This window comes from Pseudoalteromonas sp. Angola-4 (assembly GCF_028599265.1).
GTDB lineage: Bacteria > Pseudomonadota > Gammaproteobacteria > Enterobacterales > Alteromonadaceae > Pseudoalteromonas > Pseudoalteromonas atlantica.
In genome coordinates, this window is sequence record NZ_JAQREK010000003.1 from 402,795 (window position 1) to 489,214 (window position 86,420).

Here is an 86,420-nt window from a genome sequence, read left to right on the forward strand (position 1 = left end):
ACAATTTTACACGTACCGTCTGGCTCAGTTAAAACAACAGAAGCAAATGATGCAGGTTACTTTACTGCTAAAGGCCTTCGTGTTGGTGGTCCTTACAAGGTAATCGTTGATTCTGATGTTTATGCTGATCAAGAATTTAATAATATTATCCTAAACATTGGTAACGATTACCCAGTAAATGCTGCACTTGAGCCACAATCAAGCATGGAGCAAATTGTAGTAACGGGTGCACCTATCAGCTCTATGTCTGGTGGTACTGGCCCAGCGTCTACATTTACTTTAACTGATCTTGAAAACACGCCTGCTATTAACCGTGATTTAAAAGATATCATTCGTATTGACCCGCGTATCACAATTGATGATAGCCGCGGTTCAATTAACTGTGGTGGTGGTAACCCTCGTTACAACAGCTTAACGCTAGATGGCGTTCGTATGAACGATAACTTTGGTTTAAGCTCTAACGGTTACCCAACTATTCGTGCCCCTTTCTCTTTTGATTCAATTGAACAGGTTTCAGCTGAGCTAGCACCATTTGACGTACAGTACGGTGGCTTTACCTCATGTAACATTAATGCGGTAACAAAATCTGGTGGAAATGAAGTTCACGGTGGCATCTTCTATGATTACACAAGCGATTCATTAAAAGGCGATAAAATCGAAGGCGAAGACGTTGATAACGGTAACTACACCGAAAAACGTTACGGCTTTAACGTTGGCTTACCGTTAATCGAAGATAAACTGTTTTTATTCACTTCATACGAAAAGCTTGAAGGTGTGCAACAGTTTAACTACGACGGTTTAAGCAGCGGCAGTGTAACTGCAGATGATATTGCTCGTATTACAAACATTGCTCAAACTGTATATGGCTATGACGTAGGCGGTATGCCTTCAAGTATGCCTGTTGAAGATGAAAAAATCTTAGTTAAATTAGATTGGAACATCAACGAAGATCACCGTGCAAACTTAATCTACAACTACAACGACGGTAATACGGTTTCACAGTCAGACACTGGTTCTAGCCGTGTTTCACTATCAAACCACTTTTACGACCAAAGTGCAGAATTTACTTCAATTATCGCGTCTGTGTATTCAGATTGGTCAGATGATTTTTCAACTGAAGTTCGTATTGGTAAATCAGAATTAGACGCAACGGTACAATCGCTTGATGCTGCAAGCAGCTTTGGTGAAATGCAAATAAGCACAGGTAACGGTGGTACAGTTTACATTGGTCCAGATGATTCTCGTCAATCAAATGATTTAGATTACGATACCACTACATTTAAAGTAGCGGGTACTTACTACCTTGACCAACATACCATTACAGCTGGCTATGAGTTTGAAGAGTTAGACGTATTTAACTTATTCGTACAACAAACTGAAGGCGAGTACCGTTTTTATAACGAAAGAGATTCAGACGTAACGGGTATTGATTTATTTGAGCAAGGTATCGCAAACGCTGTTTACTACAACAATGCTGCCGGTACTAATGATCCTAACGATGCGGCTGCAAGTTTCTCATACGCTCAGCATACGTTTTATGTTCAAGACGAATATGCATTTACAGACTTAGATGCAAACATCACATTTGGTTTACGCTACGATAAATACACAAGTGATGACGTACCAAACTTTAACCAAAACTATACTGACCGCTATGGTTTTAGTAACCAAAGCACGTTTGATGGTATTGATTTACTTCAACCACGTGTTGGCTTCCAGTGGTATGCAACAGACGAGTTAGAAGTTCGTGCTGGTGTTGGCTTATTCTCTGGTGGTAACCCAAATGTTTGGTTATCTAACTCTTACTCTAACGATGGTATTACAAACATCGGTACATTCCGCAGCTCGGTTGATTTATTCAACACGCCAAACGTAAATGGCGGCGCGCCTGGTTTTGAAGTACCGCAAGAGATGTTTGATGAAGTTGCTAACACTGTAATTGGCTCAGGTGATGCTACAGTAAATGCAGTTGACCCAGACTTTGAAATTCCTTCAGAGTGGAAATACTCAATCGGTGCAACATACACAACTGAAAACGAGTATGTAATTTCACTTGATTACTTATACTCTAAGAAGAAAGATGCTGCCTTAATGCGCGACATCGCACTTCAGGATTCGGGCGAAACTACATTTGATGGTCGTCCTATTTACGAGTCAATCGAAGGCCGTGATGGTGAATACCTTCTTACAAATGTAAGTGGTGATAGCGGTGATTCATCGGTTATTTCATTAGCTGTAAGCAAAATGTTTGACAATGGCGTAAGCGTTAACTTTGGTTACGCATACACAGATTCAGACGATGTTAACCCAATGACAAGCTCTGTTGCCGGCTCAAACTACGGTAATATTGCGCTAACGGATCCTGGTAACCCTGGTGTTGCATCATCAGATTACGAAATCCCACATCGTTTTACTATGACGCTTGGCTACACGCATGAGTTTGTTGATGGTTTTGCTACTCGCTTTAACCTATACGGTGAAGCATACAAAGGCTTACCATACAGCTACACATTTGATGGTAGCGACGAAAATGTATGGGGCGATGCTAACTGGAATGGTGACCGTCAGTTACTTTACGTACCACTTGAAAACGATCCTAACGTTGTTTACGACATGAGCGCTGATGAAATTAACGCGTTTAACGATTTCATCGCGTCTAACGGTTTAGAGCGTGGTGAAATCACTGGCCGTAATGCTGAAAACTCAGATTGGTTTGTTAAATTTAACTTTAAAGTTACTCAAGAATTACCAGGCTTTATGGATGGCCATAAAGGTGAAGCGTTCTTCGTAATTGATAACTTAACTAACCTATTAAACGATGATTGGGGCGTACTTAAAAAAGGTCCTTTCGTTGGCGCTAGCATGATTTCAACATCAATTGATGAGCAAGGCCGTTACGTTTACTCTGGCTTTAATGAAAACAACGCAAATACATCAGTACAATCTGATGCGTCATTATGGCAAATGCGTGTAGGTGTTCGTTACACTTTTTAATCGCATTAGCGTAAAAAACGACTAATTAAAGCCCATCTTTTGATGGGCTTTTTTTTACCAACCAGCTTAATTAAATGATCTATTTTAATGATGGATATATGTGTTGAGAGCTAGGCAAAAAATTGCTATTTAGCTTTCTAAATGAAAATTTAATAACGCAGATAGCGACACATTTAGCCCCTCAAAATGATTAAGTATTATTGCGGATTGATTTTATAAGGCACCTTTAAGCTCTTTTAGTAAATTTAGCAATTGGACTTGTTGCTGCTTACTAAATTTTTCAGCTAATTGCCCTTCCCAGTTTTGTGCATCACGTGCTATGAGCTTGTAAAGTGCATTGCCCTGCTCATTTAACATAACCTGCGTTACTCGCTTATCTTGCTGATTTAGTTGTGCTTCTACATACCCTCTTTGCAGTAATGATTTTATAACTCGTGAAACCGTTGACTTGTCCATATTGGCCTGTGTACATAAATCTTTTGCATTGCTTTTGCCATATTGCGCTAAGTTTGCCAACACCCGCCATTGAGGGATGGTTAAGTTGTATTTTTGCTGATAAACACGCGCAAAATCATCGCTTATGAGATTTGCCATTTGGTTCAACTGATAAGGCAAAAACTGCTCTAGATCTATTTCCATTATTACTTTCTCATCGCATTTACACACAGTGAAAACTGTGCATTTTTATTTACAGGCTAAAACATGCGCCCATTTGAAATTACTCTCACTTGAGAGTACTTTAAACTAATTAGGGCCTGTTGACCTTTCAGGATTGAAATTTGTTCAATCTAGGGGCCATTTAATCGCGGCGCGAGGTTTGTAACCTAGTGGGCTAAGTAAAAACCGAGCAACAAAGAGTAAATGGCCCCTAGGCAGAACCCTTCGGGCAGCGCCTGTTTGGCATTTATGCTACGTTATTGCCTATTTATGGGGAACAACCACACTGCATAGGCTCTGCCTTGCCTAATTCCCAAACAGACTGCTGCAAATTCAACCTCGAAAGATAAACAGGCCCTAGAAAGATAAAACAATGTCACTCTCACAGGATCTAAATATGGCCAGCGAAATAAACTACATGAGCGGTTTTGGCAATGAGTTTGAAACCGAAGCGCTACCCGGTGCATTGCCGGTTGGGCAATTTACCCCACAAAAGGTGAAGTACAATTTATACACCGAGCAATTTAGCAGCACGGCCTTTACGGCACCGCGAGCCGCTAATCGTCGTACGTGGCTGTACCGCCTTCGTCCATCAGTAGTACAAGGTGAATACACCGCTATAGATAACGCACTAATAAGAACAGCGCCTATAACTGAAGCAATTACGCCCCCTACAATGATGCGCTGGAGCCCTATTGATATTCCCACACAGCCCACTGATTTTATTGATGGCTTAATTACAATGGCTGCAAATGGCAGTGCCAATGGACAAACCGGTATGGGTATTCATGTTTATGTTGCTAACAGTTCTATGCAAGAGCGTTATTTTTGTAATGCCGATGGTGAGCTGTTGTTTGTGCCTCAGCATGGCGAACTGTTATTACACACTGAATGCGGAACGCTCACAGTAAAGCCGGGGGAAATTGCCGTCATTCCTCGCGGGATTAAATTCTCGGTTGATTTAATTGATGAAACCGCACGTGGCTACATTTGTGAAAACTATGGTCACGCATTTGAACTTGCCGAGCGCGGCCCCGTCGGGGCAAATGGCTATGCCAACGACAGAGACTTTAAATACCCTGTCGCTGCATTTGAAGATAAAGAAGGTAGCTTTGAATTAGTCACTAAATTTAACGGTCATTTATTTAGTTGCCCTATTACACACTCGCCTTTTGATGTAGTTGCTTGGACCGGTAACAGCGCACCGTACAAATACGACTTAGCACGTTTTAATGTTATTAATACCGTGAGTTTTGACCACCCAGATCCTTCTATATTTACTGTACTTACCTCCCCTTCAGCCACTGAAGGCATGGCAAATGTAGATTTTGTAATTTTTCCACCGCGTTGGATGGTGGCAGAGAATACATTTAGACCTCCTTACTATCATCGCAATATTATGAGTGAGTTTATGGGCTTAATAGAAGGGGTTTACGATGCAAAAGAGCACGGGTTTGTACCAGGAGGCGCTAGTTTGCATAATTGCATGTCGCCACATGGGCCTGAAGCCGAGGTATTCGAAAAAGCATCTAACGCTGAGCTGGCACCGCAAAAATACGAGAACACGTTGGCCTTTATGTTCGAGTCTCGTTACATAATATCGCCCACTAAATATGCCCTTGAAGGAAAAGAGCGTCAAACTAATTACACTCAGTGCTGGCGAAGTATCACAAAACATTTTACAGGCGAGGAATAATAACAATGAAACTATACAGCTACTTTCGCTCATCTGCCGCATACCGTGTACGCATAGCACTTAATTTAAAAGGTATTGAGCATGATATGCAATTCGTTAATTTACTTAAATCTGAACAGCTAGCGCAGCCTTACTTAGATAAAAATGTGCAAGGTTTACTTCCTGCTCTTGAAACGAACGAAGGCGTATTAGCGCAATCACTCGCTATTTTAGAGTGGTTAGATGAAAGCTATCCGCAAACGCCGTTAATTTATGGCACTGCATGGCAAAAAGCGCAAATTCGTAATATTAGCTATGCAGTGGCATGTGATATTCACCCAGTAAATAATTTACGAGTGCTCAAGTATTTAAGCAACGAATTGGGTGTAGACGAGCAAGCTAAAGCCGCATGGTATAGGCATTGGGTAGAGCTTGGGTTTGAAAAAATTGAAATGATGCTAAGTGAAAACAATGAGTTTTGCGTAGGCAATACACCCACTCTCGCTGATATATGTTTAGTGCCACAGGTATTTAATGCATTGCGTTTTAATGTAGATATGGCTGCGTATCCAAAAATTGCAGCCATTTATGCACGTTGTAATGCATTGCCCGCTTTTAGTGACGCCGCGCCGCAAAATCAGCGCGATGCAGTTTAACTTTTTAACGCGCAGTGAATAACACTCACGTGCTCTATTAAATCAAGGCCCAGTTCGGTTAAATAGCCGCCATCTGGGCTGTCTATCACGCCTTTATCAAACAACCTTTGTGCCGCGCTTAATAAATTTGGTTCAGCATCCGAATGTAACTTAATCCCTTGCATTTTGCTCTCACGTGGAAATTTAGCTAATAACGTAAATTCATCTATCATTGTTTGATTAAATTGCATGTGTTCACCTTTTTATAATTGTGTGTTTAAGTCAGTGTTGTTTAACGCTATTACTTACCCTAGCATGTTTTTTAATCGTGTGTACTATTTTTAAACTATCAAAATTCGAGGTCGCTCATGCGCCATATTATGGTTTTATTTATTTTTTTAATTGCGTTCACTTTGGCCCCTAGCAGTTATGCAAAAACAGTCAAAACGCATTCTCTTATTGACGCTAATGAGATTATTAATAAGGGTGATATTTGTTGGTACGACAACAAACGTTATAGTGAAGGCGCGCTGGTGCAAGTACATTCTTTTACCTTAGTGTGCGCTGCTAATAACCCGCAGCATAATAACAGTGAGCTAATTTGGCTAAAATTAGATAAAAAAGGCAATATTGTTTATCCCACAAAGCCTAAAACCATTACGGTCAATTAGCGCTAAAAGAGGATTTACGCTACAATGCGCACAGTTTAAATAAGTAGTATGGCTATGGATAATCAACCAAAAAATCCTCTTCATGGGGTAACGTTAGAACAAATTTTAGTAGAGCTTGAGCAGCGCTTAGGGTTTAAAGCCATGGGCGAGCAAGTAAACATTAAATGTTTTACCGACTCACCGAGTATTAAATCAAGCTTAAAATTTTTGCGTAAAACCCCTTGGGCTCGCGATAAAGTTGAAGCTCTCTACTTACATACGTTAAGTAACAAACCGCTGCGTAAACCCAAAAGCGCTCAGCGCCCTAAGCCTGCCAGCCAAAGCGATAGCAGTGGTTTTGTTTGGCCAAGCATTAAAAAGTAACACACAAAAATGCACGTCAAATACGTGCATTTTGTATTTTATAGCTCCTTACTAATTACTTTTAACGAGGCGGGGTCAACTGTAATAGTAAGCGTATCCGCTGTTTTAATTTCACCATCCAGTACATACTTAATTTCTTCGTCTGCGGTTATCGTTACTTTTTTAGCGTTGGTATGATGCGAGCTAATTGCTAAATGCGTTTGTGTAATACTACTAAACATAAGTTCAGCAATGCTTAACACGCGAGTGGTGTTTTCATCACTAGGTAGCAGCCAATTAATGTCTAATAGGCCATCTTCGTGATCGGGCTGACCACCTCCTTGAGCTAGTAACGTAGTAAATGGCGCAGCATTAGCCACAATAAAGCTATTTGTATTTACCTCCTGCGTTTGATTATCATCAAGGGTGACATAAAGGGTTTGCGCTTTTTGCTCACTAAATGCCTGAAAAAAACCACTTAAATAGGCAAGCTGACCCGATTCGTTTTTTGAGTCTCTATCTGCTTTTTCTACCATTGATTGCTCATAACCAATCCCAGCTAACAACAGCATAAGCTCGTCATTACAATAGGCCGTATCAATTGTTTGGGTTTGCCCATCAATAATAAGATCGCAGGCCTGCTCAACAGGAATGATTTTAGAGCTAATACCCATGAGCACATGCGCTAAGGCATTCGCTGTGCCCATTGGGATAATTCCCAGCTTGCATTGAGTGTTTACCAACACACTTGCTACTTCTGTCACGGTTCCATCGCCGCCACAGGCAATTATTATATCTGGCTTATCGTTAATGGCTTGTTTAGCAAGCTCAATACCGTCTATTTCTTTGGTGGTGGTTAATACTTCTAAATCATAATACGCCGACAACCTAGCCACTATTAAATGCTCTTTGTCTTGCCACATTTTGGTACCCGACACAGGGTTTGCAATAATAACGGCTTTGTTTTTAATAACTAGCTCGCCCTTTTTATGTCGCTTTGCTAAATGACGAAGCTGATGCTTATTAAGATTTGCGGTTTCGCGGGTTTCTTTTATTTGCGCGAGCACTTGGTGAACATCGGCGTTTTTATCTTGACTCAGTAAATACGCTGCCATAACAAATACCGAACGCCCTCTGCCCAGTGCACAGTGAACTACCACGCGGCGGTCTTCTTTAATATGATGATGTATCCAGTTAATGGCTTGGTTTAATTGCGAATGGGTAGGCACACTATGATCAAGCACCGGAATATTTAAATAGCTAATATTTTCTTGTGTAGAGCTCCATTCTAAGCCATCAAACTCACACGTTACATCTAATATTGCCGTTATGCCGTTTTCTTTTAACGTATCAATGTCAGAGGGGAACAATCGGCATGCTAAAAATAAATGGTCGTTAATTTTTTGAATGGGAGGGACTTTATCGTGCTTGCGAGAATACGCATTGTAAATTTGAGCACCCAGTAAAAAAGGCACAAATGCCCAGCGGATATAAAATGGGATGACACCATTTTCACGCTTTCTAAAAATTTTCGCCAAATTAAAAATGTAAGCACCACTGACAAGAATTAACGACAATGCACTCCAGTAAAATACCACTGCAAAATATACCGAGTTAACCTCCCACCCTATAAATATAAAAATTAACGCTAAAATTAAATAACTCGTTGCAGCCCACATATTTTCTCCTTTATTTTTACTGTTTTGGCACATTTTTTTACAGCTGTGTATAAGTGTAGTAGCAATTTGCACGCCAACAAAAGTTGTTTTTTAGGAACAAAAACAACACTAAGTAACTGATATAAAATAAATAAAAGTAGCTAGCTTTAGCTGTATTCGCATATTAGGCGCTTTTTACACAGTAATCGGTCATTTTTTCTCACTACTCAAAGGTAACTGTTTATATTTAAAACTTGTTTCAATGTGTACAGCAGCTAATATAAATGTCAGCTTAAAAGTTTTTGCATCCAATCACTCTTTTCACACGTTTATTGAGAGTGTGTTTATCTTTATTTGTTAAATTTATAACAGCCTGTTTAATCTCTATTTCAAAGCGATTAGGTTGTGCTTAAATAAAACAATTGTTAATTCACTAAGCTCAACACACCTCGGTAATAATAAAAACAACAGGAACCTTATGGAAAACGACAATTTACTTCCCCTTTTGTGTAAAACAGCACAGGGTAACAAAGCCGCGTTTGCTGATTTGTATCAGCAAACAAGCGCAAAGCTTTTTGCGATTAGTTTAAATATGCTTTCAAACCGCGCGCACGCAGAAGAAGTACTGCAAGAGGCATTTATAAAAATTTGGCATAACGCGTCAGAGTACAACTCATCTAAAGGCACAGTTATTAGCTGGATGATAAGCATTGTGAGATACCGCAGCTTAGATGCATTGCGTTATCACAAGGTAAGAAAAGAGCAGGCAATGGGTGACGATGAATACGACGAACAAGCAGTCGATGTTAGCTACGACGAACAAACCAAACTTGTTAATTGTATTGAGCAACTTGATCCCCAACAAAAACAAGCCATTCATTTAGCCTATTACAAAGGGCTAAGCCATGGTGAGTTAGTCAATCACATAGAAACGCCCTTAGGCACAGTTAAAAGCTGGATCAGGCGTGGTTTGCAGCAGTTGCAGAGGTGTTTAACATTATGAATTATAATAAACCAGAATTACTTGATGCTTTAGCAGGGCAGTATGTATTAGGTACTTTAAAAGGCCTGGCACGAAAACGTTTTCAACGCTTAATGCTCAGCTTACCGCAAGCCCGAGAAGCCACTATAATGTGGGAGCAAAATTTAAATGATTTAGCCAGTGCAATTACACCTCAAACACCCAGCGCGCAAGTGTGGCAGAATATTTTAAATACATTAGAACACACCAACCAACCCGTTAAAACGGTGATCAAACCAGCTACATCGCTATGGCGCAATTGGTCATTTATAGCCACAGCTGCCTGTATTATCTTAGCATTTTTGGTTATTCAGCCCACAACTCAGCCCCAATACAGCCAACAAATTGCTTTAGTACAAAATCAAGATAAGCAATCACTGTGGTTTATTAACGTAGATGAGCAAACATTATCGGTTAAAGCCAGTGATAAACTCGTTGCGCAAACCGATAAAGACTACGAGCTGTGGATGATTTTAAAAGGGCAAGACACGCCAATTTCGTTGGGTCTACTGCCTAAAAACGGTGAAAAACAGTTACTCAAAGGCACGCGCTTTAAGGCACAAGACATTGCCCTACTCGCTGTTAGCTTAGAGCCTTTAGGTGGCTCGCCAAACGGCCTACCAACACAAGTACTGTACACGACAGATTTAGTTATTTTATAACTAAATAAACGCGACTGGTTGGTCAAACTTTGTTTGGCCAACCTTTTTATTTACCTTGGGTAACCATTAATATTTGATTAAACTAAAGTAGACTTAATCGCAGTGCGATGCTTATCATATTGTGTGCTCAATACCTGCTGCGTTATTTTAATTGCATACACCCCCTGTAATAAGTATAAAACCAAACCGCTTCAGCCCCTTAACACTCTCTTATCACTTCCTTATCTAAATGCAAAACAGCCTGCTGAAAATTTAATCTTGAACGTTAAACACCCCTTTATTAACAATAATAAAAAATATTTAACTTTTTTGCATCCATTGTGCTTTTTGCTTCGTTATTAGTTATGACTCCAATCAAAACTAAAGGAAAAAGTCATGAAAGCTTTAACTCCATCTATACTCGCAGTAGTAGTATGCAGTACCTTAGTAAGCACCTCTAGCGAGGCATCAAGTCATCGTGAAGCGCCGAACATTAGCCGCTTTCCAACCTTAGACTCTACCGACTTTTACGTATTTAATAGTTATGAAGCAGGCAGAGACGACTACGTTACATTTATTGCCAACTATATTCCTCTACAAGATGCCTACGGCGGCCCTAACTACTTTGCTATGGACCCAGATGCAACCTACAGTATTCATATTGATAACGACGGTGATGCAGTTGAGGATATTACCTTTGCTTTTAATTTTACCAGTATGCTGCCAAACGATAATCAAGGCGTGCAATTAACCGTTGGCCCAGAAGATAATCAGCGTACTGTATCTGTACCTCTTAAAAACGTTGGTGGTGTAGCAGCAGGTGATGATAGCGCCGCTAATTTTAGCGAGTCATACACACTCAGCATGATAAGCGGTCCACAACGCACGGGTACCAGTACAGCATTAAGTAATACCACCACCAGTTCAACCACGTTTAATAAACCGCTTGATTATATTGGTGACAAAACATTTGGTTCAATGGCTGATTACCAAACCTATGCAGATCAGTTTGTTTATCAAGTTTCGGTACCAGGCTGTGACAGTATGGCCAAAGTATTTGTTGGTCAGCGCAAAGACCCATTTGTCGTTAACTTAGGTAAAACATTCGATTTAGTAAATTACGTTCCCGTTGAAGGTGATAGTGCGCCAGGTGCTGGGGATGGCGGTGGTTTCCCTGGAGGGATCACACAAAGCAGTGAGAATGACGACCTCGTAGATAAAAACGTTACCTCAATTGCAGTTGAAATGCCTAAAAGCTGTATTGTAGGTGAAGGCAACGGCGTAATTGGTTCATGGACAACAGCGAGCCTACCTCAAGCACGCATTTTAAACCCTAACGCTAAATTTGCAGATAACGCGGTAAATGGCGGTGCATTAACGCAGGTTTCACGCTTAGGTAATCCATTAGTTAATGAGCTAGTTATTGGTATTAAAGACAAAGATACCTTCTCAACGGCTCACCCTAAAGACGATGCACAGTTTTTAGATTACGTTTCGCACCCGTCTTTACCAGAGCTGTTAAATATTTTATTTAAAGATGCAGTAAATACCACACTTGGCGCTAATTTAGAAACTCTTGCTCCAACTAACTTTCCACGTACTGATTTAATCACCGCATTTTTAACTGGTTTTGCAGGGGTAAACCAACAAGCCACCGTAACGCCATCAGAAATGCTACGTTTAAATACTGCAATTGCAGCCACAGCACAAACTGATCAGTCTGCATTTGGTGTAGCCGGTGATGATTTAGCAGGTTTTCCAAACGGGCGCCGTCCAGGTGACGATGTCGTTGATATTGCACTTCGCGTGGTAATGGGGCGTTTATGTCACCCTATTCCTGTAAATGGTGAAGACACCGACTTAGGTCTATGTACACCAGAGGATGCTGATGTAGGTACAGTGCCATTCACTGATGGTGCTCCAGTTGATGCGAGCATGATGGATGCCACTTTCCCATACTTAGCCACCCCACTTGCAGGCTCTAAATAAGGAGTAACGTATGCGTAATTTAAACCTTACCCATAGCAGTATATTGTTATGCGCTTTGGCACTAGGCGCGTGTAGCAGTGATGATGATAACAAACAACCCACACCGGTTGTAAATTCTGCGCCCAATGCTAGTGATGCAATGTTAACCACACAAACAGAAGTTGAAATTAACGACATGTTAGTGGCCACCGATGCTGATGGCGATACATTAACATACACATTAACTTCGCAGCCGACATTAGGTAACGCTGTAGTAAATAGCGATGGCAGCTTTACCTATACCCCAAACAAAGAAGCAACCGGTAGCGACAGCTTTATGTTTGGTGTATCAGACGGTGTTAACCAGCAAGTGACTGCAGCGGTAAATATAACCATAGAAGCACTGCAAGTGGACTTTGCACAATTTGCAAGCGATGCATTTAATCAAAGCCCCACTGCGCAACCGCTATCTACCAACGGACGTGTCTTTATCAATACAGACACAGACGTAAGCGGTATTTCATCGGGCGCTTCTGGTAACTAACTCAGTAAGTAAATTAAGCTGATGGCCATGGATGGCTTTTTTAAGAGGATAAAACAATGCGCAGTCATTATAAAAAAATGCTCTTTGTTTTTTGCGCTGCACTGTGTGTAAATAACGTGCTTGCAAAACCAATTACCCCAAAAGATAACGCAATTATTGCCTCAAGCAATGCAACATTAAGTGCTAATTTAACCCTTGAGCAACTCACTGCGCTGGTGCTAAATAGCCAATACATAGGCCAAACAGAGCGCTATCAAGGTGTATTAAAAAAACGCTTAAAAAACCTATATACCGCTTCTGCAACTGCACAAAGCGGTTATTTATATGCACGGGTACTTCAAAAGGAGCATGCGTTTTCGCGTGCCATAGACGTTGCTAATAACGTATTAAAAACCCAGCCAGATCATGTAAACACCCATTTATTACTCGCTAATATGTTGATGACACAAGGCAAATTTGAACAAGCTAAGCGCCATTGTGTGGCATTAATTGGTAACACCAGCCTATTAACGGCCAGCACGTGTGTGCTAGATGTACAAAGCCAACAGGGCAAACTTAGTGAAAGTTATCACGCGTTAGTTAAGCTTACGCAAAACAAAAACAGCAGCTTAGCAACAAAACATGTGCTCAGCGAAATGGCGTTTAGACTCAATAAATTCACCCGTGCGCAGCAGCATATAAATAATATTGATTTAAGCACAGCCCCAGTGAGCCTTATTGTGCTGTGGGCCGATATTCAACTGCAGCAAAACAACCCTGAAAAAGTGCTTAATACACTCGGTAAACTTGCCAATAGCCACTCATCGCTTGAAGACGCTATTTTGCTCAAGTTAGCCATAGCTGAAAAACGCAGTAATAAGCACACTAATACGGTGTGGCAACCGCTCATGCAACAGCGCGTAAAATTACGTGAACAACGCCAAGATACCTTCCATGCCAACGACTTAGCTAACTACTATATTCATGTACAAGCAAACCAAGCCAAGGCACAATACTGGGCAAATATAAATTGGCAGCAAGCAAAAATGAGTACAGATAAACACTTACTAAGCCAAGCAAATACGATGGTTAGGGATTCTTTATGAGTAAAATAAACGCGTTATTTGTTTTATTTATAGTTGCGCTATTTGCCAACTTTAGTGTACAAGCACATCAGTTGAGCACAAGCTATATTTCACTGGATAATACCAACAACGAAAAGCAATACACAGGCACCTGGCAAATAAATATTAGCGATTTAGAACAACAAGTTGCGCTTGATGTTAACCAAGACACACAAATAAGCTGGGGCGAATTAAAATCACAAAAGTCGGCTATTAATCGCTATGCCAAAAATACTCTATCGGTTTTACAAAATGAGCAAACTTGCCCATTAAAAATTACCGATAACTACCAATTAGATAATCATTTTAATGAAGCATATTTAGTGTTACCGCTAGTTTTTAGCTGTAACACTAATGCAGATGTAACGTTAACGTACCGCGCTTTTTTTAACCAAGACGCAAACCACAAAGTTATTGTAAATGTAAATCAGGTTTCGCGGGTTTTCACTATAGATGAGCAACAACACACTTTTACCACTGGGCAATCAAGTTATTTAACGACTTTTAACCAATATGTTTATCAAGGCGTGTTACATATTTGGATTGGTATTGACCATATTTTATTTTTAATTGCACTACTTTTAACCTGCGTTTTAACCCGCACTGAAAGTCACTGGCAGGCAATAGCAAGTAAAAAGCACATTATTAAACACACTGCGTGGATTGTGACTGCGTTTACCCTTGCGCATTCACTTACCCTTACAGCTACGGCTCTTAATCTTGTTTCTCCAAGTAGCCGCTGGGTAGAGCTAGGTATTGCAATCTCGGTATTATTTGCGGCTTTAAACAATGTATGGCCGGTTATATTACGCCTTGGCTGGCTTACTTTTGCGTTTGGTTTGTTACATGGAATGGGCTTTGCCAGTGTACTGGGTGAGCTTGGGCTCTCGAGCGATTATCAATTGCTCAGCATTTTAGCGTTTAACTTAGGTGTAGAGCTTGGGCAGCTGAGTATACTGTGTATTGCACTGCCGGTGTTACTAACCATGCGCAATAAACCTATTTACATAAAATGGGTGATGCCAATTGGCTCTCTTGCAATCGCTGCAATGGCGCTATTGTGGTGCGTAGAGCGCATTTAGCATTAAAAAAGCGAGTCGTTTGACTCGCTTTTTAGTTTTCTATTACTTGGTTTTATCAAACGGCATTAGCAAGGTTTTCATCGCAGGCCTAAGCGCGATTAACACCGTTTCTTCGGTGAGCTCAGGGTAGAGCATCTTACGAAGCAGTAACCCCGCCATCATCGAAAAAATAACGTTAATGCGGCTTTCAAGTTCGTGTTCATCAGTGTCTTTAAGTGCACTACGTTCACTGGTGAGCAATTGACGCATACGTCCCCGTGCTTGAATATCCATATCTCGTAAAAGCGAGGCCACTTTACTATTGCGACCCGCTTCCGCCATCATGTCTAAATCAACCACACAGGCACCGGTATCCATATGCCTTTGTACACCAATGTTTAAGCCATCTATAAGCGCTTGCAGAACATCACCTGGGTGATCTTCAAACTCCTGAAAGATAGAAAACATTTCTTCCATGTCTTTAGCAATAATACTTTCAATTATTGCCTCTTTGCTTTCAAAGTAGTTATATATATGCCCAGCGCTCATGCCTGCCGTACGGGATATTTCGGCCATGCCTGCGCCATGATATCCCTTGCGTTTAAAACACTCTGAGGCAGCACTAAGCACCTGCTCTCGCCTAGCTTGTGCTAATGCTGGGTCTATATGCCTTTTAGCTTTCGTGCTCATAACCCTACTCCGGTATTAAGCGCATACTTAATACAGCGTAAGCTCATTGCATAGCTTAACTTAACAACACCTTTCATTTTACTGCTCTTGCACAGGTGTTTTAGCTATATTCCAGCCGCCACCTAAAGCTTTATACAAATTAATTTGGCTGGCAAGGTAAGCCTGCTGACCTGTTATTAACTGCTGTTGAGCCGAGTACCACGTACGCTGTGCATCAAGTACCTGTAGGTAGCTATCAGCGCCTTTTTCGTAACGCATTTTTGATAAATCGTACGTTAGCTGACGCGAACTAATTAACATATCGAGGGCATCAAGTTGCTCTTTGTAGCCTTCTCTATCTGCTAATGCATCGGCGGTTTCACGAAACGCATTTTGAATTTTTTGCTGGTACGTCGCCACCGCAATTTCTTGATCGGCCTTAGCCACATCAAGGTTTGCCTGATTACGTCCCATAGTAAAAATTGGTAAGTTGATTGACGGTACAAAGCTCCATGTTCCTGAGCCTGAATCAAACAAGCCACTTAAATCGCTAGACGTACTGCCCGCAGTCGCGGTTAAGCTAATGCTTGGGTAAAACGCCGCACGCGCTATACCTATATTCGCGTTAGCGGCTAATAAAGCGTGCTCAGCGGCTTTAATATCAGGGCGCTGCGTTAATAAATCAGAGGGTAAACCAACAGGTACTTCTGGTAAATCCAGTAAATTAGTTAACGAGTTAGTCGGTAATAAATCACTCGATACAGGACGCCCTACCAGTAAATCTAACGCGCTTTTATCACGCTTTAACAAGCGTTTATATGTTGCTATATCTACTTTTGCAGTAGCAACCGTACTTTTAAGCTGCTCAAGCGTAATTGCCGATGTAGCGCCTAAATCAAAGCTTTTTTGCGTAAGCGAGAGCGACTCCTGCTGCGAGCTTAATGTTTCTTTAGCAAGCTCTAATAGCTGTAAGTCAGTTGCGTAGTTTAACCAAGCATTGGCAAGCTCAGCAATGAGTGAAATTTGCGTGCTGTATTGCGTAAGCTCAGTGTTATAGAGGTTTTGCAGGGCTTGCTCAGACTGGTTACGTACCTTACCCCAAATATCTAATTCATAAGAGGTAATACCGACCGTTGCGCTGTACTGTGAGCTAATACCTGCTTCACCCGTACTGGTTAAGTCAGCCGGTAAACGTTGGCGCGTAGCCCCACCATTAAAATCTAATGAAGGGTATAAACCCGAATCTTCAATTTGGTATAAACCGCGTACACGCTGCACATTTAATACCGCTATTTGCATATCTTTATTATGCTCAAGGCTCAAGCTAATCAAGGTTTGCAATTTTTCATCATTAAAAAATTGCTGCCAGTGTAACTGTTGCGCTGCTGCTTGCTCAGTGTCAGATACATAAGTATCTGGCACTGGTAAACCAAGCTCTTTTTGCTCAGGGGCTAGTTGGCAGCCACTTAAAACAACTAATGTAATTGCGCTTAAAGTGAAGCGTTTAATGCTCATTGTGCGCTCTCCTTTTTATCGTCGGTGTTTTTCATTGGAAATACACGACGAACTAAAACAAAGAATAACGGCACAAATACCACCACTAAAATAGAAGAGGCAAGCGTACCACCTATAATCGAAATACCCAGTGCATTTTGCGCACCTGAACCGGCACTTGAGGCAATAGCAAGCGGTATAACACCACAAATAAAGGCCATTGAGGTCATTAATATTGGACGTAAGCGTAAGCGTACTGCTGCAATAGCCGCATCGACTAACCCTAGACCTTCTTGCATTTTATGAATCGCAAATTCTACGATTAATATTGCATTTTTAGAGGCTAATCCTATGGTGGTTAATAAACCTACCTGAAGGTAAATATCATTAGATAAACCTGCCATTACCGCGGCAACCGTCGCACCAAATATACCTAATGGCACAATAAGCATAACCGCAAACGGTACAGACCAGCTTTCATAAAGCGCTGCTAAACATAAAAATACAAACAATAGCGATAAACCGTAAAGTAACGGGGCTTGGCCACTGCTAGAGCGCTCTTGAAACGAAATACCCGTCCACTCAGAGGCAATTCCATTAGGAAGTTGTTTAACTAAGCGCTCCATTTCATCCATTGCTTGGCCAGTACTGTAACCTGGTGCAGCAGTACCTTGAATTTCCATTGCTGAAAAGCCGTTATAACGCTCAAGACGTGGTGAACCATAGGTCCAATACGAACTTGCAAAGGCTGAAAATGGCACCATATCGCCGCTGTCATTACGTACATACCACTTGTTTAAATCCTCTGGCACCATACGTCCTTGCGCTTCACCTTGAAGGTAGACCTTTTTAACGCGGCCACGGTCAATAAAGTCATTAACGTAACTACTACCCCACGCAGTTGATAGCGTGCTGTTAATATCTGCCTGAGACACACCCAGTGCTTGTGCTTTAGCAAGGTCAACATCAAGTTGCAGCTCGGGCATATCTTCTTGTCCGTTAGGGCGTACACCCGCCAAAATTGGGCTTTGACTCGCTAAACCAAGTAATTGATTACGCGCTGCTAATAAAGCATCGTGGCCAAGTCCAACCCTGTCTTGTAAGAAAATATTAAAACCATTTGCAGTACCTAGCTCAACAATGGCTGGCGGCGGGAAAGCAAACACAAACGCTTCTTTAATCGTTGAGAAATAGCCCATTGCTTTACCTGCCACACCTTGCACAGATAAATCATCACGTTCGCGCTCATCCCAATGCTTAAAGTTTACAAACCCTATTGCTGAGTTTTGACCAGAACCTGCAAAGCTAAATCCGGTTACCGTAAAAATACCGTTAACAGCTTCAGATTGATCGTTTAAATAGTGGTTTTCTACTTTTTTAACCACTTCTAATGTTTCTTCGGTAGTTGAGCCTGCAGGCAGTGAAACCTGGTTAAACAAAATACCTTGGTCTTCATCAGGTAAAAACGCTGTAGGTAGGCTTGAAAAGATATACACCATGCCCGCAACAATAAGGCCATAACATAAAAGGTAGCGCTTAGATAAGCGGATCATACGGCTTACAAAACTTTGCGCGCCGGCATTTGTTTTATCAAACCCGCGGTTAAAACCACTGAAAAAACGGCCAAACATCGAGCTATTATCATGCACGTGGCTAGGCTTTAAAAGCGTGGCACACAATGCAGGTGTTAAAATAAGTGCTACTAATACCGAGAGCCCCATTGCTGATACCAGCGTAATAGAAAACTGACGATAAATAACACCGGTAGAGCCACTAAAGAACGCCATCGGAATAAATACAGCCGACAGCACCATGGCAATACCCACTAGCGCGCCTTTAATTTCATCCATCGATTTACGTGTTGCTTCAAGCGCAGAGAGTTTTTCTTCACTCATTACACGCTCAACGTTTTCTACTACAACAATCGCATCATCAACCAGTAGACCTATGGCAAGTACCATTGCAAACATGGTTAATGTATTTATTGAATAGCCAAACGCGTACAAAATACCAAAAGTACCTAACAACACCACAGGTACAGCTATAGTTGGAATAAGCGTAGCGCGGAAGTTTTGTAAAAACAGATACATAACAACAAATACCAGCACAACCGCTTCTATCAATGTATGCACTACTTTTTCAATCGATAACGAAACAAACGGAGTAGTATCATAAGGAACAACAACATCTAAGCCTTCAGGAAAAAACGCTTTTAACTCTTCAATAGCAGCTTTTACACCTTCTGCGGTATCGAGTGCATTTGCCCCACTGGCAAGCTTAATACCTAAGCCCGATGCTGGTTGTCCATCGTAACGCGCTACAACACGATAGCTTTCACCACCAAGCTCTACACGGGCTACATCTTCAAGGCGTACAAACGAGCCATCGGCGTTTGCCTTAACTATAATGTCTTCAAACTCTTTTGCTGTTTGTAAACGGCTTTGTGCAGTAACGGTAGCATTAAGTTGCTGACCTTCAACCGCAGGCATGCCGCCTAATTGCCCAGCAGACACTTGGGCGTTTTGAGCACTGATTGATGCACTAATATCAGCAGGGGTTAACTTGTAGTTTTGCAGCTTAGCTGGGTCTAACCAAATACGCATAGCATACTGAGAACCAAACAGCTGAACCTCACCTACCCCTTCAACACGCGAAACAATATCTTGAACATTAGATGACACATAATCACCAATATCGATATTCGTCATGCTGCCATCTTTTGATACAAAACCCAGTACCATTAAAAAGTTACGTGCAGACTTAGCCACCGATACACCTTGCCTTTGCACTTCTTCAGGTAGCAAAGGGGTGGCTGTGGCTAACTTGTTTTGCACTTGTACCTGTGCAATATCCGGGTCAGTTTCGGCGCTAAATGAAAGCGTAAGGGTTGCTGAACCACTCGACTCAGAAGTCGATGACATATATAGCAAACCATCAAGGCCTTTCATTTTTTGCTCAATAACTTGGGTAACTGTATCCTCTAGGGTACGTGCTGATGCGCCCGGGTATGTTGCAGTAATACTAATTGCCGGCGGGGCAATTGACGGGTACTGAGCTATTGGTAAACTTTGAATAGCTAAAACACCTGCAAGCATAACCACGATAGCAAGTACCCATGCAAAGATGGGTCTGTCGATAAAAAATCGTGACATTAAAACTCTCCGTTATTGCGCTTTGTCAGCTGTTGCTGAAACTTCAGTCGGTGTTACCGGCGCTCCAGGGCGAATTTTTTGTAATCCTTCAATAATCACTTTATCGCCATCGCTTAGCCCGTCGGTTACTAACCAGTTTGAACCAATCGTTCTGCCTACTTTTAAAACGCGGCTTTCAACGGTGTTTTCTTTGCTAACAACCATGGATGTTGGCTCGCCTTTTGTATTACGGCTAACCCCACGTTGCGGCACTAAAATAGCGTTTTGTTTTACGCCCTCAACCACTGAGGCACGTGCATACATACCCGGTAATAATAACTTATCAGGATTTGGGAATTTAGCGCGTAAGGTAACCGACCCTGTGCTTGGGTCTACTGTCACTTCAGAGAACTGTAACGTGCCTTTAAGTGGATAAGTTGAGCCATCTTCCATTTGCAGTTCAACATCTGTTTGCGATTGTGAATCAACGCTCAATGAACCTGAAGAAATAGCTTTTTTAAGTTGAGTTAGCTCGTTGCTTGATTGGGTTAAATCAACATAAATAGGGTCAAGCTGGGTCACTGTTGCCAGTGCTGTTGTTTGATTAGCGCTAACAAGCGCACCAACAGTAACGCTCGATTTACTAATTTGGCCACTGATTGGAGAAGATACATGGCTGTAGTCTAGGTTAATTTGCGCCGATTTAAGCTGTGCTTTTGCCGTTAATAGCTCTGCTTGTGCTTGCTTTTGCGCTGCATCTGCTTCGTCAAAGTCTTGCTGACTTACGGCTTTAATTTTTAAAAGCTCGCTATAACGCGACGCTTTTGATTTAGTGCTGGCAATACTTGCCTCAGCGCGGGCCACAGCTGCTTCGCTTGCTGCTAGGTCAGCTTCAAACGTAGCGGGGTCAATTTGATAAAGCGCTTGGCCTTGCTTAACTTGAGCACCTTCTTTAAATAAACGCGATTGCACAATGCCACTTACTTGCGGGCGGATTTCCGCAATTTGAAAAGCACTAATGCGACCGGGAAGCTCCTTTTTTAGTGTAAGCGCTTGGCTTTTTAATGTAATTACACCAACAGGTACTGCTTGTGGAGCTGAAGCTTGTTGCGAGTCAGCTGCTTGGTCGCAACCTGTTAAAGCAACAGATCCAACGAGGGCTGTTAATACAAATAAAGCGATGCGAGAACGCTGCATGTTAAATACCTTTTAGTCTATTTATGTCTAGAGTGAACGATCATTCTAAAGTAAATCTAAACGAGAATAAATTAAAACGGGTGCAAATTTACACTAACTTACAGTTGCAAAATTAAACTACGCCATAGGTTGTAGAAGGTGTTAATTTGATGAAAAATAAAACGGATAAGTATGAAAAATAAATTTTATTGCGGTGCGTTATTTATTAACGTGCAACAAAAAAGCCAAGCTAAGCTTGGCTTTAATGCAAATTTATAACTATTTACCTATACGAGACACCAATAATTGCTCAACCCTTATGCCCTCAACATCAACCACCTCAAATTTAAAGCCATTAAAGGTAAAGTGCTCAGCACGTTTAGGTATACGCTTCATTGTGTATATTAAAAAGCCAGCCACGGTTTCAAAGTGCATTTGATCGGGAAACTCCTCAATGTCTAATACTTTTGCTAAATCAGAAATCGGGGTTAAACCATCCACTAACCACGAGTGCTCATCGCGGGCAATAATAAGTTCATCGCCTTGGTGGGTAATTAAATCTCCCATAAACCCTTTCATTAAATCTTTTACGGTAACAATACCGACTAACAAGGCATATTCATTTACTACCACAGCAAACGGTTTTGCAGCACTTTTAAATGCATTTAGCGCCTCAGACAGGCTTAGGGTTTCTGGTAAATAAAACACGTCTGTTTCAATCAGCTCTTGCTTAATATTAGCTGGCTCACCTTTTAGTACTTGTCGTAGTATATCTTTTGACTCAACAGAGCCGCGTAATTTATCTAAATTACCCGAGACCACTAAAAAATGATTATGGGGGTTTTCAATAATTTTGGTGGCTATATCGTGGCTGCTTTCATTTAAGTCAAAATAAACTATTTGGTCGCGTGGGGTCATTACACTTGATAAAAAGCGTGCTTCTAGTTCAAACACATTGCCAATTAGCTCATACTCTTGTTGTTGTAAGCTGCCGTATTCTGCGCCCGCATCCATCATCGCCACAATGTCTTCGGTGGTAACAATATCTTCTCGCTCTGCGGGTACTTTAAATAAACGCAGTACAAAATTAGTTAAACCATTAAAAAACATTACTAATGGCGTAAGTGCAAAAGTGACCCATCGCATTATCGTTACCACACGCACAGCCACCGCTTCGGGCATGATCATCGCTAAACGCTTTGGCATTAAATCAGCAAATAATATAAACAGCGAGGTAATGGTAAAAAACGAAAATAAAAAGCTAATTTTTTCAAGGTGTACACCTTGATAAAAAAGCACCAAGATACTTTGTACATAAGGCGATAGCGCTTGTTCGCCCACTATTCCGCCTAAAATAGCAATCGCGTTTAGGGCAATTTGGATCATCGCAAAAAACGCCCCAGGGTTTTCTTGCAGTTTTAATACCGCGGCCGCGTTATCACTGCCTTCATCGGCCATTACCCGCAGTTTAATTTTACGCGACGCTGCAATAGCAATTTCCGACATGGCAAACAACGCACTGATCAAGATCAATAAGCTAATCCCGATTAAATCACCCATTTAACGCTCCAAAAAGTTAGCGCTTTTTCAATAAAAAGCAGCTGATTATAGACGCTTTTTTAAACGCGGCAATTTATATTTATGCTTTTACAGGCTAAATTAATAAGCCATTGAATTAGCGTTGTTTATTTTGCTTTTTTGCTTCATCGAATGCCAGCGCAAGTCTATCTTGTAGGCTTTGCGACATGTTTTTATTACAGGCAAAGTAAAGGGGAGAGTGTTGTGTATTGAGCGTTAATATAGGCTCTAATAACTTAAGCTTTGGCTCAAACTGTGCGCGGTAGTTAAATTGTTTTTTACTTAAAATAACAAAGTCGAGAATATCGTGCCGTGTGCTTATTAATTTATCTATTTTGTCAAAGCTATCAATTATCAGTAAATTTTTAGCTTCAGTAAAACCGCGTTCTAATAAAAAATGATGACTAAAATTATCACGAATAACTGCGGTTTTATATTTTTTAGCATCGCTAAGCGTTTTTAAGCGAATGTTACGTGATTTAAGGGCATAAATAGCAGAGTCAAAACTTTCAAGCTCCGCTATCCAACTAAACTTACCTTCTCGCTTGGGCAATCTTGCAATTGAAAATATGCAGGTGTTTTTATCTCGCAATGTAGCGTTATAAGATAGCGCCCAACTATGCGCTAGCATAATATAATTAATATCTGTATTGGCGAGCGCGTTTCTCACTTTATCTACAGAGCGCCCTGCAAGTTGGTTGTTTTCGTCAATGTATTGAAAATCGGGGAATACTTCGGTCACTATTGTAATTTCAGCTGCATTGAGCCTTATGCATGCAAAACACAACAAAAATAAGTACAGCTTCATTCAGCTTCGCCTCAAAACTAAAACAGATATACACCAACTATAGCCGAGGGTAACCGAACCGCTAGTTTTTAACCTAGCCCTATACACTGATAGGACTAGGTTTTTTAAAGACTAACCTGCTATCTATTCATTGCACTAATTAAGAACGCTGAAATTTTAGCGCCTTCACGTAATGTTGTTTCTGAACTTGCTTGGCCTACTAATGAGCTGTCGGTAAATGGCGCTATTTCCATCATGTCGGCGCCAGTAATTGGAAACTCATCGGCAATAGCTTGTAAAATATCCAGTGCATGTTGCGGGGTTAAGCCGTTATCTTCTGGTGTGCCCGTGGCTGAGGCAAATTCGGCATCGAGTGCATCTATGTCAAAGCTTACATACACTTCATCTACGTTATCGGCTTTAAGCTGCGCAATGGTTTCATCCGCAACCGCTTTTGTACCACGCTCTATTATTTCATTAGCCCAATGTTGTTTTACACCAAAGGTGCTTTCCCAGTGCGATTTAGGTTTACCGCTTGAGCGAATACCAAACTGGATTAAATGATGCGGTGCAGGTAAAAACTCTAATATATGCGTACACCACGAGCCAAAACATAAATCTATCCCTAAGCGCTCTACTAATAAATCGGTATGCGCATCAAAATGAATAATAGCGGTACGTTTGCCTTGCTCACGCTTAGCTTTTAAATACGCTTTAGTTAGCGGGTAGCTAATTGAGTGATCGCCCCCAATCCCAAATATGCCTTTATCTTTAAATGTGGCGTAAAAGCTGTCACACACATCTTCGGTAATAGAAAGTGGGCTTACGTAGTAATCATCGTTTTTATCGCCGTATAGGGCTTTTTGGCAGTTTGAAATTGTGGCGTCGTTTAAGTATTTATCATGCAATAAATGCGGGATAACGCGTACATCACCTAAATCAAAAGAGCGGCACTGGGTTTGCTGATCAATCAAGGCTGAGCGTAAAAATAATGGCCCCCAGTTTGCTCCACGTAAAATACCGCCGCCACAATCTGAGCTAATACCTAACATAACCGCTTTGTGAGGAGATTCGGGTAATTGTGTTAAAGAATCGCGCCACAAAACATCAACATTTTCGCTTTGCCCATACAATTTATTACGTAATGCCGCTTTACGCTCTTTCGCGGTATTAACTGTAAATACACCATCGCCAGGTGCACATAAACAGTGCTCTACTTTACGTTTAAACGCGTCAAATTGTGTGCTCATAATAAATCCTATACTTGTGTGTTTTATTCATGTGGTTTTGATTAGTTATGCAAAAACTAAAATTATCGACCTATTTGCAAATATCGCGTAATGCGCTCACTTATTGCTCAAGCATTATTTACGCGCTTATATAAAAGCCGTTAAAATAAAGTCAAAATAAAACCGTAACTATTTGTTATTAAATAACTAAAAATGCTTTAAACCACGTATTGATAAATTTAAATTATCACCATAATCAATACATATAGACTCTCAATAAACAAGTCAACCACCCACCTTTTAACGAACTTTAAACCTTTGATTTAATATTCAATGTGAATGAATAAAGCCATCATTTATAAGTATTTTTCAACATCGGACATACGTCCTGTACTTAGTTTACATTTGCCGTAATGATGCTAGATTGACAACAAATTTTTATAAAAAGGCTTAGTTATGGAAAAGGTATTTCACTTAGGATTATGTATTGACGATTTAAAAGGGGCTGAGCTTGCTATTGTCCCTGGTGACCCAGATCGTGCTGCACGCATTTCTCAATTCCTAGACAACCCAACCTGCCTTGCTCAAACACGTGAGTTTCATGTTTATTTAGGCCAGTTAAATGGTCACTCTGTGGTGATTTGTTCAACCGGTATTGGCGGCCCTTCAACCTCTATTGCTGTAGAGGAGCTGGCACAGCTTGGCGTACGTACTTTCTTACGTATTGGTACTACTGGGGCAATTCAGCCACATATTAATGAAGGTGATATTTTAGTAAGCCAAGCGTCTGTGCGTTTAGATGGCGCAAGCCAACACTTTGCACCACTTAGCTACCCTGCGGTATCTGACTTTTTTGCGACTCAAGCTATGGTGCAAGCGTGTAAAAACCTAGATATCGACTTCCACATTGGTATTACTGCCTCAAGCGACACATTCTACCCAGGGCAAGAGCGTTACGATACGCATTCGGGTTATGTACCTAAGTCATTACAAGGTAGCTGTGAAGAGTGGCAAAACCTAGGCGTGATGAACTACGAAATGGAGTCTGCTACCTTATTTACCATGTGTGCAGCGCTAGGCCTTAAAGCGGCGTGTGTTGCCGGTGTATTGGTTAACCGTACTCGCCAAGAAATTCCAAACGTTGATCACGGTGAAATTGAGAAAAAATCAGTGGCTGTGGTATTAGAAGCTGCAAAAGTACTATTAGGCTAATGCCTTTTTAGCGCTTTAATAAAACGCATAAAGCACAGCAATTGCTGTGCTTTATTGTTTTTAGCTTACCCTAAATTCTGGTTACCTTAGCTTTGCGCTAATCACTTCTATTTCTGGCAAATTGCTAAAGCTTGCAAGTACCGCACGTGCTACTCCCCCTTGGTTTTCATGACCTTGGGTTTCTAAGAGTGTAATTGCTTTAATCGTTTTATCGTTAAAGCTTAGACCCGCTAAAAACAATTGACTAAGCGCACTTTGTAGTGGCGAAAGGCTTGGGCTGTAAGCCGCGTTTTCTGCGTAACTGCCGTAAAAGTCACCATTGTTAAAGGTACTTATTTTAACTGCGCTAAAGTTGTTACTGTAAGGTACGTAGGCCATTAGCGCCATGGCTGCTAGCTTTTCATCAAGGGCTGTATCTGCAAATGTGTGTTGCTGCTGTTTTGGGTTAAACAGGCTAAAATCGTTGCCTAAATCAGTGGGGCCAAATGAATGCGGTAATAAATCAGCTAATTTAAAATGTTGCTCTGGCAGTAAAATATCAAACTCTTTTGCATCAGCCAGTTCGTTCATAAACTGCCTGCAATAACCACATGGGGCATCGCTAATTGCTATTTTTAGTATTTTTTTTGCGCCATTTAACCACGCATTGTTAATCGCCGACTGCTCTGCATGCACGACTAAACTAAGCGCTTGGTGATCAAACTCTACATTAGCACCAAAATAAAAATTTATATCACCTTGCTCATCAAGTGCTTTAACAATCGCTCCCACATGAAAATGAGAAACAGGAGCCACCGAAAATTCAGACGCTAAAGGCACCAAACCTTGTAATAACGAATCATCAGATACATTAAGTTGCGCGCATAATTGGCTAATATCGTTAGGATGTAAAATACCGCGCTGGGCTTTTAATTGGCTGCGTAATGCTTGAGTTTGCGAAACGCTTAGTGAGATATGTGAATTTGTGAGTGCTGTGTCTTGTTGCACAGTAAAAGTTGCTGATGCCATAACATATTATAATTATTTAATGGCTAAGTAGTTTAAAAGGTTAGGCGCCTAAATGCTAGCAAAAAAAGGGAGCACACTGTGCTCCCCTGTTTTTTAGTTAAAGTAGACTAACCAGTATTGCGCATACCTGCAGCAATACCTGTCATAGTGATCATTAATGCATTATCAATATCACCTTCACTTACTTTATCGCTTGAGCGCGAACGGCGCAGCAGCTCAACTTGCAGTACATTAAGCGGATCGGTGTACGGATTACGCAGCGCAATCGACTCTTTTATCCATGGTTGATCTGCCAATAAGCTATTTTGTGGGCTAAGCGATTGCACTAAGCTAACTGCTTCTTCTAGCTCTTTACGTAACGAGATACCTAGTGGTTTGTACATATCTTCCACCAGCGCGTTATCGTAATGCTCACTTAACCAGCTATCGGCTTTACTAAATACCATTTCTAGCATTTCAAGGCGTGCTCTGAAAAATGGCCATTGCAGGCTCATTTCGTGCAGTGTTTCTATGCCGTATTTATCGAGTGCCGCTTTTAAGCCTGTTAATGCACCAAGCCATGCAGGTAACATTAAACGGTTTTGGCTCCATGCAAAAATCCATGGAATAGCACGTAAGCTCTCAACCCCACCATTTGGGTTACGTTTCGCAGGACGCGAGCCCAATGGTAATTTAGACAGCTCTAGCTCAGGCGTTGCCATTCTAAAGTAAGGAACAAAGTTTTCATCATGGCGAACCACATTACGGTAGTGATCGCACGACTGCTCGCTTATCAACTTCATCACTTCACGCCATTCTTGCTTAGGTTCTGGCGGTGGTAATAAGTTACTTTGCAGTACGGCACCCGCGTAAATGTTTAAACTTTGCAGTGCTACATCGGGCAAACCAAACTTAAAGCGGATCATTTCGCCTTGCTCAGTTACACGCAAGCCACCTTTTAATGAACCAGGCGGTTGTGAATGCAGTGCTTGTGCAGCAGGCGCCCCACCGCGCCCTACCGTACCACCACGACCATGGAATAAAACAAGTTCAATGCCGCGCTCATCGGCAAGCTGCACTAGTTTATCCATTGCTTCGTACTGTGCCCAACCTGCGGCCATCATGCCGGCATCTTTAGCTGAATCAGAATAACCAATCATGACATTTTGGGTATTTTTAATATGCCCGCGGTACCATACGTTATCAAGCAACGTGGTAATTACATCGCTACCGGCGTTTAAATCGTCAAGCGTTTCAAACAAAGGCGCTACTGGTAAATCAAACTGACAGCCACTTTCTTTTAAAAGCAGTTGTACAGCTAAAATGTCAGAGGCGGTACGCGCCATTGAAATAATATACAAGCCAAATGTTTTTTCATCTTGCTTAGCTATTACATCAAAGGTGTCGAGTACTTCTTGCACCTCTGGACTTGGTTGCCAGTTTTTAGGAATAAGCGGACGGCGAGAATTAAGCTCGGTAAGCAAAAATGCTTGTTTGTCTTGCTCTTGCCATTGGTTGTAATCGCCTAAGCCTAGGTGGCGTGTAAGCTCAGAAAACACATCGCTGTGGCGGTCTGAATCTTGGCGTACATCAAGTTTTGCCAAACGCAGGCCAAAGCTATTTATACGGTGCAGTAAATCAAGTAATAAACCATCGGCGACAACTTTCATGTTGCACTTTAATAAAGAGCGATAGCACACCTCTACTGGGTGCTTGATTTGATTTATATCAGTGATTAAGTCTTCTGAATCGCTGCGCTTATTCTTAATTTTTGCACCTAAATGTACAACTGTTTCAGAGACTTGGTTTTTAAGCTTTTTAAGTACAGCGCGATAAGGTTCAAAGTCTTGTCCTGCCAGCTCAATTAGCTCATCGCTTGCATCTGACATGCTCAGCTCTGCGCTTAGCGTGTCAATATCACGGCTGTATAAATCAAGCGCCATCCAACGACCATGATCAAGTACTTGCTGTGTTACCTGTGCGGTTACAAATGGGTTACCGTCACGGTCTCCGCCCATCCAAGAGGTAAACTCAATGGGGCTGTAATCAATTGGGAGCTCTAAATTTAAATGCTCTTTAACTTGATCTGAAAACTCACGTAAAAAGCGTGGCACAGCATGCCATAAGCTGTTTTCAATAACAGCGTATCCCCATTTAGCTTCATCAACTGGGCTTGGGCGAGAACGACGAATATCATCGGTGTGCCATGCTTGGCTGATAAGCTGAGCGATACGGTTTAAAATAGCTTCACGCTCTTGTGGTAAATTGTCTTTGCGCTCAAGCGAGGCTAAACAATCACTTAATTCTACGTGCTTATTAATAATGGTACGGCGCGTCACCTCGGTTGGGTGAGCAGTTAATACTAAGTTTATGTGGAGTTTTGAGAGTGTTTCGGCCAGATGATTACTATCTAATTGGCCTTCTTTTGCTTTTGCAGTTAACGTTTTTAATGTTTGAGTGAGAGGGTTTAGTTGGCAAAAACCAACATCATTAAAACGCGAAACAGTGTGGAACTGCTCTGCTACATTAGCTAAATTTAAAAAATGATTAAATGAACGGGCAACCGGTAAAAGCTCTTCATCACTAAGCGCATGTAGTACCTCAATTAGCGCTTGTCTGTCGTCTTCATTACCACTGCGAGATGACTTTGATAAAGCACGAATTTCCTCTACTTTATCTAAAATCGCTTGGCCTTGGGCATCTTTAATAGTTTGTCCTAGTAGCTGCCCAAGTAAATTAACATTACCTCGCAAGGCGGCATATTGTTCACTCATTTCTCAGTCTCCTTTGTTTCATGGAATGCTATTAATATCATCATGAGCGCAGATTTAATAGATCCATTTGCAATGGTGAATCGTAATTAGCTATATGTAAATTATTAGAAAACGGCTTTTATGATCATTTTTTACGACGCCAGCTGCCCGCTTTGCAATACCGAAATGCAGCACCTTAAAGATGCTGATACTAAACATAAAATTGTTTTAGAAGACCTTAATAGCCACGATTTTAGCGCACGTTATCCAAGTGTTAATAAAAACAAGGCCATGGCTATATTGCATGCACAGTTACCAACTGGCGAGATGATTTACGGCTTAGATGTTACCTATCAAGCGTGGAAAACAGTAGGAAAATACCGTTGGTTGAAAATTTTTCGCTTGCCAATAATTCGCTACTTCGCTGATGGCGCCTATGTGTTTTTTGCAAAACACAGACAAAAAATAAGCCGTTTGCTCATGCCAAACGCCTCCTGTTTAAACGGCCAATGCACTGTTAATACAAAGGACAAACAATGAAAACAATTGTTTTATTTGGTGCCAGCAGCGCAATAGCACAAGCTTATATTGAGCACCTACAAATAAATGCCCCCACAGTGCAAGTTATATGTGTTAGCTCAAAAAAGGCAGATACAAATAGTAATGTTGTTTACCTAAAGAGCGATTACACAGCGCAAAGCTTAGCCAAGGTTACAACTTACTTAAAAGAGCAAAATGCCGATATTCAACAAGTCGTTATGTTTAATGGCACTTTACACAACAAAACCCACATGCCAGAAAAAAAGCTAGAAGAGCTAAACGCAGACTATTTTAACGAATTATTTAATTCCAACACACTCACTCCCTTACTATGCTTACAAAGCATTTTGCCGCTGTTAACACATAAAACGCAGTGCACTATAACGGCGCTCAGTGCGCGTGTGGGCAGTATAAACGATAATAAATTAGGCGGTTGGTATACATACCGCGCATCTAAAGCGGCCTTAAACATGCTATTTAAAACCGCAGCGATAGAACTGGCGCGCCGAGCTAAAAATACTAAACTGGTGTTATTTCATCCGGGCACTACCGATACTGCGCTTTCAAAACCATTTCAAAAAAACGTACCTGCGGATAAGCTTTTTAGCGCTGAATTTGTAGCTAAACAGCTTTTTACACTTACGTTTAATAACCCTCATTTAGAACTTAACGGTGAGCCCGCCTATTTAGATTGGCAAGGCAAAGCCATACCCTGGTAAGGACCTTTAATGCATTTTACTAAAGAGCATATAAACGCACTTGAAAAACACACTCGTACTCATTTAATTAATTCACTTTCGGGTTTTAAAAGCGCCAACTTAATTGGCACGCAAGATAAGCAAGGCAATACAAATGTAGCTATTGTTAGCTCGGTTATTCATTTAGGGGCTCACCCGCCATTGGTTGGCATGATAATGCGCCCTAATAGCGTGCCTCGACATACGTTCGAAAACATCATAGAAACCGGCTGTTACACTATTAACCAAGTTAATAAGGCCATATATAAGCAAGCTCATCAAACATCAGCCCGCTACGATAAAGGCGAGTCAGAGTTTGACGCAACAGGTTTAACGCCAGAATACCTAAATGAATTTACAGCCCCTTTTGTGCAAGAGTCGCGATTAAAATACTCTGTAAAATACGTTGAGCACCAACACTTAGCCGTTAATGGCACCGAGCTGGTTATAGGTGAAATTACCGATGTGTATTTAGATGAAGCTGCGCTACAAAGTGATGGCTTTTTAGATTTGCAAGCCATTGAAACAGTGGCTGTGACAGGGCTTGATAGCTACCACACTAGCAATAAATTATCGCGTTTACCTTACGCTAAAAAACCTTAGCATGCATGTTGTCGCATAATATTGAATTATGCTTTTACATTAAACACAATGCCTAACACCAATCTGCTTATTCGGGCTTTTTAACATTTTAGTGAAATTTAATATGTTCAATTGCTCAAGTATTTATGCAGCTTGGTATTGAAACCAAGGAGACTTTTATGGCCACACTAGGCGTTGGTACACACACAAGCGAGCAAGCATTAGCGGGATTAAGCAACATGACCGCCAATGTAACCCCTATTCAAGCAGATGAATATTTACAGCGCATTGCAAAAGCACAAGCGTACATGCAAGCAAATAATATAGATGCAATTTATTTAAATGCAGGTACAAACCTTACTTATTTTACAGGCATGAAGTGGTATGCAAGTGAGCGCATGGTTGGCGCCATTTTACCCGCTATAGGCGATGTACAATACATAGCCCCTTATTTTGAAATTGGCACCCTAAACGGCTTTAAAGTGATTGAAGGCCCCATTCATGGCTGGCAAGAGCACGAAAACCCTTATGCGCTATTTGTTAACGTATTAAAGCAGCTCAACATTAATGACAATGCCACAATAGGCATTGATGAAAGTGCGCAGTTTTTTATATTCGACGGTATTAACAAAGCGCAAAAAGGCTTAAATATAGTTAATGCACAAAGCGTTACTGCATATTGCCGCATGCATAAGTCGGTAAACGAATTAGCGCTTATGCAATGCGCAATGGACATGACTTTAGCTGTACATCAAGCAACTGCAAGTATGCTATATGAAGGTATTACCACCACAGAGGTAGAAGCCTTCATTAAAAAAGCGCATCAAAAGGTAGGTGCCCCAGGTAACTATTTTTGTATTGTTTTATTTGGTGTGGCGACCTCATTTCCACATGGCGTTAAAGATGCGCAAGTGCTTAAAAAAGGCGATATGGTATTAATAGATACCGGTTGCAAAGTGCATGATTACCTATCAGATATAACCCGCACCTATGTATTTGGTGAGCCAACAGTGCGCCAGCGCATGTTTTGGGATCATGAAAAAGCAGCGCAACTCGCCGCTTTTAGTGCTGCAAAAATTGGCGCTACGTGTGAAGCAGTTGATGCAGGCGCTCGTCACTATTTAGCGGCTCACGGATTGGGGCCACAGTATCAAACACCGGGCTGCCCGCATCGTACGGGCCATGGTATTGGCTTAGATATTCACGAATGGCCTTATTTAGTCGGTGGAGACAAAACCCCACTTGCACCTGGCATGTGTTTTAGTAACGAGCCAATGCTAGTTATACCCGATGAATTTGGTGTGCGTTTGGAGGATCACTTTTATATGACCGACAACGGCCCACATTGGTTTACACAGCCAAGTTATAGTATTGACGACCCGTTTGGGCTTAACGCTTAAACCCTTTATAAAGAGCAGCCATTAGCTGCTCTTTTTAGTTTGAGGATTGATAATGCATACTTCATCCCAATATCCTCTGTTATACCAAAGCAATCCGCAAAAGGATGAATATGAAAAACTTTAAAATTGATATCGTGTCAGACGTAATGTGCCCATGGTGCGTAATAGGTTATAAAAACCTAGAAACAGCGCTTGGCCAACTTAAAGACGAGATGAGTGCAGATATTACATGGCATCCTTTTGAGCTAAACCCTGACATGCCGCTTGAAGGTCAAAATTTAAACGAGCACCTAATGCAAAAGTACAACCTGACTGAAGAGCAAGGCGATGAAAATCGCAAAAACATGTTCGAAGCAGGTCAGCGTGCCGGGTTTACCTTTAATTTTGATGGTGAGCGCATCATGATCAACAGCTTTGATTTACACCGCCTACTTACTTGGGCGCGTGAAGAAGATAAGCAAACCGAATTAAAGCTTGCCATGTTTGAAGCACACTTCACCGATTTAAAATACTTAAATCAGGAAGACGCTCTTCTTGATGTAGTAGAAAGTGTTGGCCTTGATAAAGAACAGGCGCGTAGTATTTTACACTCAGATAAATACGTTCAAACAGTACGCCAAGAGCAAGACCGCTTTAAGCAACTCGGTATTACTTCAGTCCCTACATTTATTATCAACGATAAATACGCAATCAGTGGCGGACAACCAAGCGACTCATTTATTCAAGCACTAAAACAAATTAGTGAAGAAGAAGCCAAACAAGACGCTTAGTTAGCTAGCAAAATTAAAGGCTGCAATATGCAGCCTCGTAGCCAAACAATGCTAATTTAAGCATTTTCAAACTCTTTATAAATTAGCCACTTTGGCAGGTAAGGGGTGTCGGGCACTTGCCAACCATGTTTATCATAGGCAAGGCTAGCCACTGCGCTTATTAGCAGAGCTACATCGCCTGTCCACGTAACTGCGCCCTCAGGTGGGTCATTGTAGAATGTATAATGTAATTCATTAGCCTTGTAGATTGCCCGTTTATAATGAGCTTCATCGTTTGATAAAAGCGCTACCCACACATCCAAATAAGGCAAGAAAAGCATGTTCACATAAGGCGCTCTAAATTCATCAACATGCTCAGGGCCTGATTTTTCCATTACCTCGCGTAATAACACTGTTTGGTCCGCGTCTTGTACAAATATATTTCGCACAAAATTTAGGAGTGCGAAGTCAAGGGCGTCAGGGTACTCAAGCCAACTTTCTTCGCATCGACAGATTAGCTCAGTCGCATCAGCATCTCTTAAACACAGGGCTAAACTTAATTGCAGTAACCAATCATCAACCATGATTAAGCGATGTTCAGAATGACCTTCTAAGCAAAATACGTGATCTTTTAAAGTAAAAATATGGCGCTGCCCGGGGTTTGACACTAAATTATAGTGCGCATGTAATAAATCTAGGCCAAAGCGCATAATAGACGCGCCCTCAAGCCCTTTTTCTGCATTTTGTGCATGAAAGCTTAGACTTATACAATCCATTGCGTCAGAGTTTAACCGTGCCTGCGGCTCCTCATAAATCGCGGGCTCTAGCTCGAGATAACGCTGCCACCTATTGTTATAAGTATCTAAATGAATATGAAAGGCATTTTGCAAGTTCACTAATTTATAGTGGTCATTGTGGTACTTTAAATCGCTCATAACTGAATCTTTCCAATGGTGTAATTTGTCACGTCAAACGTTGGTTTTAAACTACTGCCAGTTTGAAACTTCTGTTGCACTTTACGAAATTCAATGTTATCAGAATAACTATCAAATGCTTGCAAAGTGTTGCCCAAGGCTTGTGTAAATAGGGTGGTCAGGTCTTTCTTTTTGACACTATTTTACTTACACGAGAATAGTGCAATTGAAAATAGTCACCAATCTCTTTCAAAGTGTCTTGTCCTGAAATCTGTTTACACATTTCAGGACAAGACAAGTTTAAAACTAAATAAGGCTGCACATTGTAGCCCTATTGGTTCTCAACTGTAATATGCAAATATTCGCCGCTGTAGTTGATTAAGTAATCCTTACTAGCGCAGTAATAGAGCGCCCCTGACTTGAGTATTTCCTCCTCAGTATTTTTAATTATTAACGCGCAGCGATGCGTATTTTCGAAAGTCTTAATCGATATTTCTAAAAAGCCTATGAGGGATTTATTATTTATTGTTACCTGCTCTGTTATTAAGTTTATTTTAATAACCCTAGCCAATCGAAAATATTTATAAACTATATACAAACTGGCTAAGCAGCTAATTGTCAGTATCATCTCCCCTGCTACTTTGTTAAAGCCACCTTCGTATGTTGGTAAATGAGTGAATAGACTAGTAAGCTCCCCTAACGCTAAAACGAGCCCTGCTAATATAGCGATAGCTCCTATCCCTACACCTTTAGATTTTATTAGCGTGACTGTATTTTTCATAATAATAGGTAGTTGATATTGCTTATGGTTAATTTCTAATATAGGAACATATCTACTATTTGTTCCTTTGCCACAATTAACATTACACGAATAGATTTTTACACTGGCATTATAAGTGCATTATTAGCAAAGAAAATTATTACATGCTCTGTGAGATAATTTTGTGCGAATGATAGGTAAAAATTACATTTATTTAGACCCTTTTTTCAAAGCGACCAACAATGTTGAAACCTACATTTGTACTGTCTGCACAAATAAATTAACTATTTAAAGTAAGGAGTACACATGGCTAAGTCAGCAACATTATACAGAATGGTAACTAATGAGCATATTTGCCCATTTGGACTCAAATCAAAAGATTTACTTAAGCGAAAAGGCTATAAGGTAGATGATAAGCCGCTGACTTCGCGCGAAGAAACCGATGCATTTCAACAAAAGTACAATGTTGATACCACACCACAAACATTTATCGATAACGAACGCATTGGCGGGTATGACGACCTGCGCGCTTACTTTAATAAATCGGAGCCTGGCCAACAAGGTACTACTTATACTCCCGTAACGGCCATTTTTGCTGTTACACTATTGCTTGCCTTTGCATTTAGCTACTCGACTGGCTTTGCACTTTTTTCAATGCATACAGTTATGCTGTTTGTCGCGTTAACAATGGGCGTACTGGCTATTCAAAAATTACGCGACTTATACAGCTTTAGTAATTCTTTTATAACCTATGATTTATTTGCGATGAAAGTAGTGAGATATGCTTATGTGTATCCATTTTTAGAAGCATTTGTAAGTATTGGCATGATTGCAGGGCTTTCAGCATATATTGTTGCACCAATTTCTTTATTTATTGGGGGTGTTGGCGCCGTGTCGGTGATTAAGGCTGTTTACATAGACAAACGAGAGCTTAAATGTGCCTGTGTTGGCGGAGATAGTAATGTACCGCTGGGGTTTGTCTCTCTGACCGAAAACCTGTTTATGATTGCGGCGGGTATCTGGATGTTTATTAAATAACCTTAATTCAGGTTAAATAATGGGCTTGATAACTAAGCGGATTATTTTACATGACTGGTATTTTAGTGTAAAAAAGGGGACTAACTAAATAATAAAAGGAATTAAAATGAAATACTTACTGTCTATAATTGCCGCTCTAATCATTACTGGCTGTACTACAACTCCACTTCAAGACAGTCCTACCGCAACAGTAAAATCAACAGTTCCCCCTAAATACCCTGTTGCAGAGGTACGTAACAAAACAGAAGGTTTTGTTACCATGTCTTATGATGTAGATAGTTATGGGCGCCCAAATAATATTAAAGTTATTAACGCTAAACCTGAACAAGTGTTTAATAGCGAAGCCAAACGTGCCCTATCTAAATGGCAATACTCACCTAAAGTTGTTAATGGTGTTGCTGTACCTGATAAAAACTTAGAAATGACAATTGAGTTTAATTTGGATAATTAATAATCGGGTAAGGTTATATCTTAAAGGCTGCAGTGTGCAGCCTTTTTAGTATTTGACAGCGAGCTTATTAAGTACGATAAAGCACTTTAATTACATGCCAGCCAAATTTAGTTTTAACTAAATGTGGCTCTAAAATAGCGCCATTAAAGGCTATTTTGTCAAACTGTGGAACCATTTGCCCACGTCTAAACTCACCTAAGTCACCGCCTTTTTTACCTGATGGGCACGACGAGTATTTTTTAGCTAAGGTTTGAAACTTGGCACCTTTACCTAATTGCTTAATAATGTCTTCTGCTATTTCTTTGTGTTTAACCAATATGTGGAGTGCGTGCGCTGTGCTTGCCATTTCAAAACCCTGATAATTTAAAACGCGGCGATTTTAGCACAGCCACCTAAACCTAGCATCTACTTATAGCTGACCAATCAAATAATTGGCGTCACCCAATAGCACGCTTTAATTCACAAAACCTGATATTTGGTCTAAGCAGCTATAGCTAGGGTCCGAGAGTGGGCTCAAGCTAGTTACTTTTCTAATTCGTGGTGCTTTACTTTTTTCATGACTGGCAATAAATCCCTCCACTAAAAGCATTCGATCACTACAATGCTTAACAAACCCCTCAGTTACATCACCGTAAAATGGGAATACTAAGTATTGCTTTGACATTTTTTCTAGAGCTGCACGATCTTCATAAAAATCAAGGTGTCCGTAATGTCCAACTAAGCACACTTTAGTTCCAACCAAATCATTTTGATTCTTAAACAGTTGACCCCATGATACTTTTTTACATTCTATACTTTCCTGTAAGGGAAATGCTTTTACAGAAAAGACCACAACCATTAAAGCTAACAATCTAGACATAGATATAAATTTTTTCATATTTGGATTCTATTAACTTTCCGGGAGGATTGCTCTATAACGCATCCGCACACTTTAAACTATGAGGCCAAAAACATTATAACCCCTTGATTTATATAAATTAACATCTCAATATTAGCAGCGATCAACCAAAGGCAAGAAGAAAAACCTAACCCAATTAGTTTTCTGCTTCTGCTAAGAGCCTTTTTAAAATCAGTTTTTTAATAACGTTCTTAAATTCACAGCTGAGAAAAATACCATAGCTATACACACAAACAACAAAAGATAAATACCGTAGCCTACACCAACCATTAGGTAGGATTTACTAGGCTCCTGAGGATTATAATAAACATTAACTTTATCCCTCGTTTGATATTTTTTAAGTTGTAAATCTCGCTCCGCTCTATCAAGCATAGAGTTGACGTTTGATACTCGATTTCCAACAAATAGCTTTTCATCAAGCATATAAGAGTATTCAACCTCTATAATATAGCGCTCTTGGTTATGTTGTATACGTAGTCCATTACTATAAATAACAGTACCCTCAACCATAGGCCAACTTTTCGTAGTCAGACCTTCTGAAACAACGGTTACTAAATATGCACTCCAAGCTAGTGAACTTAAAAGCATTACAACAAAAAAGACTCTACTTTTATTAAACATATCAGCACCTAATTTTTTGGGACTACACAATATATTTGTTTATGGAGACAATGATTCAACACGATAGTAAATTTCTTTACCTGCGATCAATTATAAATAATGTTTTGCATCATCTGGATTGGGTATTCTGCAATAGTTGTACTTGCCAAATAAGGTATAGCGGTTTAAAGCAATTTTGTCGTACAGCCAATTATTAAAGGTGTTGGGTAAAACACTAAATACAGTGGCTAATTTATAGGGGTAACCTAGCTGCTTTACCACTTCAAAAAAAGCATGACTTTGCGTGTACGCTTTGCCGTTTTGTAGGTAAACCATTGAGGCGTATTGTGTGGTTGAAAACCCAAAGTGAGTTAATAGCAGTGCACCTTTTGGGGACTGCACGCTGCACAGTTTAAAAATGGCAGTGGCATCGTTACTAGGGCCTGTTGACCTTTCAGGATTAAAATTTGTTCAATCTAGGGGCCATTTAATCGCGGCGCGAGGTTTGTAACCTAGTGGGCTAAGTAAAAACCGAGCAACAAAGAGTAAATGACCCCTAGGCAGAAACCCTTCGGGCAGCGCCTGTTTGGCATTTATGCTACGTTATCGCCTATTTATGGGGAACAACCACACTACATAGGCTCTGTCTTGCCTAATTACCAAACAGGCTGCTGCAAATTTAACCTCGAAAGATAAACAGGCCCTAATAATAAAATTACACCACGCACTACATAATTTGCACTGTGCATCGAATAATATAATTTTTTGATTACGCATTAATGTAGCCGCATCATCACTCATTTTATACCCCTTAAGCGGTTACTTCTGAACCGGCTTTTTTTGTAACTTACGCTGCAATGTGCGCCTATGCATATTGAGTTGCCGCGCAGTGGCCGACACATTACCGTTATTACTACGTAGCACTTGCTGAATATGCTCCCACTCTAAACGCTCTGGTGACATAACTGGTGTGGCAACATCACTAACATTTTGTGTATTTACATCTGCGTTTAGGGCCTTTAATAACGTGGCCATATCAACGGGTTTAGTAAGGTAGTCGTTAGCGCCTAAACGCATGGCCTCTACAGCGGTGGCTATGCTTGCAAACCCTGTTAATAATACAATATACGCTTGCGGTAATAAGCTGCGAAGTGGCTTAATTAAGGCAAGGCCGTTGTCGTTACCTAGTTTCATATCGAGCAAAATAAAATCTGGTAAGTGTTTACGTGCACTGAGTAATGCATCACTTTGGTTATGCGCAACTTCACAACTAAAGCCTTGTTTTGTTAAACGCCGAGCAAGTGTACTGGCTAGGTTTATATCGTCTTCAATTATAAGTAATTTCATGAAAGTGATTGCTCATTATTTGCTATGGCTAATTTTACTTTAGCCACTGCCCCGCCACCAGCGTGATTATACAAAGTTAACGAGCCGTTTAGTCGCTCAAACGTTACATTAGAAAGTAAAACCGCAAGCCCCATACCTTGGCTGCTAGGCATAAGTTGCCCGCCAAGCTCTGCTAATTGTGATTGGCTAAAACCGCTACCAAAATCACGAATTAGCAAATATATACTTTCACTGTGTTGATTATCTTGCTGCAAGTTTAGCTCTAACTGGGTTTGGTTATTTTTTTGATTAGCAATGCATGCATTTTGTAGCAAATTGAGAATAGCAGGCAATAGCATTGCATCACTTTTTAAGGTGACTGCTATTGGCTCACTTAACCAATTAATGTGCTGATCAGGGTATTGCAGTAATAATGTATCGGTGATCTGCGTTTGTAGCTGGTTTACTGTAATGTGCTCGGTGGTATTTTTATTACGAAGCTGAGCAGAGAGCTTTCTAAAGTCATTTAATTGCCTAGCACATTGCTTGAGCGGTGTTTGCATTTGCACCACGACAGGGTTATTTGGCTGCTCTTCTAAAAGCTCTTCAAATAGTAATTGTAAGTTAGCGATAGGACTGGCTAGTTGATGGGTTATTTGCGCAGCTGCGCCATCTAGGGTTACCAGTTGCTCGTTGCGCAATTGCTGCTCGCGAGCTTTAGCTATTGTGCGCTCTCGCTCCTTTAATGCTCTACTCATAGCGCCAATAACCAAAGCGATAACGCTTGCACTTAAAACAAAGTTAACCCACATGCCTATAAAATGCCCGCTCATATTCATTTGATGCATACTGTGATCGGGCATTCTAATGAGTAAAAAACTATAAGCGGCAATTGCCAGTACGGCGATATAAGCGAGTCCTTTTTCACGAAGGGTGACCGCTGCAATCATGATAGGTAGCAATAATAACGATACAAACGCATTGGTTGCGCCGCCACTTAATGAGAGCAAAATAGTTAAAAACAGCACATCCGCAGTGAGCTGCATTAACATCCCTATAGGGCGCGCTTGGCTAACATTTCGATAGGCGAATACGCTTACTAATTGAAATATCGCCTCTATAGCTATTACCAATAATAAAGGGAGTAACGCTATTTGGTGTTCTAATAAAAAATACACGCTTAGTACAGCAATTAACTGCACAGCAATAGCACCACTTCGCAGCATTAAAAGGCGACTAATGGTCGGGTCGGTTTGCATAAACAAGGTGTGATGTACCTATAAAATTTAATACGTTAAAAAAGTTAATCTTCATCCATTGATATAGTAAACAGCGCGCACGGGGTCCCTTGATGAAACACCATTTTCCATTGTTCATTACTTTTACGCCAAAGCGACATACGTAAGGAGTAATTAAACTCACTTCGGGCTGAGCGCCTATAAGCCGCTTGGTAACTAATTTGTGCGACATCATCGCTAAGCATTCGCCCTTTAAAGTGCTGATTATAAAACTGCGGAACAACCTCGGTAGGTAAACGTGTTAGTACGTGCTGCTTATCAAATACGGTGCCATTAGCTGCAATTTCAATAAACTCATCATCAAGTAAGGCATTTAATGCATGGCTTGATTGACGAACATCAGGGTCGAGCAACTGTCGTTCGGCCTCAATCAAGTGATTAAACAACGACACTTTTATTTTATTGCTCATGGGCTTCCTTATTATGTATGCAATTGCCACGTGTTTGTGTGTTTATACGTTAAACGGGCAGTAATTAATAATATCGGCTTACTTTAATTCACTCAAGCTAACAGCTTGAACGCAGTGCCATAAACGCAAGCCACTTACGTTTAAGTAAAGCTGCAAAATCATGCACTATTCAATTATATGCTGTTTAACACATCGCTACGTATAGTTTTAATACTTGCTTACTCTTTAAACAAGCTTTACGTTAAATTGCCCACAATTACTATTATTTACGAGACAAAACAGGTTAATAACTTCTCTTAAAGGGCAATTTTTGATATAACTCACCCATTAGCAATACACGTCAGACCACCTTTTTAAGAGAACACACTATGGCCTACGCACATATTACTGGTTGGGGTAAATGTATTCCACCAGCAAGCATTAGCAACGATGAAATTAGCGAAATAGTTGATACCAACGATGAGTGGATCACCACACGTACTGGTATTAAATCTCGTAGGGTTAGCCATGTAAGCACTGCAGAACTTGCAACCGTTGCCGCAAAGCACGCCATCGATTGTGCAGGGATTGACGCAAAAGATATCGATTTAGTTATTTTAGCAACGTGTACCCCTTCTACTGTGGTGGCCAATACCGCCTCTTTAGTACAAAAAAACATTGGTGCGACCGGCGCTGCAGCTATGGATACCAATGCTGCGTGTTCTGGTTTTTTATATGCCCTTCAGGCAGCTACCGCTCAAATTCAGGCGGGTATGATTAAAAAAGCCGTGGTTATTGCTGCAGAGCGCATGACCTGGTATGTAAACTGGGCACGCCGTGACAGCGCTGTATTATTTGGTGATGGCGCAGGCGCAGTAGTACTAGAAGCCGCAGATACACCCGCAGGCCTACTTGGTACTAAAACCGGTTGCGACAGTGAAGACAGAGACATTTTGCATATCACCAACTTTGGTAGTGATTTAAATAAATATGAGCCAATTGGCCCATCGGACTTACTGTTTGAAGGCCGTGAAATTTTCAAACGTGCCGTTAAAGGTATGAGCGAAGCGTGTGATGATGTATTAACGCAAGCCAACCTAAGCCTTGATGACATTAACGTATTAGTGCCACACCAAGCTAACTTACGTATTATTCAAGCAATTCAGCATCGTTTAAAAGTGCCGGATGAAAAAGTAATGGTAAACATTGCTGACTACGGTAATACCTCAGCCGCTACGATTGCTATTGCGTTATGTGGAGCCGTAGAGCAAGGCTTAATTAAGCCGCATTCAAATATTATGTCGGCAGCGTTTGGCGCAGGTTTAACGTGGGCAGCAAGCTATATAAAATGGGGCGAGCGTGTAACGCCGATTAAAGTAAGTGATGCAACTTTGCCACCGTGTGAGCTAACAGGCCTTGAGCTTGTAGCCCCCGCAGTTAAAGCCTGCAAAGACGCTGAGCCTAGCTAAAAGTTTTAAAAGCACATAAAAATTAAACGCACTTTTTAGTGCGTTTTTGTTTTTTTAGAAGAACAAACTCATGGAGCTAACTACATGGAACTAACTATATGGAACTATTAGGCATTCATCATGCTGCTGTTATTTGCAGTGACTACGCCCGCTCTAAGCACTTTTATAGTAACGTACTTAAACTTAAAGTTATTAACGAGCACTTTAGGGCCGCGCGTAATTCGTATAAATTAGATTTAGCGATGCCTGATGGCAGCCAAATAGAGTTATTTTCGTTTGATGGAGCACCTGCAAGACCAAGCTACCCAGAAGCGCAAGGCTTAAGGCATTTAGCATTTAAAGTTAAAAACGTTGCCCAAGCAAAGCAGTATTTAGAGTCACAAAATATAACTGTGGAAGAGATAAGAGTGGATGAAATAACCGGCAAAAAATTCACCTTTTTTGCCGATCCAGATAACTTACCGCTTGAGTTATACGAGGTATAACCCTCGTATAACAAGGTTTATTTAAAGCGGCTTTGCAAGTAATTAAATACTGCACGAATACCTAACGCTTCGCCGCCAGTTGGGCGACCAGGTAATGCACGTAAATTCCACGCCATTACATCAAAATGTACCCAGGGTGTGGTTGGCTCTACAAACTCTTTTAAATAAAGCGCCGCGGTAATTGCACCACCAAATGGTGTGCTGGCACAGTTTGCCATATCGGCTACATCGCTCTTTAAAAAGCTTTTGTACTGATCAAATAAAGGCAATTGCCATACTGGGTCGCTTACATCCATACCGGCATCAATAATACCATTTGCTACATCGCGCTCTGTTGAGAAAAAGCCCGGCAGCTCAGTACCTAAAGCAACACGACAAGCACCGGTAAGGGTCGCAAAGTCAATAATTAGCTCAGGGTTATCGTTTTGTGCCTCGTTAAGCGCATCACACAATACTAAACGCCCTTCTGCGTCGGTATTGTCTATTTCTACCATAATGCCTTTACGCGTTTTAATTACATCACCTGGGCGAAATGCATTTCGCGATACCGCATTTTCAACCGCAGGCACTAAAACACGCAGTCTAATTGGTAAATTAGCCGCCATAATTAGCTGCGCTAAAGCAATAACGTGCGCTGCCCCGCCCATGTCTTTTTTCATGTTACGCATGCCCGAGCTTGGTTTTAAATCAAGCCCGCCAGAGTCAAAACATACCCCTTTACCGACTAAGGTAATAAGTGGTGCGTTTTCATCGCCCCATTTTAAATCAAGTAAACGCGGTTTATTTTCGCTCGCGCGCCCGACCATGTGTATTGTTGGGTAATTTTGCTCAAGTAGCTCATCGCCAATCCACTGGGTAAATTCACCGTTGTAATTATTGGCTAAATCTTCCATTACTTGCGATAAATGCTGCGGCATCATATCTACCGCAGGTGTGTTTACTAAATCACGCGCTAAATAAATGGCATCGGCTTGTTGCTTAATACGCTGATACAGCGCTTCATCGGCAATGGCTAATTGTGCTTTGGCCGTTGGTTTTTCTTTATATTCACTAAATTCATAGCCGCCTAACACAAAACCAAGCGCGACTTGCTCTATAAAGGCATCATCGCCTTGAATTTGATACGTGCCCAGCGGTAATTTATTGGCAAGCTCGCCTGCGGCCCAAAAATCATTTTGGCTTTGTAATATACAATAAACGTGGCTTAGCTCACCGGTTTGCGCGTCAGGCACAAGCGCTAAACCTTGCTTCTCAAAGCCGCTATTTGTTAACCATGTTTGGATAAAAGCCGGTTGTTGTGATTGCCAGTCAGTTAACTCGTTTTTAAGAATAAAAGATAAAGGAATACCAGAAGAAGTATGACGAAGTAATGCACTCATTGAAAAGCTCACATAATAAAAAATGGTAGCTCAAAGCATACCAATAAGACCGGCTAAAAGGTATAGCTAATTTTAGCCAGATTTATTCTTTATTTGGCGCTTTAGTGTGTTGTTTTAAATCCTCTTTAACTATTTCAGCGTCTAGCTCTTTAACTGGTTTATTAATGTTAAACGAGCTGGGCAATACATCTACACCTACCATTCTGCCTAGCTTTACAACCAATGGAATAGTAATAGGGGCAAACGGCAGTACGGCAAATACACCTAAGCCAAGCCCTTTTAAAATATCTACAAACTGCTCATTAGCACGCTTTAACTCTTCTTTGCTGGTTTGCCCTTGCGTGTAACGCCTATAAATGGTGAGCATTTCTATGGTTTCTTGCCTTTCTTGCGCAAGAGCAATTTTTAGCGCCACCATTGCACGACGAAAGCGAAGCTGTTGGCGCTTTTTACTAATTTTAACTACCCGCCAAGGCGCACGGTGAATAACTTTATATAATCGCATACCCTTTATTTTCACACATAAAGGGTTTTACACAAGAATAATTTACTTAATACGCCCTATACTTTACTCTTTTGCACCATAACAGTGCTCACAAGCTCATTTTTATGCAAAACAAACAAATAATAGTACTCCTCAAACCCCAAAAACCACAGCCTGATGAATGCTGCGGCGGAGGTAGCTGTAGCCCTTGCGTGTGGGACGAATACAGACAAAAATATCGTGACTGGCAAGCGCAAAACACACCACCTGCCTCACAAAAAGAAACAAGTTGATAACATCCACCCACCCACTTCGCGCATTAAATCTTCGCAAAAGCGATAAAACCGCACTTTATTAGTTCAAATTAGTTACATACTGCACCATTGTTGCAAATATATTTTATTTTGAACTTTTTGTTATTAAAGAGTTAATTATTAATTGCCCTGAAAGTTTTTTATGTATAGTCTGTACATAGGACTTCACATGAGGTGGGCTTTTAGCTTTAAGAAGTCGAGTAGGTTGACTCTTTATCCCCATGTGAATACGTCCAAAATTATAAATAAGTAATGTTAATTACTGCATTACGTACAAAATATATTCTAACTGGGGAAAATTAGAATGAAACTTAAAAGCAACGCGCTAAATCAAGCAATTAAATTTGCATTAGCAACAACAACCACCGCAGGTTTGTTTATTTCAGGTTCTGCTGTTGCAGCAGAAGAAAGTGAAACTAAAGTTAATAAAAACGTTGAAAAAATTGCCGTAGTGGGTACTCGCTCAGCGCCACGCTCTATTGGTGATTCACCGGTTCCTATTGATATTATTGGCGGTGAAGAGCTAGAAAAGTCTGGTAACACAGACATGCTAGAGCTACTTAAAGGCTCTGTTCCTTCTTTTAATGTTCACCAAAACCCAATCAGTGATGCTGCATCACTAGTTCGCCCAGCTAACTTACGTGGCTTACCTTCAGACAGCACATTAATCCTTTTAAACGGTAAACGCCGTCACCGTGCTTCTGTTATTGCATTTTTAGGTGGTGGTATTAACGATGGCGCACAAGGCGCTGATATTTCAGTTATTCCTAGCATTGCACTTAAGCAAGTAGAAGTACTACGTGATGGTGCAGCAGCACAATACGGCTCAGATGCAATCGCAGGTGTAATGAACTTCCAACTTAAAGATGCCTCTGAAGGCGGTAAATTTGAAGTACGCCATGGTCAATACTACGAAGGCGACGGTGATACAACACAGATATCGGGTAACGTAGGCTTACCATTCACAGACAACGGTTTTGCTAACTTAAGTTTTCAATATAAAACAGCAGATGCAACAAGTCGCTCAGAGCAACGCCCTGATGCAGCCGCACTTTCTGCTGCAGGCGTACCAGAAGTGTCTTCGCTTGCGCAAGTTTGGGGTGCCCCAGAGGTTGATGACGACATTTCAATTTTTGGTAACTTTGGTTTAGAACTAACAAACGATTCAGAATTTTATATGTTTGGTAACTACTCTGAGCGTGATGTACGTGGTGGTTTTTACTACCGTAACCCGCATACTCGCCCAGGTGTATACTCAAACGATGGCGGTGAAACACTGCTTGTTGCCGATTTAACAGAAGACATGAGCGGTAACTGTCCAACTATCGCAATTGATGACAACGTACTAGATAACCCAGACTACATTAGCGGTGTTGCTAATAACCCTGATTGTTTTGCATTTAACGAAATCATTCCTGGTGGTTTTACACCTAACTTTGGTGGCAACATTACCGATACCTCTTTAACTATTGGTACAAAGGGTATGTTTACGGGTGGTTTCCTTAAAGATGCATTTTACGATTTAAGTGGTACGGTGGGTTTAAACGAATCTCGCTACTTTATTTACGACACGGTTAATGCGTCATTAGGTGCAGACAGCCCACGTGATTTTAGCCCAGGTAAATATGAGCAACTAGAGAAAAACTTTAACTTTGACCTTTCTAAAGGCTTTGATTTTGACCTAGCGTACGATGTAAATATTGCCGGTGGTTTAGAATGGCACGAAGAAACATTTACTGTAATTTCAGGTGATGAAGCATCATTCACTGCAGGTCCTTTAACTGAGCAAGGTTTTGGTATTGGCTCTAATGGTTTCCCTGGTTTCAAACCTTCTGATGCAGGCGAATATACACGCCGTAACTACGCAGCTTATGTAGATATCGAAGCACCATTTACAGAAGAATTCTTAATGGGCCTTGCGGTACGTTTTGAAGATTACGACAGCTTTGGTACAACAACAAACTACAAAGTAATGGCGCAGTACCACGTAACTGAAGATCTAAATATTCGTGGCTCAGTAAGCACAGGTTTCCGTGCCCCTACTGTTGGCCAAGCGAACGTTAGTAACGTACAAACAAACTTAAGTGATGGTGTATTACAAGATTCAGCACTTTTACCACCAACAAACCCAATTGCAGTGCAATTAGGTGGTACAGAGCTTGAGCCAGAAGAATCGCAAAGTTACACACTAGGTGCGGTTTACACTATTGGGGATTTATTTGTAACACTTGATTACTACAATATTGAAGTTGATGACCGTATCAGCCAATCTGAAAAAATTGTACTTAGCCAAGATGATAAAGACACGTTAGAAGCAGCAGGCGTACCAAATGCGCAAAGCTATGCACAAGTAAGCTTTTTCACTAATGACTTTGATACAACAACGCAAGGTATTGACTTAGTAGCAAACTACACAGCTGACATGTTAGGCGGAAGCTCTACATTTAGCCTTGCTTACAACTGGAATGAAACTGAGGTAACTAAGTTCAGCGACATTACCGGTGAGTTTAAAGTTAAGCGTTTAGAAGAAGATTTACCTAACCACCGTGCAACGCTTACTTGGGCACAGCAGTGGGAATCTTTTTCAATGTTTACCCGTGCTAATTACTACGGCGAATACCAAGGTGTTCACGTAGATTACGATGCAACAGCAAAAACAGCTGATGCAGCAGTAACTATTGACGCTGAAATAACGTACTTCCTGAATGAGTCTATTAGTTTCTCGGTAGGTGCACAAAACATCTTTGACCAAGACGCTGAAAAACTTGATTTTGAAGACCGTACGGGTATCCCTAACAATAACTGGGGTGGCCAATACTACGAAACGTCTCCATACGGTATTAACGGTGGCTTCTACTACGCGAAAGCAACCTATACTTTCTAATATTTTTTCATGATAAACCAAGGCGAAATGTTAAGACATTTCGCCTTTTTTATTTTATATTAATTAAAAAACAATAATGCCTCATCATGCTAATTAAAAAAGCCAATCAATTATTACAAGAAAATAAACTCAAAGAAGCCGAGTTTCATTTTAAAGCAATTTTAAATAGTAACCCGCAAAGCGGCGAAGCATTATTTGGTTTAGGCAGGATAGCACTTAGGTTAGAGCGCTTTGATGCAGCGGTATACTTATTACAAAAAGCATGCGAACGTTTACCCCATATGCTTGAGCCACTGCACGCCCTTGCCGATGCATTTAACGGCGTTAATTCCCCTAATGATGCGCTTAAAGTACTCGAATATGCTAAAAGCCTTGCAAGCCATAACCCAGAGCCTCATTATTATTTAGCTCAGCATTATTTAAGCTACGGCGAATTAGACAAAGCACACACCACATTTGCGCATGCGCTAAGCATGGGGCTTTACCCCGTAACTGCCTATATTTTATTTGAACTAGTACAATTAGGCCGTTTCAATAAAGAACATAATTATGTGAGCAACCTGCACCACTTTTTAACGCAAACGAATAACGTGCGTTTAAAAATGGTGTGTTACTACGCGTTAGGAAAAAGCTACGACAAACTAGAAGATACAGAGCAAGCATTTAACTATTATGTGCTTGCCAACAAACTTCAAAAAAAGCTTACTCACTTTAAAACCAGTGACTTAGTGCCTTTTTATGAAGCAATTATAACGCATAATACACAACAGCTAATTGCATCTGCCGATCACACTTTTACCGGCACTATTACGCCCGTGTTTATTATTGGTATGCCCCGCAGCGGCTCAACCTTACTTGAGCAAATGATGGCCTGCCACTCACAGTTTGCCACATTAGGTGAAAACACCAGTATTGCTAACCAAGTGGTGGCATTTATAGAGCAGCAAACGCAAACCCCTTACCCGCAATGCTTAAGCGCACTTAGTAACGATTTAATCGCAAAAGCTCGCAATATTTATATTGAAGAATTAAAAAAAGCACAGCCTATACGCCCTTTCATTATTAATAAGCTACCGAGTAACTATCAGTCTATTGGCTTAATTTACTTGCTGTTCCCTAATTCTAAATTTATTAATTTAAGTAGGGATTTTAACGCCACTGCTTTTTCGGTGTTCAGTAACTATTTTGCCGAAAATGAGCCGTACTTTTGTGATTTAAAAGAATTCAAACTTTACCATGCGTTGTATGCAAAATTAATGGATCATTGGCGCAGCCTGCCCTCATTACCGCTATACGATATTCATTATGAGCAAATAGTTGCCGAGCCTGAGTCGCAGCTAAGTGCTTTATTTTCGTTTTTAGGGTGTGAATATGAACCGCAATGCTTAGCATTTTATAAGCGTAAGGCTGCTGTTAGCACATTAAGCAAACAAGCCATTAGGCAGCCAATTAATACACAGGCACTTGCGCATTGGGAGCGCTATAAAACACCGTTTTTAAAACAATTTGAATGAGCCTAATTGCCTAACTGTGTTCGTTAAACCAGCTTACAACATCTTTAAATTGCTCATCCCGTGCCTGAGGGTGAGTAAGCATATTAATATGATCGTAATCCACACTATGACCATGGCGCTTGCCATAAATTTTAAGGGTTTGTTTTCCAGGTCCGGACTCTGCCATAAACTTTTTAATATCAATAGGCTGCGCAAGAGCCTTATCGTTTACAGCGCCAATATGTAGTGTAGGAGGCACCTGCACTTTAGCTAAGGCTTTTGCATAGTCAAAACCATCATCGCTATCTATCCATGGCCTTTTTTTAGCCCACTGCATGCTCTGATAATGCGACTTTTGCGATTCGTTATCGCTGCCCCACTTATAGCCTTTTGCGTTTAAGTACCCCTGTTTTTTAGCCAATATGGGCGCCATAAAGTACCAAATTACATTTGCTTGTAGTAACTTTTTAGGGTGATTGTTAAACAAAGAGCGTTTAGAGCCAAAATAAGCACACGCTTTAACCTCTTTTAAATACTCAGGAAAACGTGCAAAAACGCTATTCATTAAAACGCCCCCCCAAGAGTGAGCAACCCAATAGTCTGGCTTTTTACCCTCAAATTGTTCAATGTAATTAATAAAGGCGGGGATATCTTCTACTATTGCCTCTGTTTGACCATATTTAGTCTGCTCCGAAATAAGCGGCTTGCTCTCTCCACGCCCGCGCAGGTCTGCTACATAACAGCAGTAGCCTTGCTCAGCCAAATAAGGAGCTAGCCCCTTATTGCTATGAGTATAAAAAATTTTGCCGTTTTCTACTGCGCCGTGCATAAAAAACACCACGGGGCCCGCTTGCTTGTCGTTTGCTATACGGCGTAAATGTAGCGTTTGCTGATTGCCTAGTTGAACAAAATGTGAGTGCTGTGTTATTGCCACAAATTTTCCTTTATTATTTTTAGCCACTCATCCTACCAGTACCACTGTTAATTCTAAAGTAAATGGTTGCACTTTTTAGTGGGGCATTTGATACAATTGCGCCATTATTTAATTGCTAAATTAATGCTATGAAATCAAAACAAGTCTCTAACAAGCTCCACCCACGCAACCAACATTTACATGGCTACGATTTAGACATGCTATGTGATAAGCACGATGCGTTAACCCCTTTCATCATCGTCACCCCTGCGGGGAGTAAAAGCATTGATTTTACCAATAACACAGCAGTAAAAACGCTTAATCAAGCGCTTTTAAAAGCGCATTATAAAATAGATTTTTGGGATATTCCTGAGCATAATCTTTGCCCTCCTATTCCTGGTCGCGTTGATTACATTCATTACTTGGCAGACTTATTAAGCGACGACAACCAACAAAATATTCCAACTGGCAGGCAAATTAAGGTGCTCGATATTGGCACAGGGGCCAATTTGGTCTACCCGTTAACGGGTAATCATGAATACAACTGGCACTTTACTGGTAGCGACATCGATGCAAATTCTATAAAAATAGCGAAGCAAATCGCCCAATTTAATGGTTTAAAAATAACCCTAAAACACCAAAAAAACACATCATCTATTTTTGAAAACATTATAAATAAAAAAGATTTATTTCATTTAACCCTGTGTAACCCCCCGTTTCACGCAAGCGCAGAAGAGGCCAATAAAGGGTCGCAGCGCAAATGGAAAAACTTAGGAAAATCGCCTAAAAACACCCTTAATTTTGGCGGGCAAAATAATGAGCTATGGTGCGAGGGCGGCGAAGCACAGTTTATTAGCAATATGATTGCTCAAAGTGAGCAATTTGCAGAGCAAGTAATATGGTTTACTTCCTTGGTTTCAAAAAAAGAAACACTTAAAGTGTTAGAAAATAAATTAAGCACCCTCCCTATTGCCGAATATAAAATTATAGACATGGCACAAGGGCAAAAAGTAAGTCGCTTTATTGCCTGGAGTTATTTTGATAAAGCCACCCGTGAACAAATTTTTGAAGAGCTTGTTTAAACCCATAAAAACAATAAAGCCTGTAGTACTTAATAAAGGAATAAAAACCATGATAGATTTTCGCTCAGACACGGTTACTAAACCTTCAAAAGCCATGCGCGATGTAATGTATAGCGCGCCAGTAGGCGATGATGTGTACGGGGATGATCCTAGCGTAAACCAATTAGAAGCCTATGCATGTGAGCGTTTTAGCTTTGAAGCCGCACTTTATTGTAGCTCTGGCACGCAAGCTAACTTACTTGCGCTTATGGCTCATTGCGAACGCGGAGATGAATATATTTGCGGGCAAAATGCCCATAACTATAAATTTGAAGGCGGTGGCGCTGCAGTATTAGGCTCTATTCAACCACAACCGATTGAGAATGAACCCGATGGCAGCCTCTGCTTTGATAAAATTGCCGCAGCAATAAAACCAAACGATAGCCATTTTGCCAACACCCGCTTACTTAGCCTTGAAAACACCATAGGCGGAAAAGTGCTCCCCCTTAGCTACTTAGCCAAAGCACGTCATTTTGTAAATGAGCACTCGTTAGCTCTGCACTTAGATGGCGCACGTGCGTTTAATGCGGCGGTTGAATTAAACGTTGATATTACAGATATTACCCAGCACTTTGACTCTGTTTCAATTTGCTTATCAAAAGGGCTAGGTGCTCCCGTTGGCTCGCTATTACTGGGCACAAAGGCGCTTATCAAAAAAGCACGGCGCTGGAGAAAAGTACTCGGTGGTGGCATGCGCCAAGCCGGAATGCTGGCAGCCGCGGGGCAATACGCACTTGAAAATAACGTCTCTCGCTTAAAAGAGGATCACGCTAATGCGCGTTATTTAGCAAGTAAGCTTAACGAACTCGATGGGTTTAGCGTTGATATGAGTAACACCACCAACATGGTGTATGCGCGCTATTCAAGTGAGTTAAATATAGCGCTTATTAGCGAGCAATTAGCACAACAAGGCATATTAATTAGCCCAAGCAAACAGCTTAGGCTAGTCACTCATCTTGATATAAACCAAGATGATATAGATACTTTTATACGAGCCTTAGCGGCCCATATTTAACTCAGCCTTATAATGCTTGCGGCACACCGACACATAACGGTCGTTGCCGCCAATTTCTACTTGGTTACCATCGGCAATGGCATTGCCGTTTTCATCTGTACGCAATACATGATTGGCTTTACGGCCGCAATGGCACACTGTTTTAAGCTCAACCAGTTTATCGGCCCATGCTAGCAAGTACTGAGAGCCAATAAATAACTCACCTCTAAAGTCGCTTCGCAGGCCATAACACAATACCGGAATACCAAGTTCGTCAACCACATCAGTCAGCTGCATAACTTGCTCTTTAGACAAAAACTGGCATTCGTCAACCAATACACAATGGCGCTTTTTTTCGTTTTGCAGATTTTGGATCAGCTCAAAAACATTTTTTGACGAATCAAATATATGCGCATCAGCTTGCAGCCCGATACGAGACGATACTTTTCCTACACCAGAGCGGTTATCAATTGCAGCCGTTAAAATAACTGGCTCCATACCGCGCTCACGATAGTTAAACGCAGATTGTAATAAGGTGGTTGATTTACCCGCATTCATCGCAGAGTAGTAAAAGTATAATTGAGCCATTGCCGTGCCTTAAGATAAAAAGTGCGCTTATGCTACCTTAATATGCGATTAATACCAATTTCATATCGCTATTTTAGTTAATAAGCACTTTGATTTTCTTACTACTCAACAGCTTGCAAGTATTTTATATAAATTTGTGCACTGTCAAAGCGCGCTAACCATTGCCATATCTCTTTACTAAGCTGGCTATTTTGCTGGTAAAACTGCTTTGAAAAAATTAAATAACCGTCGGTTGTTTCATAAGGTGGGTAAAGGGGTTTTACATCGCTCCCTTTATGTTGATAGCTCGACACTTTTAAGTCATCTACTTGGCATAAATCAACACTTGCCTGTACCACTCCTTTATCAAGTAATTCAAATGCTTTGTCTTTTGAAAAAGTATTATGAATATAAAAAGGCTCTTCTTTTAGCGCGCTGTTTAAGCCATAGCCATTAGGAATGGCGATAGTGAACGCTTTATTTTGAAATACTTCACGTGTTTGCCATTGTTTATGAAAACGAGCCCGCCCTATTAAACAGCTACTAAAACGACTCACTGCAAATTTTTCTAGCAACACCCCTTTTTCGTTTGTAGGGTACACAGCAAAACGTTCACGCCCATCACGATAGCTGGCAATAACGGCATTAACACGGTTGAGCTCTAAATCGTTTAGGCATCTGCGCCATGGTTTTCTAACAAATGAAATATCCACATTGGGTATGTCGGCATCCAGTTGCTTTAAAATTTCAATTGAGGCGCCAGGGTTATCTATAGGTACCTCTTGCCCAATGCCCAAAAACATAGGTGCAACGTCTTTATCTTCGTAGCAAAATATAAGTGTTTGTGGGTTAGCAAACACTGCTGAAGAAAACATCAAACCAAATATAAATAAATAATTTAAGCTGCTGATACTCATAATAATTTTTATTAGTAAATAATGTAAATTGTAGCTTGTGATAACAAAGCTGCCAGTGCTGTAACAGTTAAATTATCCCTTCATGCTTTAGTAGCCAACTTTTTCTCTCAAGGCCACCAGCGTACCCAGTAAGCTTTGAGTTTGCACCAATAATTCGATGGCATGGCACAATAATACTAATGGGGTTTTTGCCATTTGCAGCTCCGACTGCTCTTACCGCCTTAGGGTTATTTAATTGTTTAGCTATATCGCCGTAGGTCATGGTTTTGCCAAAAGGGACGCTGAGCAACGCTTGCCACACACCATTTTGAAAAGGCGTACCTTGCGTATCTAATGGCACTTTAAAGGTTTTTCGCTGACCATTAAAGTATTCGTTTAATTGCTTTACGCAGATTAAAACCGCTTCATTTGTTACTTGCTCAACGGGTGTATGGGTGTAGTGTGTTTTTGGGTAAAAACCAACATAGCTCACCCCGTTTTCAGTCGCTTGAATAATAACATCGTCAATCGGACTCGAAATTGCGGTCTGTATAATCATGAAAGTTGCTGCCATAGTTGAAACGTTAAGTACGAGCGAAATGGAGCGCTCAGCTCTGGGTTAAATTGCTTAGCATTGATCAGCGCCTTTTTTACCCCGAGATCGCCGGCTAATAGTATATCTGGGTTACTTTGCCCGCGCAGTTTAGCGTAGTTAACAGTCCACGGGCCTATGCCTTTTATATCGAGCCAATTATCCAAAACCCTGTTATCGGGGTTATCAGCGCAGTACTTAGATAAATTTTTTAATGCATTTTTGCGCGATTGCGGCATTTTAAAAAATTCAAAGTCGCATGTCGCTAAATCCTCAGGCTGTGGAAAATACACTTTACCTGCGTGTTTATCGCCTCGCTCTGCGACCAGCTTTGTAACTAAAGTGTGCGCTGCCCCCACGCTAACTTGTTGACCCAATACAGCGCGGATCCCCGCTTCAAAGCTTGACCATATCCCAGGTAAGCGTAGCCCTTCACTTAATGTAAATGCCCCATTAATACTGTTTTTTAAGTGGCTTTCAATAGGGTTTATATCGGCATCTACATCAAGTACACGGCGTATGTTATTAATTACTTTTTGTAAGTGCTCGGTATTATTTATTACTATTTCAACTTTAAAATGGTTATTTTGCGCCTTAAAGTGCGCATTAAAATAACCTACCGCCCCTTTTAGCTTAAATGTTCGCCCGTAATTGGTTGGGGTTATCCACTCCATAGGCTCTATTAACCGCTTTGACAAAAAGCTGTGCAAAGCCTGCCAATTGTAAGGAGGTCTAAAAGGGAGAGTTAATACAATCACAGGGGTTGCCTCTTTTTTTGATTTTCTGAGCTTTGATGGGGCTATATTTAATTGTTGTAAAAAAGCATCGTTAAAACGTCGCACACTTTTAAACCCAGCGGCAAATGCAATATCGGTTATAGGTAATGTGGTCTCTTGAATGAGCTTTTTAGCAAACTGACATTGGTTAAATAACCGATACTGAGTAACAGACACACCAAAGTGCTGATTAAATATGCGTCGCAAATATCGACTGGTAATACCCAAACGAGTAGCTAGCATTTCGCAATTACAGCTATCACCTAAATCAATTAACTGCTTAGCTCTGAGCGCGGTTGTTTTTACCCCCTGCCAAGCAGCGCTGCCCGGAGCACTATCGGGTCTGCAGCGTATACACGGTCTAAAGCCTGCTTGCGCTGCGTTGTGCGCATATTGATAATACACCACATTTTTTTCTTGAGCGGTGGGCGCGGGGCAAATTGGCCGACAATAAATGCCGGTGCTTTTTACCGCAACGTAAAATAAGCCATCAAATCGTGCATCGCGGCTTTGCCGTGCTTTTTGCCAATACTGATTATTCATGTAGGGTCTTAATCAATAAAACGTACCTCAGCATAACAATTTTTAAAGCAAATACTGGCCGTTTTCGGCACTCATCTGCTTTTAAAAAGTATCATACTAACCCACTTAATTAAGCGTTTTAGTATCACTATTGCTCTGCAAAATCGAGCAAGTCTTGGTCTGCTAGGCGGTAGATTATCCATTCGTTTTGGGCTTTTGCCCCAATGCTATTATAAAAATCTATAGCGGGTTTATTCCAATCCAATACTACCCACTCAAAACGTCCACAGTCGTTTTTTATGGCTTTATTAGCAAGGTGTTTCATTATTAGTTTGCCCGCACCATTGCCACGGCTATCGGGGCTTACGTATAAATCTTCCAAATATAAGCCATTTTTACCCAGCCAGGTAGAGTAATTATAAAAATACACCGCAAAGCCAATAGGCTCATCATCTTCAAGGCAAATAACACTGTGTGCTGTTGCCCCCTCACTAAACAGCGTTTTTATAATTGCCTGCTCATCTGTTATTACTGCATCGGGTTCTTTTTCGTAAATGGCCAGTTCGGTAATAAACTGTAAAATGGTTGGCGCATCGCTTTTTTTAGCGTCGCGTATTTGTATTTGCTTACTCATGTTATTAATCCTAAAAGTACTGCTCTATTTTTTCTTTTAAAATATCAAGCTGAATGGGTTTAGTTAAGTAGTCGTCCATACCGGCATTAATACAACGCTCTTTATCTGAGTCCATTGCATTGGCGGTTAGGGCAATTATTTTTATTGCTTTGTGCTCATCCCCTGCCATACCGTCTCGTATATTAGCCGTGGCGTCAAAGCCATCCATTACCGGCATTTGGCAATCCATTAACACTAAATCAAAATACCCTTCGTTATGCTCGCTTAAGGTATGTATGGCTTCTTGACCATTTTGCGCCAGTATTACTTCGCAATTTAGCTTTTTAAGCATCAGTGTAGAAACATGCTGATTAACGGGGTTATCCTCAACTAATAAAATTTTTGCAGGTGTGTCTGATTTTTCTTTTCTGAGTGACGAAATATACCCAGGGGTCACCAAAGGAAGGGGCTCGGTGCTGTCTGAACTTGTAATAACCGATAAAGCAGAAATTAAATCGGCGGTTGTAACCGGCTTAGGAAAATAAGCCTGAAAACCAATTTTTGAGTAGCGCTGAGCGCCTTCCATACCTGCAATACTGGTCATCATTACTAATGGCATGGCTTTATAGTCATCATGTGCTTTAAGCACTTTACACAGCTCCATTCCATCCATTTCTGGCATTTGCATGTCTAGCACGGCAATATCAAACATAGGCTGATTATTTTCTATGCGCTGCGCACATAGTTCAAGCGCCTGTTTTGCACTACTAGCAAGCGTAACATTAGCCCCCCAATGCCCTAATTGCTGAGAGATAACTAAGCGGTTTGTCTCGTTATCATCAACCACTAATACATTTAACGAACTCATATTTATATTAGGGATGATACGTTCTTTTTCGATGCCTTCAGCCACTTGCATGGTTGCAGTAAATTCGCTGCCTTTGCCAGGTTCGCTCGCCAGTGAAATTTTACCATTCATTAGCTCACATAACTGTTTACATATAGCAAGCCCTAGCCCCGTGCCTCCGTATTCTCGCGTGGTTGATGCATCCACTTGCGAAAAAGGGGTAAATAATTGCTGTTGTTTTGCTTCGGTTATGCCTATTCCTGAGTCTTTTACTTTTATATTTAGCAGTAGGTCTTGGTCAGTTTTTTCTATAGATGCGCTCACCACCACTTCACCCTGACTGGTAAATTTAACCGCATTACTAATTAAGTTGGTTACCACTTGGCGTATGCGCCCGGGGTCGCCCATTAAATGTGAAGGCTCCAAGGAGACTAAATCTAAAATAATCTCAATGCCTTTTTCTTGTGCGGTAAAGGCCTGTGCCTCGGCTATTTCGCCAATTAAGTCGCGCGCATTAAAATGTATATGCTCAAGCTCAACTTTGCCTGCTTCCGCCTTAGAAAAATCTAAAATATCGTTAATAACGCCAAGTAAAGAATGAGCACTGCTTTTAGCAATAGCGACCTTTTTTTCTATTGGTTTACTTAATGGCTCTAACTCTACCAGCTCTAACATACCTAGTACGCCATTCATCGGTGTACGAATTTCGTGGCTCATGGTTGCTAAAAACTGGCTTTTTGCTATAGCAGCATCTTGTGCTTGCACTAAAGCAACCTTTAGCTTTTCAGCGGTTTCTTTACGCTTTTGCGAGACCAAGGTACTACCGACTAACGTAGCCAAAGAACGCAAATAGGTTTCTTCGCTTTGCGTCCAAGTGTGCTTAACCCCTACAGTTTCTGCGCATAAAATACCTAAATTTCCATCGCCAGATGAAATAACCGCATCCAGCATCGACTGAATATTTAATGGTTGAGTATAACTTTGCGTAAATTCAATGGTTGCCTTATGCGTATATACATCTTCAATCGCCACTAGGTTTTGCTCAAAAATAGCCTCATAGTAACTTGGAAAATCAGCCTTTTTAAGAACGCCGTCAAAATCTACAAATCCATCTTTTCGAGTATATAAACCATGGCACGCCATTTCGTCGCACTGTTTGTTAAATATCCAAATAGAGGTACGCTCAACATTTAATACCTCTACCATCGACTTTATCGCCAGCTTTTTAACTTGCGCAACGTCGCTGTTTTGTACCTCAGGCGAAACCGTTAATGACGCTAAATTTTTGTTATAGGCGTTTGCTTTTTCGCTTTCTAACTCTAGGCGTTTATGTGCATCAATACTTTGAAACGAGCCAAAAACACGCACACATTTGCCGTCTTTAAATTCCGCCTGCCCCATCGACTTAACCCAGCGCTCTTTACCGGTATAAGTTAAAATTATCAGCTCAACACTCCAGCTTTCGCCTAAAGTCACCGCACATTCAAACAACGTGCTAATTTTATCGCGATGCTCTCCTGGCTTATAAAAGTTAATGGCAGTATCAATGCTAGGCTCAAACCCGTCGGGAACTTCGTGTATTACTTTTACTTCGTCTGACCAATACATGGTTTGGTTTTCAAGGTTTATTTCCCATGCACCAATTTGGCCTTGTTTACTCATTGCTTCAAGCAGGTTTTGTTGGCGGGTAATTTCTACTTGAGTATTATGGCGTTCAGTAATGTCTAAAATAAAGCCATCTAAATAAAGAACTTCGTTGTCATCGCCATAAATTGCTTGGCCTTTTTCGTGTACCCAACGAATACTGCCATCATTTCTTTTTACTCTGTATTCAATAGACCAGGGCAGCTTTTGTGCAATACAGGTACTTACCTGCAGCTCAACATCTTGATCGCCATCGTGAATAATAGCGGCAAAGCTTAGTGTTTTATTATTAATAAAGTCATCAGGCGTATAGCCTGTTATGTCTTTTACTTGGTCACTCATGTACAACATGGTCCAAGCTTTATCGAACTTACATCGATAAATAACCCCTGGAATATTTTCCACTAAAGAAGCAAAGCGATCGCGGCTATACTTTAGCTCAGACTCTATTTGCTTACGCTCGGTAATATCTAAATGTGTTCCAATCATACGACGAGGCGACCCATCTAGGTTCCAGTCGACTACTTTTGCAGTATCGAGTACCCAAACCCAGTGGCCATCTTTGTGTTTCATTCGCGCTTCGCTGACATAGTAATCAGTGTCACCATTAAAGTGCGCTTTTAACTTTTGCTCTGAAATAACCAAATCATCGGGGTGTGCAAACTTATACCAAGTATTAATAGTGGTAGGTTCTAACTCGCTGAGTTTATAGCCTATTATTTCTGCCCAGCGATTATTAAAAGTCACTTTGCTGGTATCTATAAACCAATCCCATATTCCTACGGCGGTGGTATCTATGACTAACTGAAGTTGGGTTTTGTGCTGCTCAAGTTCAAGCTCTTGTAATTTTAATGGCGTGACATCAGTACGAATGGCTATATAGCTTTGCGGTTTACCGTGCTCATCAAAAAATGGCGCTATGGTGGTGTCTACCCAATAAAAGCCACCATGTTTTGCTTTATTACATATTTGGCCGTTCCATACTTCACCCCGTTTAAGGGTTTTATACATGCTTTTAAAAAAGCCTTTGTCGTGCCTTCCTGAATTAAGTAAACGGTGATTTTGGCCTATAAGCTCATGTTCTTCATAGCCGCTAATTTCACAAAACTTCTTATTTACAAAAGTGATAGTGCCCGCTAAATCTGTTACCGCAACAATGGCATGCTCATCGAGGGCACTTTTTTGCTCATCCAATTGTTTAAACGCAGTTTGCAAAGCAGAGCGCTGCTTTTGCAGTATGCTCTGCTGCTCTTCTTTAAATGCCACCATTTTTTGAAGATCTACTGATAACCTATTTAACTCGTGGCTATCAGTTAAAGTAGGCACCTTAACTTTCTCGCCATCGGTAATTCGGGCCATTACTGAGGTAAGCTGAATTAAAGGCTTAGATAAGCGCCGACTAAACCACCACGCTGCGCATAAAATGAGAAGTAAAGAAACTGCATTTGTAAAAATAGCCAGCTGCTTATAATAAGTAGAGTCTTTGAGCATAATATGCAAAGGTTTTGCTGCTAAAAGTTGCCACCCTTGCACACCTAAAAAATTTAAATCACTAATATATGCATGGTATGTCGTGCCGTTGGCACTGGCGTAATCAAACACTTGCTTACTGGTGAGTGCCGTTTGCGAAAAAACAGGCGCCTCATCTGCATTTGTTACTGAAGAGCGCTCTATTTTATTATTATGTAGTACAAAAAAACTCACTTCGTTGTGCATGTTGTGAATGGTGTTTAAGCTTTTTAAAAGGCCATTAATATTTACTTCTGTGAGAATTACACCCTCTAGTTGTTGCGCCGCATTAAGCAAAGGCATAGCCACAATATTAAACTGTTTGCCATTTAACATAACAGAGCCAAAAGCGGCTGGCGTTGAGGTATTAACCGAATTTATAAGCGTACTAAGCTCACCTTTGTTTATCTGCCCGTAAGGCGAGATAATGGGCTGCTTAAGTGCCGATGCAGCTATAATTTCTATACTGTTTACAAAGTCATATTGATTAACAAAATGATTTATTAATTTGCTTTGTTCAAGCGGGAAGTTAGAAAACTGATTTTTAAAGGTATATAAATCAGTAAGGTGATCATCAAACCATAAATTAGCAAACTCTGAGGCGATAGAGCTTAATTCATGAAGCTCTGCATTTGCATTTTTTTGCAAGGTATTATTAACGTGCTGTAAGCTAAACCAGGTCAGCAAGCAAAGTGGAACAATAGCAATAACTAAAAAAGTAATGATCAGCTTACTACGCACAGACTGAGCTGTGCCATTTAGCAGCCCATACTTTTTTCCTTCAACCATGCTATATATCCAATAACTGTAATTGTATTATTTATTACCTATATTAATGCACTAAAACCTAAAAGACGCAAGTTTTAGCCCGCAAAGCGTTTAAAATACATCACATAATTACAGTTTAAACATCAATAAGTTGCAATTAAAATTTACACGTAAAAATAAGCAAGAACGCAAACCGTGCATATTTTAATTTTTAGCTGGTATTTATTTCATTATTATAAAAATTAAAGCGCATTACTCATACGAACTTTTACTGACTTAAAGCCACTAAATTTTTAAACTTTATTTATGGGTCTAAAGCTTAGCGTGTTGTTCGCGGTTTTATATACAGTAGTTTGCTTACACAAAGGGTCACATTTTATAAATTGATAAACACCTGTTCTATCACTTACAATCGCTGTCACTGCTTATTATAGAGATTACTTTTGAAAATCTGGTTACGTCGAATTCACTTATACCTTGCCTTACTAAGTGGCCTTTTTTTGTTAATACTCAGTATTAGCGGCGCCATTTTACTTTATGCAAATGACATACAATATTATATTCAGCCCGATAAATGGCAGGTAGAACCACAAACCAAAACGCTTAGCCACGCAGAGTTAATCCGCGCAGTACAGCAGCAAACAGATAAAAAAATCACCCGCTTTATGCCCCTTAGTAATCCTAATGCCAGCTGGCAATTTAGATTAGGTGATGGCAGTAACGCCAGTGTGAACCCGTATACAGGCAAAGTAATTTTTCAATACCAAACAAATGACACGCTGTATGGTTTTACCCTTGCTTTGCATCGCTGGCTATTATTTGAAACAGCCTTTGGTGAAAAGCCACTAAAAAACGTGGTCTCTGTATGCGCCCTATTATTAATAATAAATGTGTTAGTGGGTTTTTATTTATGGGTAAAGCCTAAAAACCGCCTAAAACGACTGGCGATTAAACCTAAAGCCAAATTTAAAGTACTTATGTATCAGCTACACACCGTGCTTGGTGTTTATGTTTTATTACCGCTATTGCTTATAGCCTTTACAGGTATCACCTTTAATTGGAAAAGCGCGACCAAAACATTAGTAGAAACCGTGGCATTTTCTCAAGTACAAAATAGGCCTAAAGCGCCCACAGTGATAGCAAAATCAACAGCAAGTATTAACTACGACCAAGCAATAAATAAAGCCCTTGATGTATTTCCTGAGGGGATTTTGTATCGTATTTACTTACCTAAAAAGCACAATGACCCAATCGCTTTACGCCTACAAAACCCAAGAGAAAGCCATGCTTATAGCTGGGTGTGGGTAAATCCATACAACGCTAAAGTGCTTAGCGCGTATGATGCCAGTAAAGCAAATGCAGTCACCCATGTATGGAACTTTAAATATGTGTTTCATACTGGCGCATTTGCAGGGCCGATTGTAAAATTTGTATGGCTTTTAATATCACTGTCGTTAGCATTTTTTATACTCAGTGGTGTTTATTTATGGTGTAAACGGCACAAGTGGGTATAGCATTACCTGTTAGATGAAAATGCAAAACTGTACATAAACCAAGCAATAACGCAAACTTAAATAAGAATCAAAACCAATTGTAAATTAATGATTTTTATAGAAAAACTTGCAAAATACGCAAATTTAACTACACTGTGCACAATTAAAATAGTTAAGGTGATTTATCATGAAAGGTAATCAAAAAGTAATCGATGCATTTAATACTTTGCTAGCCAATGAGTTAGCCGCAATTGACCAGTATTTTATTCATTCACGCATGTATGATGACTGGGGTTTAGATAAATTATATGTACGCCTTAACCATGAAATGGAAGAAGAAAAAGATCATGCTGATTGGCTAATCAAACGCATCTTGTTTTTAGAAGGCGTGCCTAACATGACTAAACGCCGTGACCTTTTAATTGGTAACGATGTAAAAAGCATGATGCAAAACGACTTAACACTAGAGCTTGAAGTAGTTGCATGTGTTAAAGAGGTAATTGCTATTTGTGAAGAGCAGCAAGATTATCAGTCTCGCGAAGTGTTAGAAAAGCTATTATTTGATACCGAGGAAGATCACGTTTATTGGTTAGAGCAACAACTTGGTCTAATTGATAAAATTGGTACGCAAAACTACCACCAAGCACAAATGGGCGAGTAAGGAGCATAAAGTATGAAAGGCGATAAAGACGTTATAGCAGCTTTAAATAAAGTGCTCGCTAATGAGCTTGTGGGTATTAACCAATACTTTTTGCATGCCCGCATGTTTAAAGATTTTGGTTTTAGCCAGCTTGATAAAGCAGACTACAAAGTTTCAATTCAAAAAATGAAAAACGCCGATCGTTTAATCGAACGTATTTTATTTTTAGAAGGCTTACCTAACTTACAAGACCTAGGCCGTTTACGCATTGGCGAAAACAGCGAAGAAATGATTGCCGCAAATATGAGCTTTGAGCTTGATACAATTGATGATTTGCGCAGTGCAATTAAATTAGCTGAAAACAAAAAAGATTATATTAGCCGTGAAGCACTCGACAATATTTTGAACGAGCAGGAAGAACAAATTGACTGGCTAGAAACCCAGCAACTACTTATTCAAAATACAGGGCTTGAAAATTACTTACAGTCTCAACTGTAAGGTAAATTTAGGTCATAAAAAAGCAGCTTTATAAGCTGCTTTTTTTGTATTTGAATTTTGTATCTGAATTTTGTATCTGAATTTTGTAATAACGAATTAAGCGACTTGATCGGTAATATCTGCAATCTCAATAAGTTTGCGATTTAGGATCTTTTTAGTACAACAACAACACTTACCGCATTGGCTGCCTACTTTAAGCTCTTTAGTTAATTCACGCATGGTAGTTGCACCATCGTCAATTGTTTGCTCAATTTTTTTATCGGTGACCCCGTGACAAAGACAAATATACATGAATACAAACTACTCTCAATTTCATTTAGTAGGTGCATATTAATCTAAACAATAATGGTTATCAATTGTTTGTGGGGTAAAATTAGTTATTTTTCAAAAAAATTGATCAGTGCCACTTAAATCGAGAATTCACGGCGCGTTGAGAACTTGTTGATTTATAATGAAATATGGCACTTAAATTGAGATTTATTAACTAAATTACACTCTAAAAATAATTATGTTTTTTATTAGGTAAATTTCTTAAACAACGAGAAATCGCTTGAAAACATCTATTACAGTAAGTGATTTGAAGTGGTAATTTGCCTATCTGTTATACGAAAGCTAATCGGGTTTACTTCGAGGTAGAGTTTATTTAGGCCGATGCTTGCCAGAGGAGCGACAGCGCATCTTTATTTTTCATTACATAAAGAACTTCTATTCTTGGTCAGTTATAGCCGTGGATTGCATCACTCAATAATTACCGGCGGTCTGCTCTGTGCCAATTGCGGACACTAAAACGGGTGAGGAGCATTGTCCTGCTTGATTGGCTTGTTATAAGTTCTATTTCACCACTCTCAAGTATGTTGGCAATCTTTTACCGTTTACGATTTTAACTTGATGACCAATAAACTCTTTACGAGCATTATCTAAGAGTAATTCTAATTTTGAGATAAAATAACCAGACAATTCTTCTATTGTTTTGTTTTTTAGTTCATCATCTTCAGGAACAGGTAATTCATTAAAATGTTGAGTCACAGATGCAACATCCGAAGGTAGTTCAACATAATATTTTTCTTTTGAACCGTCAGGTAACTCAACTTCAAAACCACTTCCCCCCATTTGGTCACCAATAAAGAAACCCACTGTACCTGGTGGTTTTTGATACTTATCTAAAGTATTCGATGAAAAGTTACTAATATGTGCTGATGTTGAAACAGGGAGTTTCCCTTGTTTCTCCAAATCATTTCTCAGTTTCACAAAATATTTTAAAACCAAATCTGATTTCATTAATTCTTGTTGAGGCTCATACCAAATATCAAAGCGCTCCTTACCAACTGTTGAACGTAAATTTTGAAGCACAAAAGTCACTGAACGTCCGAAGACTATTAAATTTCGCAAACCAGTGAACCTTCTTGATTTATCACCAGAAAGTAAGTCTTCGTAACCATGTTTGGCTGTTAAAAGAGTATCTTCTGTTCTTTGCAAAACTTGCTCAATAGTAGCCATATCACTCCATGAACTTATAACGCCCGCTTAAGCGGAAAAATATAGCTGGCTAAAATGTTGAACGGAGTGAAAACAGCCAGCTGTATTTTTTCCGTTTGAAGTGCTTGTTAGCATTTAATTACACTTAATTTCCGCTTTTTTCCAAGGGTGATCAAATGAAACACCAGCAGTTCCGGCTGCAAAGGAGTTATTTTTGCCCAATTCTGAAGTTACTTCAGTGTAACCATTTGGACATAATTCCTTTGCGCGCATATCCCAGTATATGTTCACTGTCTCAGTGGAGTTTGTGCCATTACCTAAATATTCAACATAATAGTGGTTTTCGCCTAGCGCTTTATCTTTGTAGCCACCTGACCATGTATGTGCCTGATAGCCCGTTGCACAACCAGCTAATAATAAGAACCCTGTAATTGATAAGATAAACTTCATTGTTTCTCCAAACCTGACTTGAATGCTAACAATTTAATAGTGCGCTCATCGCGCATATTTTTGCCGACGCTACGCTCATTTTTCTACATTATATAGTTTTAACAAATAAACTAAGGTATTACTATTACTAAGTTTTTTAAAGCTTTAAAGTAAAGTTTAATAGAACAATATGCGCGCGTCGCTTATTTTCATGAATATACGCGCAAAGAGCAGTTTGACCAACCAAGTAACTACGATTTTTAGCCAACCTCAACGTCTGCTGATCGCTCTTTGACGAAGTTCGGCTCTGTGCCAGCTGACCTTCAATCGTAGCTCGTTTTTGCCCCAAAACGAGTTACTAAAAACTCATATTGCATTTTGGTAGACTGAATATTCAAACAAGTCCTAAAACAAAGTTCGGCTTACACAATAGAATACGTTGGATTATTGCCGACTTTCCAAGAAATCACGTTTTTTCTCAGACTCAATATACTTTGTTTTATACTCTATGCGTTTTTCGATATTTGAACGATGTTCTAATAAATCAACAGAATTTAACAAAGATAATAGCGTGATAAGATAATTCTTTTCTTTTTCCAGTGTGGGGACTTGGCTTCCTGACCAGCTTCTACTCGTTGGCTCATACTCAAGCTTTTTAAAGTCATCAATTTTTTTATTGTGTTGTAGGAAGATACCTAACAACTCACGCCTAAAGCTCTGTCCCATACAATTTGCTGCTTTGAATATAAAACAAATATAACCAATATCGTCAATGTTATTTCGAACCGTATGTTTTATAAAATCCTGCTTTTTGACCATTAATTCGTCAGGCTCGGATCTTCCTTTTTCTTTTGAAAATAATTTAATAAAAATATTACCTTCAAAGCCGTAAGAGTTTTGCTCTTTGATGTATACATATTTACCATATTGCTCTACTGCATCTAAGTAATTATCTCTTTCCCATAAAAAAGTTAACTCAGGCATGCTTGTGTGCTCATCAGGGTAGCGTTCATTTTCGTAAATATAGTCAACTATTTTATTCATGAAACTTGGTTCTTCTTCGGTCAGTAGAGCTAAAGCTTCACCTTTATAGTCACAATACCTCTCATTTTTGAATGCCGCTAAATACGCAGAAAACACTAATTGGGTATCTGATTTAAAAACCTCAAACCAGTTGCCAAATAACTCGTAATCTTTATTAAATAACTGACGTAATGAGGCCGCGTAGTTTTTATCATCTTCTGACTTTTCAACTAACAAACGTACAACTTTCACATAAATTTCTTTATCTATAGCTTGGTACTTAGATAAAAAATCTAGCCAAGTTGGTAGTTCATTACTAGGTGTTTCGTTTAGATGAGTTAGTAGCGAATGCGTTTCATCTTCATTAATGTCATCTTCTGGTAACATTGAAAAATAGAAAGAACGCCAATTCTTCTTCCAACGGTATGATTTGCTGTCTATTAACTCCCATACTTGAGAACTTCTTAACGTCTTGAATAGGTTGAATATTAATGAGCCAGGGTGAATGTTAAATATATCATCATAGTCAAAATATATAGATACAATCTCCTTGATTTGATCATGATGGTTTTCGGCTATTGCTTTAAAACTCATTTCAATGCCAACTTTGAGTGAATAATCCCGTTCTCTGCCAGAAAGTGAGTTCTGTAAGGAAACACACTGACTCATAAATTCACTAAATTTTTCAACTGTTGTATCTGAAAAGTAATCAACAAAACATTGGTGGCGATACTGGTGATATTCTTCGTAACCCATATCTAGCATACGCATTTCATGCCTATTCTCTAAAAGCAGATTCGACAACTCGATTGTTGAATTGTTGAAATCAACACGCCATTTGGAAGGGAACTTAATCTCAAGAGCATCTAAATGATCACAAAGGTCTCGCATGGTCAGGCAATGTAACGTGTTTTTTGGGTCTAAATTGGAAATAAAGAACTCTGTAATAAATGGCAAGTCGGCTTCTGCCATTTCATTTCCTTCAACCCTTAGCCGACTTATTAATTCTTGAAAAATATCTTGAATTAATTGTTCATAGTCGGGTAAGAGCATCAGTGCAGTTAAGTTTTTAAATATCTTTTGCCTAATTGGAGTTAGATATTCGTCGGGTGAAAGTCTATATGTAACCATAGTTATTGTGTTACCGCGTCCCCATCTATGTTCACTATGCTCTACCTTTAAAAAAGATTTGGCTAAAACAATAAATACCCTTGAAAATAGATAATTATCACCATTTTCAATTCGTTCTACTAACGTATCAACAACATAATCCTGAACATAGTATCCATAGCGCATATCATCAGGTTTAAAGTTATATCTATCTGTAAGCGTTTTGATTACAAAGCCAAGAGACTCCTTGCTCTTTGAGAGATATTGCAGTAGCAAATCAAAAGACATTTTGAATTCATCATCACCATAATTCCTGAAACTGCTAAGTAAGGACACTAAAGAGTAATCGTTTTCATCTGTTTTAGCTTCTTCAAAGGCTTCATCTTCCCAAGACTCATCAACTATTGGCATCTCAGATATCAGTTTATTGGCAAAAATTAAGGTTTCAGTAGGGAGGGCAAACCAAAATGAATTTAAGAATTCAATTGAACTTTTTAAATCACCAAAGTTTGATATTTCTTTAAATATCCCTTCAATTTCCGATCTAATTTCAGTGACTATTTTCTTGTGATCAAAAGAGTTAATAACAGGGTTTAAGGCATCAACTATGGTTCTTTTAAAGTCAGGATAAAAATGATGGACTATCAACGAAAATGATATGACTTTTTTCTCGAATACAGATAAGTAAAAAAAGTAGGTAGATAGTACTTGGTCTGAAATTTTAACTACTTCATCTTCATACAAGTCTACTAATTCTTTTCTATGCAGAAGTTCTACATACCCCCAAAATTCTTCTGGTGAAATTCCAAATGAATTTTGCAGCCACTCCATATGCGACTCATTTAACTTGTCTATCTTTCGAAAGAATGAAATTGCACAAGCAGCAGTCATTAGTTTGTCATCTTCAACTACTTCTCTGATGTTTTCATTTTGACTAAAATAGTCGTCGTATAGTGATGCAACATTCTGTATAGATTGAATTTGATTTGTCTCAACAGCAACTTTAGCGGCCATCATTGCCAATCTAGCGTTCCCACCTGATATTTCTTGAATTCGTTGTTGATATTCGCCGTTTTTTATGTCGAATAACTCAACTACTAATTCTTTGATTTGTTCATCTGTCAAAGGTTGAATTGTTTGTTCTTGAGCCTCGGTGAACTTACTGGCTTGGGTAAGTACTGAGTCACGTGCGTAATCTCTAACAGTGGCAACAATACGAAATGTTCTGTTTCCATCATTTTCGTTCAAATAATGCAATATGTAGTCAAGCCTGCTATCCAGACGGTTAGCATCATCGACAAATATTAAGTAATCACCAGGTTCACTAAAATGTGCAGTAATATCTCTTATTAAATCGGCACCTTTGTCAAATAAGCAATACACTTTTAAGGCTGGGTTATTTTTCTGCATTGTTCTTACAAGATTGACAGAAAATAGCGTTTTACCAACTCCAGCGGCCCCTGAAACAAGTAGTAATCGCGAAAGACGTAACTGTTCTAAACTTTTATCAATAGCGTTACTTTGGAACAGTATCTTATTGTCTATTGGTGTTGTGAGATTGTTTTTCCCATACCTATTGATGAAGTCATTTACGGAAAGTAATTGCCCTGTATCAAGTGCTAATCCTAAATGTTGTTCTGATAAAACGGGGTAGCAATTTTGGATGCTTAAAGATATTGAATCGAGCCCATTTAGGCTAAGTCTTACGTTTCTTTTCTGGCATGAGCTTTTTAAATGATTGATTTCGTGAGTTGTTAAATTTCCTAAATAACAAATTATAATTTCGCTTATTTGCTCACTTTTAATGCCTGTTTTTTGTTCGTCGAAACACTTGCTAATGTCATCTTCAAGCTTTGCAGCAAGGCGATTCTGTTGGACTGTATATTCTGAAAACACGTAATACCCATCAGGCTGAATAAATAAACAGTCAGGAGTACCTTTGGTTACTCTATCTGTTGTATCCATCATTCCTATAGAGTTGATGTTTTCATATCCTTTGCGATGCAACCAGTCATCACATAATCTTTGAAACCCCCCCCCTTCCAACTCAAGTAACTTGCTTCTTATTTGATTTGCTATTGTCATAGGTATCCTTACACATAAGTTTTTATATTTTATTCCTTCAATGATGCATTTTTTCGACAAGAATGGGTATTAAATTACATGTAGTTCAAGGAACAAATTTAGTCAGCTATTTGTATTAAAGCAATTAGCGACCATCGTTTAGGGAATTTCTACTACTTCGTTCTAAAACACTTTTGTCCAAAAACGAGTTTGTATGGACGTCTGCTTCTCGCTCTATAATACATACAAAGATAAGTCGGTAAATGCAGCTATTATTTTCTGCATTTACCATCTTCAACTGAGTTTAGAAATTAATGTGAATGACCATGTTCGTTCTTGAACATTTTTTCATCTTTAACATCCATAACTTTGCCAGCTTTACTTACGATAAATAGAAGCGTTTGATTATTCTGCGCATTTGTCGCTTTCAGCAGAACAGCATCACGAGTTTCCTCTACAACAGTAAAGTTGTCCTTAGTAACTTTGTTCCAAGAGCTATCTAGTTTGCCAACTGACATCCCTTTATCTTTAAATGTTAAAGCTTTAGCAGAGGTTTGAGCTGCTTGTATAATTTTACTTTTTTCAACCTTTCCATGACCTTCAGAATGAGCCATTACAGAAGTAGTAAATACAATTATTGTAATTGCAGCTAGTTTAATTAGTACTTTCATTTTGTTTCCTTATTAAAGTTTATTTAAGACCTTCAATAACGTAATCGCCATTGAAGATAAGTTGAATGCTAATATCTTGTTTAGTTGTATTTTTCCAATACCAACCATGAGAACCATCAAATGGGACTGTAAAGCTACCTTTCATCTCATTTACTGTGGCAATTGCATATGATTCAAAATAGCCTGTAGTGTCTCCTTTAGGCTCTCCATGTAAATCAACAAATAACTCTGCGCCATCAGTTGTCCATTCATAGGTTGCTTTTTGAAATTGCTTCATATCAAGTTTGTACTCGATACCTTCACCTGCGGGAACAGTAAGGATCACAGAGTCTTGTTCACCATCAGAGTACTGTTGCGCTGAGGGCGTTGAAGCCTCATCATTAAATACCGTTAAGCCAAGCTTTTCACCAATACCAGTAGGGTCAATGTTGTACTCCGCTGGCAAAATGAATAAAACAAGTGTAATTATCGCTACCAAGAATGAAAGAATTGTCGCTTTGATTAATAAGCGACTGGTTTTATTTGATTCCATAAATATATATCTCATAATAATTAACTAACAAAATATCCGGTTAGTTGCATACCAACTAACATGAAGCCACCACACATTAATGCTGTATTTGTAGCTTTGGCAAAACGGTTGAAGCTTTCGAATTGACGCCAAAAATTAATAGCTAGAAGAATAAACGCCAAAGCTAAGAATTGACCAATTTCAACACCAATATTGAAAGATAATAAGTTTGTAGCAAGCCCTTGCGACGGCAACTCAAATTCTTGAATTTTGGTTGCTAGACCAAACCCGTGGAACAGGCCAAAAATAAGCACCGCTTTTTTAGGATTTGGTTGCTTTCCAAAGAAGTGTTTGAATCCACCTAAGTTATCAAAGCCTTTGTAAACAACTGATAAGCCGATGATTGCGTCGATTAGATAAGCATTAACTTGAATATTGGCAAGTACTCCACCCATTAACGTTAAGCTGTGCCCAATCGTGAACATACTGACATAAAGTAAAACGTCTCGACTGCTGCGTAAGAAAAACAATACACCGACTAAGAACAACAGGTGATCATAGCCCGTTACCATGTGCTTTGCGCCTATGTATATAAACGGCAGAACTTGCACACCCGTATTATTTTGTAAAAAGTTGCGTGTACTATCATCAACCCCATGTGCGAAGGCTTCAATTGAAGCCATCGACAGTAGAATCAATAACGGGTACAGCAAATAAGAAAGTTTGAATTTTCCAAACATTTATTTACCCTTTATTTTCTAGTAATTGATTGTCATTTTGCTCAGCCAGGCTTTCGTCTTTTGAATGCAATAGACGATATAACGCAGGTAGAACAAATAACGTTAAGATTGTTGAAGAAATCACTCCTCCTATTACGACAGTAGCTAACGGCCTTTGCACTTCTGAGCCAATACCCGTATTTAACGCCATAGGTATAAACCCTAGTGAAGCGACTAATGCAGTGGTTAAAACTGGCCTTAATCTGGTTAAAGCCCCCTTAATAATGGCAGTTTCTAAATCATAGTTTTTCTTAACGAGATCTCTAATAAAGGAAACCATGACTAGGCCGTTTAATATCGCTATACCCGATAAAGCAATGAAGCCTACTGCCGCTGAAATAGAGAATGGAATGTCACGAACTATTAAGGCGAATATTCCACCTGTTAATGCCAGTGGCACGCCTGTAAATATAATCAATGAATCTTTCAATGAACCTAATGCAAGTAATAGCAAACCAATAATTAAGACTAATGTTACGGGAACAACTATGCTTAATCTTTGCGAAGCTGATTGTAGTTTTTGATATGTGCCGCCATACTCAATCCAATAACCAGCAGGCAATTGAACATTAGCATCTATGGCTTGTTGCACATCTTTAACAAAGCTACCTAAATCTCGTCCGCGAACATTAGCTGTAACCACAACTCTGCGTTTACCATTCTCACGATTCACTTGATTTACGCCTAGAGCCATTTCGACATTCGCTAATTCCTGTAGTGGTAGATAGCCACCGCTTGGCAAGGTAATTGGTAGCTGTGAAAGAGCATCTACATCTTGTCTTTGCTCCTCTGGTAAACGAACCACTATGTCGAAGCGCTTATCACCGTCGTAAAACTTACCTGCAATCTCACCTCCCATAGCAACAGCAACTTGATTTTGAAAATCAGAAATACTCAAACCATACAATGCTAATTGTTCACGTTTAGGGTCGAAAGTTAATACAGGTAAACCTTTAGTTTGCTCAACTTGAATATCACGAATGCCTTCAACACCTTGAATCGACTTTTCAAGCGCTTTCCCAAGCTCCGTTAACGTATCAAAATCGTCTCCAAACACCTTAATAGCAAGCTCAGCACGTACTCCTGCTAATAATTCATTGAAGCGCATTTGAATCGGTTGTAAAAACTCGTAACGGTTTCCCGGAACTGGTGTTACTAAAGCTTCGAGCTCTTTAACAAAATCTGCTTTAGGTTTATCTGGATCAGGCCATTCACTACGAGGTTTCAGAATTATAAAATTATCGGCTACACTCGGTGGCATAGCGTCCGTTGCAACATCTGGCGTCCCCACTTTTGCAAAAACGCGTTCAACCTCAGGTAATGACTTTATTCTGTCTTCTAGCACCTTTTGCATTTCAATAGATTGGGTAAGCGACGTGCCAGGTATACGTAAAGCGTGCATAGCAATATCACCTTCATCTAAATTTGGTACAAACTCGCTACCTAACTTAGTACTCATAACACCGGCAACAGAAACTAAAGCAACAGCACCAATTACCACCACCCATCGAGCTTTTAGTACCAAGGATAAAATAGGCTTGTAAAATGAAACACTGGCTTTCATGATCACGTTTTCTTTTTCAACGACTTTACCTTTGAAGGTTAATGCGATTGCAGCAGGTATGAAGGTGACCGATAGGATCATTGCACTAACCAGCGCAATTACAACGGTAATCGCCATAGGGTGGAACATTTTCCCTTCTACACCCGTTAAAGCAAAAATGGGAAGGTACACAGCAGTGATAATAAAGACACCAAACAGTGCTGGACGGATCACTTCTCGTGTGGCTTCGTACACAAGCAGTAAGCGTTCTTTTACTGGCAATGCGTTACCATTAGAAGCTTGGCTTAAACGGCGAAGGCAGTTTTCAACAATGATAATGGCACCATCTACAAGTAAACCAAAATCAAGCGCCCCTAAACTCATTAAGTTAGCACTGGTACGAGTTTGGATCATGCCTGTTACAGTCATAAGCATGGCAAAAGGAATTACAAGCGCTGTTAAAAATGCAGCTTTAAAATTACCTAGCAGCAAAAACAGCACAACAATAACCAAGATAGCACCTTCAATAAGGTTCATTTTTACTGTATCGAGAGTTTTGTTAACCAATTTAGTTCGGTCATAAACGGCATTAACAACAATACCCTCAGGTAGAGATTTATTAATCTCTTTTAATCTTTCACCAACGCCTTTGGCAACCTTTTGGCTATTTTCGCCTATTAACATGAAAACAGTACTTAATACGACTTCGCGACCATCTTGTGTCGCCGCACCAGAGCGAAGCTCCTTGCCTTCGGTTACCTCAGCAACGTCTTTAACACGAATAACTCGGCCACTAGATGACGGTAAAGGAATATTTGCTAGTTGCTCAACAGTTTCAATTTGCCCCGGTAAACGAATCAACCATTGCGCACCACTTTTCTCTATAAACCCAGCCCCTTTGTTTTGGTTATGTTGATTAATAGCTTCAATTAAATTCTGCTGAGAAAGGCCGAACATTAATAACTTATCAGGGTTCAAGGCGATAAGTATTTCACGCTCATATCCACCGATAGGGTTTACCTCGACAACGCCTTCAACTTGCATAAGCTGCGGACGGATAACCCAGTCATGAACAGTTCTTAGATCTGTAGGAGTGATCTCACTACCATCTTTGTTTGTTGCCCCTTCACGCGCATCAACCGTAAACATAAAGATTTCCCCAAGCCCAGTAGAAATAGGGCCTAATTCAGGCTCTAAGCCAAAAGGGAGCTCAGATTTAGCGGCGCCTAAACGCTCGTTAACCAACTGCCTTGCAAAATAAATGTCAGTCTCATCTGTAAATATAGCAATTACTTGAGATAGGCCGTACCGTGAGACTGAACGAGTATATTCAAGGTTTGGCACACCTGATAGAGCTGTTTCAAGCGGGAATGTCACCCTTTGCTCTACTTCCAGAGGGGTATAGCCGGACGCTTCTGTATTAATAACTACCTGAACATTGGTAATGTCAGGTACAGCATCGATGGGCAGTTTTTGAAAGTTCCAAACGCCCAACATACCGACAGCAAAAACAAAAATGAGTATTAATTTGCTTCGCTCTATGGAAAATTTTAAAATCGAATCCAACATATCTTCAATTCCTTAGTGGTCGTGTGATGCGCCAGACTTTTCAATGTCAGCTTTAATGATGTAACTATTCGTTGTCACATATTCCGTTCCTAAAGGAATACCACTAAGTACTTCTACCCATTGGCCTGATTTGCGACCGATCTCTAACATACGCACTTCGTATTGGTCTTCGAACTTTCCGTAAACTACCGTAAAGTCACGAAAGCCTTGCAAGCTTTCTGCTTTAACCGCCATATCAACGGTATAGCTATCTACTAAAACTTGTCCTGTAACAAACTGACCTTGGCTAAATTGGTTATCTGAATTATCGATAACAGCGCGATAGACTTTGGCTTGTTCAGAGGTCAATTGGTAAAGTGTGTCTGATAGTGATGTCTTTACTGCATCTTTATAGCCCGGAATATGAATATCTACTTCAGTACCTAATGTGATCTTGCCCTGATCCATAGGGTAAACATTTAACTCAGCAACTAGCTTTTTGGTATTAGTAATGGTTAATAAAGTTCGACCAGAAGATTGCTCACCGATACCGACGTTTTGTGATGTAACCACACCATCTATTGGCGCAATCACTTTATATAGTTGTAAGCTTTCATTTGCCTCTATAGTCATCAAAACCTGCCCCTCTTTAACCGGCTTACCTAACTCAGTATTAAGCGATTTAATTTCGCCCGGAAAACGTGCTGAGATATTGCGAATAGCATTTGGTGGCAGAGTAAGCTCGCCATAAACCTTTAAGCGCTCTTCCATTTCTCGACTAGCAATAATTTCTGTTTCAATCCCCATTGACTCAGCCATGACATCAGCTATTTGTGTACGGCCTTCGTAATTGTCATAAGACCACTGATAAGTTTTACCTTTATACTTTGCCTTTACTGTCACGAGGAACGAGTGCGGCTCATAAATTTCCATGTCACCACGAAGATAATTGTTCTCAACATAGAAGTTAATATTGTCAGTGCCATCTCCTAAACGAGAAAGTTTAACGTTTAAATCAACATCGTTTGGGTTTATAGCGCTCCCAGCCTTAGTTACAAAAACACGAAACTCTGGTGGTACTCCCGTTTCAAAAATGGCAAGCTCGATAGCAAAGTCACCATTACGAAGCATACGACCATTATTAGGTCCTTTTTCTACTTCTTGTACAGCTTCAACATTATTTTGTGCACATGTCACAGGGCTATACATAGATAGCCCTAACCCTATTTGAGTCAACGCAATTACAGCGGCAATAGATTTAAGTTTCATCATTTTCTCTCTTACATTGACACAGATGTGCCTGTTAATCGTTCTAATTCGATATTAAATAACTGAATATTGGTATACGCATCAATCAAGTCCGATTGTGCTTTCACTAACTCTTGTTGTACGACGTGCCAATCGGTATAACGATAGCTGCCGAGGCGATATGCTTCTTCTGCCTTTTTGCTAGCTTCTTCAAGGTATGGAATAGATTTGTTTGTTAAAGCGTCTATAACATGACGATTGTGTTTAAGTTTATGAGTCAGCAATAATGCTTGTGTTGAAATACGCTGATAAAGCGCATCTGATTTAGCTTTACTTTGGTTTTGCTTAGCTTGAAGAGAAGATATTTGACCTCTATTTCTATTATTTCCTCCTAGTGGAATTGAGATCCCAGCAGTAAATGCAAAGTCATCTACCGCTTCATTTCTTCTAATACCAGTAGAAATCGACCATGATGGTTTTTGTTCGACAATCGCCAAGTCAATTTCGGATTGCATCACATCTTGTTCAATCAAAAAACGTTTTAGCTGTGGATTAGCCTTTAAACCTTCTAAAGCGGTATTTAAGTCCTTTAAGCTTGGAATATTCGCTAAATTACCATTGACTGCAAAACGAGTATTTCCTTCCCACTGTGCTGCAAGTTGAGACTTAGAAGCTTCTATTTCATGCGCTAAATCTTCCACTTCTAATTCAACTAGTGATAGCGCAGCTTTTGCTCTTAACTCATCAACAACAAAAGAGCTACCTGCTTTAACTTTACGTTTAATTTGCTCGAGAGCTTGTTGAGATTGTCTCTGTGCTAATTTTGCCAAATCCAATTTCATAATCTGTGAAAGCAACTTGATATAGATACGAGCCGTCTCTGATGCAACATCAATCGCTTTGACTTGTTGTTCAATAGACGCAGACGATACCTTGGTATTTGCCAACTTTACTCGCGAGTCAATGTGGTCTTTTTCTAACAGCCAAGAAATACTGAGTGTAGTTTGTAGGCCCTTAACTCCCGAGTAACTGCCTGTACCAAACGCATCTTCAGCTAAAGCGTTAACTATCATAGGAGTGCCAACACTTGCTTGTTCAACTAATGCTAATGCCGATTCTTTTTTATAAATGTAAGACCTTAGTTCTGGATGCTTTTTAAGCGACAAACCTATCGCTTCATTTAATGAAATTGTATTTTTTGCATGAGCAGATAACGTAACGCTAAACAAACCGATACAACTAAACACCCTAAAAAACCGACTTACAATCGGTTTTTTAGTTGGATTTTTTCTAAAAAACATAAGTTTACCCTTTTAGACTTACTACCCATAAAACCGACCTTAGATCGGTTTTAAACTTAAAAAAAATAAGCCACTTAGTGACCAAAGAAGGTTTCCATAAAGTGATGAATACCATCGATTGAAGCTGAAGAAACAATCACTAAAACCATAACTAACGAAAATGTTATACCTTTGTGAATTGGTTCAAGCTTCAATTTATCAAGCAGAAAATATATACGCTGCTCTAGTACATCCGCACCAAAATTTACCACTAAGCTTTTATTTTTTAATAGATCGCTTTGCGCATTAAGCTTAGCAACTTTTACTAGTGTACTGGCCACAAATAGTTTTGAAGTACCGCTTTTTATTACTGCGTTGTCGGCTTCTTGCTCCATTGCTAAAATCATATGTAGCTTCAGCCTTTGTGCTATCGGTTTTATAAAAAATAAACATAACAGGGTAAAAAGCCACTTCTTCGCAGGATCATTTATCGCAATATGTGCCCTTTCATGTTTAATAACTACGTCGTACTCTTCACAAGTGGTTTGCTCAATAAGGGCAGTAGTGACAAAGCACTTTTTCGTAAAGAAACCACTCGTAAATGCAGATGCATTATCTGATTCTATTTGATATATATCCGTTTCTATATTCTTTGAAAAGCACATCAATGATTCGATTTCTCTTTTGTGGTTCCATAAAAGGCGCCCTTGACTTATTAAGACATACATTACGAAAGACAGCGCAACGCCAACGGTAAAGCCATGCCAGCTAAACCATTCAAAATGAGTCATATGGTGCCAATGTAAAAAAGCAAAATCATATAGGCTATCCCCGGTGTGGTAGGCCTGAAGTATTAAAATTGCTGGTACAAAGCTGAGGGCCCAAGGCAATGATACAACTGTCCAAAGCAAGAACTTACGGGACTTAACTTCAATTTTTATAATTTGCTGACCAAGGAGCGAAAAAATTGCTGACAAAGAGACATTTGCCACAATAAAAGTAATTGAAAAGATAGCTAATAAATTAAAAAAAACAGACATATTTTTAAGCTACTCTTTTTCACTGTTGAGTTTTTGCTTTTGCGCTTCGATAAGTGATTCTAACTTATCCAACTGCTCAACATTGAAGTCTTTAGAAATTGAAGTAAAAGCTGCTATGAGGCTATTATCGTCTTCAGTTATAAAATCGCTTGTTACCGATTTAATAAGCTGGCCTATTAACTCATGCCTTTCAACTCTAGGCTGATAATGAAATGCATAGCCAATTTTCTCTCTAGACAAAAGCTCTTTCTTAAACAAACGATCTAACGTGCTTTGGTAAGTATTCAGACTTCCACCACGTAGCTTTTCAAAATGGGTATAGACTTGCTTCACATCTGAGGACTTATGCTGCCACAAATATTGAAGTACTAATTTTTCTAATTCACCTAACTTCATATGAGCCTCAATTTAAAACCGATTAATGATAGGTATTAAATCAAAATTAAAACCGATGTTCAATAGGTTTTATTTAAATAATTCTGAAAAATAATACTTTAGTGAATAATTTGTAATTAACAAACCATTGAAAAATTTGATTTATGAGCTTAAAGACCGAGCCGGAAAAGGCTTCTAAAGTGATACGAATTTACCCTTTAGCTCCAATAAGACCCCGAAAAGTGGCTCGTATAGCTATCTAGGTTAACACTTTCAAAAAGCAGAAGTATATTTCCGATAACTATCTTTGAAGCCCTAGAAACGGATGTTTTAAGATTATAAGCCGGTATCTAATGAAAGCTCGGAAGTCCCACTCGTTTCTGCCCCAAAATGAGCTAGGGTGCTTGCTAAAAGCTAAAGAGGATGACGAGACTGATAGTGATTCAAAGAAACGCTACCTTCCCAAAATAGGGATATGAAAATAATATGGGGTGTTATGGTACATTTTATTTCTTACATATCAATGTAGTGTGTTCTATACTTGGGTTCGATGGTTGATTTTTTACGTACTGCCTTCATAATAGATGTTAGGTTAATCGGAGGTTTATTATGTCCACAGCTGAAAAAGTAAGGTCTGACATACGAAAAATGAAGCCTGGCACTGTTTTTTTGGTTAGTGATCTTGAAGCGTATAAAGAATCAAAATCTGCTACAACAAAGGCTCTTGCATACTTCATTAAAAAAGATGAAAAAAATGATAATAGTTCAATTGGTAAGATTGCTGATGGATTATTTTATAAAGTTGAAAAAAGTAGATTTGGTAACTTGCCGCCATCCTATAGAGAAGTAATCCACGCTTTAACATACAGAAATAAAAGAAAGGTTGGCTATACAGTGGGACCTAGCTTGTTCAACAAGAAAGGGCTTAGTACTCAAGTCCCTTCAGTTGTTACTATCATAACATCGAAGAATGCTCCCCATCATATTGATGCATATGGAATTAAAATTGAAGTAAAACGTACTAAAGAAACAGTACGAGAAAAGGACATTGCTAGATATGAACTGGAATATATTTTAAACAATATTAGTAAAATTCAAGATTTTGAGGGTCGCAGCTTATCTGAGTCATTAGAGGAGTATATACAACATATTGTTGATGACTCTAGGAATTTGAGAAAGTTATATAAACATCTAAGTTATAAAAAAACCAAGGCGCTGTTCGGTGCAATTCTAGATGACTATCAAGAAAAACACGATGCAAACTTTGAGGGGTTTCTTTCTGAAATAAGGAGCGACTTGAGCATAAGAAGCCATTATCGATTAGGTAGTCTTTCTCGGTATATAAAAAATAAAGATGAATGGAATATTACGTTTTGATTCTACATGAAGATAAAAACCAAAAGGTATTTGATCAAGTAATACGGTTTACAGCTGCTGAATTCAATGTACCTCAAGCTTATGTTGAAAAGGATTACTTCTTAACAAAATCACTGCTTAATTTATCACAATCTTCGGATAAAGATTGCATTGTTTTTAAAGGTGGAACATCACTTTCAAAGATATACAAAGTGCTCTTTCGGTTTTCAGAGGATATCGATTTAGCGATCATTCCGGAGAAGGAGTGGGGTGACAATAAAATCAAGAGAGTAGTTAAGCGGGTTGTTAAAAATGCTAGCAAAGATCTTGAAGAGACAGGGGAACAATTTAATTCAGGCTCAAAGTTCAAGAAAGTAAGGGTTCGCTTCCCACTAATTGATCCCAATCAGGATCTTGGTGAAGTCCAAAAGACGATTTTAATCGAGTGCAATGCATTTACAACCCCATCACCTATTGAGAAAAAGCCCGTAAGAACGCTAATTGCTGAATGGGCAATTAGAAGCGGAAACTCTGACATTATTGAAGAGTTTAACCTTCAGGATTTTGAGATTAATGTGTTGTGTTGGAAACGAACACTCTGTGAGAAGATTTTGGGTTTGATGGCTGCATCTACGAGAGATCTACTACAAGATAAGGTTCGCCACTTCTACGACATCACATTAATGTTGCGCCATAATGAAATAAAGGAATTCACTAACTCAGATTGTTCTTTCTTTAAAATGATGGGGGTAGCAGTACAGAATGATATTAATCATGCTGGTAGATTTGAGATTCCTTGGATAAATAGTGACATAGGTCTCAATCAGCCTTTCAACGAGTTTGAAATAAGTTGGAAACTTGTCGAAGAAGCTTATTATGGTGATTTCGAGAAAATGGTGACTAGACCTGAGCGAAGCCCTGGCTTTGATGAGATTTCTGCTGCATTTAGTTGGTTACAGACTAGGCTTGTCAGCTACTCAAATAGCTCTTTTCATCAAGATTGCTTACGCTCAATGAGCTGAAGACATAACTATAAAATCCAAAGGGACAAGATTAAGTCTCGATGCGCTCATCGCGACCTTATTTAACCCTTTTTTGGGATATTAGCTAACTCACTATTGTCCAAAAACGAGTTTGTATGGACGTCTGCTTCTCGCTCATAGCAGTCTGCCTGATGAAGTCTAAACTTATTCACTTAAACTGTAAGATCTGATATGAGCTAGTACAGCTGATATGCTATTTACGACAAAGTCGCTCGGTAATTAGAGCGACATAATCCCTTGGTAATCACACTAGTACATCATCATGTTTTTAAATTAAAGCTGTTGTTTACTTAACAAACATCCAAATACCGGCAGCGATCATAAACAGGTTTTCTGTTAGGGAGATAAACCCTAGTGGTACGTTACTGTCACCGCCTACACACGCACATTTTAACTCTCGTTTATCTATATAGACTGCTTTTATCACTGAAACAGCACCAACCCCACCTATGAACAATGAAATAGGGGCAATAATATAGGCTGGTAATCCGGCTATCATTCCAATGCCAACAAATGCTTCTAAAAACGGGTAAACATAGGCGTACCTGACTACTTTCATAGCGACTAAGTCATAGGTTATAAATGAATTAGTAAAGCTAAATAAGTCTTGAAGCTTTTGTATTGCTAACACTGCCATTGTTAGGGCTACAAACAGTTCAGCGGTTTGCATTGATAATAAGCTATTATTCGCTGCAAAACTAAATGCCACACTAAGCAAAAAACTAACCGAAAAAATCGCAATCACGGGCGTGTAAGTTGTACCTTCTTGCCCAGCTTTTGGCTTATCAAAGTAATCGCGTAAGTCGTCATAGCCACCTATACGTTTATTATCAATAAATGTTTGAGGTGTAGTTTCTACATTGTGTTGTTTTTTAAATTCATCTGTTTGCTCTCGAGAAGTTAATAGCTGATCATCAACTGTATATCCCTCTCGCTCTAGTAGGTCTTTTGATTTTAAACCAAACGGACAAATATGCTCATCTGTGGCCATTCTAAAAAGTTGGGCTGATTTACTCATGTTTAGCTCCCTTTTATGTATTGGTATAAAATTTTACTTAGCATTAAAATCCGGTACGGTCCTAGATTGTGCTTGCTCCTGAGTTTCTGCTAGGCCATTTTTCTCTATATCCTTTAGTAACCACTGCATTTCTTTAATCTCACGACGCTGTGCCTCAATAATATTTGTTGCAAGCTCTTGGACTCGCTTATCTTTGATTTTTGCCCTTTCACTGGTGAGTATTGCAATTGAATGATGTGGGATCATCGCCGACATCCATGAGCTATCATCAACAGTCGCTTGTGATCGAACTAAAAATAAACTTCCCGCAAATACGGTAACACTAGCAATGAGTACTGTTATATTTTTCTTTTTATCTTTATACATATTGAGCATGAAAAGTAGCATTATCACTGCCATCGTGGCTCCCATATAAAGCGCCATATAAGTACGAGTTTCACTAAAAAAAACATGACTTAGCTGATAAGTATTCAAATACATCAGTACAAACATGACTAATGTTGATGTGGCTATCATTAAGAAAAACTTTAAATACTGCGACATTAGATGGCTCCTTTTTATCATTTACTTTGTATATTATTTATACCAATGGGTAATTCTTACAGGTTATTAGGCGTAAACCCACTATATATTTAATCATTGAATCAATGTTTAATATTACATCAAGAGTTGTGCCATAAGTGTTAAAACTGCTCAGCGTATTTGCTAATATGCTTATAAGTATTCTGCTGTAAATCGTGCGTAAGCATTTCAATATTATATTTATAAAAGCGATCGCCCATTTCCATACCTGGCGTACCAGCAGGCATAGAGGGAACAGAGAGCCCTATCGTCTTTTCAGGATGTTGTTCAGCTAAAAACTGTTTTATATGTTTGGCGGGAACATGACCTTCAAATACAAATCCATCGGCTGAAACGGCTGTATGGCATGACCGCATATTTGGTTTTACTTGATACTGAGATTTAATCGTCCCCATGTCATTGACGTTAATTGCTTTTGTTTGAATATTGTTTTCGCTCAAATGAGCAATCCACTTATTACAACATCCACAATTATTACTTTTATAAACGGTAAGCTCAATTTTAGGTTTTTCTGAATTCTCATAAGTTATTAATGCTTTATGTTGTTTTTAGATACTTATCGCCGAAAATGACATAGTTAATGATAAAAATAACGCTGAGGTAATGTAGATTACTCGCATTGTTAACTCCTTAATTTGACCAATGAATATGAGTGATTTTCCAACCTGTATCGGTGTTTTTTAATGTGATTGATTCCATTCCCATAGACTTAATATCTTTTCCTTTGTACTTTCCTTGAGTTTTACTTCTTGAAATTGAGTAAGCTATGTCTCCATTTGTGTAAACTTGATGCTCTAGTAGTTCACTATTAACAGCACTTAAGAATTTCATATCCGCTATCATATGATGTTTCGCGTATTCATCTGCAGAACGCTCAACACTTCCGCCTTCAAAAATGATGACATCGTCGGCCAGTAATTTACGTGCAGCTTCGCGATTGCCTTGTTTTAGAGATGCATGAAATAGGCTGACTGTTTTTGCAGCCTCGCTATCAACATTGACAAAGGCCTTGCCTTTTTTTGAATATTTTTCATCGTCATGTGCACTAACAGTAAAAGAACTAACAGTGCTAAAAATTAGTAGCAATAAAATTTTTAAATTAAAGGATTTAATTAACATACATTTTCCTTTTTTATTAATCGTTAAATAGGCGGACCAACAAGTGTTGTAAATACACTTGTTGTAATAAGTACAAATAGGGCAATTAATATTTCAACAGTGATCGAGCGTTTTAATATACTTATATGGTGTTGTTGAGTGATTTGCGGGACTAAAAAAAGCTTATGCCATGCACCTAGTAACAGCATCGCGCTGACGAGTAACAGCTTTAATAAAATTAGTTGCCCATAATTTGATGTAAACAATGCAGAAAGTGACTCTAGGTACTGCAGGAGCAGAGTTAAGCCCGAAATAAGTAGTACAAATACAATAACAATAGCGAGTTGACCAAAGTAATGCATTAACCGCTTTACTTCACTGGTAGGTAGTAAAGTGCAGCTTTTGTAAAGCGGCCACAATGACCCTAACCAGCTCGCAATGGCAATAAGGTGAAAGGTTAAAATACTTTTCACTAACCCATTTTCATTTGCACTGTGCCCAGTAAAAGTGAAGCTATAAGCGATAAACCCAAGCATGATTAGTATAACGGCACCGTTTTTATAACCTGCTACGTTATCATCTGATTCCACACTCCACATACATGCGCTAATTAGAGCAATAATAAGCGCTGGTATTCTAAACGTTGCTTGGTCACCTATGACTGATTGCCAAATAATTTCAAGCATAAAGGGGTCAAACATTCCCATAAAGCCTGATTCAGCCATTGCTCCAGCTTCTATTGGTACTTGTAAAAGTGCAGCAATACTACCTGTAACTACACACGTAATTTGCCAACGTTTTAAGAACTGATAAAAGCTAATTAAGTGATGCTCTGCAACATTGCTGTTGCCACACATAAAGCGCATTAATAAAGTGCCCGCAAGCCCTGCAATTGCTATATAGCTTGCTAGTTTTAATAATAGTAAGAGTACTGACCATTCACTTAATTGCATTATGTTGCTACTTAATGATTATGTTTGCTGTGGGTATTAGATTGTTCTTGCATCATCTTATGCGATTCACTTTTGTGTACCATAAATCTAAACGTGTCGGTCATTTTATGTCCATCACCACCCAGTGCTGTCCATTTAACCGTGTAAGTGCCTTGGGCTAGGCTCGGTAATGACCAATTAAAGTCTGTGCTTGGGGTGGCGCTGGGTTTGAAATCAAAGTTTATTGATTTATTTTTTTCATCTTTGATGATGACTTTTGCTAGCCTTACTTCACCACCAAAAGTTAACGAAAGTTGCTCTGGGCTTTTCATTAACATGGCTTCTTGCGCAGGTGTTGATTGCTTGAGTGATATATGCGCTGATGCGGAAAATGTAAGCACTAAACCTAAAATGGCTACTGCAGAATTAAAAAACTTCATAATTACCTCTTATTTAAAATGATTAAAACCAAAATTTAATACCCGCAACAAATGCGGTGTTGTTGCTACTTTGTCCACTTGATGTGGCATAGTCGGCTGTATTGCCAAATTTATTGCTCCATTCAACGCCAATATAGGGCGCAAACTGGCGTGTAAATTCATAACGAACCCTAAAGCCAATCGCGCTGCTTGATAGGCCACTTCCAAGTTCGTTTTGTTTATCGTTTTTGCCATAAAGTGTAATTTCGGCTCGCGGTTGTATAATTAGCTTTTGCGTGAGTAATA

79 protein-coding genes and 1 pseudogene (1 of these 80 only partly in view) are annotated in these 86,420 nt (G+C 39.7%); 31 read left to right on the forward strand and 49 right to left on the reverse strand.

Going from position 1 to position 86,420, the window contains the following annotated elements; all coding sequences use genetic code 11:
* Positions 1–2,994 carry the 3' portion of a TonB-dependent receptor gene (locus PSH48_RS06520; RefSeq protein ID WP_273611158.1) on the forward strand. 150 nt of this gene lie to the left of the window's left edge, so 2,994 of the gene's 3,144 nt are visible here — the last part of the coding sequence; its start codon lies off the left edge, out of view; its stop codon occupies positions 2,992–2,994.
* A 213-nt stretch (positions 2,995–3,207) separates the two neighbouring features.
* On the opposite strand, the gene PSH48_RS06525 is transcribed toward PSH48_RS06520, so the two are convergent.
* Positions 3,208–3,633, reverse strand: coding sequence for a MarR family winged helix-turn-helix transcriptional regulator (locus PSH48_RS06525; RefSeq protein WP_264389821.1), 426 nt, complete (start codon positions 3,631–3,633; stop codon positions 3,208–3,210).
* Between the two features lie 415 nt (positions 3,634–4,048).
* Between PSH48_RS06525 and hmgA the strand changes: the two genes are divergently transcribed.
* Both hmgA and maiA read left to right on the forward strand, forming a co-directional pair.
* Positions 4,049–5,347 (forward strand): homogentisate 1,2-dioxygenase, encoded by a 1,299-nt coding sequence (gene hmgA / locus PSH48_RS06530; protein ID WP_273611193.1) that lies wholly within the window; start codon positions 4,049–4,051, stop codon positions 5,345–5,347.
* Positions 5,348–5,352: 5 nt separating this feature from the next.
* Positions 5,353–5,982, forward strand: coding sequence for a maleylacetoacetate isomerase (gene maiA, locus PSH48_RS06535; RefSeq protein ID WP_273609850.1), 630 nt, complete (start codon positions 5,353–5,355; stop codon positions 5,980–5,982).
* Here the strand turns inward: maiA and PSH48_RS06540 are convergent.
* Entirely contained in the window at positions 5,979–6,212 is a 234-nt protein-coding gene (locus tag PSH48_RS06540; protein ID WP_004588741.1) for a TIGR02647 family protein, read from the reverse strand. The genes maiA and PSH48_RS06540 overlap by 4 nt on opposite strands.
* 117 nt (positions 6,213–6,329) lie before the next feature.
* Between PSH48_RS06540 and PSH48_RS06545 the strand changes: the two genes are divergently transcribed.
* Together PSH48_RS06545 and PSH48_RS06550 are read left to right on the forward strand one after the other, a co-directional pair.
* The gene (locus tag PSH48_RS06545; protein ID WP_273609849.1) at positions 6,330–6,632 is read left to right on the forward strand and encodes a DUF1496 domain-containing protein; all 303 of its coding nucleotides are present in this window, start codon (positions 6,330–6,332) and stop codon (positions 6,630–6,632) included.
* Between the two features lie 54 nt (positions 6,633–6,686).
* Positions 6,687–6,995, forward strand: coding sequence for a VF530 family DNA-binding protein (locus PSH48_RS06550; protein WP_004588743.1), 309 nt, complete (start codon positions 6,687–6,689; stop codon positions 6,993–6,995).
* A gap of 38 nt (positions 6,996–7,033) precedes the next feature.
* Here PSH48_RS06550 and PSH48_RS06555 read toward each other — a convergent pair whose 3' ends face one another.
* The gene (locus PSH48_RS06555; RefSeq protein WP_273609848.1) at positions 7,034–8,653 is read right to left on the reverse strand and encodes a diacylglycerol kinase family protein; all 1,620 of its coding nucleotides are present in this window, start codon (positions 8,651–8,653) and stop codon (positions 7,034–7,036) included.
* A 457-nt stretch (positions 8,654–9,110) separates the two neighbouring features.
* Here PSH48_RS06555 and PSH48_RS06560 point away from each other — a divergent pair, with 457 nt between their 5' ends.
* The 6 genes from PSH48_RS06560 to PSH48_RS06585 all read left to right on the forward strand — a co-directional run bounded on the left by PSH48_RS06560 (position 9,111) and on the right by PSH48_RS06585 (position 14,991).
* Entirely contained in the window at positions 9,111–9,635 is a 525-nt protein-coding gene (locus PSH48_RS06560; protein ID WP_024031922.1) for a sigma-70 family RNA polymerase sigma factor, read from the forward strand.
* On the forward strand, positions 9,632–10,315 hold the full coding sequence (locus PSH48_RS06565) for an anti-sigma factor (RefSeq protein ID WP_024031923.1): 684 nt from the start codon (positions 9,632–9,634) through the stop codon (positions 10,313–10,315). The genes PSH48_RS06560 and PSH48_RS06565 overlap by 4 nt, the downstream gene beginning before the upstream one ends.
* Before the next feature lie 375 nt (positions 10,316–10,690).
* A complete protein-coding gene (locus tag PSH48_RS06570) occupies positions 10,691–12,283 on the forward strand; it encodes a DUF4331 domain-containing protein (protein ID WP_029771656.1) in 1,593 nt (530 codons plus the stop codon).
* A gap of 10 nt (positions 12,284–12,293) precedes the next feature.
* Complete coding sequence (locus tag PSH48_RS06575; RefSeq protein WP_138579117.1) at positions 12,294–12,806, forward strand: Ig-like domain-containing protein; 513 nt, start codon at positions 12,294–12,296, stop codon at positions 12,804–12,806.
* 56 nt (positions 12,807–12,862) lie between these two features.
* Positions 12,863–13,891, forward strand: a complete 1,029-nt coding sequence (locus tag PSH48_RS06580; protein WP_273609847.1) for a tetratricopeptide repeat protein — start codon at positions 12,863–12,865, stop codon at positions 13,889–13,891.
* Positions 13,888–14,991, forward strand: coding sequence for a HupE/UreJ family protein (locus PSH48_RS06585; protein ID WP_096042896.1), 1,104 nt, complete (start codon positions 13,888–13,890; stop codon positions 14,989–14,991). The genes PSH48_RS06580 and PSH48_RS06585 overlap by 4 nt, the downstream gene beginning before the upstream one ends.
* Positions 14,992–15,033: 42 nt before the next feature.
* On the opposite strand, the gene PSH48_RS06590 is transcribed toward PSH48_RS06585, so the two are convergent.
* The 7 genes from PSH48_RS06590 to PSH48_RS06620 form a co-directional block, all read right to left on the reverse strand.
* Positions 15,034–15,660, reverse strand: coding sequence for a TetR/AcrR family transcriptional regulator (locus tag PSH48_RS06590; protein ID WP_024031928.1), 627 nt, complete (start codon positions 15,658–15,660; stop codon positions 15,034–15,036).
* Between the two features lie 78 nt (positions 15,661–15,738).
* Positions 15,739–17,154 carry an efflux transporter outer membrane subunit gene (locus tag PSH48_RS06595; protein WP_054981830.1) on the reverse strand — a complete coding sequence of 472 codons (1,416 nt, stop codon included), beginning with the start codon at positions 17,152–17,154 and terminating at the stop codon, positions 15,739–15,741.
* Complete coding sequence (locus tag PSH48_RS06600; protein WP_054981829.1) at positions 17,151–20,285, reverse strand: efflux RND transporter permease subunit; 3,135 nt, start codon at positions 20,283–20,285, stop codon at positions 17,151–17,153. The genes PSH48_RS06595 and PSH48_RS06600 overlap by 4 nt, the downstream gene beginning before the upstream one ends.
* A gap of 12 nt (positions 20,286–20,297) precedes the next feature.
* Positions 20,298–21,461 (reverse strand): efflux RND transporter periplasmic adaptor subunit, encoded by a 1,164-nt coding sequence (locus PSH48_RS06605; protein ID WP_273611159.1) that lies wholly within the window; start codon positions 21,459–21,461, stop codon positions 20,298–20,300.
* A gap of 258 nt (positions 21,462–21,719) precedes the next feature.
* Positions 21,720–23,000 carry a hemolysin family protein gene (locus PSH48_RS06610; RefSeq protein WP_273611160.1) on the reverse strand — a complete coding sequence of 427 codons (1,281 nt, stop codon included), beginning with the start codon at positions 22,998–23,000 and terminating at the stop codon, positions 21,720–21,722.
* A gap of 115 nt (positions 23,001–23,115) precedes the next feature.
* Positions 23,116–23,826 (reverse strand): transporter substrate-binding domain-containing protein, encoded by a 711-nt coding sequence (locus PSH48_RS06615; RefSeq protein ID WP_096042893.1) that lies wholly within the window; start codon positions 23,824–23,826, stop codon positions 23,116–23,118.
* Between the two features lie 119 nt (positions 23,827–23,945).
* Complete coding sequence (locus PSH48_RS06620; protein ID WP_264389808.1) at positions 23,946–25,055, reverse strand: arginase family protein; 1,110 nt, start codon at positions 25,053–25,055, stop codon at positions 23,946–23,948.
* A gap of 435 nt (positions 25,056–25,490) precedes the next feature.
* On the opposite strand from PSH48_RS06620, the gene udp reads away from it, so the two are divergent.
* A complete protein-coding gene (udp, locus tag PSH48_RS06625) occupies positions 25,491–26,246 on the forward strand; it encodes a uridine phosphorylase (RefSeq protein ID WP_004588758.1) in 756 nt (251 codons plus the stop codon).
* 81 nt (positions 26,247–26,327) lie between these two features.
* Here the strand turns inward: udp and cdd are convergent, their stop codons facing one another.
* Together cdd and ppc are read right to left on the reverse strand one after the other, a co-directional pair.
* Positions 26,328–27,254, reverse strand: a complete 927-nt coding sequence (gene cdd / locus PSH48_RS06630) for a cytidine deaminase (RefSeq protein ID WP_273611161.1) — start codon at positions 27,252–27,254, stop codon at positions 26,328–26,330.
* Positions 27,255–27,361: 107 nt separating this feature from the next.
* Complete coding sequence (ppc, locus tag PSH48_RS06635; RefSeq protein WP_273611162.1) at positions 27,362–30,007, reverse strand: phosphoenolpyruvate carboxylase; 2,646 nt, start codon at positions 30,005–30,007, stop codon at positions 27,362–27,364.
* Positions 30,008–30,127: 120 nt separating this feature from the next.
* Here ppc and PSH48_RS06640 point away from each other — a divergent pair, with 120 nt between their 5' ends.
* The 5 genes from PSH48_RS06640 (at position 30,128) to PSH48_RS06660 (ending at position 34,015) form a co-directional block, all read left to right on the forward strand.
* Positions 30,128–30,526 (forward strand): thiol-disulfide oxidoreductase DCC family protein, encoded by a 399-nt coding sequence (locus PSH48_RS06640; RefSeq protein WP_273611163.1) that lies wholly within the window; start codon positions 30,128–30,130, stop codon positions 30,524–30,526.
* On the forward strand, positions 30,523–31,245 hold the full coding sequence (locus PSH48_RS06645) for an SDR family NAD(P)-dependent oxidoreductase (protein ID WP_273611164.1): 723 nt from the start codon (positions 30,523–30,525) through the stop codon (positions 31,243–31,245). The genes PSH48_RS06640 and PSH48_RS06645 overlap by 4 nt, the downstream gene beginning before the upstream one ends.
* Positions 31,246–31,254: 9 nt before the next feature.
* Complete coding sequence (locus tag PSH48_RS06650; protein WP_273611165.1) at positions 31,255–31,866, forward strand: flavin reductase family protein; 612 nt, start codon at positions 31,255–31,257, stop codon at positions 31,864–31,866.
* 158 nt (positions 31,867–32,024) lie between these two features.
* Complete coding sequence (locus tag PSH48_RS06655) at positions 32,025–33,245, forward strand: M24 family metallopeptidase (protein WP_273611166.1); 1,221 nt, start codon at positions 32,025–32,027, stop codon at positions 33,243–33,245.
* Positions 33,246–33,355: 110 nt separating this feature from the next.
* Complete coding sequence (locus PSH48_RS06660) at positions 33,356–34,015, forward strand: DsbA family oxidoreductase (protein WP_273588411.1); 660 nt, start codon at positions 33,356–33,358, stop codon at positions 34,013–34,015.
* 56 nt (positions 34,016–34,071) lie between these two features.
* Here the strand turns inward: PSH48_RS06660 and PSH48_RS06665 are convergent, their stop codons facing one another.
* Together PSH48_RS06665 and PSH48_RS06670 are read right to left on the reverse strand one after the other, a co-directional pair.
* Complete coding sequence (locus PSH48_RS06665; protein WP_273611167.1) at positions 34,072–34,929, reverse strand: immunity 49 family protein; 858 nt, start codon at positions 34,927–34,929, stop codon at positions 34,072–34,074.
* A gap of 310 nt (positions 34,930–35,239) precedes the next feature.
* Positions 35,240–35,689: a hypothetical protein gene (locus tag PSH48_RS06670; RefSeq protein ID WP_054981818.1), complete on the reverse strand. Its 450-nt coding sequence runs from the start codon at positions 35,687–35,689 to the stop codon at positions 35,240–35,242.
* A gap of 285 nt (positions 35,690–35,974) precedes the next feature.
* Between PSH48_RS06670 and PSH48_RS06675 the strand changes: the two genes are divergently transcribed.
* Both PSH48_RS06675 and PSH48_RS06680 read left to right on the forward strand, forming a co-directional pair.
* Positions 35,975–36,706 carry a MauE/DoxX family redox-associated membrane protein gene (locus tag PSH48_RS06675; protein WP_054981817.1) on the forward strand — a complete coding sequence of 244 codons (732 nt, stop codon included), beginning with the start codon at positions 35,975–35,977 and terminating at the stop codon, positions 36,704–36,706.
* A 106-nt stretch (positions 36,707–36,812) separates the two neighbouring features.
* On the forward strand, positions 36,813–37,157 hold the full coding sequence (locus PSH48_RS06680) for a TonB family protein (RefSeq protein WP_029771693.1): 345 nt from the start codon (positions 36,813–36,815) through the stop codon (positions 37,155–37,157).
* A 67-nt stretch (positions 37,158–37,224) separates the two neighbouring features.
* Here the strand turns inward: PSH48_RS06680 and PSH48_RS06685 are convergent, their stop codons facing one another.
* The 7 genes and pseudogenes from PSH48_RS06685 to PSH48_RS06720 all read right to left on the reverse strand — a co-directional run bounded on the left by PSH48_RS06685 (position 37,225) and on the right by PSH48_RS06720 (position 41,689).
* Positions 37,225–37,503, reverse strand: coding sequence for a peptidylprolyl isomerase (locus tag PSH48_RS06685; RefSeq protein WP_004588770.1), 279 nt, complete (start codon positions 37,501–37,503; stop codon positions 37,225–37,227).
* A gap of 108 nt (positions 37,504–37,611) precedes the next feature.
* Positions 37,612–38,034: a hypothetical protein gene (locus PSH48_RS06690; protein ID WP_273611168.1), complete on the reverse strand. Its 423-nt coding sequence runs from the start codon at positions 38,032–38,034 to the stop codon at positions 37,612–37,614.
* Positions 38,035–38,226: 192 nt separating this feature from the next.
* Positions 38,227–38,676, reverse strand: a complete 450-nt coding sequence (locus PSH48_RS06695) for a DUF3592 domain-containing protein (RefSeq protein ID WP_054981815.1) — start codon at positions 38,674–38,676, stop codon at positions 38,227–38,229.
* A 90-nt stretch (positions 38,677–38,766) separates the two neighbouring features.
* Positions 38,767–39,081 (reverse strand): annotated as a pseudogene (locus PSH48_RS06700) (thiol-disulfide oxidoreductase DCC family protein); the annotation flags it as partial.
* 393 nt (positions 39,082–39,474) lie between these two features.
* Positions 39,475–40,002, reverse strand: a complete 528-nt coding sequence (locus tag PSH48_RS06710) for a response regulator transcription factor (RefSeq protein ID WP_273611169.1) — start codon at positions 40,000–40,002, stop codon at positions 39,475–39,477.
* Positions 39,999–41,240 (reverse strand): ATP-binding protein, encoded by a 1,242-nt coding sequence (locus tag PSH48_RS06715; protein ID WP_273611170.1) that lies wholly within the window; start codon positions 41,238–41,240, stop codon positions 39,999–40,001. The genes PSH48_RS06710 and PSH48_RS06715 overlap by 4 nt, the downstream gene beginning before the upstream one ends.
* 44 nt (positions 41,241–41,284) lie before the next feature.
* Complete coding sequence (locus PSH48_RS06720; RefSeq protein WP_004588774.1) at positions 41,285–41,689, reverse strand: nuclear transport factor 2 family protein; 405 nt, start codon at positions 41,687–41,689, stop codon at positions 41,285–41,287.
* A gap of 368 nt (positions 41,690–42,057) precedes the next feature.
* On the opposite strand from PSH48_RS06720, the gene PSH48_RS06725 reads away from it, so the two are divergent.
* Positions 42,058–43,137: a ketoacyl-ACP synthase III gene (locus PSH48_RS06725; RefSeq protein ID WP_273611171.1), complete on the forward strand. Its 1,080-nt coding sequence runs from the start codon at positions 42,058–42,060 to the stop codon at positions 43,135–43,137.
* Positions 43,138–43,235: 98 nt separating this feature from the next.
* On the forward strand, positions 43,236–43,622 hold the full coding sequence (gene gloA2, locus PSH48_RS06730; protein ID WP_024031947.1) for an SMU1112c/YaeR family gloxylase I-like metalloprotein: 387 nt from the start codon (positions 43,236–43,238) through the stop codon (positions 43,620–43,622).
* A 17-nt stretch (positions 43,623–43,639) separates the two neighbouring features.
* On the opposite strand, the gene PSH48_RS06735 is transcribed toward gloA2, so the two are convergent.
* The gene (locus PSH48_RS06735; RefSeq protein ID WP_273611172.1) at positions 43,640–45,001 is read right to left on the reverse strand and encodes a leucyl aminopeptidase family protein; all 1,362 of its coding nucleotides are present in this window, start codon (positions 44,999–45,001) and stop codon (positions 43,640–43,642) included.
* A gap of 82 nt (positions 45,002–45,083) precedes the next feature.
* The gene (locus PSH48_RS06740; protein ID WP_024031949.1) at positions 45,084–45,506 is read right to left on the reverse strand and encodes a hypothetical protein; all 423 of its coding nucleotides are present in this window, start codon (positions 45,504–45,506) and stop codon (positions 45,084–45,086) included.
* Between the two features lie 104 nt (positions 45,507–45,610).
* Between PSH48_RS06740 and PSH48_RS06745 the strand changes: the two genes are divergently transcribed.
* The 3 genes from PSH48_RS06745 (at position 45,611) to PSH48_RS06755 (ending at position 50,197) form a co-directional block, all read left to right on the forward strand.
* Positions 45,611–45,778 carry an oxidoreductase-like domain-containing protein gene (locus PSH48_RS06745; RefSeq protein ID WP_004588779.1) on the forward strand — a complete coding sequence of 56 codons (168 nt, stop codon included), beginning with the start codon at positions 45,611–45,613 and terminating at the stop codon, positions 45,776–45,778.
* A gap of 325 nt (positions 45,779–46,103) precedes the next feature.
* Entirely contained in the window at positions 46,104–48,683 is a 2,580-nt protein-coding gene (locus PSH48_RS06750) for a TonB-dependent receptor plug domain-containing protein (protein WP_273608172.1), read from the forward strand.
* A gap of 86 nt (positions 48,684–48,769) precedes the next feature.
* Complete coding sequence (locus PSH48_RS06755) at positions 48,770–50,197, forward strand: tetratricopeptide repeat-containing sulfotransferase family protein (protein WP_273611173.1); 1,428 nt, start codon at positions 48,770–48,772, stop codon at positions 50,195–50,197.
* Between the two features lie 10 nt (positions 50,198–50,207).
* Here PSH48_RS06755 and PSH48_RS06760 read toward each other — a convergent pair whose 3' ends face one another.
* Positions 50,208–51,110: an alpha/beta fold hydrolase gene (locus PSH48_RS06760; RefSeq protein WP_273611174.1), complete on the reverse strand. Its 903-nt coding sequence runs from the start codon at positions 51,108–51,110 to the stop codon at positions 50,208–50,210.
* A 128-nt stretch (positions 51,111–51,238) separates the two neighbouring features.
* On the opposite strand from PSH48_RS06760, the gene rlmF reads away from it, so the two are divergent.
* Together rlmF and ltaE are read left to right on the forward strand one after the other, a co-directional pair.
* On the forward strand, positions 51,239–52,171 hold the full coding sequence (gene rlmF, locus PSH48_RS06765; protein ID WP_273611175.1) for a 23S rRNA (adenine(1618)-N(6))-methyltransferase RlmF: 933 nt from the start codon (positions 51,239–51,241) through the stop codon (positions 52,169–52,171).
* 49 nt (positions 52,172–52,220) lie between these two features.
* Positions 52,221–53,225 (forward strand): low-specificity L-threonine aldolase, encoded by a 1,005-nt coding sequence (ltaE, locus tag PSH48_RS06770; protein ID WP_273611176.1) that lies wholly within the window; start codon positions 52,221–52,223, stop codon positions 53,223–53,225.
* Here ltaE and PSH48_RS06775 read toward each other — a convergent pair.
* The 6 genes from PSH48_RS06775 to PSH48_RS06800 all read right to left on the reverse strand — a co-directional run bounded on the left by PSH48_RS06775 (position 53,208) and on the right by PSH48_RS06800 (position 61,959).
* Entirely contained in the window at positions 53,208–53,792 is a 585-nt protein-coding gene (locus PSH48_RS06775; RefSeq protein WP_024031955.1) for a thymidine kinase, read from the reverse strand. The two genes, ltaE and PSH48_RS06775, sit on opposite strands and share 18 nt — an antisense overlap.
* Before the next feature lie 101 nt (positions 53,793–53,893).
* Positions 53,894–54,688, reverse strand: a complete 795-nt coding sequence (locus PSH48_RS06780; RefSeq protein ID WP_096042874.1) for an amino acid ABC transporter substrate-binding protein — start codon at positions 54,686–54,688, stop codon at positions 53,894–53,896.
* A 67-nt stretch (positions 54,689–54,755) separates the two neighbouring features.
* Positions 54,756–55,226 (reverse strand): methylated-DNA--[protein]-cysteine S-methyltransferase, encoded by a 471-nt coding sequence (locus PSH48_RS06785; protein WP_273611177.1) that lies wholly within the window; start codon positions 55,224–55,226, stop codon positions 54,756–54,758.
* Positions 55,223–56,578 carry a DNA-3-methyladenine glycosylase 2 family protein gene (locus PSH48_RS06790; protein ID WP_096042872.1) on the reverse strand — a complete coding sequence of 452 codons (1,356 nt, stop codon included), beginning with the start codon at positions 56,576–56,578 and terminating at the stop codon, positions 55,223–55,225. Before PSH48_RS06790 ends, PSH48_RS06785 begins: the two co-directional genes overlap by 4 nt.
* A gap of 127 nt (positions 56,579–56,705) precedes the next feature.
* On the reverse strand, positions 56,706–57,191 hold the full coding sequence (locus tag PSH48_RS06795) for a GNAT family N-acetyltransferase (RefSeq protein ID WP_273611178.1): 486 nt from the start codon (positions 57,189–57,191) through the stop codon (positions 56,706–56,708).
* A 10-nt stretch (positions 57,192–57,201) separates the two neighbouring features.
* A complete protein-coding gene (locus tag PSH48_RS06800) occupies positions 57,202–61,959 on the reverse strand; it encodes a PAS domain-containing protein (protein WP_273611179.1) in 4,758 nt (1,585 codons plus the stop codon).
* Between the two features lie 422 nt (positions 61,960–62,381).
* On the opposite strand from PSH48_RS06800, the gene PSH48_RS06805 reads away from it, so the two are divergent.
* From PSH48_RS06805 to bfr (PSH48_RS06815), 3 genes are all read left to right on the forward strand, one after another.
* Positions 62,382–63,452 (forward strand): PepSY-associated TM helix domain-containing protein, encoded by a 1,071-nt coding sequence (locus tag PSH48_RS06805; protein ID WP_273611180.1) that lies wholly within the window; start codon positions 62,382–62,384, stop codon positions 63,450–63,452.
* 166 nt (positions 63,453–63,618) lie between these two features.
* The gene (gene bfr / locus PSH48_RS06810) at positions 63,619–64,092 is read left to right on the forward strand and encodes a bacterioferritin (RefSeq protein ID WP_024031963.1); all 474 of its coding nucleotides are present in this window, start codon (positions 63,619–63,621) and stop codon (positions 64,090–64,092) included.
* Positions 64,093–64,104: 12 nt separating this feature from the next.
* Positions 64,105–64,569 (forward strand): bacterioferritin, encoded by a 465-nt coding sequence (bfr, locus tag PSH48_RS06815; protein ID WP_004588793.1) that lies wholly within the window; start codon positions 64,105–64,107, stop codon positions 64,567–64,569.
* Positions 64,570–64,665: 96 nt separating this feature from the next.
* On the opposite strand, the gene PSH48_RS06820 is transcribed toward bfr (PSH48_RS06815), so the two are convergent.
* The 12 genes from PSH48_RS06820 to PSH48_RS06875 form a co-directional block, all read right to left on the reverse strand.
* A complete protein-coding gene (locus PSH48_RS06820) occupies positions 64,666–64,860 on the reverse strand; it encodes a (2Fe-2S)-binding protein (RefSeq protein ID WP_004588794.1) in 195 nt (64 codons plus the stop codon).
* A gap of 540 nt (positions 64,861–65,400) precedes the next feature.
* Entirely contained in the window at positions 65,401–66,066 is a 666-nt protein-coding gene (locus tag PSH48_RS06825; protein ID WP_273611181.1) for a hypothetical protein, read from the reverse strand.
* Between the two features lie 114 nt (positions 66,067–66,180).
* Positions 66,181–66,495 carry a CC0125/CC1285 family lipoprotein gene (locus PSH48_RS06830; RefSeq protein ID WP_273611182.1) on the reverse strand — a complete coding sequence of 105 codons (315 nt, stop codon included), beginning with the start codon at positions 66,493–66,495 and terminating at the stop codon, positions 66,181–66,183.
* A gap of 423 nt (positions 66,496–66,918) precedes the next feature.
* Positions 66,919–70,692: a DNA replication protein gene (locus PSH48_RS06835; protein ID WP_273611183.1), complete on the reverse strand. Its 3,774-nt coding sequence runs from the start codon at positions 70,690–70,692 to the stop codon at positions 66,919–66,921.
* A gap of 290 nt (positions 70,693–70,982) precedes the next feature.
* Positions 70,983–71,342, reverse strand: coding sequence for a DUF6488 family protein (locus tag PSH48_RS06840; protein ID WP_273605403.1), 360 nt, complete (start codon positions 71,340–71,342; stop codon positions 70,983–70,985).
* A 19-nt stretch (positions 71,343–71,361) separates the two neighbouring features.
* Entirely contained in the window at positions 71,362–71,874 is a 513-nt protein-coding gene (locus tag PSH48_RS06845; protein ID WP_273611184.1) for a hypothetical protein, read from the reverse strand.
* Positions 71,875–71,894: 20 nt separating this feature from the next.
* A complete protein-coding gene (locus tag PSH48_RS06850; protein ID WP_128081081.1) occupies positions 71,895–72,536 on the reverse strand; it encodes a HupE/UreJ family protein in 642 nt (213 codons plus the stop codon).
* Positions 72,537–72,597: 61 nt separating this feature from the next.
* Positions 72,598–75,744, reverse strand: coding sequence for an efflux RND transporter permease subunit (locus PSH48_RS06855; RefSeq protein ID WP_273605401.1), 3,147 nt, complete (start codon positions 75,742–75,744; stop codon positions 72,598–72,600).
* A gap of 12 nt (positions 75,745–75,756) precedes the next feature.
* Entirely contained in the window at positions 75,757–76,992 is a 1,236-nt protein-coding gene (locus PSH48_RS06860; protein WP_273611194.1) for an efflux RND transporter periplasmic adaptor subunit, read from the reverse strand.
* Positions 76,993–77,003: 11 nt separating this feature from the next.
* Entirely contained in the window at positions 77,004–78,272 is a 1,269-nt protein-coding gene (locus PSH48_RS06865) for a TolC family protein (RefSeq protein WP_273605400.1), read from the reverse strand.
* Between the two features lie 74 nt (positions 78,273–78,346).
* The gene (locus PSH48_RS06870; RefSeq protein WP_273605399.1) at positions 78,347–79,291 is read right to left on the reverse strand and encodes a M56 family metallopeptidase; all 945 of its coding nucleotides are present in this window, start codon (positions 79,289–79,291) and stop codon (positions 78,347–78,349) included.
* A gap of 9 nt (positions 79,292–79,300) precedes the next feature.
* Complete coding sequence (locus PSH48_RS06875; protein ID WP_273605398.1) at positions 79,301–79,687, reverse strand: BlaI/MecI/CopY family transcriptional regulator; 387 nt, start codon at positions 79,685–79,687, stop codon at positions 79,301–79,303.
* Between the two features lie 588 nt (positions 79,688–80,275).
* Here PSH48_RS06875 and PSH48_RS06880 point away from each other — a divergent pair.
* A complete protein-coding gene (locus PSH48_RS06880; RefSeq protein ID WP_273611185.1) occupies positions 80,276–81,043 on the forward strand; it encodes a DUF6088 family protein in 768 nt (255 codons plus the stop codon).
* A complete protein-coding gene (locus tag PSH48_RS06885; RefSeq protein WP_273611186.1) occupies positions 81,025–82,044 on the forward strand; it encodes a nucleotidyl transferase AbiEii/AbiGii toxin family protein in 1,020 nt (339 codons plus the stop codon). The genes PSH48_RS06880 and PSH48_RS06885 overlap by 19 nt, the downstream gene beginning before the upstream one ends.
* Before the next feature lie 307 nt (positions 82,045–82,351).
* On the opposite strand, the gene PSH48_RS06890 is transcribed toward PSH48_RS06885, so the two are convergent.
* From PSH48_RS06890 to PSH48_RS06920, 7 genes are all read right to left on the reverse strand, one after another.
* Entirely contained in the window at positions 82,352–83,083 is a 732-nt protein-coding gene (locus tag PSH48_RS06890; RefSeq protein WP_273611187.1) for a glutaredoxin, read from the reverse strand.
* A gap of 33 nt (positions 83,084–83,116) precedes the next feature.
* On the reverse strand, positions 83,117–83,626 hold the full coding sequence (locus PSH48_RS06895; RefSeq protein ID WP_064387011.1) for a DUF305 domain-containing protein: 510 nt from the start codon (positions 83,624–83,626) through the stop codon (positions 83,117–83,119).
* A gap of 140 nt (positions 83,627–83,766) precedes the next feature.
* On the reverse strand, positions 83,767–84,105 hold the full coding sequence (locus tag PSH48_RS06900; protein ID WP_273611188.1) for a DUF411 domain-containing protein: 339 nt from the start codon (positions 84,103–84,105) through the stop codon (positions 83,767–83,769).
* A 190-nt stretch (positions 84,106–84,295) separates the two neighbouring features.
* Positions 84,296–84,784, reverse strand: coding sequence for a YybH family protein (locus tag PSH48_RS06905; protein WP_008109928.1), 489 nt, complete (start codon positions 84,782–84,784; stop codon positions 84,296–84,298).
* A 23-nt stretch (positions 84,785–84,807) separates the two neighbouring features.
* Positions 84,808–85,716, reverse strand: coding sequence for a copper resistance D family protein (locus tag PSH48_RS06910; RefSeq protein WP_273611189.1), 909 nt, complete (start codon positions 85,714–85,716; stop codon positions 84,808–84,810).
* Between the two features lie 11 nt (positions 85,717–85,727).
* Positions 85,728–86,135: a copper resistance CopC family protein gene (locus PSH48_RS06915; RefSeq protein ID WP_008109924.1), complete on the reverse strand. Its 408-nt coding sequence runs from the start codon at positions 86,133–86,135 to the stop codon at positions 85,728–85,730.
* 22 nt (positions 86,136–86,157) lie between these two features.
* The coding region (locus PSH48_RS06920; protein ID WP_273611190.1) for a copper resistance protein B at positions 86,158–86,420 on the reverse strand (263 nt) is incomplete at its 5' end.

Bases quoted from the DNA above. Each gene is read 5' to 3' on its own strand.
- PSH48_RS06725 (WP_273611171.1), top strand. From the start codon at position 42,058: ATGGCCTACGCACATATTACTGGTTGGGGTAAATGTATTCCACCAGCA.
- PSH48_RS06790 (WP_096042872.1), bottom strand. From the start codon at position 56,578: ATGAATAATCAGTATTGGCAAAAAGCACGGCAAAGCCGCGATGCACGA.
- PSH48_RS06890 (WP_273611187.1), bottom strand. From the start codon at position 83,083: ATGAGTAAATCAGCCCAACTTTTTAGAATGGCCACAGATGAGCATATT.
- PSH48_RS06895 (WP_064387011.1), bottom strand. From the start codon at position 83,626: ATGTCGCAGTATTTAAAGTTTTTCTTAATGATAGCCACATCAACATTA.
- PSH48_RS06650 (WP_273611165.1), top strand. From the start codon at position 31,255: ATGCATTTTACTAAAGAGCATATAAACGCACTTGAAAAACACACTCGT.
- PSH48_RS06710 (WP_273611169.1), bottom strand. From the start codon at position 40,002: ATGAAATTACTTATAATTGAAGACGATATAAACCTAGCCAGTACACTT.
- PSH48_RS06825 (WP_273611181.1), bottom strand. From the start codon at position 66,066: ATGGCTACTATTGAGCAAGTTTTGCAAAGAACAGAAGATACTCTTTTA.
- PSH48_RS06665 (WP_273611167.1), bottom strand. From the start codon at position 34,929: ATGAGCGATTTAAAGTACCACAATGACCACTATAAATTAGTGAACTTG.
- PSH48_RS06910 (WP_273611189.1), bottom strand. From the start codon at position 85,716: ATGCAATTAAGTGAATGGTCAGTACTCTTACTATTATTAAAACTAGCA.
- PSH48_RS06750 (WP_273608172.1), top strand. From the start codon at position 46,104: ATGAAACTTAAAAGCAACGCGCTAAATCAAGCAATTAAATTTGCATTA.
- gloA2 (WP_024031947.1), top strand. From the start codon at position 43,236: ATGGAACTATTAGGCATTCATCATGCTGCTGTTATTTGCAGTGACTAC.
- PSH48_RS06695 (WP_054981815.1), bottom strand. From the start codon at position 38,676: ATGTTTAATAAAAGTAGAGTCTTTTTTGTTGTAATGCTTTTAAGTTCA.
- hmgA (WP_273611193.1), top strand. From the start codon at position 4,049: ATGGCCAGCGAAATAAACTACATGAGCGGTTTTGGCAATGAGTTTGAA.
- PSH48_RS06795 (WP_273611178.1), bottom strand. From the start codon at position 57,191: ATGAGTAAGCAAATACAAATACGCGACGCTAAAAAAAGCGATGCGCCA.
- PSH48_RS06860 (WP_273611194.1), bottom strand. From the start codon at position 76,992: ATGAAACTTAAATCTATTGCCGCTGTAATTGCGTTGACTCAAATAGGG.
- PSH48_RS06620 (WP_264389808.1), bottom strand. From the start codon at position 25,055: ATGAGCACACAATTTGACGCGTTTAAACGTAAAGTAGAGCACTGTTTA.
- PSH48_RS06610 (WP_273611160.1), bottom strand. From the start codon at position 23,000: ATGGGTGATTTAATCGGGATTAGCTTATTGATCTTGATCAGTGCGTTG.
- PSH48_RS06800 (WP_273611179.1), bottom strand. From the start codon at position 61,959: ATGGTTGAAGGAAAAAAGTATGGGCTGCTAAATGGCACAGCTCAGTCT.
- PSH48_RS06775 (WP_024031955.1), bottom strand. From the start codon at position 53,792: ATGGCTCAATTATACTTTTACTACTCTGCGATGAATGCGGGTAAATCA.
- bfr (WP_024031963.1), top strand. From the start codon at position 63,619: ATGAAAGGTAATCAAAAAGTAATCGATGCATTTAATACTTTGCTAGCC.
- PSH48_RS06690 (WP_273611168.1), bottom strand. From the start codon at position 38,034: ATGAAAAAATTTATATCTATGTCTAGATTGTTAGCTTTAATGGTTGTG.
- PSH48_RS06560 (WP_024031922.1), top strand. From the start codon at position 9,111: ATGGAAAACGACAATTTACTTCCCCTTTTGTGTAAAACAGCACAGGGT.
- rlmF (WP_273611175.1), top strand. From the start codon at position 51,239: ATGAAATCAAAACAAGTCTCTAACAAGCTCCACCCACGCAACCAACAT.
- PSH48_RS06645 (WP_273611164.1), top strand. From the start codon at position 30,523: ATGAAAACAATTGTTTTATTTGGTGCCAGCAGCGCAATAGCACAAGCT.
- PSH48_RS06600 (WP_054981829.1), bottom strand. From the start codon at position 20,285: ATGTCACGATTTTTTATCGACAGACCCATCTTTGCATGGGTACTTGCT.
- PSH48_RS06525 (WP_264389821.1), bottom strand. From the start codon at position 3,633: ATGGAAATAGATCTAGAGCAGTTTTTGCCTTATCAGTTGAACCAAATG.
- PSH48_RS06870 (WP_273605399.1), bottom strand. From the start codon at position 79,291: ATGTCTGTTTTTTTTAATTTATTAGCTATCTTTTCAATTACTTTTATT.
- PSH48_RS06575 (WP_138579117.1), top strand. From the start codon at position 12,294: ATGCGTAATTTAAACCTTACCCATAGCAGTATATTGTTATGCGCTTTG.
- PSH48_RS06745 (WP_004588779.1), top strand. From the start codon at position 45,611: ATGCAAAACAAACAAATAATAGTACTCCTCAAACCCCAAAAACCACAG.
- PSH48_RS06555 (WP_273609848.1), bottom strand. From the start codon at position 8,653: ATGTGGGCTGCAACGAGTTATTTAATTTTAGCGTTAATTTTTATATTT.
- PSH48_RS06740 (WP_024031949.1), bottom strand. From the start codon at position 45,506: ATGCGATTATATAAAGTTATTCACCGTGCGCCTTGGCGGGTAGTTAAA.
- PSH48_RS06655 (WP_273611166.1), top strand. From the start codon at position 32,025: ATGGCCACACTAGGCGTTGGTACACACACAAGCGAGCAAGCATTAGCG.
- cdd (WP_273611161.1), bottom strand. From the start codon at position 27,254: ATGGCATCAGCAACTTTTACTGTGCAACAAGACACAGCACTCACAAAT.
- PSH48_RS06565 (WP_024031923.1), top strand. From the start codon at position 9,632: ATGAATTATAATAAACCAGAATTACTTGATGCTTTAGCAGGGCAGTAT.
- PSH48_RS06590 (WP_024031928.1), bottom strand. From the start codon at position 15,660: ATGAGCACGAAAGCTAAAAGGCATATAGACCCAGCATTAGCACAAGCT.
- PSH48_RS06545 (WP_273609849.1), top strand. From the start codon at position 6,330: ATGCGCCATATTATGGTTTTATTTATTTTTTTAATTGCGTTCACTTTG.
- bfr (WP_004588793.1), top strand. From the start codon at position 64,105: ATGAAAGGCGATAAAGACGTTATAGCAGCTTTAAATAAAGTGCTCGCT.
- PSH48_RS06885 (WP_273611186.1), top strand. From the start codon at position 81,025: ATGGAATATTACGTTTTGATTCTACATGAAGATAAAAACCAAAAGGTA.
- PSH48_RS06675 (WP_054981817.1), top strand. From the start codon at position 35,975: ATGGCTAAGTCAGCAACATTATACAGAATGGTAACTAATGAGCATATT.
- PSH48_RS06585 (WP_096042896.1), top strand. From the start codon at position 13,888: ATGAGTAAAATAAACGCGTTATTTGTTTTATTTATAGTTGCGCTATTT.
- PSH48_RS06905 (WP_008109928.1), bottom strand. From the start codon at position 84,784: ATGTTAATTAAATCCTTTAATTTAAAAATTTTATTGCTACTAATTTTT.
- PSH48_RS06865 (WP_273605400.1), bottom strand. From the start codon at position 78,272: ATGTTTTTTAGAAAAAATCCAACTAAAAAACCGATTGTAAGTCGGTTT.
- PSH48_RS06820 (WP_004588794.1), bottom strand. From the start codon at position 64,860: ATGTATATTTGTCTTTGTCACGGGGTCACCGATAAAAAAATTGAGCAA.
- PSH48_RS06855 (WP_273605401.1), bottom strand. From the start codon at position 75,744: ATGTTGGATTCGATTTTAAAATTTTCCATAGAGCGAAGCAAATTAATA.
- PSH48_RS06595 (WP_054981830.1), bottom strand. From the start codon at position 17,154: ATGAGCATTAAACGCTTCACTTTAAGCGCAATTACATTAGTTGTTTTA.
- PSH48_RS06755 (WP_273611173.1), top strand. From the start codon at position 48,770: ATGCTAATTAAAAAAGCCAATCAATTATTACAAGAAAATAAACTCAAA.
- PSH48_RS06840 (WP_273605403.1), bottom strand. From the start codon at position 71,342: ATGAAAGTACTAATTAAACTAGCTGCAATTACAATAATTGTATTTACT.
- PSH48_RS06570 (WP_029771656.1), top strand. From the start codon at position 10,691: ATGAAAGCTTTAACTCCATCTATACTCGCAGTAGTAGTATGCAGTACC.
- PSH48_RS06780 (WP_096042874.1), bottom strand. From the start codon at position 54,688: ATGAGTATCAGCAGCTTAAATTATTTATTTATATTTGGTTTGATGTTT.
- PSH48_RS06670 (WP_054981818.1), bottom strand. From the start codon at position 35,689: ATGAAAAATACAGTCACGCTAATAAAATCTAAAGGTGTAGGGATAGGA.
- PSH48_RS06915 (WP_008109924.1), bottom strand. From the start codon at position 86,135: ATGAAGTTTTTTAATTCTGCAGTAGCCATTTTAGGTTTAGTGCTTACA.
- PSH48_RS06615 (WP_096042893.1), bottom strand. From the start codon at position 23,826: ATGAAGCTGTACTTATTTTTGTTGTGTTTTGCATGCATAAGGCTCAAT.
- maiA (WP_273609850.1), top strand. From the start codon at position 5,353: ATGAAACTATACAGCTACTTTCGCTCATCTGCCGCATACCGTGTACGC.
- PSH48_RS06785 (WP_273611177.1), bottom strand. From the start codon at position 55,226: ATGATTATACAGACCGCAATTTCGAGTCCGATTGACGATGTTATTATT.
- PSH48_RS06580 (WP_273609847.1), top strand. From the start codon at position 12,863: ATGCGCAGTCATTATAAAAAAATGCTCTTTGTTTTTTGCGCTGCACTG.
- PSH48_RS06880 (WP_273611185.1), top strand. From the start codon at position 80,276: ATGTCCACAGCTGAAAAAGTAAGGTCTGACATACGAAAAATGAAGCCT.
- PSH48_RS06850 (WP_128081081.1), bottom strand. From the start codon at position 72,536: ATGGCTTCAATTGAAGCCTTCGCACATGGGGTTGATGATAGTACACGC.
- PSH48_RS06550 (WP_004588743.1), top strand. From the start codon at position 6,687: ATGGATAATCAACCAAAAAATCCTCTTCATGGGGTAACGTTAGAACAA.
- PSH48_RS06605 (WP_273611159.1), bottom strand. From the start codon at position 21,461: ATGCAGCGTTCTCGCATCGCTTTATTTGTATTAACAGCCCTCGTTGGA.
- ltaE (WP_273611176.1), top strand. From the start codon at position 52,221: ATGATAGATTTTCGCTCAGACACGGTTACTAAACCTTCAAAAGCCATG.
- PSH48_RS06660 (WP_273588411.1), top strand. From the start codon at position 33,356: ATGAAAAACTTTAAAATTGATATCGTGTCAGACGTAATGTGCCCATGG.
- PSH48_RS06715 (WP_273611170.1), bottom strand. From the start codon at position 41,240: ATGCAAACCGACCCGACCATTAGTCGCCTTTTAATGCTGCGAAGTGGT.
- PSH48_RS06845 (WP_273611184.1), bottom strand. From the start codon at position 71,874: ATGGAATCAAATAAAACCAGTCGCTTATTAATCAAAGCGACAATTCTT.
- PSH48_RS06720 (WP_004588774.1), bottom strand. From the start codon at position 41,689: ATGAGCAATAAAATAAAAGTGTCGTTGTTTAATCACTTGATTGAGGCC.
- PSH48_RS06735 (WP_273611172.1), bottom strand. From the start codon at position 45,001: ATGAGTGCATTACTTCGTCATACTTCTTCTGGTATTCCTTTATCTTTT.
- PSH48_RS06830 (WP_273611182.1), bottom strand. From the start codon at position 66,495: ATGAAGTTTATCTTATCAATTACAGGGTTCTTATTATTAGCTGGTTGT.
- udp (WP_004588758.1), top strand. From the start codon at position 25,491: ATGGAAAAGGTATTTCACTTAGGATTATGTATTGACGATTTAAAAGGG.
- PSH48_RS06540 (WP_004588741.1), bottom strand. From the start codon at position 6,212: ATGCAATTTAATCAAACAATGATAGATGAATTTACGTTATTAGCTAAA.
- ppc (WP_273611162.1), bottom strand. From the start codon at position 30,007: ATGAGTGAACAATATGCCGCCTTGCGAGGTAATGTTAATTTACTTGGG.
- PSH48_RS06640 (WP_273611163.1), top strand. From the start codon at position 30,128: ATGATCATTTTTTACGACGCCAGCTGCCCGCTTTGCAATACCGAAATG.
- PSH48_RS06685 (WP_004588770.1), bottom strand. From the start codon at position 37,503: ATGGCAAGCACAGCGCACGCACTCCACATATTGGTTAAACACAAAGAA.
- PSH48_RS06875 (WP_273605398.1), bottom strand. From the start codon at position 79,687: ATGAAGTTAGGTGAATTAGAAAAATTAGTACTTCAATATTTGTGGCAG.
- PSH48_RS06835 (WP_273611183.1), bottom strand. From the start codon at position 70,692: ATGACAATAGCAAATCAAATAAGAAGCAAGTTACTTGAGTTGGAAGGG.
- PSH48_RS06680 (WP_029771693.1), top strand. From the start codon at position 36,813: ATGAAATACTTACTGTCTATAATTGCCGCTCTAATCATTACTGGCTGT.